Consider the following 115,343-nt stretch of genomic DNA (forward strand, 5'->3'; position numbering starts at 1 on the left):
TTCAGAGCTGAAGAGGGCCGCAGAGACCAGGTGGCTGCGACTGTTTATTAAAAACACAGCACTCTGCAAATTCGTAAGAAGACGTATAGGGTGTGACGCCTGCCCGGTGCCGGAAGGTTAATTGATGGGGTTATCTTCGGAGAAGCTCTTGATCGAAGCCCCGGTAAACGGCGGCCGTAACTATAACGGTCCTAAGGTAGCGAAATTCCTTGTCGGGTAAGTTCCGACCTGCACGAATGGCGTAACGATGGCCACACTGTCTCCACCCGAGACTCAGTGAAATTGAAATCGCTGTGAAGATGCAGTGTACCCGCGGCTAGACGGAAAGACCCCGTGAACCTTTACTATAGTTTTGCACTGGACTTTGATGATAACTGTGTAGGATAGGTGGGAGGCTTTGAAGTGAGGACGCTAGTCCTCATGGAGCCGACCTTGAAATACCACCCTGTTGTTATTGAGGTTCTAACTTGGTCCCGTAATCCGGGATGAGGACAGTGTATGATGGGTAGTTTGACTGGGGCGGTCTCCTCCCAAAGAGTAACGGAGGAGCACAAAGGTACCCTCGGTACGGTCGGACATCGTACCAAGAGTGTAAAGGCATAAGGGTGCTTGACTGCGAGAGCGACGGCTCGAGCAGGTACGAAAGTAGGTCTTAGTGATCCGGTGGTTCTGTATGGAAGGGCCATCGCTCAACGGATAAAAGGTACTCCGGGGATAACAGGCTGATACCGCCCAAGAGTTCATATCGACGGCGGTGTTTGGCACCTCGATGTCGGCTCATCACATCCTGGGGCTGAAGCAGGTCCCAAGGGTATGGCTGTTCGCCATTTAAAGTGGTACGCGAGCTGGGTTTAGAACGTCGTGAGACAGTTCGGTCCCTATCTGCCGTGGGCGTAGGAAAATTGAGAGGAGCTGCTCCTAGTACGAGAGGACCGGAGTGGACGAACCTCTGGTGTACCGGTTGTCACGCCAGTGGCATTGCCGGGTAGCTAAGTTCGGACGGGATAACCGCTGAAAGCATCTAAGCGGGAAGCCTCCCTCAAGATGAGTTTTCCCTTGAAGCCCGTTGAAGACTACAACGTTGATAGGCAAGGTGTGGAAGCGCAGTAATGTGTGAAGCTAACTTGTACTAATTGGCTGATTGTCTTGACCATATAATCTGAGCTACTTCATTTCTTAGCTCCAGATACATGGATACAGGTAGGAAGGTGAGAGCTTGGCTCTCACCTGAAAAAATGTGTTATCTCTTGTTTATCTTATTTTTTATTGAATGGTTATGTGAAGTGTTCTCCTTGAGATTATTAAATAATCTCTTCTCTGTATTCCATTTGCTCATCATGCCGAATTTTAAGTTTAAATTGGATGAATGTCCTATAATAAAAACATTCTTCTCATAAGAGGATCTAGTAATGGAAGATCCCATAAAATGGTTTGCAATGGAGAAAGAAGGACTGTATTTCCTTCCAGGAAAATTTTATATCGATCCTTTTTATCCTGTTTCTACAGCCGTTATATCTCACGCACATGCAGATCATGCGGTATCGGGACATCAATTCGTAATAGCTCATCCAGATACTATCTCTTTAATGCAAATTCGCAATGAGGAATACTCTTTTAAATTTAAATCCTTAAATTACTTTGAAACAATTAACCACAACGATGTGATTCTTTATTTATTACCTGCTGGACATATTTTGGGAAGTGCACAAGTAGTTATTGAATATAAGGGAACGCGTATTATTTTTTCGGGTGATTACAAACGCACCCCTGATCCCACATGCGAACCATTTTTTGTAGAACCCTGTGATGTCTTTATTACCGAGGCAACTTTTGGACTTCCTATTTTCAAGCATCCAGCAATTCATATGGAACTAAAAAGATTATTGGATTCTTTAACATTATTTCCGACGCGATGCCATCTAGTAGGAGTTTATGCCTTAGGCAAATGCCAAAGAATAATTAAAGAATTACGTAATCTGGGATATTTAGAACCCATTTATATTCATAGTGCTTTAAAAAAAATTTGTGACTTTTACGAGGCAAGAGAATGTTCGTTGGGGATTATCCAAATGGCAAATACATTGGATAAGTACAGTGCACAAGGCAAAATTATTTTATGTCCGCCCAGTAGCTTACATGATAGATGGAGTAGACGTTTTGGTGATGTGGTTGTTGCATTAGCTTCAGGATGGATGCAAATAAGAGCTCGGGCAAAACAAAAGAAAATTGAATTGCCTTTGGTGATTTCAGATCATGCTGATTGGAATGAGTTAATTAATACAATTCAAGAAATCAATCCAAGTGAAATTTGGATTACTCATGGACAAGAAGAGGCTTTATTGCATTATACAAAACAACAAGGATATCAAGCGCGACCTTTGCATTTCTTAGAAAATCAAGATTCAGAGGATTAAGGAATGAAGAAATTTGCTCAATTACTAAACCAGCTTTTTTTTACTTATGGGGGTTTGGATAAAAGAACTTTAATTGAACATTACTTTTCAGTTACTCCCGATCCTGAGCGAGGATATGCTTTGGCTATTATGACGAATAGTTTAAAGTTTTCCCGCTTTAAACGATCTTTAATAAAAAATTTAATCAGTGAAAACATCGATCCCACTTTGTTTTATTTATCCTACGATTACGTAGGGGATCTTTCAGAAACAGTTTCTTTATTATGGCCCGATACACAAAATCAAAGTGAATTACCCTTGCTTTCAGAAATCATTGCCAATTTTGAAAAACTCCCTGAAAATGATTTGTACCCTTATTTAGTACGCTTGTTGAACTCAAGTGATTCTATTGAGCGATGGGCAATCTTAAAGATCATTACGGGAGATTTGCGCATTGGAGTTTCTACTCGATTTCTGAAGAATACATTAGCTCACTATGGACAGCTACATGTGCAAGAAGTAGAAGATATATGGCATTCTCAAGAGCCTCCCTATTTAGAATTATTTTCTTGGTTAGAAAAAAAGAGTTCAAAACCTAGTACAAATACTCTTTATTTTCACCCCGTAATGCTTTCCCATCCATTAAATGAAAGTGAGCGAATCGCGATAAATTTGAACGAATTTTCAATTGAAAAAAAATATGATGGCATTAGAGTTCAACTTGCAGTATCTGGAAAAGAAAAAGCTTTATATACGCGAACAGGAGAAAATATTAGTCATTCTTTTCCTGAGATTATCTCTAAAATAGAAGGCAATGTGGTATTAGATGGAGAATTAGTAATAAGACATGCTTCTAAAATAGGAAGCTTTAATGATTTACAGCAACGCTTAAACAGGAAGATATTATCCAAAAAACTGCTGGAAGAACAATCGGCTGCCTTAATAGTATATGATATTCTTTTTATTGATAATCTAGATTTGCGTGCACTCCCTTTCTTAAATCGTCGTGAATGGCTGGAACAATGGTTTTCGACTTCAGTACCGGAAAATTTTTTAATATCGCCACTTCTTTCATTAAAAAATAATCAAACTTTGCATCAATTAAGAGAAGATGTTTTGCAGGAAAACTCCGTACATGTTGAGGGATTAATGCTCAAGAAAAAGAGTAGTTTGTATCTTGCAGGAAGACCCAAAGGGTGTTGGTATAAATGGAAAAAAGACCCCTATATTATTGACGCAATATTAATGTATGCACAGAGAGGACATGGTAAACGTTCTTCTTATTATTCAGATTATACGTTTGGTTTGTGGAAACTAAATCAATTGCTACCCATTGGAAAAGCTTATTTTGGTTTTACAGATGAGGAATTATATCAACTGGATAAATGGATACGTTCTCATACCCTAAATCGTTTTGGTCCTGTGCGAGAAGTGGAAAAAGAGTTAGTTTTAGAAATAGCTTTTGATGCAGTTCATTGGTCCAATAGACATAAATCGGGTGTTGCTTTACGTTTTCCTAGAATAAATCGTATTCGATGGGATAAGCCAGCTCATGAGGCCGATCAATTGGAAACTTTAAAAAAATTGATTAGAACATGAGAAATACTGCTTAAAAATAAAATCATTCCTAATTTTTTTTAGATTTTTCTAAATGCTCAGCACAGTGAGGACAGAGATAGATTAGTTGAATGATTTGTTCATTTTCAGGTCTTTTGATACGTAATACTTCTACTTCTTTCGAATTAATTTTGTCAAATAGAATACCACACGCGCCACATTTAACTTCTTCCGAACTATTTTGTTCCATATTAGGTTCCTAATAGATTGTTATTATTTCTTTTTATTTTTTAATTTAATCCCTCTTTTTTTATCAGGAAAAACATCTGCTAAGGAAATGGAGGTTCCATGTTCCGAGACGATTCTGGCATTCGCGCGAGATAATTTGCGTGGTTCTTCTACCCCACATGAATGACAAATCATTTTTACACCTTCTTCCAGATTTTTGTGATAAGCAAATACTCTTTCAGCCTTATTAGTTGGATCCAAACCTCTCATTAACCATTTATTGTGTGTCGCTATTCCCGTAGGACAAGTATCTGTATGACATCGTAAAGCTTGAATACACCCTAAGGAAAATAAAAACCCCCGGCCAATATTGACTATATCCGCACCAACACAAAACGCCCAGGCTACTTTATCTGGGGTGATTAATTTTTCAGAAGCAATTACTTTTATTCGGTCTCTTAAATCATACTCAATGAGAATATCGATTAATTGAGGCAAGCTTTCCTCAAGGGATAATCCCATGTAGCCCATTAAATTAGCAGGAGCTGCTCCTGTACCTCCTTCCGCACCATCTAAGGTAATAAAATCAGGTGCATAGTCGAGACCTGCATTAATAATTTCTTGGCATAATTCTTCTAACCAGGTGTAATCTCCTAATACAACTTTGAAGCCTGTTGGTTTTCCTGTTATTTTTCTTACTTTATAAATAAATTTAAGCAGTTGCTTTGAATTAGAAATTTCGGGAAAACGATTAGGGCTAGCTGAATCTACATAAGCGGGGATTCCACGAATCTTGGCTATTTCGGGCGTGACTTTTACTGCAGGTAATAATCCACCTTTGCCGGGTTTGGCCCCCTGACTTAATTTTATTTCAAACATTTTTACCTGAGGATAAGCACTGGCTCTTTTTAATTTTTCTGCGGATAAATGTCCTTTTTTATCACGAAACCCATATTTAGCCGTTCCAATTTGAGCCACTAAATCACATTCTCCTGCAAGATGGTATTCCGTTAATCCACCTTCACCAGTATTTAGCCAACATCCTGCCATTTTTGCTCCTTTAGACAAAGCTAATATGGCATTTTTGGAAAGAGATCCAAAACTCATACCAGAAATATTAACAAAAGATTTTGTAGTATAGGGATTAGGACATTGTGGTCCAATGGTTATAGAACTTATTTTTACTTCTTTTTCTAAAAGGGGAAATGGAGAATCTATAAAATATATAGTTCCTAAAGGTTTTCGATTTCGTGAAGATCCAAACCCCTCCATAGGATATATTCCTTTGGATGCCTCATGAACCCAAGCCCGATCAAATCGATTAAACGGCAATTCTTCGCGTTCACGACTATAAAAAAATTGTCGCAAATAAATACCAAGCCATTCAGCAAAATATCGTAAATGACCAATTATGGGATAAGTACGAAGGATGGTATGTTTTTTCTGAAAAATATCCCAAAAAAATAAGATTACGAGCGCGATGGACGGTACAATTAAGATAATTAACCCCCAATTCCCTCGCATAGCTCCTTCCTTTATATTTTTAATTAGAACTTCAGAAAAGCATAACAATAATTAATAGTGAGACAAAGAACAATCTCAAATTATTTATTCCAGTAAATCAGCTAAATCATTAGCATGATCCTCTTCTTCTTTAAGAATATCTTCTAAAAGGCGTCTGGTAGTCATTTTATTCCTAAAAAATTTCCTATTGATTTATTATAGGCATTAATTTAAAAATTTTGAGATAAAGTAATCCCTAAGAGATAGAGAAAAATCATTATGAATCCTTTATAGACTTCATTCGGATCGGAAACAGCAGACCGATGAGTCCTTAGAACCTCTCGGTCAATATTGTAAGCATGAAGAAGTGAATGAAAATTGTTTTTGGGTGGTATGATCAAAAAATCCATTTTTGCAGTCCTCCACTTATGTCCGCGGGAAGGCTCCATTTATTGGGACTTTGGATCGTTCATGCTTACTTGTTCCTAACTATGTTGGGTTCATCTCTTATAAAGAATCTCAATAAAATCTTCTTCATTTGAGAATAATTTTTTTGAACCTTCAGTTAAACTAATAGTTAAGTGGCTTCCACTGCCTAAGGTATCATTAGGTAATTTCTGCCTAATTGATAATTTATTACCATCTGGCAAATTATAAATATTCAATGCCTGGGGAGGGCGGTCTCCGAATAAGCTATATTTATTTTTAGTCAGCTTTTCGGCCTGTACGGGGGGTATCTCTTGAGTCAATGAATTTTCTATATCTATCAAATAACAGTCTTCCGAATCACATATAGCGATACATTGATTTGAAGAGAGTACGTGTAGTTCTTTCACGCTGGGGTATTCTTTGCATGGTTTGTTTGTTAATAGTATTCTATTTTTCTCTTTTCCTGTTGTTCCATCTAAAACCAGGATATAAGGAGGTGCATGTTGGTTTGCTTGGTCAAGCAAAGCAACCAAATCGCCATTGGGTAAAGCATGAAGATGGCCCAGTTTTCCATTTTTTTTGTATTCCTTAATCAAAAGAACTTCTTTGCTCTGATTGTCTTCGCAATTAAAAAATACAAGTCCTGAACTTGATAAAGAAGCTGTCGTCTCCAGTACAATTGAAAAAACCATACGGTGACCTGGTAATAAAATAAAGGAAGAGACATAGCCGTCTCTATGTGCATAATAAGTTAGAGGTATAGTTTTATGGGTAAAAAAGGTCTCAATGACATTCTTAAATGAGTGAGAAACACCCCTAGCCGCTTTTTTTTCATTTTTGTTGAAAAAACTAGATAAATGAACCAAGAGTTCAGCAGGGAGTAGATCCATCATACCATCTTGTTGCTCAGTCGAAGTAGACTCTTTTTTTTCTAACATTTTTAAATCTCCATTATTATCCGAATTTAAACCATTCAATCTGATAAGATAGACAGATTAAACGAGCTAATGCAGCCATTTTAGCTGGCTGCTGCGGCCAAAAATAACATATTAGAAGTTTTAAATCTTAATGTTTTCTATGTTTATTTTATAAGAATAAAAACAATTGCAAGATGGGTTAGTTAGGATAAACCGATAACTATATTTTTAAGAAAAACACATTTTACTAAACTAAAGATTGGAGGGTCTTAAATAACGAAATTGGATTATCTATTAATGAGTGAATAAAAATCCAAAAAATCAGCTTGTTGTTTTTTATTCATCTTTTGAATGGAAAGGCGCTTTTTCCAAATTTGTTTTATGACTAATTGAACTCTGCTGCGGGTTGCTTTCAAAGCAATCATCCACAAAAAGGCAACGTACGCACATCCTCGAGTTTTACAATCAATATCTAAAAGAGAAAGGGCATCTTTAAAAAGCCGAAGTTCATCTTTTTTTAGAAAATATGCAGTTCTGCTATTGGTTTTTTTTAAATTTCTTTTCAGTAAGTAATCCGAAATTAAAAAATGAAATTGAGCAGAATCTTGCCTATGTTTACCATAATGTATATTAACGGATTTAAAGTATATTTCTAAGCGACGACCCTGTGATTGTTCTTCTATCTTTTCTAATACTGCAAAGACATCGTTCTTTAAAGTGACTACTTCTATTTCTTGAGGCCGGATTAAATACTCTAATTGTTCATCAAGAAGCATATATTGAATTACCGGTTTATTCATTTTTCCTTTGGTTAGCCATCTTATGGCGGCACGAAGAGTCATAAGTAAACTGAAATAATCTCTTTCTATTTATATAGGATAAATTTTAATTTAATTCCATTTAGTTAAATTAAGTCCCCAATAATAATAACTGGGATCCAAAGAATTTCATTAATCACTGAATAGCGCCTAAAGCAATAGTAAAAAAAGGTGGGTATGTTATGAAATTGCTAATATCTTTTTATTAATTTTTTTAATTCATTCCAGCTATAGGTATTGATAACATCGTTCTTTTCAATCCACCCACGTCGAGCTTGATACACTCCCCATTGAATAAAATTAAGCCCCCGAATACTATGAGCATCGCTCGAAATTGCGATTTTAACTCCTTGTTCTTTTGCCATTTTGCAGTAAATATCATTGATGTCTAAGCGATAAGGTTGAGAATTAAGTTCGATAAAGCATCCATTTTCTTTTGCTTTCTTCAATATTTTTCCCATATCAATGGCATAGGGAGCTCTAGATCGAATAAGTCTCCCTGTCGCATGTCCTAGTATATTAAAATATGGGTTATCCATAGCCCTCAAAATTCGTTCAGTTTGCTGGTGTTCTGGAAGCTTAAATTTTGAGTGAATAGAACAAAGAACGATATCTAATTCTTTTAAAACATCATTTGGCAAATCTAAAGTTCCATCTTCAAGAATGTCTACCTCAATTGATTTAAGGATAAGGATTTTATTTAATTTTGAATTTAATGTGTCAATTTGCTTTATCTGTTTTAAAAGACGCGCCTTATCTAATCCGTGTGTAATCTTTAGATTTTGTGAGTGATCAGTAATCGCGAAATATTCATAACCTTGTTCTTCTGCTGCCCTCACCATTACTTCCAATGTTTCAGAACCATCTGTTTCGGTAGTGTGAGAATGTAAATCGCCTTTTATATCCTCGAGCTGAATAAGTGTAGGTAATTGATCTCGTTGTCCCTTTATCAATTCATCTGCTCCCTCTCTTAATTCGGGCTCAATAAAAGGCAAATCTAACTTTTGATATACGTCGCTTTCAGATTCCCCTGCCACATATTGCTTATTTTTAAAAAGTCCATTTGGAGTAAAACTATAATTTTTATCATTCGCCAGCTGAACTAACTGACTCACGTGCCCTTCATGTCCTGTATAATGGATCATGGAGGCTCCAAAAGCTTTTTTTGAGGTAAAATACACATTTACTTGGATTCCTGACCACAATGTTACACTTATAAAATTTTTTCTTTTACAGGAAACATCGATTATTTCCGAGAAATTCATCAATCGCTTCATTACTTCTATTGGTTTTGTGGCTTGAATTAAGATATCCACATGCTCAAAAGTTTCCTTTCTTCGGCGTAAATCACCCACCCATTCGATTTGTTTTATTTCAGGTTGTTCTTTTAAATGATTAATTAAGAGTTTAATAATGGGGATGGCGTGATACAGTCGAATAAATCTTCTAGACTTTTTAAAAGTTGTATTTTGTTTAATCTCAGTGAAGAGTCCTTTATTAAGCCATTTAAGTTCAGATAATTTATTGGATTGTATTGCTTTTAATAATTCTTTTTTAGTATATATGTTGTAACTATTCAGTATTTTAATTCTTTTTTCTCCCAAACCGGGGATATCTTTTAAATCACTTATTTCCTTTTTCTCTTTATGTATCGGTAAATCCAATGCTTCATTAGTTGTAACTAGTTTTTGAATTACCTGGGATATGCCTTTTCCAATCCAGGGTAGAGAGGTTATATCAAAGTGTTCTTCTAAAAGAGAGTGGAGGGATTTTTTTAAGTTTAAAATAACATGAGCTGCCCGCCTGTAGGATCGCACACGATAGGGATTATCTCCCGCAGCCTCGAGCAGATCTGAAAAATTATAGAGTTGCTCAGCAATTTCCTTATTAGTTTTCATAATAGAATTTTCTGAAGATCTTATTTGTAATTATAGTATTAGTGGGTTTCCTTAGGATGAATTTAAAATCTTATAGAATATACTGTTTTTTTTATTGAATTTATAACAAGGAAAGGGTAATGAAATCAAAAAAGATGGTACTTATGGGTTTATTTTTATTTATTGGCGCATCCATTCTTGGAGTAAATTCTTCGCTCGCCAGCCCTATGAACGCTTCGGAATCAACAGTACAAAATAAGTCTAAGAATGATGGAGAAATTATTGCTACATTGATCGCAGTGAACAAACAAGAAATTGCTGCAGCAGGGGAGGCTTTAAAGATATCAAACAACCCTGAAGTGAAACAATATGCGGAAATGCTTAAAAAGCAGCATACCCAAAATTTAAATAAAACGTTAGTGTTGAGTCAAAAAACTAATATAGCACCAGTAGAATCTGCAAAAGTTAAATTGCTTCAAAAAAAGGGAGCCAAAGAATTAAAAACGCTTTCTTCCTTAAAAGGAAAAAACTTTGATAAAGCTTATATTAAAGCAATGATAAAAGGTCATACAGAGGTATTACACATGTTTGACAATGAATTTTTAAACAATGTCTCTAATTCTTCTTTAAAACAATTGTTACTTAAAACTCGTCCTCATATAAAAGCTCATTTAGAGGAAGCTGAAAAAATTCAAAAAAGTTTAAATTAGAATTTGAGCTATTTATCTGCGAGAGGGATTTTTACAAACAATCCCTCGTCTTTTATAAATCCGCCTCTTGCATAAACCATAAGTTAAATATTCTCCGATTTATACTCTATATTTTATCGAATTTTTATCTAAAAGTTTTATAGTATGCTTCCCTTTTGAGCTAAACTAATTGAATTAAGGATAAAAAATAAATAAGGGAGATAAGTATGGAAGATACAAACAGCCAAATAACCTCTGTAGTACCTCAAACGTTCGATGTACCTAAAACACTTTTTTTTAATTTTGCATTTACCCCCCTCCAAGAATGGAATGACATTCACTCTCCCTATGAGTTCATGGAAAAACAAATGAAAGTTTTTATGGAAAACGCGAATAATTATTTAGAGTACATGAGGCTCGTATATTTATTCTGGTTTAATCTTCCTCAACAAATTTTTATGAAAACAGAAGAGTTATCCGAATCTGAAAAAACCAAAAAAAAATCAATAAAAAACTCTGCTACCTAGAGTAATGAGTTATTGACGACAAGGATTGTACAACGATCTCAGTCCTCAACACCTATATTAAATTTCTTTAAAAAATGCTTGGCGCAGTCTGGATTGTAATTAGAACAAACAAAACTGCTATTGCCAATAGAATTTGAAATGTGATTATAATGGTTAAACGGATAATTTTTATTACATGGAAGGTGCCAAATGAGGAATTTATTTCAATGGATAGTTGAATTTCTTGATGCGATTGTTGGTGTTGAGGAACATAAGCCAAACAAACGTTATCTGAATGTTTGCGAAACTCAAGAACAGTATGAAGCCGGCTTAATTCGAATAGGCGAATACAACAAAAGAGCGGCACCTAAGGAGAAGGTTTAAAAGGCAACCGAGTATCCTTGTTTGTTACCGAGGCGATTATTAATTTAGAAGAAAACCTGGTTGCTTGCAACCAGGGGTTAGTAGAAGTAGGCAGTCAGACTTTAAGAGGACTAAATTGAGTATATTTATCGGCTAATTCATTCAATGCCTTACCACTTACTCGGTATACGGTCCATTCATCCATTGGTTTTGCGCCGATTCGTTCATAAAATTTAATCGCAGGTTCATTCCAATCTAATACCCACCATTCAAAACGCCCGCAATTTCTATTCTTAGCTAACTTAGCTAAGTAAGCTAGCATAATTTGTCCTATTCCATGGCCTCGTGCTTCGGGTTTAACATATAAATCTTCTAAATAAAGACCAGGCTTTCCTAAAAACGTTGAATAATTATGAAAGAACAAAGCAAAACTAACTGGTTTTTCATCAAGATAGCCAATGATAACCTCGGCATAAGATTTAGAACCAAATAAAGTTTCTAACAATTGTTCCTCAGTAGCGACTACCTCGTGAAGCAGTTGTTCATACTCCGCTAATTCTTTAATAAATTGCAAAATTAAAGGTATGTCAGATGGTGTTGCAAATCTAATTTTTACATCTTGGTTCATGCTTTTTACTCAGTACTAAACAGGTACAGCATTCTAACGCAGTTTTTATTTATGTTGCAGACGTCTTGTTAAAAATAACCTTTACGTTTCTCTATGAAAACACGAAAAAATTTTGTTATTTTGCTTGCACAGTGGGAGATTTATCCAAGGATAAAAAACCGGTGGAAGCAACCGGCCTACAGTGTACTTAATTGTTTTAAGCTTGTTTCATTTTTTGTCTGATTATGAAGATAAAAAACTCTTTCTTTAAGAGCCTTGATTTGGCTTAAACGAGAACGCTTTCTTAAATAAGCAGAGAGCCTTTGAATAGGAATCAGGGTTTTCTCTCCAATTCCATCAATTAAGACAAAATGTTCTTCCCCACGGAATGTATCATAAGCGAAAACGAGATTTCGAGGTTGTAAATCATGAACAGATATATCACATGAAATCAATGATTCACAGAATGCATCCAACTTCTTTTGCATTTCCTCGGTAAATAATCCGTCGTGCAAAATAGTTCTTAAATTTTTAGCACAAGTACCGTCAATACTTTTTTCTGCTTTAACAATAAGCCCAAAACCATAGTTCGTGTCAGTAAAGCCCACAACTGTTTGCAGAAAAGGAGGAAAAAGAAAATTTTGCTTAAAACGTAAATAAATATTTTCCAAGAGTTCTCTAGCATAAGACTTCGAAAAACGAAATTGATAAAAAAGAGGAATACACTGGCTTAACTTGGTTTTATAACCATTTCTTTGATGAAGTTCTGGGTTTGTGACCTTTATTAGTAAATTGAGATCATGAGGATGTCGATAAACCAAGCAACGACGTCCTTTTGCTAAAAATTCTTGATCTGTAAGGTGAATTAAGGTCTTTGGTTTCATTGTATTTAAGTCCTGTAAATAAACTGCTGAACCAATTTTTATGCGTCCATGGCATAAGATTTTGAAATGTTAATTTCAAGATATTCTTTTAACAATCAAGGTTTTCCTTTAAAAATTAAAGGGATAATTTACTGATGTACATGATAATAGCTTAGTTTTTGTTTTTTATTCAATGAGTAGGCGGATCTAAAGTCGTTCTTTTATGCAAGCTCGCAACCAGGTACTTTAATGGGCCTATAAATTTGGAATAAAACATGGGGAGTTATCCCCTGAAATTTCAACGATCAATCAAAGTGTTGGCAGCGTACTTGATTTTTACCTGCTTTTTTAGCTTCATATAAAGTTTTATCCGCTACTGAGATCACATCATCCACATCATTAGCAAAAAACGGAGATATGCTGACTATTCCTATACTTATTGTTGTCTCGTTTCTTTTTGCTTGTTTTTTAAATTTCTTTTGTAAATTGTTACAAAGTAAAATGGCATCATCGAGCGATGTATCCGTTAAAATCGCTGCAAATTCATCCCCTCCAATACGAAAAGCACTGTGTTTATCTCTTTGTGCTGAATTTTTGATCGCTGTTGCTAACTGTTTTAAAAATAAGTCACCTGAAGGATGACCATAATTGTCATTAATTAATTTAAAGTCATCTACATCGATTAATACTAAATTAATGGAGTGACGGTTTTTCTTTGCCTTTTTAAATTCTTCACTAAGCCGTTCATCAAAGTAACGACGGTTATAAAGACCAGTTAATGCATCTGTAATTGAAACACGCTGGACTTCTCGCATTGCTTCATCTTTCTCTTTATTGAGTTGTATGGTTTCTTGCAATAATTTCGAAGGAAATTGAGCCGTAATAATTAGCATAATGACAAAGAGAGTAAACATAGTCGCTAAAATAATGCGATCCAGATCCCCTAACCAATAATTATAAGCAATTAAAGGTAAAAACATAGGTAATAAATACGCATAATAGGCAGGTAGATATACCGAAAGAGATGCTAGAGCACCTGATGCCATCCCACCCAAAACTAAGGTAATAACAATTTGATGCATATCGACGAAATAAGGATAAAATAAGATATAGCATGAACCCCACAAAGAACCTGTAAAAAAAGTTAACACCAAAAACCAATTTTTAGTCGCTCTTTTTTTGGCAATATAATCGCGATTGATAATATTTTTTCTGCTATTAACCCAACGCCAAGAATTTAAAAAGAACATAGCTAAAAACCACAGAGCTACAGGCATAATTGGAGCATTTCGATATAATAAATAACCTGCTATTAACGAGGATAAAAAAACATTGAATGGAATGGTTTTTAGAGAGCTTTCGAGTAGCAATAAAAAGCATTCATTTTGTAATCGAAAAGTCGGCTTTATCCCCATTTTATTCTCCGTAATTCAATTATAAAGCTCAAAAATTCAAATTAAGAAGCGAAAAAACTCGATGTCGAATTTAATCTCATGGCCTTTAACAAAGGATGTACTATTAATTTTAGCATATTCATTGATGACCAAAAAATGAACAGATAAATTTTAGTAGGGTAAATTTAAATCGTTAACAGATAAATTTTTAAAATGCATGAAACTAATCTTTGCAAAAATATAAGATGATTTTCATTGAGAACACATTTATCTAATCTTAGTTACTAAGATTGGTATTTAGATGTATTTATATGCTACAAACTTCGTTTCGATCCAAAAAGAACAGGAGGGATGTAATTGGAATGTTATTCAGGTACTATTAAAAATGTGGATCATTTATAGGAAGAATTAATGATTAATCATGTGGTTGTATTAAAATTTAAATTAAATTTAGCAGAGTCGGATATTAATTCTGCTCTAAATCAGTTAGGAAATTTGCAGGAGATAATTCCCTCTATTAAAAACTTTTCATGTGGATCCAATTGTAGTCCTGAGCAATTAAATAAAGGATTTACCCATGCATTCGTTATGACCTTTGACGATTTAAAAGGACGAGATCTTTATTTAGAGCATCCAGAGCATAAAAGGATCGCTACGGAGGTATTAGTCCCGATGTTGGAAAATGGTCTTGAGTCCGTGGTAGTGATTGATTATCAAAGTAAATAAAAAACCAGCACTATATTCTGGTTATTATATACACTTGAATCCCAGTTCTATAAAACTATTAATCTAAGCTCCATTCAGCAACTGGGGTTTCCGAATATTGATTTTTAACGTACTGCTCAAGAAGACTATTAAAATTATTATTGTGCTTCGCCAGATATTGTTCTTGCCATATGCTTCCATTTTGATTTCTCTCAAGCCTGGTTTTAATTATATCTAAATAGAAACGTGCCTCCAGGTGGTTAATTCCCAACTCTTCAAGTCCTTTGAGGGCGAGAGGCAACAAGTCTTTTAATAGAGTACTGGCCTTGATTTTACCATGACTCCAATTCAATCTCGCCTCTAACCCGAAACGAGCTGCTTCATAAAAATTTTTTAAACTGGACTCTTGGTGAATTAAAGAGCTGAGGGAGGGTAGGTGATTCGCATAATGAAAAGTTATGCCATAAAAAAATGCGGCATTGGCTACCATATCTATTATAGTTGGGCCAGAAGATAGGACACGGTGCTCTATTCTTAGATAAGGTTCATGTTGTTGATTAAAATCTAAAATAGGCCTGTTCCAGCGGAAAATACAACTATTTTGACATCTCACATGAAACATATTATTGATAGGGTCCTTATACGAAGCGAGAGGTAAGAGATAAGGAAAATTTTTAAAATTATTTTTAAAAATGGGAAAAAGGTTTTCTTTGAAATAGTTGGGTTCAAAAAAAACGGTTTTTTTCAATGGGAGTGGAAATGTATAAAGTTGTTCAAAAATGCCAATTCGTGTTTCGCTCCATAAACGCTTCCCAGCAAAATAAGGTGAATTACTACTAAGGGCCAATAAAGGAGCGGACAATATTTGAATAATGTTAAAATAATGAGTTGATTGACGATTAGGCACTTCTAAATGAAGCTGCAACGAACATATTAAACCTTCTATAGCTAAAGATTCTGGAAATAAACGGAGATTTTCTTTTTCTCCTTCGAGATGAATGGATAAAGATTCACCGTTTCGATATTTAGCTACAAACTCATCCATTAGAATAAAAATATTTTGGGGTGTAATATATAAAGGACTAAAAAAAGCAGGGTCTACTTGGGGTATTGAACCTATGAGTGCTAAATGATGTTGAGAATTAAATGCTGTTTCACAACATTTATTCCATATAGTTAAAATACTTTGGTGTAGTTTAGATAAGAAATCATCTTTCAAAGGAAGAACTGGCACATTAATTTCTAATTGAGATCTTCCTGCCTCTTGAACCAATTCTTGAATTCTAATTTTTTTAGTAAAAAAAAGATTATCAGGTGTTAATTGATAGTGTTTATCTAAAATAAGAAATTCAATTTCAGCCCCTGCTTTCATGGCTTCATATTTAAAATAGTCTTTCGCGAACCATTCTTCTAAAAGAAGTGTTTCAGCAATTAAATTTTTTTCAAATAACTCACAATCAACTTTATATTCTTCCATTTTTTTAATATGCATAGCTTAGTCCCTAAGTTCGACTAAAGTTTTTGTAATGAAATACTTAAGTTCGATTCAATCATAAAGCAATGGTTTGCTGGAATAATTTGCCATTTAAATTTATCAGTGGTTTTAGCTCCATGAATGGATAATTTTTCGGAAGCAATAATTACATGCTTATACATGGTTTGTTGGCTGGAGTTTGATAAAAAATCATCCCCTAGAGAGAAATACATGGTTTCAGGTGTAATTCGTGATGAAGTACAATAACGGAATGCCACGATACGTTTTCCATCGGTAAGGCAAATATTAAAATAGCACACCGCTTGTTTATGATGATTTTTAACTAATTCATTAATTATATTTAATGTTTTCTGTAAATTTATATATATGTCATAAGAGCTAGATAATTTTTTATTTTTTGCTAATTGTAAAAATAAGGCAAAAATTAATTCTGAATCTGTGCTCCCTTTAATCCAATTATAAATATCATCATCCAATAAATTATGGATTTGTCGTTTTATTTTTTTGAAGTAAGGAATCCATCCATTATGCATAAAGAGCCAGTTTTTATATATAAATGGATGACAATTAAAGTGAGAAATACCACCGGTACTTGCTGCACGTATATGGGCAAAAAAAAGCGGAGCTCTGGTTTTTTTTGCTAAATAAGAAAAATTTAGATCGTTCCATGCGGGGAAAAGAGAGGTAAATAAAGCGGGCGTCTTATCATAATGAGTATACCATCCCAAGCCAAACCCATCCCCATTGGTCAGGGTACGAGATTCACGCGCTAAAAGGCTTTGTTTTATAAGAGAATTGTTAGGTTTTACTAACAGATCAGCAAATAAAATATCCTCTTTTCCTATATAAGCTACGAATCGACACATAATTATTATCCTTATCAAGGCATTATAAAACGATCCATATCATTGTAATTCTAGGAAAGGAGGCATAAGATGTCCAAAATAATATTCAAAATAGTCATTTTTAATTCATTTTGAAGATTCTAGGATAGTAAAATGTCTTCAGGTTCGGAAATAATGTTCAAGCGTTTTATTGCGATTGGTGCCTCCTCCGCAATGGTTGCCACAATTTTAGGTTCTTTTGCTGCTCATCATCTAAAGACTCAATTTAGTGAATATCAAATGCATCTATTTCAAACAGGGGTTTTTTATCAATTTATTCATAGTTTGGCTTTATTATTCATTGGAGTTATTCTTTGGCACCTCAATAATCAATTTATTCGAGTTTCTGGATGGTTGTTTTTTATAGGAATTTTGCTTTTTCCAGGAAGCTTGTATTTAATGAGTTTGATGCAAGTAAAAGCGCTGGGATTGATTACGCCAATAGGCGGCACCTGCTTTATCTGTGGCTGGATTTTGTTAGCTATGGGGATGTATACAACAAATACTTAAATCATTGATATCGCCAAATTTGAAATTTTTCAAAATGATTATTCTCTTATGCACGTTTAAAAAGTTAGAATTTATATAAGAACACATCGAGCGATTTATTTTATGAAAGCAAACTATCCACTAAAAGTTATTCTAGCTAGCGCATCTCCTAGACGGTTCCATATACTCCAAGAGCATGGGTTGAATGCTGTAGTCATGCCCGCCGATATTGAAGAAATTGTGCAAAAAGGTGAAGACGCGAGAGCTTATGTCACTCGTTTGGCTGAAGAAAAAGCGCACACTATTTTGTTACAAACTGCAGTAGAGAGTGCACATCTCATTTTGGCAGCAGACACTACGGTGGCTTATCAGAATCATATTTTAGAAAAACCCCGGGATGCCGAAGACGCCTATCGAATGTTACGTATGCTTAGTGGTAATTCCCATGAGGTCTATACTGGTTATGCTCTTATTTTTTTACCCGAACAAAAATGGTGCATTAACTATGCGACAACCCACATTACATTCAACAACCTAACAGACGAACAAATCCAAAATTATATTGATTCAGGAGACCCTTTTGATAAAGCTGGAGGCTATGGTATTCAAACAGTACGTGATACCTTTGTTAAGGAAATAAAAGGATCCTATTACAATGTCATGGGTTTGCCTATTGAGGAAATTTTAGAAAAGATTTCTTAGAGTATTTTGGAGTGCTGTTTACTTAACTAGGTCAAAAGCATTTATATCATAAAAGCAGAAAATGTTATCTCATTACATGGCTTTCCGAAGGTTCATCTCTGAACAAGTATTAGCATGGCTAGTAATTTTCATAATGGATACTAGCTAGATATGTGCACAGTATTAGGTCAATTCGAGTACGGATCTAATTTTTACTTAATTATTTCTTGTTATAATGGCTCATTCATTTTTTTAATCTGGAAAATCAACATGATTGAGTCATTGAAAAAAGCTCTTTTGAACAACAATAAGGAAGTTTTTAAGCAGAAAATCAGCAAGGAACAGCTCAATGAAGTTGATGACCAAGGTAATACGCTACTTCATCTAGCCGTGAAGGAAGGTTCTTTATATTTTGTAAAACATTTACTGGCCCTCGGAGCGGATATCTCATTGCTAAATGATGAAGGGAATAGTGTGTTACACCTTGCAGTGCAAAAGGGCTATTTTAATATAGTCAATGAACTGCTGGGAATTTCACCAGCAGCAAAAGATAGAAAAAAGAAAGCAAAATGGACGGATAAGGATCGTAGCATTAAATTGGAGAGACTGAAAAATTCTCAGAATCAGGCATTTATTCTTCTGAATGTACCGAATAATAAGGGAGAAATACCGCTCATTATTGCAGCTAGTTTAAAAGATGATCTTATTTATAAAAAAATTCTACTGCTTGATCCTGCTCCTGGATATGCAAAAAAACATATCGATGAAGCTTTGAGATTACGGCAAAAACAGATTGGAAGTTTGCGAAATAAAAGTTTTTGGGCTGCATTGTTGGAAACATTTTGTCCTTCTGCATCTATAGCAGAATTAACCGAGTCGTTTGCATATACCGGATTATTAGCTGGGGCAAGTGCAGCAGTGGCTTTGGGCTTGAATATTGCCTTTGCTGTTATCTCCATTTTGGGGTTTAGCCTCATCCTTTATGCTAATTATAAAAAGAATCAATCTGAAAAAAATGCCATTCGCGAACTTGAAGAGTTACAAGCGGAACTGGCTTTTCTGCAGGGGATTAGAAAAAGAGTTGCGCAACTCCTCTCACAAAGGGTATTAACTGCTGATGATAAGAAAGAACTGGCCTTGATGAAGGTGGAATTAACCAAAACCATTCAAAAAACAACCCTAGTGAAAGGCTCAGAAATAAATGCGGCGGATTATGTAACGCGAAATGATAAAATCCTCGTTGGCTTAAGTTCGGTTGGGAGCTTCCTATGTACGTATTCCGGAACACTGGGTATTATGGGGCTTGGTTTGGCAATTGGTGCTGAAATTCTCGGTGTCAGCTTGTCGGCTCTTATCGTTTCTACCGGCCCAGTGGGCATCGGTATTGCTTTAGGTGTTGGATTAATACTTGCCGCAGCTCTTGCTTTTTATCACTATGAATCCAGAAAACAAGGCTATATGGTTTTTGGAGAGCAACGAGCATCCATTCATAAGTTGGAGTACAGTGTTTATAAAGAACAACAAGACCTCATTCATGGTGCGGATAACGTGCTCAAAAATATTGATGGTTTACTGACACCCCACAAAAATCTTAAAAAACCAAAGGGTGAAACATCAGAGCAAAAAAAGAAAGCGCCTGAAGCCCTTCCCAATAGATATGATCATGGGCATAAACCAGGGGAGATTTGTTCTAAGGAAACAGAACAACTTGGTACTAATGGATTCATGGGGCGAGCTCAAAGTGTACCTGATATGACGGTAATTAAAACTAAAACCCCCACATTGTAGGTAAAAAATTATCATTAAATAGCTCATTAGGTGTGCATAGTTAGTTTTTAATAATTTTTGTAAATTTCATATGGACAATTTTAGAACAACCGTCAAAATCATCTCCTATAATTAATGATGAACCTAGCCATTAATTATTGAGGTAATAAATGCTTGACCGCGATGATAATAATTTGCCGAAAACTGATTCAAATGGGGTTACTGTTACCAGACAAGTAAAGAAATTAACTCAAGATCCTAGGTATAGAAGCGTTGATTTTTTTGATCAATGTGCAATAGAACCAAATTTCAAGGTAGAACAAGAGCAGATCACAATCCAAGCATCAAAGACCCCACCTCCGATGCTCAAAGTAGAGGATTTAAATATCCCCGAATTCTTATTAGATGAATTGACTTCTGATGAAATAGTAAACATTGCGAATCAAATAATAAGTTTTGCTTACGATCCCCTGAAGGTTGCCCATCACCTTAAAGATTTGGACGGTGTTTTGGGAAAATCAATGCAAGATAACCAAATTATACCCCCAGAACACAATTCGCTTCCTTCTCATTTGATTGCTGGAAGGGGTAATTATATCCCAGGTAGTCCGCCACCTGACTACCAACCTTTGAAAAAGGGGAGGATTCTGGATACATTATTATTAAAACGTGAAGAGTTGCGTGATGTAAATAAAAATGGTTTTATTGTTAAGTTTATTGGTTTTGTCAGTAGCATGATAGCGGATCGTATCGTTTCAAGTGGTCAACTTTTTAATGAAAATAAACAAGTTAATCGTGTCCTTTTACATGGTTCTTATACACATCGACTTTTACTTGAAGCATTTGCTCAGGCGGTAGAAAAGGGTGATATCGATTTAAATATTAAGTCAGGAAAGAAGCTCAATTTTGTTCAACTATTACATATCTTAGTTTCGGTAAAATCAAAAAATGGGTTCAGTCTCTGGGAAATGGGACTAGACTCCGTTGAGGATTCTGAGCGTTCATCTAATGCTCCATTAGATTCAAAGCAATATAGTTTTAGCTGCCGATCCCCTTTTGTTTTAAACTCTCTATTATTATGTTTTGGTAAGGAGTTGGGATTACCTAATCTTCAAACCTATTTGTTGGACAGTCATTACAAATCGGCATATGAAATGGTCTTACGTTCTAAAGAAAAGATGGCAAAGGCAGAGAGATTGCCTCACTATTCAAAAATTGATATTTCCAATGAACGAATATATGAGCGTTGTATGGAATATTTTTCTACAATGGCAGAAAGTTATGGCGATGTAGGGGGAAATTCCCCTTTTACTCTTGATGAATTAACAATGCTCTCCGACGATCGCTATATATCATCAATGTGGGGACCTAGTGTACGAATAAAAGTATCCTCACCCCAAAAACCCGGGATTTATACAGGTTGGATGGAATTTTTTCAGAGCAAAAGCAAAGAAAAGGAACCTATTTCAAACCAAAATAAAAAACACCAACGACCTGATTCGGATGAGGATGAAGAACAACGATTTAATAAAAAGAAACAATGAATAGGGAATAGGATTAGGTTTGGTAAACTTGGGTGCCCATCTATGTCCGATAATTTAAGCCCTCAGTTTAGTGCTCTTTAGACGTAATTGTTTTTTGAGTTTAGGACAAGGAAATGCTTTAAATTATAGGAAGAATCTATCTGATTAAAATATAGGGAGAAATATAATGCATACACGGATTGATTATACTAAATTTGCTCCTGACGCAGTGAATGCGATTTTAGGTCTTGAACAGTATGTTGTTCATAGTGGAATAGAACGATCTCTTCTTGAATTGGTTAGGCTACGTGTGTCACAAATTAATGGCTGTGTCTATTGTGTTGATATGCACAGTGCGGATGCTAAAAGAGATGGGGAGTCTGAGCGTCGTCTCCATTCATTGGTTGTATGGAGAGAGTCTCCTTTTTTTACTCCTCGGGAACGAGCAGCTTTAGCTTGGAGTGAATCAGTTACTTTATTATCAGAAACCCACGTTCCTGACGAACTCTATAATGAAGTTTTAAGTTGTTTCAATGAAAAGGAGCTCATTGATCTGACTATGGCTATTATTACCATTAATAGCTTGAACCGCATGGCAGTGAGCTTTCGAAAATTACCAACCTGAAATTTTGCGAAAGGTTCCAACCTTCTTGAACCGTTGTTAATACATCCGGAGGGGGACCAGGGTTCTGGATACCGTGCTTTATGCGCGGTACGTGGGAGTTAAATTTTTAGGGCCGGCCAAGCCCAATTCGAAGCGAGCCCAAATATAAAGGAGTAAGCAATTTATAGGTTTCTATTTTTGAAATAATGAAATAAAAAAATCACAAAGAAATAAATGAACAGTGGTTTAATAAATACATTAAATACCAAAATCATTTGTAAAAACAAATTGCTTGAATGCCATAACTGCTGACATAGCTTTAAGAAACTTAGAGATTGGTAGGGCTTTATATACAAAAGCATTGCCACGTACTGAATAATAATAAAACCGAGTAGGGTACAAAGAATTGCAATGGGATGCCTAATCGAATAGAAGAAATGAAACCATGAATTATTTTTCATTGATCTCCCTAGGGTTAACTGCGCACATTGATTTATAAGATAGCACTTCTCAAGACTAGAAATCTCTCAAGAATCAAAAACTTGCACGCAATTTCGTCCCTCTTTTTTTGCTTTATATAGAGCCTGGTCAGCGTTTTTGATGGATTCTTCAATTGTAATACCTGTCTTAAGATGCGATATACCAAATGAAGCTGTTAAATGAATAGTTTTAAGGTTATCTATATTAATTTTTAGTGAAGAAATTCCTATCCGAATACGTTCTGTGATCTCAAGAGCGAGATCAGTATTAGTATTTTGATAACACAGTAAAAATTCATCGCCGCCAACCCTAAAAATTTTGTCGTAAGGGCGCATATTCTCCATAATAAATCGACATACGGAAGCTAATACGCTGTCACCCGCTGCAAGTCCGTATTTATCATTAATTTCTTTAAAATGATCTAAATCAACCATTACTAAGCTGCATAATTGTATTTGCCGATTAACTAATTCCTGTTGTTCTCGTAAGATGGGTAACATATTATTCCGGTTGATCGAGCCCGTTAATGGATCACGATTATAAAGTAATTCACTTAATTCTCGTTGCATTGCCGAAATTTCGAGATGTAATTTTTCCATGGTATTTGAAAAAATATCATAATCATGAGGGGATACGGGATTGCCTTTACTTATTGCGACTAACAGGGTAGCGGCTGCTCTATGCATTTGCAGATGCTCTTCTCCCAGTGCGATAAATCCTGGATGTTGATTTAATCTCTTCGACGCAGTTTGATAATACCATTGACCGAATTGGCATTCTTTATGAGCACTCGTACTCATGTCGTGTAAATCAGGCGGTAATCTACATATAAGGGAACGTATGATTAAATTATACCATTGATGATGATTGTAGAGTGCTTGTTCAAATTGGAATATAAAATCTTGTAATTCCTCACGACTAAAAGAATCAAAATACATGTATCTGTCCTTAATAGTTAGTTTATTTCAATCCTAAAAATATTTGATTCGATACTTAAACAAACTCATCACGGAACTGGTTCAAAAATATCTATTAAAATGAGAAATTATAAATTTCATAACTTCAAATAATTACATCAATAAGTATAGGAAAAAACATTTCATTCTGCTTCATAGCTCTTGGAATTAAAAATTTTGTGTATAGAAACCCAACTCGCTCTTGGTTCATAGAATATTATTTTGAAGATTTGACGATCTAATACACACCGTGATCAATACGGTATCCAAATTATTAAATTTATAACAAAATAGGTAGATGCTATAAAGTAATTAAGACGTACTAATGAATGGATTGATGAAATTATTTTCTAAAAACGAACAGGGTAAGGCCCGAGTGATGTTCGTTTTCTTAGCCGGGCTATTAGGCATAGTTACCTTATTTTTTGAACTTATATATTGGTATGATATTCGAGAGAATTGTGACCGTATCTTATTTGCTATTTCAATATATATTTTTCTATTAGCCTTTTTTGTAGGGAAGCCAGTTGAGCATTTAGGATCATTGTGTACTATTTTATTCGGATTAGTCTTCATGTGTTTTTCTATTTTTTTTCAAGTCTTTTATTTCAGGACCACTTCAATTACACAAATGCTATTTCTGTTTATCTGTCTTGGAGGTACGTGGGGTCTTGGACGTATGTTATCTGTTATTGTTAATTTTTCTGATTCCGTGGAGGCGGGCTCTTAGTAAGTCAAACCTTGCTAGAAAGGGAATTCGATATCAGTGGGATTCTGTACACAAGTTGCTCATTATTGTATAATAATCCTAATAAATTATTATCGATGTTTAGGTAATGCATAAAATTGACCACTATATACACACGGAAACAGCAAATGTAGACAATATTCTAGATACCACTCTGGCAAATATCTATTTAAAAGATAAAAAAGGGCGTTATCTAGACTGCAATCAGAACATGTTATTTGTAAATAAGATGCAAGATATGAAGGGAATGACGGATTCCGACTTATTGTGGAAAGAACAAGCTCCTATACTCGCAAAAAATGATGCAGAGATAATACAACAGAATAAAGCAAAAACATTTATTGAGACAGTCCAAGTGGATGGTTCTATTCAGCATTATCTGAGTCGTAAAGCACCATTGTATACGCGACAAGGAACGATCATGGGGGTTGTGGGAATATCTTTTCTGATAGATGATGATGCTTCATTGTTTAAAGCCATACACGAGACACTACCCTTGGCTATGCCCAGCCCTGTTGAGTTCAATGTTCTTCCTTCTCAGCGGTCAGATCAAAATTCGTACCCTCAACTCACAACGAAACAAATTAAATGCTTATATTATTTGGTTAAAGGAATGACAATAAAACAAATTGGTCAACAATTAAACCTATCACCAAGAACAGTTGAAGATCACCTTAATGCAGCTAAAAATAAACTCAACTGTCATAGCCGCAGGGAGTTAATTACAACCGCATTACAATTGCCAATTATTAGAAACCAATTGTAACAAGATCATTTTAAACTGATAAACAATCGGAACTATTATATGGTGAAATCAATTCCTCCTGTGAGCCCGTATGCACTTTTCACCTGCGTTCCGTAATAGTTTTGGACTAGGGGAACATTAACTCCAAAATAACACGAGAAATTGGTATTCATATTTACTCTTAAGCCTGGTAATAAAAAAATACTATTTCCACCGCTGTTTGGATCACTTAAACCTGCAATATTATCTTTTTCAGCATATTCGCCAGTAAGTTCGATAATACCATCAACGTGTAATTTTTTCTTTGTGTACATCTCTATGACAGCCGCAAAATTATAATCGAATATGGAGCCTTGAGTTGTCTCTTGAGAACCTTCAGTACTTTGTGTATATAATAAGTTTGCGCTTAAGGAAAACTTCTTAAATTGTTTTGAAATAATAATTCCTGCAAAGGGAGTCCAGGCACCACTTCCTGGTTGATCGGATGCAGAAAAGAGTACACCATAATTATCTCTTACTGTGGTTTTACCTGTCGGCGCATTGATGCCATAGAGTAATGCCAGTGAAGCAAAAGCTTTATTCCCATGCAAAAATTGCCACAAAGAAAAGATATTGGTGTCGCCTATACCCGAAGGGCTTCCCAATTGAATAATGTTTTTTATATTGGTTTCCGCATCAAAATTAACAGCAGAGATGGATGAATTAACCACATAAGGGATACTGATGCCTATGGTTATATTATCTTCTAGTCCATAAAATCCCTGAAGATAATTCGTAAAAGTAGACTTCTGGCTTTCTGCTAAGGGATGTTGTAAAAGTTCAGTACTAGACAAAGGAATGCTTGGATAATATTCTGCGCGTTGACTGATCCCTATTTGGCCTTTATCCAGGGTATCCGCAGTCGCCGTAGTAATCGGCGACCCAAGCCCCGGTGAATAACTAATTGAGGTTTGAGTAGCTGCATGAAGAGTAAAAGAGAAGCAGTATAAGCCTATAATTCGCTTTAAAATTTTGTTCATTTCATACGTATTAATTAAAAGTTTATTCTAACTTACAATTTGGTTAATGCCCATTACGTATAATGATAAGAGCTCATAGTTAACCTATTAAAAGGTAGCTCCCCCATCAATGCTTCGAAAGTTTAATCTGCTTCAGTAAAAATTTTTTAAAAATTGCTTTACCTATCAAGAACTTTTATTTAGGGTGTTTATTCTTTGTTGTATGGGTAAAAGTGATTTATTTAACTAAGCACGGAGCGTGGCATGTTTTTAAAATACTCAAGACTTATCTATATTCTTGCAGGGCTCATTTGTTCTATTTCTCAATCTTGGGCTTATACCATAAAAAATGGCGCAATATTTGATGGAAATGGAAATCAAATTAGCATCGATGGTATTGCATGGATTGGATTTCAAGATAGTAATTTTCTTGGTGGACTTTGGAATGTTCCCTTCAATCCCATTGATACACAAAATGGTGTAATTCAGTTACTTACATCGCCCTGGACCGTGCCAGGATCTAATATAGCAAGCGCAGATAAAGGCGTCTCTTTTAAAACAATTCGTTTACCGATACAGCCAGGTATTTGGCGCAATGCAACAACACTACAGCAATCTCCTTTTAATTTTTCAGTTACGGATGTAAATAATCCGGAATCGGGTAATGGCCCTTTTTGTGACTGGAGTAAAGGGGCCGATGGAAGTGGGCATTGTTTACAATCGAAAACTGCACCAGATTTATTAACGGCTACAATTAATGAATTTAAAAAACAAAACATTCTTGTAATGCTCGATTTCCATCACCGACCAGGACTTGGCGATAATTTTCGGGATGGTACTGTAGTAGCAACCAATTATTCATTGCAAGATTATCATGACGATGTAGTTAACTTTATCAAAAATGCGCCTTCGAATTTATTAGGTATCGACATCTATAATGAGCCGCATGAATTATTCTGGTACCAAGACAATACGCAAACAACTCCCATACAACCCGCATGGATTAAAGTAATTGCTGCAGCAGCAAGCGCAGTATATGATTCTAACGTGAATACCTTATTGTTCGTAGAAGGGCCGGGTGGGACCGCTGGGAATGATCCTTATGATCCTGTTTACAGCAATACTGCTACTATTTGTTTGCCTTCTTCTACAAAAATTAATGATCCGAATGTCATTAGTTTAACTAACGACAACAGTCGTTGTCCTACAGCGAATACCTCGCGTGTAACCAATATTGGTTCAAATTGGGGTGAAAATTTCCGCTCTTTACTAGATACAACGCAGTCAGCGAACGGCGTGGCTCGGTTTGATGCCATCACTTTTAGAACCCAATTAATTCAAGCGATTAAAACGAATAATTTTAGCAACACCGATCCAAATGTTATCGCAGATTGGTTGTTGGGGCCTAATAATGATGGGAATAACGGACATCTAGTTTTTGCCCCCCATCTATATGGATCTCAGGTGGCTGGGTGGCAGTCCGATGCAAATGACAGTCCTATACGATTTGATTGGAACTTTGGCTTTTTATTGAACTCAGGTTTTCCATTTGTAATCGGTGAATTAGGATATGACGTTCAAATACCTGCAACTGGGGGGGAAGATTTTTTTCTAAATTCAGTTGCACCTTATTTGATTAATAAAAAAATAAATCATAATTTATTTTTTTGGACCTTCAATAATGCTGATTTTCCTGTAGGGCTTCGAGCAAGTGACTCTGATCTAAGTCTATTTGCATGGAAAGAACAAGATTTGCATGATCTCTTTAATGCACTCTTACCCGTGCAACAATACGGCAAATTATGCGTAACAGTACCTATGCCAATTGGATATACGGGAACAAAATTTCCTGTGATCACAGCTACAACGGTTAATAACAGTTATCAATTTAACTTAACCGCTTTTGATACATTGACCTGTTTAAACAACGTCCTTGTAGGAAATTATACGTTAACCGGAAACTCAATTACCAATAGTGACGGCATCAATTATGTGCCCGAAAATACAAACACGGCTCTTGTTTCTTTAAATACTGAAACGGATATTACCGTTAAATATGTTGAAGAGCCTAAAGGCACTCTCAATATTCAGATTACAGGAGATAGCAATTGTCCTATCAATGCGGACCAGCTATTTACGGTAACTTATTCTTCGAACTCTAATACCAGTAGTGTTCAGCTACTTGGCTCAACACCAAAAGATGTTTCCCTTCCTGTTGGTAACTACACAATCAATGTTACACCGCTTCAGTTACCCCAAAATACACTATGTTCTGCTCAGTTTAATACAAATTTGAGTATCAGTGCGAATACGGCGCAGCAAGAGACTATTCACTATACCGTGGTGGCATCTAATAATTGTAGTGTTAAGGCCCAATGTAGTACTTGGGGGACCCCACAAGACTCTTGGGCTGGGAGTTCTTGTAACCTATACATCAGCACCAAGTCACCTATGGCTAATCCTGCGATATTAAGTCTAGTAGCTAAGGGGATTACTGCGGTGACCTCAGTATGGAATGCAACTGTATCCTTTACCAATGGAAATTTAGCAATGACTTTAAACGATGCGGTATATGTGCCAAATATTGGTTTCAACGCAAATGGTATTATTAGGTTACCCTCTCAAGCAACTCTTTCCACGAAGGGACAAACGTTCACTTGTCCGGTAAATGCTTCATATAATTAAGAATGCATGGGCTCTGCTCAGAGCCCATTATTTCAATCTTATCTAAGGAATGGTGAGTGCTTTGCGCTGCCTGTATAGGGCTTAAAACTGTGACCTGACCAAGAAAAATCTTACAATGGAAAACGAGTGACTAATAATTCACATTATTATATTATCATTTTTTTTTTACAGTGAGTTAAAAATGCCATCAAGTCAATTAGCGTTATTATGTCACCAGATTGAAAATCAAAATACTGACCATTTTGGTAAATTTTATATGTATGTCAGTTTGTTAAATACACTAACAGTAAGAAATAAAAGTTTTGCTGACGGTTTACCCAAATACTCGAGTGGATTGGCTTTTTGGAGAACAAATCATCTGGATATCGGCAAGGAATTGTCGGTTGAGTTTATTCAAAAGTTGGATCTTTATTCTCGAGAATTTATGAATACCGAACCTCATTGGTTGAAGACACTTTATAACATTGTAATGGTATATATTCGTAAAGGGAAAATAACAGATTTAACCTATATCATTGAGCAAATGTTAAATCATCTCAGCGCGATGCAAGGTTATCAAAGTCATAATCAAGACATTTATGATTACATTAATTTTGAACAAAATAAGAAGGGGTTAGCTGAATTTATTAAACAAGTTTCAGATTTAAATCAGCAATTATTATCTATTGCTGATAGCGGTTGTAATACTGTGCTATCCACCTTGGCGGTTGCCACAGGCTTGGTGCTGGTTTTAGCTTCGGTTACTTCTATAGCGCCTCTGGTTATTGGTTTGTCGCTGGTAGTTGGAGGTACATTTGGTATCTATCATTATGTGACCCAGGCAGAAGCACAAGCAAAACAATTAGAATCTCAAGGAAATAAAATAGTTGAAACTATGAGCAAGCTACCGCAAAACGTGAACTTTTTTGGTAATAAAAACTACAGCAGCTTTTATGCTGCAGCAGTTAAACCTTTGCCCTATACCGTGATTACAGTACTTGAGCAATTGATGTTTGATAAGTCCCAACAAGACGAATTAACAAAACAACGCAATCAAATTGATGAAGTAAGCACATTATTATCTATTTAGTCGATCTTGCTTTTATGCTTTTAAGACTTCATTTGTGCATGCAGATTACATTTGCATGCACGAAAAATTTAGGGGGCTTCAATTGAGTTACCTATCATTAGATAACCAAGACAATTATTTTTGAGTCCATATCATTGAAGCAAATTAAATATATTTTATTTCTCGAATTAGGTATGATTACTCGAACAAGAAAAATAAATTTATGAGTCAATTATGAAAAAATTAGTTTTGATTTTAGCACTCTGTTCGTTGAATGCATTTGCTGTTAATGCAGTAAATCCAAATAATAGCACTTGTGACGATATACAAGATCCTGCGGAGCGAAAGGATTGTTATAATATTGAAAAAAAGGATGAAGCGGAAGAAAATTTTAGAAACTTTCAAGCAAACCTTCCGGATTCTTATCAGGAAGAGTTCTAATAAAAAGAGTTTGATGAATAGCGGTAGTGCATTGAATTGATCGCTTGAATTTAATGTATTACCTATAAAAGATGTTGCTTTTGCTCCCCTTCTCTTACATTAAATAGACGCAAAATTTCAATTCAGATGGCTATAATTCAATTTTGATTTGTTTATAAAATTAAACAAATTTCGAAAGATTATGATTAAAATTCTTTATTTTATCCTGAGCCCAACAAATATTTTCTCTAAAAAATCCTAACAAATGTTCAATTTATAAACTATAAATACATATAGAAGTCATTTTTATGGGTTCAAGGAGAAAATAATGAAAGCAATAATTACATCTACAGCATTACTCATGTCTTTAAGTTTAGTGGGTTGTAATACGATGAACCAAGCTGCCCAATACAGTAATCAAACTGTAGGCGCTGGAGTAAAATATGGTGCTAATGTGGTAGGTACCGGGGTAGGTTTTATAGCTAATACGGGTGCAGCTGTAGGTCATGGTGTAGGCAGGGTAGTGGGTACTGGCGTTGGAGTTGTAACTGGACATACAGTTTACAAAGCACAACCCCAATATGTGGATCACAATGGCCATAAGTATATGTTACAAAATGGTCGCTATGTTCTTGTGCACTAATTTTTAAAAAGGCTCTTCATTTAAGAAGAGCCTATATCAATCCAAGCCTACGCAATAATTCATAATGTATTAGAGCTGCTTACGTGTGTAGTTTCCTCTAAGGCTTTTGTACTTCTAATCTCTGCCGCTATGCATTGAATTAAGGGTTCTTTTAGGCCCAAAGGAATATCTTTATGGACTTTTGCAACTCTAAGAGTAGTTGGGACGCTGTAGCGAGAATTTAATTCTTCTAATTCCTCAGAATCTACTACGCTTGCCGCATCATGAATGGTTAACAAACGTTCGTGCATTCCTATTAAACCTAATTCTCGAGCTCTTTTATTCATGCGTTCAAAGTTTTCAAGCATTATTCCATCTGAGAATACTACTTCAAGAGACCACACTCTTTTTTTGAAATCTGGATTTTCTATATCTTGGACGTGTACTATCTCATTAGAAGGCATAAATTTTCCTAGGAGGCGACCAGGACCTCGTACTTGAATTACTTTCATTACGTCTTCAGAAACGTTTAATGCCCAATTATCGTCTTTAGCAGCACCAATAACAATCGTTACTTCATTGTTGCTCGCAGTGGTTTCCTTTATAGGATAAAATTTTTCATGCTTGTCCAATTCTTTAATTTTTTTTCTTGTATAACTATCAAATAATTCTTCGTTTAAAAATAAATGTTTTTGCGGGAGCGTATATACTTTAGGCAGTCCAGTGACCCAAATGAAACCGCGACATGGAATGATTGATATGCCAGCTGCATAGGGCTGTGCTGTATATTTGCAGGGCGATGCAGAAAAAAAATATCGACTGTCATTATCAACGAGATAGCTCACAATATCATGATTGAAAGATTTTTTTCTCTGAACGGAAGACATCCCAAGATAATTACTCGTCATGGCTTCAAAAACTTCTTTAGTACCTTCTGTTCCTCTGAAAAGTAAGTCACTTCCGGATGGAAGGCTATTATGTAATTGCTCAGCTCCAACCTTTATTTCCTTTGATGACAGAGATGCATACGAGATATCCAGTTTGTCTGAAAACAAGGGATAATTTGATTTAGTTAAAGACTTTAATACGCGTTGAACAAAAATCGATCTATTTATGGGGGTTAATTTGGATAGCACACAGTACTCCTATTATTACGGATCAATTAATTGCCACCAGAGTCATTAAATGTGCTCTGCGAATGAAAAAGGATCATAGCAGATAAATTTTGTTTAGTGGAATAGAAAAGAGGTTTATTAATGTTCAATCGAGAAATTTATAAGATATAGGCCTATCTGAGTCTTTTAGGAAAGCAATATGTGAAATGAGAGAGGACATTATTTTTCAGAAATAGCGCAACTTTTTAAATGCTGCGCTATGGGAATAAGAAACATTGGATTTTGACTTACAAGATAGTACATTTCCATGGATCCGAAAGTTCTTCTTTGGAGGGTATCTGTACTTTCTTAGTTCCTTGAGCATACAAACCATAGGGATTAAGCTCTACGGGTGTTTTGGTATTTGATTTGGTTGCAAAGTTTCCCAGTTTTATACCATCTAAATGTTTTTTAAACACCTCGAAGTTAGGTCTATGTTCAGCATCTATAATTGGGAATATAATATGTTGAAAATGTTGTGCTCGTTTTTCAATTTCTTCGGAATAGATTTTGGCAACAACCTCTGGATTATTTTTAAAACTTCCGCATCCCCATGCTCCCATAATGGCGTCCGTTTTTCCTTTGAGAATTAAGGTATCTAATTGGGCACCGATACGACGACTTAGATCTTGGGTATATTCTCTTACAGAATCTTCATTCTTGAAGTCAATCGTTCTATCAACAAGCTCAGGAGCGGCTGACCGCAATTCATAAAAAGGAAAAATTTTGTTTTTTGGAAGGAAGGTAAAACTCAATGCACTGTCCGCTACAAATTGTTTTTTTGATGTGAGTTCATCAGAACTTGTTGGAACCAAAATTTCCGGTCCACGAAAGCAAATCTGTGGCTCATCATTCATAAAGACTTTATAAGCTTGGGGTATTTTTATGCCTCGTCTTATACCTAAGGATTCCAGTTCTTCTGGGCTCATTTGTTCTTCAGCAGTTAGGAGTCTGCGCGCGTGTTCATCATAAAGAAAACATTTTTGAGTTTCATCGTAATAAATTCCTCGGGAGCCTAATGAACGGACACAAGATGAACGATGCCACATATTTTCTTCTTGAGCACTCCCACCTTCTAGAGCAGCTCCTCCCGGAAACAAAGAATTGGCCATATTCAAAATAGGATATATTCTTCCATGCTTTTTAGTTGCTTCCAAAGCGGCATCTCCAAAGTCTCGGCAAACCACTTCAACTTTTTGGGGAGGCTCTACTTTTTCTTTTTCCCATGCTTTTAAATTTTCAGCAGCATGTGACTTTAACTCATTATATAGCTTAGGATCTGTCGAGTGGTCTATTGTTTTTTCCATGCTTTTATGACGCCATCCATTTCCTGAAAAAATTCCTAAAAGAAAACCGGGTCGGCTGTAAGAATGAACTTCCTTTATTTTTGATAAAGGAATGGAATTTGGTAGATGGCGTAATTCTCTATATGCTCTCATAAAAAAACTCCCTTGATATTTTGTCTCATTCTGGTTTTTCGGAGACAGATCCTGTTATTTATTGATATAAATTCATCAATAATGATCCTTAATTTGCATTATTGTGCTTTTTATATCGTGTGGGTTATCTCACATATTGTCCTATTTGGTCAATAAAAATCTTTTGTTGAATTGATTGGCAGGAAGTGAAAATATCAGCTCTTTTCGTGTAAAAATGCTTTTAAAGTGAGTAGTTTATTTGAATATTTTTTATTTGCTACTCTTGAATTTAATTGGAATAAAAATATTCCAAATAAAGTTTCAATAATGAGAGGGTTTCTTACAACAAGCATTCAAATTAGTAAGTCGAAGTTTTAGATCTTTTGTTCCAGCTTTCGATACATATGAAATTTTGAACTAATATAAAAACAACGATGATATTATACTTTGGCGCATCTCCAGCTGGTTGAAGTTTTGGCTCTGTTATTTTTGACTATAAGAGATGCATATCTAAAAGGAAATTATTTTGAAAAAAGTACATGTCTGTTTTCAGCTTGTCCTATTGCTGTTAGCTTTTATGTTGAGTGTAAGGGGGTGGTCCGCACAAAGATTGCCACTTTTAAGTGATTATATGCGGATAAAAACTGTCGCTGAGCCCGATATGTCGCCAGATGGAAAATGGATAGTTTATACAGTAGAAGAAAATGTCAATGCAACAAGTGCAATAAGAAATATCTGGTTAGTATCTTACGATGCCAAGGTCTCCAAACAACTGACTCATAATAAGACAGCCAGTAATTATCTACCTAAATGGAGCCCTAATGGCCAATGGATTGCTTTTTTATCCGATAGTGATGATAGTCTTAGATTATTGAGTAGAAAAAGTGGGCAAATTATCCGATTAACTAATAACCAGTACGAGGTAAGTGAGTTTACTTGGGCACCGGACTCTCAAAGCATCGCTTTTATTGCCAGCGATCCTCAAAAAAAATCTTCTAAAAACAAACCTATAATCATTACACGATTTTTATTTAAAAAAGACTCTGAAGGTTATCTTGGCGACAAAAGAACGCATCTTTATCGTATCGCACTTCAAAGTAAACAAATTGAGTTATTAACTCCGGGACCATATGATGAATGGGCTCCAGCTTGGTCACCCAATGGAGACTATATTGCATTTGTCTCTAAAAGAGGGATGGAACCGGATAGGAATTATAACTCAGATGTATATGTGATAAGTAGTAAATCTGGAAGTAAGGCGATACAGTTAACTCGTTTTCCTGGAGCTGGCATGGATCCCGATTGGGAATCTATTCCCTCCTGGAGCCCGGATAATTCTCAAATTACCTACCTAAGCTTTAATAATAAATCACCTATCTATGCGCCAACACAACTAGCGGTTGTTAAATTAACCAGTCATCAAGAACGAATTATTGCCCCTCTTGACCGATGGTTTACAAAGCCGAAATGGTCTGAGGATGGTAAAAAAATTTATGCGCTAATTGAAACAAGCAGAAATACCCATCTTAGTGAGGTTGATGTGCATACAGGTAAGGTCAAAACATTAACTCAAGGAGAACAAGTTGATAGTGAATTTTCAGTAGCGAAGGAACATATTGTAGTTGTCTCTTCGGATGATCAACATCCACCAGAACTCTATGCAGTAGAAAATTCATTAAGACCCTTGACTCACCATAATCAAAAACTTTTGGATGAGGTTATATTTCGCCCTGTAGAAAATATCCAGTTTAAAAGTGCTGATGGCACGTTGATCGATGGTTTATTGCTGAAACCTGCAAATTATAAACCTGGGACACAATTTCCCGCGCTTTTAAATTTACATGGTGGCCCCGTTTATCAATTCAGTCATGAGTTTAATTTTGACTGGCAGTGGCTTGCTGCTCAAGGCTATACGATCATAGCACCTAATCCACGGGGTAGTTCCGGAAAGGGATTTGATTTTTCTAATGCGATTAACGCAGATTGGGGTAATCTGGATGTTAAAGATGTTCTTGCTTCAGTGGATTATGCAATTGAGAAGGGTATTGTCGACCCCCATAAACTAGCTGTGGGAGGCTGGAGCTATGGCGGCATGCTTACGGATTATGTGATTGCCAGCACTGACCGTTTTAAAGCGGCGGTAAGTGGAGCAGGGACCGGCAATATTTTGGGCAACTATGGCGTAGACCAATATACTTTAGATTATGAATCAGAGTTAGGTAAACCCTGGTTAAACACTCAAATTTATATGAAACTGAGTTATCCGTTAATGAAGGCCAATAAAATTAAAACACCTACTTTGTTTATGTGTGCTAGTTTGGATTTTAATATGCCATGCATCGGATCGGAACAGTTATATCAGGCATTAAGATCACAAAACATACCCACCGAATTAATAATATATCCTGAACAATATCATTCTCTTGATAGACCCGATTTTCAAATCGATCGTTTACAACGATTTAAAGACTGGATGGATTTTTATCTTAAAAAAACCAATTAATTCAATAATAAGTGCGAGTTTACGGTTCAAAAAAATTAAAAAATATCTTTTTTATTCTAAGCATTGAAACTGGCCAAAGTGATAGCCAATGGACTATAAATATCTATAGGGTTTCAATTTGTTGCGAAAGAGTTTTTTATGGATAATGAAAAATGTAATATCCTGTATGTTGATGACGAAGCGCATAATCTTACCGCATTTGTCGCGACATTTCGCCGTCATTTTAATGTGTATACTGCTACTTCAGGACGGGAAGGTATGGATATTATGCGTCATAATAATATTCAGATTGTTATTACGGACCAAAGAATGCCCGAAATGACCGGCGTTCAATTTTTAGAGTCCATTATTCCTGAGTATCCTCATACAATTCGCATGATTTTAACGGGTTTTACTGATGTTGAAGCAATTATTAAAGCCATCAATACGGGACGAGTTTTTCGTTATATAACTAAGCCATGGGATCCTGTTGATTTAAAGATCAATATCGATACAGGTTTAAAGATGTTAAATCTTGAAAAAGAGCGTTTGTCTTTGGTTGAAAAACTGAACCAAGAAGTATTATATCAAAAACGAATTATGGAGTTATTTCAAAAATACGTGCCTAAAAATATAGTCGATGAAATTTTAAATTCTCAGGGAGAAGAATCTCTGATCCGCGGTGAATATCGTATAGTTTCAGCCATGTTTGCAGACATACGCCAATTTACTTCTATATCAGATAAATTAGGGCCAGTTAAATCTGTGGAACTACTCAATGCTTTTTTTGAATTAATGACGCATAAAATTCGCGATCATCATGGCAGCGTAAATAAATTAATTGGTGACGGAATATTGGCTTTATTCGGTGCACCTGTTTCGCATATTGATAATCAATTAAATGCTGTACTTTCCGGGTTAGCAATGATTGACGCACTGGGTGAATTTAATGAAAAATACCGTGATGCAATTGGCCAAGAAATTGCTATAGGAATTGGCATTAATACAGGAGAGGTAATCGCAGGGAATGTAGGCACTAGTGAACATATGGAATATACAGTTATTGGCGACACGGTCAATACAGCATCGCGAATAGAAGAGCTTACCAAAAATAAACCTAATACTTTATTGATTAGTGAAAGTACCTATAGACCTATTGCTAATGAAATTTTGGTTGAAGAATTAGGGCCCCAAGTAATCCGAGGCAAACTAGAAAAAGTCAAACTTTACAGAGTACTTGGAAAGAAAAAATGAACTGGGACTCTCTAAAAACATGGCAATTCTGGTACCAAAACCTAATTATAGTTTTGCTTTATACCATAGGAGGGGTAATAAGTAATATTTGGATGGTCCCTAATACCTTAGTTACCCCTCTTTGGCTTCCATCAGGTGCCGCATTGGCTATGGTGCTGTGGTGCGGAAAGAATGTTTTCTTCGGAATCGTTATTTCTGAAATAATAGTCACTGGGACATTAGGTAATCTGATTTCTTGGCAAAATTGGATTGCATCCACCTTGATTGGAATTGGAGCGGGACTACAAGCAATTTGGGGGGCTCAATTTATTCAACACTATACTCGCACCAAAACACCATTCTATACAGTCAGAGATGTTTTAATTTTTACATTCGGAGGTGATTTTCTTATATCTCTTACGAGTTGCACTATAGGTATTACATCGCTCGTGTTATTTGATTTAATTAAACCTGATTTTATGATTAACAATTGGTTTATTTGGTGGATAGGGGATGTGGTAGGCATTATCGTTATAACCCCTCTTATTATGACTTGGTATCATAGTAAACCTACGTTCAATTTGAAGCAATTTCTTGAATATACTTGCTTAATCACCCTATTATGTGGCGCAATTAGCATGATCTATATGCTGCATTATCCTCTAGCTTATATTTTACTACCCTTTTGTGTATGGTCAGCCGTGCGTTTTAGTCTTCGATTGGCAGTCATTACTGCATTTTTAATCTCAATTTCGGTACTCTGGCTGGAGATCCACGGTTATCAAGAATTTAATTTCATGAACATTTCAACCAGTTTAATATTTTTACAGGCTTTTGTTGCAGTCATTTTTTTTACTACACTAATCTTGTCTGCAGTAATTAACGAACGAAAAAAAGCGCAAGAAGAATTACTGCAAGCAAATATCAAGCTCGAATCCCGGGTGGAACAACGTACACGGGATCTTAATAAAAAGAATATGCAACTCAATAAGACATTAGAAACGTTAAAACAGGCTGAGACTCAATTAATTCAAGCAGAAAAAATGTCTTCTTTAGGAGTATTAACCGCAGGAATCGCGCATGAAATTAACAATCCAGTTAATTTTATCTCTGCCAATATTGGCCCATTAAAAAATGATATTGACGATATTATGAAGCTGTTAAATAAGTACGAGGAAATTAACCCTGAAATACCAATAAAAGAAAAACTGCTCGAAATTACAAAATACAGCAAAGAAATAGACTTGGCTCTTACGCTCCAAGAAACGCATAATTTACTTGATGGTATTGAAGAGGGTGCAAGACGCACCGCGAGTATTGTAAAAGATTTACGTACTTTTTCGCGGCTTGATGAGGGGGATCTGAAAAAAACCAATATCCATGAGAATATCGATTCCACCTTAACTTTATTACACAATCAATTTCGTGATCGAATTATCATTAATAAAAACTATGGGGATATTCCTGAGATCGAATGTTTTCCGGGAAAAATCAATCAAGTATTTATGAATATTCTCACCAATGCAGCACATGCAATTCCTGAACAGGGAGAAATTACTATTACAACCTCTAAGAAAAAGAATCATATTTTAATTAGTATCCGTGATACAGGTGTAGGTATGACTAAAGAGACAATGGCTAAGATTTTTGAGCCCTTTTTTACCACCAAACCCGTTGGAAAAGGGACTGGTTTAGGTTTGTCTATTTCTTATAGTATTATTCACGAACATCACGGAACCATTTCAATAAAGAGTGTTTTAGGAAAAGGAAGTGAATTTAAAATCACTCTGCCTATTAAATACATCAAATAACTGATCACGTAGTAGAGGACCCAGAAAGCCCTTAAACTCACTTAACCTGGGTCCACTTCATTTTGCCTGCAAATTTTGCGCCTACTTCTATCATCTACATTTTAGCCATGGTTGAAACAAAATTCGGAATATTAGGTGAACCTATACCCACTGCATCATTCCAAAATTGATCTTCCGGTTCTAGGGTAAGTGAGGAATCCCATCCAAAAGTTTTGTTTTTAATAGTAAAAGCTGAAGCTGGAGGAGGGGTATCATGAATCGATGTAGATGGTGGTGGTGTGGCACCACTAATAATAAGAGCTGGAGGAATAATAAGATTGATTGCTCTATTGGCGAGTAAAACATGATTCATTTGATACAAATAAGGTGCTGCCTGACCTATTGGTGTTTTTTTATTGAGTAAACTACGAGCTTGATTTACTAAAATTAAAGTGGCGGAAAATAACGGACATGCCAAGCTGGTGCCTCCGTCCTGAATTTGTGCTCCATCGGCAATAATCAGTAGTCCGGTTTGTGGATCTCCAAGCATTGCAATATCAGGTAATGCGCGGCGATTTCCAAAGCTACTAATAACTCCATAACCACCTGCTGTGAAATTTCTAATGGAGTTCTGCCATTTAACTGGACCATAAAATTTGCTAATGCCTCCACCAGTTCCCCCATCATACACATAGCTCCCTTTGGATGCTTTCACTGAGCCCCATACGGTTTCAAATGCATAATTGTATTTTTTATCTACAAATAAGGCTGTCGCTCCAACTGCAGTGGCATAAGCAGAACTGGCGGGATAATTAACTTTCGGAGGAGAAGGCCAAGTTCCAGTACATTTTTTTTGGGTGCTGTAGGTAAAATCTCCACAATCTCCGGAAGAAAAATTCACACTGAGCCCTGCGGCAGCAGCTAATTTCAATGTTTGTTCGAGCGAAGTATCTAACGTTTCTTCAGCACCCCAACTATTAGAAATCACATACGCATTAGGAAAACCTGCAATGTTATTTTTATTCTTAATCAGATTGTGGATTACCTCGATTAGTAGGGTCTTTTGATCTTTACCTAATACCAAAACTGTATTATTCCCAGGTGCTATTGTATGGGATGATTCAATATCCAGGAAGATTTCATGGCTCGAAGAGGTTGCATTAGGGCAATGTGTAAAGGGGGTGCCATCAGGATTAATTATCGCAAAATTCTTTAATGACCCTGTAGTCACAAAAGGTTTTATTTTGTTTGCTTTAAAATATTGATTTGCATCTCTTAAAATCTGATCTGGCCTGTTCGTGCCGCAAGAATCAACAATGACCAGAGTCTGGCCTGTCCCATCGAGTTGTTTTCCATTAATACGAGGAATGTTCTTCAGGTTATAACTCTTTTGCAATTGTTCACCTGTAAAACCTTGTAATGAAATATCTGTGGGAATTGCAAATGGAGTAAAAGTATTCCAAATAAAATTTAAATCATGGACTTCATCCGTATTGTTCTTGATACTTTCTATATTCGAATGAAATTCAGGAATGGTACTAAGTCCCGTAATTTCGGCGATATATTGCGCAATCTCTGCATTTACTTTGGGCTTGTTTGCATTAGCATAAACGATTTTATTTTGATACTGATAAGAGTTCATTTGCACGTGAAGCGCTTGCGTAATTTGCGCTACTGAACCGGTGATATGAATACTATGATTAACAATGCTTGCTTGCATTCCTTGAGATGAAAAAAATTGTTGTATTACTTCTTCTGCTTCTTTATTTGGCGCAAATTCTTGTTCATAAAGAGTATAAGTTAAAAACTGATGGTATCGGGTACTATTGGGGTCATAAATATCTTGCACAAGCTTGTCTAATTCTGTTTCATTTCGTATTTTTAATCTCACTATAAATGAAATATGTATATTAGAATCCAGAGTGCGAATCAGAGTAGCCTGATTTAGTAAATTTAGTCCTGGGCTGGGTATGCTCGTTAAGCCAGTTGCTGGATTTGCATAGGGAGTGGTTGCCACAAAACCACATGACAATAAAAGAAATACTACTTTTTTAAGTTTCAACATGAATTATCTCCCTATGTTATCCGAAAAAAAATAGACTAGTAATCGGGCTATATGTGATAAATCCCAAATCATCGCCAGTGGTTAAAGAAAATACATGACCATTTTGAGTTCCTGCATGGATTACAGTTGCATCTGCATTCACGAACAGGGTGTATGTTATCTGGGATAAAAAAGTCCATATCGGATTTGAATTAGTTAAGCTATTAGTAAAATAGGCATATTCAAAATTGATAGTACCAGGGGGTAAGGTACTATTCGATGAGGTTTGACGGGTATTAACATAAAGTTGGCTCTTGGTAGCAAAAACATTTTGGATAGGAACAGGGATACTTGGTTGTGGACCGTTGATTTTATTCCAAGTAGTTCCATTATTTAGTGTATAATAAACATTTCCATCATCGCTTCCTGCATAAATAGTAGAGGGAGTTAAAAAGATACTATTGAGCGCTCCTGTACCTGGATTGGTTGGGGTAGATACCCAAGTAATTCCTTTGTCATTTGAGTAGTAAACTTTCCCCTCTTGTGTTCCAACATAAATGTTTGCTGTTTTTGTAACCGAAACACTATTTACAGCTGAAGTGCCAGGGGCGGTGGTAGCGCTCCAAAAAGTACCGTTGTTAGTCGAGTAGTACACTTTACCATCTCCACTTCCTACGTATAAGGTAGTGGGGGTTACGAATATCCCATTCACTGAATTATTCGAGGAGGGTATTTTGGGCGTAGGAGTCCAAGTCAAACCATTATTAATAGAAAAATAAACCGTACCGCTAGCAGTCCCTGCATAAACTATACCAGCTCTTGTGAATGTAACCTCCACTGTATGATTGCTATCAATATTAAATAGCGTGAATGTGGATCCACCTTTTTGCGCCGTACCTCCGTCCAGTAACCATTGATCAACTTGGTAACCTGCATTTGGCGTTGCCGTAAAAGTCAAATTACTACCCGCGATGATAGTTTGGGGCTTATTAGGTTTAATTGTTCCCTGTGCACCCGCTGTTGGCGTAATTACATATTTTGTTACAGGAATTTGCGTAATATTTAAAATGTTAGCTGAAGCAGGTCGATAACACTCCAGTCCATTTCCTTGTTCACAAACAATAGGACCACCCTTAATATTGCCTGATAGTTTACTTCCATTCACCAACAAATTAAGTGTACAGGATTGATGATAATTTAATTTAAATGGATTTGGGCAATTTCCCGTTGAAGTAACCTGGGTAATCCCCTCAATACGTTTCATAGATAAAGTGTGGGTTTTACGGGATTGATTGGTTATTGTATATTTAATTGTCGCGGATCCTATCGGGGTTATATAAATTTTGGGGGGATAATTGGGATCTGGTGTAAAAGTCCATACAGGTTTACTAGCATGGCTAAGTGTAAGGAATAGTATAGCAATCACACCGATACAAAGCTGAGGCAAAGTAGTTTTTAATATTTGCATCTTCAAATCCATTTTCGGATATTCATTTTAGTGTTTATCTTAAGTTGATTAATAATCCCAGATCAATAAAATTAGATATTTTTTCAAAGAGTTAAAAGATCATTCCACAAGACACGCTTATTCCACGTATATTTTGGTATTTAGAATAGAAATATCAGTCATCGAAAGAGAGATATAAGGCTAATCACCAAAGTACTTATTATAAATGGTTAAATAAGTGCCATCGGTTTCTATTTCTAATAAGGCTTTATTAATTTTATCAATTATAGGAGCATTTTTTCTCAATGCGATGATTCCATACCCGTTTCCTATCACAATGGGTTTTCCCACGAGTTGGAAACCTTGCAGGGTATTATTCAACAGATATTTAGCAACATTTTCATTGACTAATGCGGCATCAATTTCATGATTGTTGAGGGCTTCTATTAATGAGGTGATTTTAGAATATGCTTTAATATTTTGTTTCGAAGTATAATTAGGTAATACATTATATTGGATGAATGTTGCTTGCAGTGCGCCAATTTTTTTGTTCTTAATATCGTTGATTGAATTGATATTCGAATTTTTTAATGACATAAATTGTCCATTACTTGTTATATAAGGCAGACTGAAAACATAATTTGTTGGTTCAGTTGAAGGAAGAGGGCTGGGTAAAAAAGTTATGTCAATAAACCCTGTATTCAGATCTCTAAATTGGGAATCCAAATCTGTGGGTTTGTAGATACAGGTCGTAGCAATGCGTTTGCATATTTCATCCATAAGGTCGACGCTAAAACCAAAATAATGATTGTCAATGTCGGTCGATGAAAAAGGTGGTGCAAATTTCAAAACTCCAACAGTAAGCGGGCTACTATAAGCAAAGAAAGAACTTGCTAATAGGATTATATAAACAAGTTGCTTAATAAGCTTCATGTTGTATATCCGTATTTTATATAGTTAAACTCTAGGATGATAGAAAAGGGTTGTCAATGCAGTCACTGAATGCCAGCATTTTTTTGAAGGGTTAACATTGTTTTTGGGTCTTCATATAAGCGAAAAATTTAATTAAATCATTCAAGTCTTTATCGGATAGAGATTGTCTATCAGAACCAGTCATTCGGCCCTGTGGAAGAGAACGCACTGATTTGGGATCCCGAATAAATTTTTTCAATTGAGTCATGTTAGGATAATAATTCAAAGGATTTTTAGGACAATTCAAGTCCGGACCGATATCGCTTTTTCCGATATGATTTATGGTATGACACCCCTCACAATGACTAATAAAAATTTTGTACCCATTAGCAATCGATGTATTTTTTGTTTTGGGAGGGGAGAGCACATGGTGGTAATTAAGTTCTCGAGTAATTTTTATCGCAACAACACTCCATGCCCAAAATTCTGGAGATATATACGAACGCTCTGGATAAAGCCAAATTATCTCATAAGGTCCTGCTGTAAGCCCGGTGTGATTTTCAATTATTGACCAGTTTGATGAGGGTTCTATGGCCAACATTGCTATGGATGCATTTTTACTACAGTCCATAACTTTACCTGCAGGCACATAGACATGGAAATTATCTTTCGCTATGAATTCAATGATATCTTGTTTTTTTATGTGAAAGGGAGCAAGCAACTTGCATAAAGGGATGGCTTTATGGTGCATGACTTTATCAGGATAAGCGCGGTCATTATTAATTGTTACTTGGGTTAGATTTGGATGGGATAGCAATTCAGTTCGAGTCAGGGTAAGTGATTTATTCGGAGTAGTGATATGAAGCGTGCTGGATGATGAAGCGTTCGCGCTGGAAGCAGTTACATCTATAAGCCAGAGACCTATCAATAAAAAAAAATATTTCAATCCGTTCACTTTAACTCCTGGCATTTATCGATGTGTGATCTGAACAGCCAAATTATATTACATTGATGTGGGAATTTTTCCAGGGAAAAAATAAACCTACTTGTTTCTACGGATTTTTAACATGACAGCTGAAGGATAAATGGAGCTCGAAAATAAAATCTTGACTTTTTGCCTGCATACTCATCATAGTGCAGAGCTAAAACCGGTGATACGTAAAAAACCTCCATTTGACATAAATATATTCTTAACAAGGAGTATGAAATGGGCTACAAATTTTGTTTAAGCGTTGCCTTACTACTGAGTCTACCATCGTTATTATTTGCAGATGATACCCTAATTTTTGCAGTGGACATCATTCGGCATGGGGATAGGACTCCGATTGTCCCACTTTCAGTTGTAAATTATCAATGGCAAGAGGGTCCGGGGCAGCTTACAGCAGAAGGCATGCAACAAGAATATAAAATGGGTATCCAGTTCCGTAAAAAATATATTGAGCAAAACCATCTACTGCCTGAGTGCTACGAGCATGGAACAATGTATGTGCGCTCTACTGATTATGAACGAACATTGATGAGCGCACAGTCATTATTAATGGGATTGTACCCGCCAGGGACAGGACCAAATACAACGGAATCTTCTCTTCCAGCTTTGCCTTATGCATTTCAACCCATTCCTGTTTTTAGTGCTCCCTCTAAATATGATGAAGTGATCATCCAGCAAGTAAGTGCCGTGGAACGAGCAAAATTAATGGAACAATATGTGTACTCTACGAGAGAATGGCAACAAAAAAATAATGAGCTCAAAGATAAATATCCCCTTTGGAGTGCTCTGACAGGGGTTCAAATTAAAAATCTGGCTAATCTTGAATTATTAGGCGATGCTTTATACATTCATCAACTCCATAATGCACCGATGCCCGTTGGTTTGAGTAGTCAAGATATAGAAACAATCATTAATGCCAGTAACTGGGCTTTTATGGCACAAGAAAAACCTCAAGCAGTAGCAGCTGCTTACAGTTTAAAACTCATGACAAATATTGCCAATTTTCTTAATAGTGGTAGCCAGAAAAAATCCAAGCTTAAATACGTTTTGTTATCTGCACACGATACGACTATTGCAAGTGCATTAAGTTTTTTGGGATCTCCTTTGCAAACCGCACCGCCGTATGCTTCAAATCTTAATTTCTCACTTTATGAACATGATGCAAATTATTACCTTGTAAAAATCACTTATAACGGTAATCCAGTTGCAATTCCTGCTTGTGGTGGAACTACTTGTGCGTTGCAGCAATTTATAAAATTGGTGAATGACTCCAAGAATTATTCAATTTGAGATTCTTTTCTCCCACGCAAAGCGAAAACTTAGGTGGATAAGTGTCTTAACCAAACTATTTATTCCACAAAACTTAAAAGGGGAAGCTAGAAATAAAAAGTTTAATTAATTATTCTCTCAATTAAATAAACATTCTAATTTAAAAAATAATGTTAATTAGTGGTGATAAAATAGGTATCGGTTTAAGACCTCCACATTATACGCAAATCATCAGGAAAAAGCCTGAAATTGATTGGGTAGAAGTGCATACAGAACACTTTATGAGTGACGGAGGCCCATTATTAGATATTTTATTTTCAATAGGGGAGATCTATCCTATAAGTTTTCATGGGGTAGGCTTATCTTTAGGTTCTGCCTGGGGACTAAGCAAGAATCATTTAAAACGAATTAAAACATTGATTAAGCGTTTTGAGCCAGTTCTAGTTTCAGATCATTTATCTTGGAGTAATAACGGGCGAGCTTATCTTCCTGATTTATTACCTATTCCTTATACTGAAGAAAGTTTAGTAATGATTGCGAATCATATTGATGAAGCGCAAAACTATTTACAAAGAACCTTGCTTATTGAAAATCCAACTTCTTATTTGGAGTATCGAAGTTCAACTTATTCAGAGGCTGAATTTTTAGCGGAGTTAGTAAAACGCACTGGGGCTCAAATTTTATTGGATGTGAATAATATTTTTGTGTCGTGTGTTAATCATGATTGGGATCCATATCAATACATCCAATCTATTCCTTCGGGAAAAGTACAAGAAATTCATTTGGCTGGACATTCAGTTCAGGTGTTTGATGAAAAAAATAGTTTGCTTTTAGATACCCATGATCGACCTGTATGTGAGGAGGTGTGGGGATTATATCAATATGCTGTAAACCGCATGGGTCATGTCCCCACGTTGATTGAATGGGATGCGGATCTACCTGATTTGGAGGTTTTACTGAATGAAGCAAGAAAGTCAGTTAAATATAGCAACAATAAAGCAGATCCAGGAGGATTTTACCCAAGCAGTGTATTACCAAAATGATAATGAACTGATAGAACATATCTCCAAAAATCAATTAGATCCTGAGTTTAGACTCAGCATCTATCGAAACAATATTATGCTGAATTTATGTCGTGCGCTAGAAATTACCTATCCCTTTATTTGGAAGCTGATAGGAGAGGAGTGTGCCCATCAAATTGCCCGTATGTTTTGCCAAAAAGAAATGAATTTACCTGTAACAAATTGTCTTGATGATTGGGGGGCGAATTTTCCAGGATTTTTACAAGAAATTAATTCAATTCAACATCTTGTTTATTTGAAAGATATAGCAGAATTAGAATGGTTGATACATAAAAGTTACCGTGCCTTAGATTTTAAAAGCCTTAAACCCGGGAAATTACAAAAAAAGTTGGAAGGTTCAGGGGATTTACGTTTGGTTTTTAATCCTTCGGTGCATTTATTTTCATCACTGTATTCATTAAAAGAAATTATCGAGTTCATTGAGTGGCCAGATGGAAAAAAAATTGATCTACGTCACATTCCTTCTTATGCAGTGATTGCTCGTCAAAAAAGCCAAGTAATGACTCATTGGATTTCTAAAGATCTATTCGATTGGCTCGCATGCCTCAAAAATCGTACACCTTTGATGCATGCTTATGACCATATAACCACATTCAATCCTGATTTTGATTTGGTTGCAGGCTTAGAATTTATATTAAAAAATCGTTTATTGTGGAAATGCTTGAGTTGAAGTATCCAATTTGTTTGGTTACTCAGCTAAAACCACCAAATCCATAGGATCGTCAACTCCTGCAACACTCCGGGATTTTCGTTCTATTTTTGGAGCTTCACTTTCATAGTTTTGTTTTAGCGCTTCTGTTAGTGTAGATGCAGTAGTTAATGCTTTTGAATGTTCCACTTTATTGTGCTTCTCTAATTTTGCGGCTAAATTCGCAGTTTCTCCGATCACTGTATATTCAAGTCGGTCTGCATTACCAATAACTCCAAAAACGATTTCCCCCACTGCCAGTCCCATACCCACATCAAGCACAAAATCTCCATTTTTCTTACGTACTTCATTCCATACTAACAGCTTTGCAAGAATCTCATCTACCGCTCTTAAGGCATCTGCTGCATAAGTATTTGAAGGGGTGACCGCACCAAAACTCGCCATGATGCCATCTCCCATAAACTTATCAATCGTGCCATTATGTTTTTGAATGATTGGCACGAGCAAACGTTGATACTCTCCTAGTAATTGGATCAAGTCACTTGGTGACAGAGTTTTAGATGCTTTGGTAAAGCCGCGCATGTCGGTAAATAAAATTGCTGCATGACGTGTTTCTCCATAACCTGCTTGCAAGATCGAATCAGAGTGGATGATTTTTTCGGCAACGCTTAAGTCAAAAAAACGGGCGAGATCTTTTGCGGCACTGGTTTGCGCTACTGCTTGGAACAGTGTCTTTTGGGCGCGTTGGAGTACTAATGCCAAGATCACTGTAACTAAGAAAATAGATAAAAGTATATCGAATACTGCGCCTAAATAAACACTCTGGGTGGAAGCATAAGTTATATAGTCCCAGGTAATAACACTCATTCCGGTGCTGGATAAGGTTTGCCAAACAATAACAGTCCACCCTATAACTGCGGTAAATCCTGAAAGTAATACCCATTCTGGTTCAAAACGCAACGCGCGAAGAGCTATCAGGATATAAACATAATTGATGTGGGTATTTTTTAAATTAATGGTTGCTGAGGTTTCATATTGTAGGTAATAAGTCCAGATAATAAACAGCAATAAGAACATTTCGGTGATGACGAATAATCCAAGTACTTTAGGGGTTAACTGATTTGTATAAGCAAACCATAACCGCGTTAATATTAGAATAGTAAATAATGATAAGCCCAAAGAGGTAGAATGCACTGGAGCATGAGGGGTATAACCTATAGGAGTTAAATAGTCTATGATCATCAACAAAAATATAACCCCTAATTGCACCCCGCCAACCAGTAATTCGCTTCGGTACTGTTGGGCCTTCATATCATCTCTAATGCGCTGCGGTAATTGATTATAACTAAGCACTCTTTTCTCCTACGATGCGCTCACATAATCCTTTAGGTAACATGATGTATTCCTCTGGATCTCCATCCTTCGTTGCTTGCGCGGCACAGGAGTGTTTCGATGTCGCACAATCATTTTTACTCGCACGTACTACGCCATAACATCGCTCAAGCTCCTCTGTCTGGGTTTTTTCAGACAACCAATCAGTATTGGTATATAAAGCCACGAGCGAAGCACTTAAAGCTGCAGCAATAACGGCACTATTTTGAATCTTGCGTTTATTCATGATTTTAATCCCATTTAGGATTTATAAATATCGTTCTTTAATATGTGCAAAATAATAATCAGGATTTAATGTTTCACCTGTTGCTTGACGCAATAGTTCTGGAAAGGTTAATAACCTTCCTTTCTGATGTATATGTTCCCTCAGCCAAGCTAACAATGATTTGAAATTACCTTGCTGTAATTGATCTTTCAGATCCGGAATGGATTTCTTTACGGCTGAAAACAATTGAGCAGCAATTAATGCTCCAAATGTATAAGCAGGAAAGTATCCAAAAATTCCGGATGGCCAATGAACATCCTGCATCACGCCATTTTTATCATCGCCTTTGGTGGATAAGCCTAAATACCTTTGCATAGAGGTATCCCATACTTCCGGCAAATCAGCAACAGTAATCTCGGAAGAAAATAATAGTTGTTCTATTTCATAACGTAGTATTACATGTAAAGGATACGTTACTTCATCCGCATCAACCCGGATTGGGCTCGGTTGTACTTTCGTGTATTGAAAAAAAAGGTTTTCTGCAGTGATATGCTCTACATCTTTGAAATATTTTTGTGCTATGGGTTCAAGAAAACGGAGGTATTCCAGGCTTCTGCAAATTTGCATTTCAATAAACAAGGATTGACTTTCGTGCATAGCCATTCCTAAAGAATGACCCACAGGTTGTGTACTCCATTCTTTTGATAATCCTTGTTCATAAAGAGCATGACCCGTCTCATGGGTAATTGCCATTAAGGACGATAAAAACTCGTGATCGTTATAACGTGTTGTGATACGAACATCACTAGATATTCCTCCACAGAATGGATGATGGCTTACATCCAGTCGCCCATGATTAAAATCAAATCCTAGACGAGCCATTATTTCCATTCCCAGTTGCTTTTGTTTTTCTACCGAAAAAGTTCCTGTAAGTGTTTTAATTTGCCTATTCTTTTGATTTTCAATAATACTGGGAATAAGTTGAGCCAGTTCTTGTTTTAATGAATTAAAAATCGGAGTAATTGTATTACAATCCAAATCTGGAGAATATTCATCAATTAATACATCCAACACTGGCTTATTAAATGTTTGGGATTTAATTTCAGCAATTGTTTTTACTTTTTGAAATAATTTTTCCAGGTAGGGTTTAAACGATTTCCAATCATTTTTTGCGCGTAATTCTCGCCATGCTTGACCACAAATTAAAGATTCATTAGTAAATTCTTCGACTAGATGCACGGGAATACAGGTCGCCTGTAGGTATTCTTTCTCCATCCAATAAAGATTCTTTTGTTGCCATAATGATAAACTCTCAATCTCTTTTGCGTGTTTTATCAAGTCACCAACTTTTTTATCAGTTAACCAATCATGCTGTACAGCACTTAATGTAGCTAAAGCCTCTGCTCGGGCTTTTCCCCCACCAGGTGGCATCATGGATGCTTCATCCCAGGAGACAATTGCGGCTAGATTTTCAAAATCATAATACTTTTTAAAATGATGTTCTAACTGTTGGTATGCATTCATGTAAGGTTCTCATTAGTCTGTTTGGATTTAGGCATGCTTAAAAATATATTCATATTGAGATGATGCAATAAATTTATGGGTAGGGTCAAACTAAAGCCCTAGAGCATCGTTATGTATTTAGCTTAGAGTTATTCTAACAATGTAAGCCCAAATTGATCGTGGAGTCAAAATTAACTGCACGAATTCACATAAATTTATTTTAAATCATTGGGTTATGTACGGTTTTTAAGAATTTTTCTAGAGAATGAATATCTGATGATAATTAAATTTGTACATTTGCTCTACCAAAATTTGTAAATTAACTGTAAACTTTTTCCTGAAAAGACATGACCGTTATAATGCGTGGTCTTTTCAGAGGTATTTTTAATCGGATATAATTATTAATTCTAAAGGAGCCATGACATGCCTCATACACCACCTGCCTCACCTAATGCTGAAAGAAAAACTGAAGAAGCAAAAAATTTATACAGTTCCCAGGATAGTAGCTTTGATGAAAGCAGTTTTGAGGAAAGTAGTTTTGAGGAAAGTAGTTTTGAAGAAAGCGATGAAGAGAACTCCGAACTAAGCGAAGATGAAGGTAATGAACAAACTTCTGAAGAGAGTTCGCAACCTACCACCGAGCCGACTGAAGAATCACCAGCCCCACAAAATCATGCAGAAAGAAGAAATGCCAATACGCTCTTTGGTTTTGCTCCACGAGCCCCTCAAGTCTTTGTCTGTCAACATGGGCATTTACACCTTATAGATGCCATTGATGAAAACACTCTAATTTTCATGACCTTAAATGGCTCTCCTGAATTAATGCGTATGATAGCTCTCGCTACATTATTGACGGCTCTAGATTTAGATGAAGAAAAGAACTTGGAAGAACAAGTTGGTTCACAAACTGAGCAAAAGCCGGAAGAAGGACCAATAAAAGCAAGCGAAGAACAAAGTCAAAAAGAAGAAGAAAGTAGCGAGGAAGAAAATAACGAAAGTTGGGGTTATAACTACTTTTCAATGTAGCACTCGGACTCCGCAGCCAAAGTTGCGGAGTCCCTTATCTAAATAGGTGTTTTTTAACCCCCCTCTAGAATGTCCAGCATTGATAATCCACACCAACATCTTATATCATCGCACCTAAAATGCGCTTCTGAAATTTAAAAAGGAACTAAATAATAATGCGTATGCAATGGATGTTAATAGCACTCTTTACTTCAATGGCTCACGCCAACTTACCTTATTTTCCTTTAGACTTTCCTCGAGACGAGGCAGCACACCATCAAAAAATACCCTACTCATTTACACACATGATTGAATGGTGGTACTTCAATGGCAAGTTGGTTACTGATGAGGGAAGGCATTTAAGTTTTGATGTTGCTTTATTTAATGCCGCTATAAATGTAAAAGGACGTGTCTATACACAACCCATGCTCCACATGCAACTTGCTGATTTGGACAATAAAATAGCCTATGGAGTAGGTAAAGATTATTTTGTTAATGAAGGTAAATTTGATACTGAAAAATTAAATATTATTGTAAAAAATGACTACAGTTTACAAAAAAAGGGTGAAAAAGAGAAAGAAGTTTATTTGTTGAACGCAGAAGCTCATCAAAATAACACTGCCTTAAAATTCAATTTAATTATGGAGCCAAAAGGATCTTTTTTCTTGATCAATGAAAATGGACTGATGCCAATGGCTGATAATACCAATTCATATTATTATTCCATACCTCATTTCAAAACAACGGGGACGGTTAAACTCAATGATAAGACGTATCAAATCAATCTAAATCCAGGTGATGCCTGGATGGACCATCAATGGGGCGACTTTAACCTTGACTCAAATGGGTGGGAGTGGTTTGGAGTGCGCCTGAATAATGGTATTGACGCCAATATCTTCCTTATCTTCAATTTTAATGATAACAAGGTAATTGGCGGGCTAGCAAACGTAATTTTGCCTTCTGGCGAAAAGCGATTTATTTCTTACCAAGATATGGAAGTGTTTCGCGAAGATTATTGGTTTGACCCCTTATTATCAATTCTTTATCCCACTACATACAGAATTAATATACCCAGCATTGGACTATCCTTTACGAATGTTGCCGCTTTTCCCGAGCAGGAAAAACATGGTTACTGGGAAGGATATTGCGACGTATCAGGAAGCTATAATCAGCAAGAGGTTACTGGTTTTTCTTATACAGAAATTGTTTACAGCACTCCAAGCCTATCTGTTTTCTCCAATCTTGAGGGTAGTTCAGTGGTAGATGAAATTAGACCTGGTGTAGTGTCTAAGGAAGAACTAACAAAGACTGAGTACAAATGAGATTTTTAATAAAGGCTATAATGAAATTTTTCCTGTTCTTTCCTTTCCTAGGAATGCTTCTTTTTGTTAAAGCCCTTGCGGTCAATGGAACTCCTGAATCGAAAGAGATTCAACTGCAGATAAATCAACTTTCAGAAATCAATAAAATAGGGACAAAAGTTGCAGCTTCTCAATTGCCAAGTCCCTATAATGAATTATTGACTCAGCCCCTAATGACTAAAAGCATAGAAAAATATTATGCACGTAGTGCCATTATAAAAACAATTTTTGCAGCCCAGAGGCCAGAAAAAAATACTTTTCAACGTACTATAGTTATGTTTATTGATAGCAAGAAAGAGAGAAATCAACCTGAGTTAGCCCAAACAAAAAAAGAAGTGATTGTAGTTGAGTTAGCATTTATTACGATGAACTTTAATGAGCTGCCCAAAAATATGATAGAAGAAATACTCCATACGAATACTCCTTTTGGTAAATTGCTCCTCAAGTATCATCTGGAAATAGTCACACAAGATCGAACGTATTATAAGGTTAGATGTGACCGTGCATTAGCCTCACTAATTAATTGCAAATTTAATGATTTCATCTATGGACGCACCAACAGTATTCTTAGGGCTGATAATAAAAAATGGCTTGCGCATGTTGTAGAGATTTTACCTAACCCTGCTGAGATAGGTGAAGGAGGATAGCTACCCTCAGCTCCAGATTAATGCATATTAAATATTTCTTATGATATTATAAAGCTCAATTTTCATGATGCCCTAATAGGGCTCCAATTATTTAAAGTAAAGGAACGTGGTGATTTATGTGGAATGAAAAAGTAACAAAGCCTTTTCTGATTATTTATATTGGTCTGTTGTTCCTTGCAACCTTTTTCATCATTCCAACCATAACCAGTTTTTATTACTACGCTTGGGGTAAACAATTAGCTTGGTCTTATTTTGACGGACCACCCATGATCGCCTATTTTTTCCATATTTCTCGAGCAATTTTTGGGGATACTTTTTTTTCCATTAATATTATCGGTTTTTTATGCTTGATTGTAGGTGCTTATTATATATACAAAACCGGTACACTCTTGCACAACCAACAAACAGGATTAATTAGTGCGCTGATATGGGTTGTTTTGCCTACTACCACCGAAAGTGTTTTTGTTCGTGTTTTATATGATGCACCATTGAATTTATTTACGATTCTGTCGTTTTATTCTTTTGCGCGTTACATTTTATACAAACGCATTCTTGATGTGTATCTTTGTGCTTTGTTTATTGGAGCAATGATCTTATCTAAATATACTGCTGTTGTAAGTGTGATGGGGCTTTTGGTCTATGTTATTTTTTCCAAACAGCGGCAACTTTTTAAAAATGGACATTTTTACTTAGCCTGTCTAATCATTATTTTAATGATTTCTCCTGTAATCTATTGGAATATCCAGCATGATTGGATCTCAATTACTTATTTATTAAATTTCCACAGTCAAACTCAAAATCATACTACCATATCCCATAGTCTCTTAAGGCTTTTAAGTACATTAGTAGTTAATTTTTCAGTTTTCCTCTTGTTGACTGCATTTGGATGGTATAAGTATCGAAAAAACCAACCTACATCCGATAACCAAGTTTTGGAACTCACTTATGCAGTATTATTTGTGGGCTTATTATTTTGGTTCATATCAACCCTTCTGGGTGGAAGTGCCCGTGCTATTTACCTAACACCTCTAGGCATGAATATTGCCTTAGCAACAGGATATTTCATTACAAAATATAATTACCACCGTTTTTTTAAGTGCTGTTATCCCGTTTTTTTAATCTTTAGTCTCATGGTGATTGTTGTTAATTCATGGCCAATCGCAACATATATGAAAAAAGGTAAGTTTTACACGGTATTACAAAAAGCGATTAAAGAGCCAGAAATCATAAAAAAAGGACTGCCTATAGCTGCTGGATATTATACTAATGCTTCAGCGTTGAATTTTTTTATGCCCAATGAGTCAGTTCATGCAATTCCTTGCAACGATATCAATCAATATCAATACTGGGATAAAGCCTTTTTAGAAGCATTATCCAAAGGGGAAATTGCTAAAATCTACTATTTTGATTTTAAAGATACGAAACAATGTCCTGAACAATTTTTTAATCAATGCCGATCAGTCGCAACAATTTCTCACAATAAGATCATCCCAGTAATTCACAAATTAACTAAGCCAAGATATTTGTTTGTGTACGAATGTTCATCGCCACGTACCCAAATTTCAAATGCAAAGACCTAATATAACCAGGGAAACAGGAGCATAAATACTTGAGTTGGATGCCCTCGAGCTGCTCCTGAACTTATTTCTTGGTTCAGATTTTTCCGATTGCACTCCTAATCTTATAAAGTAATAATACATTCTGAATTCCACTCGTCGCAAACATGTTGTGTTTGTATGGCTTATTTTATAAGGATGATAAATGAAACAAAAACTGCTCATTGGATTTACAGCTGTCGCTCTGACTTTTGCAAGCATATCTTATGCTGATTTTACCTTTTACTCGGGTTCAAATAATTGTGAAGATATTCCTGGAAATTGGGCTGGATCAGGTAAGGCTTCTAATTGGTTGATAGGGGAGTGTCATTACAATGGAGCAGGAATAGTTGGAGCTGTAGATACTACAGGCCATTTTGCGATTGAAGTCAATGCAGACAAACGTTCAGGAAGTCTTATATGTCCAGAACATCATTCAACGAAACTGCGTGGAATTTGTGTGAATGGAACGGTAACCATTAAGACAGAATACGGTAACTTGAACGGTATTTTTTCACAAAATTCAGGAAGCGCAAAAGGCAAGCTTACGGTTTCACCTGGCATGGACGTCGATGTTGCTATTCAATTTAAACGAGTTAGTTAGATAACTGGGAAGCGGGGAGGTGAAATTTAGAAAGTTTCGAGTCTAAATTTCACTTTGAGCGTCTAGACTTAATTTGAAGAAATAAGCCCTTTAGTTTAATGATTCTTTTAAAGTCACAATGTGCTGATAGGCTTCATTTATCCGTTCTTGGCTGATTTCTCCAGAGTGAACTTTGGCTTCAATAATATTAATGACTTGAATTGGGTCTTGTGATGGAACCGATAAATTATTACCAAATATCAGCATATCTGCACCTGCATTGATCGCCAATACTAAAGCTTGCTCAAGCCCATAATTATCGCTAATCGCCTTCATTTGCATATCGTCCGTGATGATAACCCCGCGGAAATGGAGTTGATTCCGTAGAAGCTCGGTTAAGATTTTATGAGATAGAGTGGCTGGCAATCCTGAGGGATCTAACTGACGATTCACGATATGTGCGGTCATAACCACTCCACATGCTTCAGGTGAATTCAGTGCGCGTTCAAAGGGTTCTAATTCGTAAGTTCGCCAAGTATCTGTAACATCGACAAAACCCTGATGTGAATCCTGGGTTGAGCTGCCATGCCCTGGAAAGTGTTTGTAAGCACATTGAATTTTCTGATTTAAGAAATGATGGCTATAAATATTTGCATAGCGTGTCACTTGTTTTGGATCACTAGAAAAACTTCGATTTTTTTTTCCAATGATTGGATTATCAGGGTTAACATTTACATCCAATTCTGGAGCAAAGTCTAAGTTAAATTCCGCCATTTTTAGAGTATGAGCCATAGGTGCAGCAGCAGTTTCTGCTTCTTTAACACTTCTATTACCCACTTCGGCTGCAGATAAAGTTGGAGGAAACCCGTATTGTTCTCCTAAACGATTGACTTGGCCCCCTTCATAATCTACCGAAATTAATAGAGGTAATTGCACTCGATGATGTTTTAAATTACCTTGTTCTGCAAAATATTGGAGCTCATGATTCAGCTTTTTTACTTGTTCTGGATTTTCAATATTCTTGTCAAATGTTTTTGTCCGAAAATTGTAGTCAAATAAGATAACACCACCGATATTATGATCTTCAATTGTTTTTACTATTGGGGATCGATTATTTATTTGTTTCCCATCAAAACCAATAAGCAGCATTTGACCAATTTTATCTCGTAAACTTACTTCGGTGGTAATACCAGCGAAACAACTTACAGAGAAAAATAAAGTGAGAAAAAGCGAAAAAAAATAATTCATATGTGGTCCATATACTTACCAAATAGGTCAAAGTGTACCATTTAGTTCCAAATTGTTCAATCTGTATCTTATTTCACCTATAGTAGTCCAGTATACCTTAGTGTTGAGAGTTGCTATTATTCCCTTATTCATTATCAAATATTGTAGGAAATAGGGCTATGACTACCGTCAGTGAATACTTTAATGAGAATTGGCAACGCTATCAAAGCACTATTAAAAATAATACCTTATATCATCGTGAAATGGTGCAGGCATTACAAAGATTTCTCTCGACTCATATAGGAAATCGTTCTTTTTCTTTTGTGGATGTTGGATGTGGTGACAGTAGTACGGTTGCTTCTGTACTTTCAGCTACCTCAATAGAAAGATATATAGGTATTGACGCAGCGCCAGACGTTTTAAAAATGGCTGAAAATACCTTGGCCTTACTTCCGTGTAAAAAAGAGTTCATTGCGGATAATATGACGGTGGCTCTTCCTCGTTTATCGGTTCCCGTGGATGTAATCTTTACCAGTTATGCTGTTCATCATTTATCGCTACAGGATAAAATCAACTTTATTGCTACTTGCAAACAAAAACTAAATCCCAATGGTTATTTGTTAATGATTGATGGTGTTCTTCAACTGGATCAGACACGGGAGGAATGGTTGAATGCTTTGAAATCACGTATTGTTGAAAGTAACCCTGATATTACTAATGACGAAATCATAGCACGGATGGAACATCCGCGTGCGGATGATTACCCCGAATCCATTGACACCTTTGCTCAAATTGCCCAGCAGCAATCCTGGAGTAATTTTCAAGTTCTTGTAGATAAAGGAATATTTGCTTTTATGGCCTTTTCTAAATAATATTTTGAGTTCCTTAGAACTTAGCGATTCTGAGGAATTATCCATAACCCGGTTCGACATTAAGTATACAATTGCGCTTTTATTGCATTCATATAGATTTTATCAATTATTCCAATAATTAATGAAGCAGGGCCTGAAGCACTACTGGAAGTAGTCCCAACACATTCAGCATAAAAATGCACAGCATTCTTAGCTGCTAAAAATGGATCAGGAATTACAGAATTAAAAACACTGATAATTGCTGAAAGTAAATTGCTTATCCCCGCCACTTTTTGAACCAACTCAGAATCAAAATTAAATTGATCGATTTGATTCTCCTTAACAACGAGATGTCTTTTTCCACTGACTACAACAGATAATTTATATTTTTTTGATAATGATTTCGCATTATCTAATATCATTTTCTCTTCGAGTAGATGATTGTTACCTTGAATTATAAGTTCATCAGTCACTAAACTTGCAATTTCATTAGGATAGCCACGGATAATTGAAATTTGATGCATCTTTATCATTTTGGATACAACATCCGTTCGGTATCGACTTGCACCTGCTCCGACTGGATCTAAAATGATGGGGATATTCTTCTGGTTTGCTAGGGTACAGATGTAATTACTTAATTTAACAAATGGGTTATCTAATTTGCCTATATTGATTACCACGGCTTTGGAAATTCCCAATAGTTCTTCAACTTCTTCTTCCGCACTACACATTAATGGGAAACCACCAATACTACGTATTCCACTTGCTACATATTCCATTGGAAAATAATTGGTAATGTTTAAAATAAAAGGTTTTTGGTGTCTGATATTCCTCAAAGCTTCATTTACTTCGGGTGTCATGAAACAAATCCATTTTTCAACAAGTTCAATTAAAATTACTTTAGCGCACTTTTTTAATTAAGTGAATTCATAACGAGTATAAAGAATGATGCGATTTAAAAGGATGATTTGCTTTTTCAAGCATGTCGAACTAAGTTTAAATTTGAAGGAATTTTAATCTCAAGGAGAGTATAAATGTCAAAACATGATAAATTTAAAAAAGAATCACAAGATGCACGTCGCCATGATCAACAGCACTCTACTCATCCTGATAAGATGAAACCTACTCACGAAAAAACTAAATTAGAGACCCATCCTAATAAGAAGAAGTAGAATAAAGTAAAGAAAATTTGTTACAAGCCTTACCTTCTAAGGTAAGGCTTTGTTTGACGGTATTAATAACAGCGTAATTGTCCCCAAACATTTCTCCAGCAGCCTGGATGGTATGGAGCGGGCCTTGCATTGGGTCCTGGGCTGTTGTATACGCACATGCCATATATATTCCTATGAAATCCATGTCCGCAACCTTGAGCTGCGCTGGCAATAGACGTATAACCTAGGGCGAAGAATAATGAACCGACTATAATTGCTGTACGTACTATTTTTGAAAGATAGAAACTTGTATTCATTACATCCTCCTTGGGTTTATCTTTTTTTTCACTCAGCTTAAGTATAGAGTTTATTTTTTAATTTGCATAAATTTTAAGCAAATATCTTTGATTGTTTCTATATGATTGTAAATCGCTAAAAATATCTTTTTTAAACATACTTTTGAAGTGAGTTTAAATCCAAAGATATGCTTAAAAATTGCTTACCACGACTCATCCCACAAACTTAATTGTTTGTAGGTTGAATCTTCTTTTTTGCAAAATTTGCTGATTTCTAAATCTGGAGAGGGTTCGATATTTAAGTGGAATTTTTTACAAGCAAGGTGGAATCGAGTTTTTAATAGATTGGCATATTCCCCCTCTCCCCGCATTCGAATTCCAAATCGGGAATCGTATTCTTTTCCACCGCGCATTTGACGAATTAGGCTCATTACATGCTCGGCTCTTTCTGGGAAGTGTTTGGTAAGCCATTCTTTAAATAATTCTTTTACTTCGTAAGGTAGTCTAATTAACACATAACTGGCATGTTTGGCCCCACTCTCTGCTGCAGCCTTCATGATTTTTTCCAATTCCATGTCATTGATCATCGGAATGATAGGGGCAATCATAACACGCGATGGTATTCCATGGTCAGTTAAGTGTTTAATTATTCTGATTCGTCCTGCCGGTGCAGTAGTTCTTGGCTCCATAATTCTTTTCAAATCTTTTGATAGAGAGGTGATACTTACTGCAACTCGAACTAGATTTTGTGCAGCCATGGAGGACAGGATATCCAAATCACGTTCTATGAGCGCATTTTTTGTAATGATAATCACAGGATGACGATGAACAGCTAATACGTTTAAAAGACTACGCGTAATAGCAAGCTTTGCTTCTGCAGGTTGATAAGGATCTGTATTTGCACCTAAGACAATGGGTTTGCAATGATAACTTGCTTTATTAATTTCTGTTTCCAAAAGTTTTGCAGCGTCCACTTTATAAAAGATTTTGGTTTCAAAATCGATTCCAGGAGATAAATTAACATATGAATGACTGGGTCTGGCATAACAATAAATACATCCATGTTCACACCCTCGATAGGGGTTAATTGACTGCTCAAAACCAATATCAGGAGAGTCATTATGACTAATGACTGATTTGGCGCGTTCGGGTAATAAAAAAGTTTCTAAAGGAGGAAGGATCTCTTCTTCTATATCCCAGCCATCAGCGAAATGTTCACGGGTTTGCGGTTCAAATCGACCGTCTGGATTGCTTAGAGCACCTCGATTTTTAAGAGTCTGATTAGGTTTCATAACAGCAGAGACTAAAATAAATGCTGTTTATTGTACCATTAATGCCCAAAGAAACAGAGGAAAAACTGGAAGATGTCTTATTGATTAGGCCGATTTATTACGGAGGCGGTCATTCTTGATATGCATGTTAGTTTTCCTTCTTCATTAAAAATTTTCACGTCCCAAACTTGAGTAGAACGTCCCAGGTGAAAAGGGGAGGTAATTGCTGTGACTATTCCTTCTTTAACCGAACGAATATGATTGGCATTAATTTCCAAACCGACACAAAAAAATTGATTCACATCAATAACTGCATTTGCTGCAGTACTGGCAACTGTTTCGGATAACGCGACATTAGCCCCTCCATGAAGAATACCTATAGGTTGTCTGGTGCGAGCATTTACTGGCATCGTTGCTTTTAAGAAATCATCACCGATTTCAATAAATTCAATGCCAAGAAATTCAGACATGGTATTTTTTCCGAACCGATTGAGAGCATCTAGAGTAATTTCTTTAAACCATATAGCCATTGATATCTCCTTTAAGGACGCTCAAACTTGTAAAATGTAAAAAGACACTAAAATAAGATAAACTTTATTTCTCCAAAAACCAATAAGAAATTTTTATGACAAATCAAGCATGCATGAGATGTTATATCTCGGGAAAAGTCCAAGGAGTATGGTATCGCGCTTCAGCACAGAGAGAAGCGATTAAGTTAGATATCACAGGATGGGCGCGAAATTTGGACGATGGGCGCGTAGAGGTATTTGCTTGCGGGACAACTGACAAGTTAAAATTATTTTATGCATGGTTAAAAAAAGGTCCCCAACTTGCTTTTGTAGAGGAATGTACTTACGAAGAAGTCAATTGGCAAGAGCATCAAGGATTTGATACTTTTTAATGAAACATAGGTATACCTGGGAGGCAGAGCGGTGCTTTTCCTATTACTTAGAGTATACCTTAATAAAATACTCTATGGATTCAATTAATCGTGAGACTTGATCGGGTACAAATATTTCAAGTTGTGCAAAAACATGGATCATCCCCTTAAATTCCTCTAATTCAACGGTAACTCCTAGGTTTTTTATTTTTTTTGCAAAATCAATTGCTTCATCAAATAGTGGATCATATTCAGCAGCCGCAATATAGCAAGGCGGTAATAATTCCAAATGTTTAAAATACATCGGTGATGCTTGAATTCGATCTCCACCATTTTTGAAATAATTGTCAAAATACCATTTAATTTTGTCGCGTGTAAGTAAATATCCTTCTCCATTTCGTTGATACGATTGATAGTTCATGGAAAAATCTACAGACGGATAAATCAATACTAATCCTTTAATCGCTTGATCCCCTAGCTCTTTCATTTGATGACAGACAGAGAGTGCTAAATTCCCACCAGCACTGTCACCTGCTACAAAAACATGGTGGGTATCCACTTGAAACTCTTTGAGTAATGCAACTCTTTGCTCAAAAACAGCAATACAATCCATCAGTCCCGCTGGATAAGGAAATTCCGGAGCTAATCGATATCCCACAGAAAGGACTACAACTTGACAGGTAACCGCAATTCGTCGACAAAGTGCATCATGGGTATCTAGACTTCCTGATAAATGTCCACCACCATGGAAATAAATAATTAAGGATAATTTTTTTTGGGGGGCGGGATGATAAATTCGTGTGGGTATCTCAAGATCAGCAACCCGTAATACAGGATTGCTCACTAGAGGTACGTATACTTTGGGTAGAGCAAAAGCCTCAGCTGTTTTTTCAGCAAGGTCACGTACTTCCTCCGGAATAAGGACAGCTTGCTTTGTATTGGTCAAATCCAAGAAGTTTTGTAATGATTGTGGTATATGACCCTGTCCCATTGCTGCCTCCCTCTGTAGAACTATAGTGTCGATGGTTAATCTGAATCTCCTGATAACAGCAACGTATTATTTATCCTTAAAGCCTTTATCAGCAAGAGTCCAACAACCAGGAGCCAAATAATACCTAAAATAATAATAAAACTTAATAAAGGATTTACCATTAGATAGCCCATAACTATGACACCCAGTGTTGCAAAACACATGTTAACAAAACTCATCATTGCTGCAGCGCTGGCTTTGTCACTCAGTGCATTTGAAGCAACAAATGACCCACCTGAAAATAAGAAACTGCTAAATAAATAAAGACTTCCTGTGATTAGGAAGAACCACAATGAAGATTGGCTTTCTATGTGCCACATCATCAATAAATTAAATATACCTAGAGCAACTCCTAAAAAGCCAATGGCAATGAGTCGATTTGCTGAGAAACGAGCCAGTAATTGTTTGGCTAATAATCCTCCACAGAGCATGCCAATGATGTTGAGAATATTCCAATAGCCATACTCTGCTGCTGAGAGTTTCAATATTTCTTCAGCTATTTGAGGACCTGCAGCAGAAAAACAATACGAAATTGCAGAGCAACAACCTACTACTAATGAAAAAATTACTAATTTAGCAGAAGTCAATGCAGCATAGTAATCACGGATAATGGCCAAGACGTGTATTGATTTGGGATGAGTTAAGGTTTCACTAAACACGCACGTTCCCCAGAGCATAATTACGCCATGTACCAGTAATATCCAAAAACATCCTTGCCAATTGAGGTATTCTGTAATTAATCCACCAAGTACCACAGCGATTCCGATGCCAAGAGCAAAAGACAATACAGAATAGGCCATAGCAGTTTTTCTTTGAGTTTCGGGTAACCATTCATTGATTAACATGAAGGTACAGGCAAGTCCGCTTGCCGCACCTAAAGCCGTTATTAGCCTTCCCCCGATTAGTAACCAATAACTTCCTTGTAATAAAGCGAACAAACAAATGAGAATGCCAACTAAATTAATCACCAGTCCTGTACGTAGGGCTTTTAAGCGTCCATAGCGATTCGCAAGAGGTGCATAGACCAATTGTCCTACTACATACCCAATTAAAAAAGCAGAAACTATCCATTCGATAATACCCGGACCTAGAGCATATTCAGATTGAATTTTTGGAAGAGCAGGGGTAATAATCGCTGCTGAAACTGAAGCGATGGAAATGTAGTTGAGCAACCAAAACAGATTAAATGAAGATGGTTTTCCAGGTGCGCTCATGATTGTCCTTAATGAAACTTAAAAATAAAGGGGTTCCATTGTAAGTTCTTCTTTACCTTAGTCAACATATTCTTTTACTGTGTGAACGCATTATGACCCATAGTTGAGATATTCCAGAATCTGATCGGAGCTTATTCTATAGGGGCTTTGCGAAATGTTCTCACGGTTTTGTTTGTAGCATTATCGATAATTTCACCGCGGATATCATCAAAGTGTCCATTAACTTGAATCAACATCCATGTGTACAGCTGATCAAGATCATCTCCTGTTTGGGTCGCAATCCTAGCTTCTTTACAGTAAACATTTGCAGTAAATTGCTTGCTCATTTTAAAGAATCCTTTGATCCAAACATATATATAAGTTTAGCTATTTTTGTCTGATTCACCACGTTATAAAGGTGGATATTCTACTATAATTTAAATAGGAGAGTTTTATATCAGGAGATTGTTATGGGTACCAATTTTTTAGCAGCAGTGCTAGGTTGGTATCTGGTAATTGTGAGCTTGCTTTTACTTGTACGACGTGAAATTGTAGTTACCGCGATGAGGGAATTAATGGGGCAACGAGCGGTCATGTTGGTTGTTGGCATAATAACATTAATAATTGGATTATTAATGGTTCTGAGTCATAACGTATGGGTATTAGGTTGGCCTGTTATTGTAACCGTCTTTGCGTGGTTAATACTGATTGGCGGCTTATTTAGGCTCTATTTTCCAGATACCGTATATAAAGTTTGGAATAAAATGATAACTAAGACGGAACTATTCATTATAAGTGGGGTAATTACATTACTCATCGGTCTATTCTTACTATACAAAGTGTATTTCGGTTGATGAAATGTATAAACTGGGGAGCATCCCCAGTTTTATTTTGTATGCCACTCATTAGAGGTATTAGCAATTCACTTAGTGCACGGCTATCAAAGAATTCACTAATAAATCAATGATGTGCTTGATTCTGATTCGGAAGTATACTCGCTATAAAAATCGCTCACGTCTTCAAAAAGCTCTTTTAATTCTTCTACATCATATATTCCTCTTTGAGCTTGTTTGTTTAACTCACTGTATGTTTCAATGAAATCTTCCATTTTGTTCTGTATTTGGGAGTCGCTCAAGTCGTCATTTTTTTTGATTTCGATAATAAAGTCATCGAATTTAGTTTTAATTTCTTCATACTCCTCTTTGCTTCCTAACAGTTTCACTTTGGGTTCTGATTTATTAAGGGATAGATACAATAAATAAAGTGCTAGAAAGCCAATGGGAACTAAAATAATCATCCCTAGATACATCCCTGTAAGATCGGTACGGGGTGAGTCATTTTGCACCTTACATACAGTCATATCTTGATCAGTACAGGCTGATGCAATCGCAGGTGGTTGTTCAATGGGAAGACGGCATGTTGGTGGTTCATAGCTCAAATGAGGAGAGCAATGGTCTATAGCTTGCTTGTTATTTGACTCAAAAAAGGAGGAGTGCAGTTTAGGCTGGTAATGAGGTTTTTGCTGCGCTCTGGGCTCGGGTATTAACTGTAGTTTTTCAGGTTCTTTAGGGGGCTGCAATCCTTTAATGGAGTATTGGAATGAAATCCAACGATGCATAGAATCCATTAATGCATTTAATTCCTGAGCTTGTCCAGCTAATGTTACGAAATCAGTATCTTTCAATTTAGGACCATTTAAATGAGCAATAACATAATTGACCTGTTGTTTTAATACTTGATTCGTTTTCGAAAGATCACTTGTTGTGGAGGGAAATTGTGCCAGAGTATCTTGATTTGTGATAAAGGTATTCAATTTTGATTGTTCAGAAGTTATCCATTTTTTAATTAAAGATAAATTTTGTTCCTCCTGAATCGCTTTATGATACGCATTGGTATTGGCGTGGATAATTGCTTCAATATGAACGGAAGATTCATCAATAAAGGAGTCAATTTGTTTCAGTAGTGAAGATAATTGTTCCTTAAATTGAAGAACGGTAAACACCTCACCTGCTTGCCCCAAAAGATCCATTGTCTGAGTAATGACTTTTTGAAACTGGTCGAGTTCATTTAAATCAGTTATGGCTTGAGCATAATTTTCTAATACATTATCTTGCATATTTACTAATTGAAAATCCGGGCAGTTTTTAAGTTGTTTCGCTGTCAACTGCAATGTAGAAATAGGACTGTCTACGACCGCAGTTGAACTTTTCCCGCATTCTTTTACTGCTTGAGTAGGATAGGCTTTTAAATCAGCAGGTTTATCGATTGCAAAGGTATAGGGATGAGGATTAACCTGATTTGCATTCAGAGCAAAGTGCAAAACGCGGTTACGTTCAGTGGATAGTTGTTCAATTGTTTTGGATACGTCACCTAGGCGATCTCTTAATAGTTGCGATTCAATCTTGTGGGCTAAAAGGGGATGAATTTCATCGTCAATTGTACTGCGAAAATTAGCTAAAAATAATCGATCTGAACCTACAAAAGGAGATATATTTTTTTCAATAGTACGTACATAACGAGTGACTAATTCTAATTGTTCGCTTGTTTGCTTGATATTGGGATTTTGACTTATTCCTTTCAGTATATGATTAAGATCCAATAAGAAAAAATTCATAGGCTGATTTAAATGATCTTGACGTAAGTTCTGATTTCTTAACAATAAATAATCACCAATTTTTTGCATTAGTTGATATAAGGCAGTCCATTGCAAACGTTGACTATCGATGGGTTGGACATGAAAATCATCCCGAGTTAAAGCATGACGTGTTTTGAATGCATTAGAGTAAAACCAAGAACGCTCATAAACGTTAATTAAAGCTTGGGAATCATCTGCAAACCAAGAACTGGGGTTGGCTAAATAATCCGGATGAATTCCTGAGTTGGCACGTGTTTTAAGAATCCATTCTCTTTGCGCTAATTCTTCCTCTGTATAACATGACTCCGAATGAAGCCAAAAACGAGAATGCTGGGGTTGGGGTTGATATGAGGTGTAATACTCCTTTTTTTCCTTTGCCATACTTCTCACTCCTTGAGATTCGAATAACCCGAGGGTTATTGTACGGTTGGTAACTAAATAGAATATTTTTGAGCCAATTAATTTGATAACACTCTTTAAGTGAATATGCAACAATAAGAATTGAGAATTGGAATGTGGTGCAACATTCTGTTTTTTGTTAAATTATATTTTTTAATTTGAATGAGTAGCTTATGCCTTCTTTTGATATTGTCTCTGAAACAAACATGGTTGAATTACGTAACGCTGTTGATAATGCTTTGCGTGAAATGGGGACTCGCTTCGATTTTCGCGGAGTGGACTCAAGCATAGAGCTTAAAGAACTCACGGTAACCTTACGCGCTGAATCAGACTTTCAAGTCAGACAATTAGAGGATTTATTCCGTAATCATTGCAGTAAACGCAATCTTGATGCTTCGGGAGTAGATATGGAAGATGAGCCCGTACACAGCGGAAAATTTTATTCTTTAAATATGACTTTCAAGCAAGGAATCGACCAGCCTACAGCTAAAGATATAGTGAAATGTATCAAAGATTCCAAAATTAAGGTGCAAGCATCAATTCAGGGAGACAAAATTCGGGTTTCAGGAAAAAAGCGAGATGAGCTGCAAGAAACCATTGCGCTCCTGAAGAAATCAAATATTAAATTGCCCTTGCAGTATGAGAATTTTCGAGATTAGTTTTAAATATTGTTTGGCAAGCTGCAATAGGAACTCCATGACATAAATTGTTGTTGGAGTTTCTTTTACTTACTGCGATTCTATTTTTTTGGTAAAAAATATACCCCGGACACAGAGTTTAAAAAATTGTTTCCTTTGCATAATGAAGATAGATACTAGAGGTCCAGTAAAGATCTTTTATTATTTGCAAGCAACTTCAACATCATCATTCCATCATGTACCATTTCATTATTAGATCGTAAATAACAGGTCATAATCCAGGACATCCATTTCGCCGCTGAAAAGTGGATATCGCTTTCTTTAATTGTCAAAGGCAAAGCATAAGCATCTCGAAACAGCTTTAATTCATGGTTATTTAATACATATTCCTCATTATCTTTTTTAAGGGTCCAACTGGTAATAGTATCAATAAAATCAATTTCAGCTCGCATGGTAGATAAATCTTCCCAATCAATAATGAAAAACTCATCCTTACGATTCCAAATAACATTCTTAGGTTTTATATCTGCATGGGCAATCACTAAGTTACTCTTATTATTAACATCCCAGAGGGCTTGAGCGGTCACTTCGTTGGATATTTGATCAAGAAAATTATTTAAAGCGTTATCTTGAAGAGGAGCAGCTAATTGCTTTACTAAACTTATTCCCTGATTGTTTAGAAAAAATTGCCAGGATTGGACAAGAAGATCAATTCTTATAGAAAAAAAACTAGTATCATAATGACTTAAGTCTGTTTGATGGACTAACCTTAATATTCGGGCAATATCCTGTTTCTGAGCTGGAGTAATAGCCGAGATATCCCGAGATTCTCCAGGGATATAATCCATAATATAAAACAGTATATTATCCATTTCCTGTACAAAGAAATTATTAAAACGGATTAAGTGGGGTGCAGGTATAATTTGAGTCAAATCATTAATACACCCCATTTGAAACTCCATAAAACGAAGAAATTTTTGGGTATTTAACTGATAAAGAGTTTCCAACTCCTTTTTATTAAATACTTTAATGGTTATTTCGCGCGTTCCCACTTTCGCAAAATATAAGGAGCTTTGTAGATTTTGCGAGATTTGGGTTAGTGAGGGGTTATCAAAGTCATTTTGTATTAAAAAATTGGTAATCGATGATACTGTTGAATCGTTCATAGAGATCCCTCCGCATTTTATTGCTGCTTCTGTTTCTTTTATTGGAAACATTTATAAAAAGCATAGTCTGCATAATTAAGCAAAGCTAAGTCGCTCGGGCTATCCCCATATGCATATAAAATATAACTATCCCTGGTGCTGTATCTTTTCTTAATTTTCCAGCTTATAATTTCCAAGACAGTACTCTTTTTTCATGCGACCAGTACATTAACTCTGTGCGCATCAACTGATCGAACTGATAATGATCAGCAAAATGTTTGAGATAAATGTCCCAAGCGCCACTCACAAGAATACAAGTATGTCCTAGTGGTTAATGAAAATCTAAGCGATGTTCTTTACGTAATTTCTTAATCAAGACTTGATTGAAGAAAATTAAAGCCTCTTCATTTAAGAAATCCATATCCTTTTCATTGAGAACAAACTGATCTAACTCCGTGTGCCAAGTCACACTATCCGCCTTAATTTGTGACTGAAATGCGGAATAAATTATACCTCGTAACATTCTAGACATAATCATGAAGAAACCTTACCGATTATCGTATGAAACGTGAGACATATTTTTCTAGTATAGTACTGTATAATTCATCAATTTGATTCGTGAGTAAGAATTGGAGCTAGCGTTATTTATTTCGTCTTAAAGTTTTATGAACGAACAGCGTGTTGGCGTCTCGCTCTATCATAAGATAGGGTGTATCTATCGATAGAGCATGAGCGTAGCGTGTACGAAAAAAGCTCTCTTGATTAGTTCATAATTTCATCAATTTTGGCAGAGATTCTTGCTGATAAATAAGGATCTTTTTTTGCCAGGCTTTGGGCAACCTTTAGTTGAGCTACCGCAGCTCTTTTTTGTCCTTCAAGTAGTAGGCATTGGGCTTGAGTAAAATAAGCATAATCTTTTTGATGTGATTGCGCTTGGGCTCGAGCTAACTCGCGACACAAAGGTAGATCATGTTTATATTTTCTACTTCCTTTAAGTAAAATACTGGTAGCTTTCTCATTTTGATTCGCAGCCAACAAACCTTGGGCATACGCCATAAGAGCGGCGTAATTATCAGGGTAATTTTTTTGTATTTCTTCTAATCGGGAGAGGGCTGCTTTATGTTGGGACATTCCTGTTTCAGCTTGTGCCATAGCAATTTGAAAATAGAGATTATTATTTTCTGTCAATAAAGGAGTTAAGACAGTGGCTGCTTTTGCATAATTGTTATTATTGATTAAAGTAAGGGCATGACCATATTGGCAGGCATAAGCAGGGGTTTTTTTGTTGCATTGATGCTCATAATAATCAAATAGCGTTTTAGGATCTTGAGCGACTGATGTGCGGATTAATTCTTTAACCAAAGGATATTCCGGAGAATCTACATGGTGTTTGTGTGAAGATTGCGCGATACGGTTTTCTGCTTCTGCTACCCTGTCTCCATCCAGAGGGTGAGTACGTAGAATAGCAGGTACGTTTGCCGTATAGTAATACCGCGAATTTTCCTGCATTTTTTTAAAAAAAGCCGCCATCCCTTGGGGGTTGTATCCTGCTTTAGTCAACATATCAATCCCAATCCTATCCGCCTCTTTTTCTTTGGATCGTGTAAAATTGATATTGTCTTGTGAGAATCCTGTTAAAGCACCCATCATTCCAGCCATTCCCACTGTGGGATTAATTACTCCTAGAGCAGCAGATGCCAATATGGATGCAAGCATCGGAACGCGCATTTGTTTTTGATGTTCGATCATCCTGTAGAGATGGTGCAACCGTACGTGTGCAATTTCATGGGCCATGACTCCCGCCAGCTCACTTTCAGTACTCGTTGTTAAAATAAGTTGCGAGTTAATACCTATATGTCCCCCTGGACCGGCAAACGCATTGATTTCATTCGATTTTACTATAAAAAAATCAGGTGTTTTAATATGCCCTGCATGCGCTAGGCTTTTTCCGATGCGATTAATATATTGGCTTGCTAATGGATTTCGCTCCACGCTTTCTGATTGATTAATTTGCTGTACGAATTCTTTTTCTAACTGTTCCAGTTCGCTGGTGGAGTAAGGAGACAGACCCTCGGCAAAAGAGGGTCGGACAAGAAAACTCGCTAACAGTATCCAAAAAATGTTTTTCTTAATGTTCAATTTAATCATTAGGCTACTCAAAAATTGAATAATTTGTTATCATTCACGCATCGTAACTACTCATCCTTTCTCGTAATCCCGCGGTTTGTCCTTGGGATCACGTCTATTTAGCGTTGAGCAGCTACCATGCATCATAGAAAGGTACTTAAATAATGCACAAAAAGTTTTTGCTCGCAGCACTTGAACAGGCCCGTATTGGACAAGGTCATTGCGCCCCCAATCCCTGTGTTGGCGCGGTTGCTGTGCAAAATGGAATTATTATAGCACAAGCAAGTCATGGAGGGGCAGGAACTCCGCATGCAGAACAATTATTGTTAACACAAATTCCTCCTCAAATGCCAGGGGTTTGTCTATATATTTCTCTTGAGCCATGTAATCATTGGGGAAGAACGCCACCTTGTGTCGATGCGATTATCAATCATGGAGTGGAAGAAGTTGTTTTTGCTTATTTGGATCCTAATCCAGTAGTTGCTAAAAATAATTCCTCAGAAAAATTAAGAGCCCATGGAATTAAGGTGACGCATTATCCTGTAGATGAAATTACTGAATTTTATAAAAGTTATTCCTACTGGACTGAAACTAAAAAGCCAAGAGTAACCGTGAAAATAGCACAAACACTAAACGGTAAAATTGGTCGTTCCGTAGGAGAGCGTGTAATTTTATCTAATGCTTTATGTGGGGAATTTACGCATAAAATGCGCGCTGCCGCAGATGTGATTCTCACTACTGCCCAAACAATCCGTAGGGATAATCCCAAAATGAACGTGCGTTTAGGCCAGGAAGAACAGGCAAAGCCTGTTGCAATTATCGATAGAGAGTTGAACCTGGACCAACAGTCTATAATTTTTTCAACCGCCGCTCATTGTCATGTGTATCATTGCAATGAACGAGAGGTTTCTTATCCTAACAGTACTTTGCATTTAATGCCCATGAAAAATGGAGTAATGGATTTAAATGTTATGATGAGCCATCTGGGGGAGCTTGGGTATCATGATGTTTGGGTAGAAGCCGGTGGTGCACTTTTTAGTGCGTTGCACCAACAAGGGTTAGTTCATCGAACTTATTTATATATTGTTCCAAGTATTTTGGAACACGATGCAATTTCAGCATACCAGCAGAGTGGGATATTTGACCGAGCGCATACTATTTCTTGGCATGCTATGGGCGACAATATGATAGCATGTCTGGATTGGCTGGAGGATTAAATGAACACTGGATCAAATGAGGTCGCGTTATGAAGTATTCATTAGCTACAATAGAACACGCAGTGGAAACACTCAAAGCCGGTAAAATGGTTATTTTAATGGATGATGAAGATAGGGAAAATGAAGGGGATTTGGTCGTGGCTGCGGAATATGCTACACCAGAGGCAATTAATTTTATGTCTCGCTATGGTTGTGGTTTGATCTGCTTGTCTATGGCTGATGAACTCATTGATAAATTGCAATTACCGATGATGGCGCAAAATAATAGGTCTCCTTATGGTACTGCATTTACGGTATCCATAGAGGCAGCAGAAGGTGTATCTACAGGTATTTCCGCTAAAGATAGGGCTCGGACAATTAAAGTTGCGATTTCTTCTGAGAGTGGTCCTGCGGATGTTATTTCTCCAGGCCATGTTTTTCCTTTGCGTGCCAAGAAAAAAGGCGTTTTAGAACGTCCTGGACAAACGGAAGGTAGTGTGGACTTGGCAAAACTTGCTGGTTTAACTCCTGCTGCTGTAATTTGTGAAATTATTAACGAAGATGGCACCATGAGTCGACGTGATGAATTGGTTACATTTTCCGAACAACATAATATTCCTCTGGTAACGATTAAAGATTTGATAGAATATCGAATTCGCCATGAAAGATTAGTCAATGCGGCAGCTTCAACACGTATTCCTTTGCAAGACAAAGGTGATTTTAATATGACTGTTTTTACAAATGAACTGGATGGTGCAGAACATTTCGCTTTGGTGAAGCCACCTATATTTGCTAATCGAGTACCTCTAGTACGTATTCACTCAGAATGTATTACAGGTGATATTTTGGGCTCGTGTAAATGCGATTGTGGCAAACAATTGGAGCAATCTTTGTCTCTAATTGCGGCTGAAGGGGGTGTTTTAATCTATTTACGCCAGGAAGGCCGTGGAATTGGTTTAGCAAACAAACTTAAAGCTTATGCCTTGCAGGAAGAAGGTTGGGATACCGTTGATGCGAATCATCAACTAGGTCTTCCTGCGGACAGCAGAAATTATGCCATTGCTTATCAAATACTTAAATATTTTGGTATTGATGCAATAAGATTATTAACTAATAATCCATCAAAAATTGCTGCGGTTGATCATTATGGGGTAAAGGTTATGGAGAGAGTGCCTTTAGAAATAGAACCTACTAAGGAAAGTCACCGATATTTAAAAACTAAGAAAGAGAAAATGGGGCATTTATTGGCTATTAGTTAGTTAGTTTCGATTCTTTTATGTTTGTATAGCCTTGTCGGGTAAAGCGAAGCGAAACCCGGAGAATTTGGAAGCGAAAATCCAAGGTTTCGCTTCAATCTCCCAGGCTATATGGAATCCGAACTCTATATTCTCTACTAAACAGTACTTAATTAGCAGGATACAAGGTCAATTATGACAAATTTTATTTTTATTACAGGTGGAGTAGTATCTTCCTTAGGAAAGGGTATTGCAGCTGCGTCGCTCGCGGCGGTTCTCGAAGCGCGTGGTCTTAAAGTAACACTGATTAAGCTTGATCCCTATATAAATGTTGATCCTGGAACGATGAGTCCATTCCAGCATGGCGAAGTTTTTGTGACCAATGATGGTGCTGAAACAGATCTCGATTTGGGCCATTATGAGCGTTTCGTAAATACCGTTATGACAAAACGTAATAATTTTACCTCAGGGAAAATTTATGAAAATGTCATTAAAAAAGAAAGAAGAGGGGATTATTTAGGGGGAACGGTTCAGGTAATCCCCCATATTACTAATGAGATCAAACGCTGCATTAAATTAGGTGCCGACGGTTTTGATGTGGCAATGGTTGAAATTGGTGGAACTGTAGGTGACATCGAGTCATTACCTTTCCTTGAGGCCATTCGTCAAATGCGAATTGAATTGGGTGTGCAAAGAACGTTATTCCTTCATCTGACTTTGGTGCCCTATATCGCTACTTCAGGTGAAACGAAAACAAAACCAACGCAGCATTCGGTAAAGGAATTGCGATCTATAGGTATTCAACCTGATATTTTGATTTGTCGTTCAGAAAAAGCATTACCCATGTCTGATAGGGCAAAAATTGCCTTATTTACTAATGTGGAAAAAGAAGGAGTTATTTCTCTAGAAGATGCGCCAAGTATTTATCAAATTCCACGAATCTTGCATGAGCATGGGCTCGATGACATTGTAGTAAAAAAATTGGGTCTTGACGTAAAACCAGCTGACTTAAGTGAATGGGATCGGGTTGTGGCTATGAGAGCCGTTCAAACCGCAACAGTGAAAATTGCCATGGTCGGGAAATATATTGAGTTAAATGATGCGTATAAATCCATTAATGAGGCTTTACTGCATGCTGGGCTTCATACCCAAACGAAAGTCGAAATTGTTTATTTGGATGCGGAGTTAATTGAAACTCATGGTGCTTCGCTTATAGAAAGTATTGATGGAATTCTTGTCCCAGGAGGTTTTGGAGAGCGTGGTGTTGAAGGTAAAATCAAAGCAATCCAATATGCTCGAGAGCATAAAATTCCTTTCTTAGGAATTTGTTTGGGAATGCAAACAGCCGTTATTGAATTTGCCCGAAATGTTGGTGGTTTAAAAGATGCAAATTCGACTGAATTTAACAAAAATACCCCGTATCCTGTGCTGGGCTTAATCAATGAGTGGATGGATGCCGATGGGTCCAAACAACTTCGCGATGAAGATGGTGATTTGGGTGGTACCATGCGATTAGGGGCACAAATGTGTCAATTAGCAGAAGGTACATTGGCATATAGTGTCTATGGAAAACCACAAATAATAGAACGTCATCGACACCGTTATGAAGTGAATAACAAATATGTAGAAAGCCTGGTTGAACATGGGTTGATTATCTCCGGCCGCTCAGCAGATAATTCTTTAGTGGAAATGATAGAATTATCCGATCATCCCTGGTTTTTGGCATGCCAATTTCATCCGGAATTTACATCGACTCCAAGAGCAAGTCATCCATTGTTTAAACAATTCGTACTTGCTGCTCGCAAAAAACATCAAGGAAAAAATTAAGAATGAAATTATGTGGATTTGAAGTAGGTTTAGATAAGCCCTTATTTTTAATTGCTGGACCCTGTGTCATTGAAAGTGAAGAACTGGCTTTGGAAACCGCGGGTTATTTAAAGGAACTATGTAATCAATTGCAGATTCCTTTTATATATAAATCTTCATTTGACAAAGCAAATCGTTCTTCTATATCCAGCTACAGAGGACCAGGCTTTGAAAAGGGCTTATCCATTTTAGAAAAAGTAAAAAATCAAGTGGGTGTACCTATTTTAACGGATGTCCACGAAGATACTCCATTGTTGGAGGTATCGAGCGTGGTAGACGTGTTACAAACTCCCGCATTTTTATGCAGACAGACTAATTTTATTCAGAAAGTGGCTTCGATGAATAAGCCTGTTAATATCAAAAAAGGTCAATTTTTAGCTCCATGGGAAATGAAGCACGTGATTGATAAAGCAAAGGCATGTGGTAATGAGCAGATTATGGCCTGTGAGCGCGGCGTAAGTTTTGGATACAATAATTTGGTTTCTGATATGCGCTCTTTAGCCATTATGCGTGAAACGGGTTGTCCTGTCGTTTATGATGCAACGCATTCAGTGCAATTGCCTGGAGGAAATAATGGGGTTTCTGGGGGGCAACGCGAATTCGTTCCTGTTCTTGCTCGTGCTGCAGTAGCTGCAGGTATTTCAGGATTGTTCATGGAAACTCACCCTGATCCCGATAAGGCGTTGAGTGATGGTCCTAACAGTTGGCCTTTAGAGAAAATGAAACCTTTGTTGGAATCATTAAAGGCGTTGGATGCAGTATATAAAAATACAGGGGAAATTGAGTAATCAATTCTTCCCCTTAATCTCATGCTATCGGCATCATGCTATAATATACTTAAATACTTTTATTGAGCATATTATGAAAAATTCTAAATGGCATGAGATTAAATTAAAGCATGATGATAAAGAAGAACTGACTAAGGATAAAATTAATTATGATCCCATCGATACTAAAATAGAATTAGAACAGAGCAGGAAAATTAATTATGATCCAAATGACACCCAAGGTGAAATGGATGTTCTTACGAATACTCGCGTGGGTGAGACACGTCTCCCTGCACAGCTCATGAATCAGCAAAACCCTTTAGATTCGAATGATACGCCTGCGGAGACTGAAGATCTGGAACCTGATGCTCCAAAACTTAGCTAATCATTGCATAGTGTTCTGAGGACCTGCCTCCTTTAATTTCACACTATTTTTTAAATTGTTTATCCATCTTTGTCTATTTTCATTACCCATGTCACTTTTCTTAATGACATACTGTAAAAGATAGATTCCATTGTTGTCTTTAATTAACATTTCCAGCTCATCTCGAATTTGGTTTTCTGGTTTTTCTATTCTTATTTCTAATAACACCCGGTTTTCTGTATTTTCATGGAAAGTAATGATGGGTTGATAACCCAAATCGGTTAGATTTTTTATTAAGGTGTTAGCAAATTGTTTTAATGATGTTTTTTTCTGTAAGCCGGGAAAATACTGACTTGTAACTAATTCAAGCCAATGATTTATATCATCGCCTGCGGGAACGTATTCGATTGTTGTGCCAATTGAATTTTTGTTGCCCCAAGCCATTTTCCAAGGACGCTCATCAAATGAAATTTTTAATTGCTCATAGTTTCTTATTTGAGAATCTATAGGGTTAGAGTCTGTTGTTGAATTACAATAAAGGACACCTTTATACAGGTAGTATTGCACGCACTGAGTATCATTTTCTGGAGTGACCTTGATCATATTGTCTAAAGAAAATGGAGCTCCCTGTGCTAAAAAACTCATCATAACGAAGGTCCAAATAAATGGAATCGAACTGAGGGTTTGATGCATGATGGCTCTTTTTAAGGATTGGTGTATAAAGAATAGCTCATAAATATCAATTAGTTAAAGTTTTGTCTCTTAGTCCACGAACTAATCTTTTGGAGAAACCTTGATTATGAACTTTGGGGAGGGGGAGATAAGGTGTAATTATATTTCGTTAAAATTTGGCTCCTGGTTCGAGCCAAATTTTGGGTTTTGGAATAAAATTTACTTGCGTTAGAAACCTCTCCGGATTATAGGAAAGGTAAAAAATTAGCTGATATCGCGCATAGTGGATACCGCATGATAACCGGCATCAACGTGAACTACTTCGCCAGTAATCCCTGAAGCTAAGTTAGAGCACAAAAATGCAGCTGTATTTCCGACTTCTTCAATAGTAACGTTTCTATGGAGCGGGGTAATATTAGCATAGGCAGTTTGAATTTTACGGAAATCTTTAATTCCAGCCGCAGCAAGTGTTTTGATTGGTCCTGCTGATATAGCATTAATGCGGATGCCTTTGGAACCTAAGCTTGAAGCTAAATAACGTACTGAAGCTTCAAGACTAGCCTTGGCGACTCCCATAACATTATAGTTAGGTACTGCTTTTTCAGCACCATAGTAACTTAAGGTTAACAGAGAACCTTCAGTACCTTCCATCATAGGTAAAGCGGCTTGTGCTAGCCCTATTAGACTGTAGGCACTGATATCATGAGCAATTCGAAAGCCTTCACGTGTGCAAGATGTTACAAAATCTCCACTAATTTGATCCGCTGGAGCATAAGCTACTGAATGAATTAAGATATCCAAATGATCCCAATGCTTGCGAAGATTTGAAAACAGAGCTTGGATTTCTTCATCATGAGCTACATCACAAGGAAAGGTTAGGGATGAATTGAATTCAGCTGCCATTGTTTCAACACGATCTTGTAAACGCTCATTTTGATAGGTAAAAGCTAACTCAGCTCCTTGCTCATGAAATGCTTTGGCAATGCCATAAGCAATCGAGCGATTGCTAGCTAGACCAATAATAAGTGCTTTTTTTCCTGTTAAAAATCCCACCATTCTCTCCTCAATTAATTAACATGAGTTCGATATAAAAGGCATTTGATGACTTTTATCGCTAAACGAATGTTATCCCTTAAAATGCTCGCATTTATAAGGGGCTCTAGTTTTAAATAATTAAGTTCGATATGAAAAAATAAAATTCTTTTTTTCCATTTCGAACCCACATTAATTAGTATGCAATGCTAATAATTCCCGCATCTTAGCTTGAATCATTTCAATAGCAATCCTGTTTTCTCCTCCGCGAGGAATAATAATATCTGCATAGCGACTAGATGGTTCTATAAACTGCAGGTACATGGGACGTACCGTGGTTTCATATTGGTGTACCACAGATTCAAAAGTTCTATGCCGTTCAACCACATCTCTTTTTAAACGCCGGGTTAAACACACATCGAGCGGAGTGGACATGAAAATTCGAATATCCATTATTTCACGTAATTCTTTATCGCTAAAGAGTAAGATACCTTCAAGGATAATAATTGCGTGCTGCCCGACTGTTCTGGTTTCAGGCAAGCGCATGTGTTTTGAGTGAGAATAAATTGGAATTTCAACCGGTCTACCATCTCTTAATTGTCGTAAATGGTCGCAAAGTAATGCATGATCAAAAGAATCAGGGTGATCGTAGTTTATTTTTTCTCTTTCAGGGAACGGTAAATGACCATTATCTTTATAGTAGGCGTCTTCAGAAATAACTACTACTTGTTCCGAGCCAAGCTCATTGACAATTGTATTCGCTAAAAGACTTTTACCTGATGCAGAAGGGCCTGAAATCCCAATAATTATCGCTTGTTTGTTCATGATGATATCGTTAGAAATTTCGTGCAAATACTAAAGGTTTTTTGCGTTAAATTCAATCTTTAATTAGGGTTTGCTTGTTATAGTACTGTTTTTTAAAGCTTCAAAACATACCAATTCTTTAATATAAGTTTAGCTGATTTCTATAGTTAAAATAGTGCCCTGGGCTGTTAGAAAACCCAGGTCTATTTTTAATTAAAAGCCGATACCACTTCCAGCAAAGGATGTCCCACAGCTCCAGATGGATTTTTTATCATAAGTATCGCGGATAAAGTAGGAGCAATATCCGTCGTGTAAGTGGAACGAAAGATACGTTGTGGTTTAAAATCAGGATGGACGAACAGGAGCGGAACATAACTGTCATATTGCCATGGACTTCCATGAGCTACACGGTCTATACCTTTAGTACCATTCGATTGATTTGGAGGTTGAACCAGGTACAGATCTCCAGACCGGTCTGGGAAATACATTTTATCCACTTTAGCACTAAGCCAATCTTTTTCACTATCCGTAAGTGGCAATACATAAGCTTTGAAAATTCCAGGCTGTAGCGTTAAAGCCCGTGCAAGATAACGCTTCACCTCGCTCAGTTTTATTTTATGCTGACTTATCACTTTATGATTGAGATAGATATAAGGCGGAGTGATGGACATTAATGTTTCTTCAGGGAGCGTATATTGTTTCTTTAATAATGTACGAATGTATTGCTCCATTTTAGGGACGTCAATGGGATTAATTTCATGCATACGATGTGCTTTGAGATAAGTTGGTCCATCATTTACACCATGATCGGCAGTAAGCACAATGAGCGTATTGTTGAGGCCTACCTGTTTGTCAATAACTGATAGAAGATGTGCGAGAGTCTTATCTAGTTCTAATAAATTATCCTCTGACTCCAGGCTATGGGGACCAAATTGGTGGCCAATTGCATCAACGCCAGAAAAGCTAATACCTAAATAATCAGTTTTTCCAGAAGATTGTCCCAATCGTTCTTCCGTTAAAAGATGTTCGGCAAAATCTGCAGTGAGTTGGTCCGCTTTGGGGGAACGCGATAGAGACTTAAAGTATTCGGGGCTTGGTGCTTGAGTTATATGGTGCGGAAAAGTTTGACCAAAAAGCTCATCTTCATGGTAAAAAATAGGCGAGTTAGAATTTTGATATTCAGTTTTAGAGCGACTCAGATGCCAGGCGTAGTCTTGAGGAGAATAGTTTTTATTCCAATTTTTAACCCACTGAGGATATTGGGGATAGTAGTAGGTACTGGTAACAAAACCACCATTAGTCGTATCAAACCAAAACGCTTTACCCGCATGTCCAGCTAGGGTTATAGCTGAACGATCTTTTAAAGACACACCAAAGACACGTCCTTTTTGGGAGAGTATCACTTCATCGCTTAATGTCGAGGTATACAAATTTTTGGGAGAGCGCCCTGGAATCACAATACGGGTATGAGGTGTTCGCAGTACATTAGTTTTTAAATCTTCCATGCAATAGACCATTTGCTGTGATTTTCGGTCATACCATTCATTATTTACAACGCCATGTAGTGCGGGGAAGCTTCCTGTTGCAACTGTAGCATGACCTGCACAAGTAGTAGTATTGGCATGTGGATGATGCGTATTATGGTAATCTATGGCATGACTTAATAGATAATTAAATCCGCCATTACCAAATTGTTGCTGATGTTGAAAGATTAAATCACCACGTAATTGATCAATTACCAGTTGAACAACCAATTTGGGTTGAGTTATTTGTGCAAATGCATTGAGGCTAATTAGAACAAGAAAAAGGGAGCATAGGTATTTTTTCATAACCATTCCTGATGCGAACTTAAAGAGGTAAATTAATCAACACAGCGGAAAAAAGCAAATAAATAGGTTAATTTCCTGTTTAAACTTTTTTTGACCTGTAGGAGAAGGCTACCAAAAGAATTGTTTTATAAGGGACATCCTCAAAATCATAGAACCTATGTTATTGACTTTTAAAGATTAAAAATTAATTAAGCAGTAAAAGGAAAATGCATGACTGACTTTCTGAATTAGTTTAAACTTCGCGTTGGAGTAAATTTTACTAATCCCGATTCATGGAGTTTAAGGAGAGCAGAAATGGGTTTTCAGTATGTCGAATATGATAAATTAGCAAAATACATTAGGGAGAGTATTGCAACTGAATTAAAAAGCCATAAATTAGATGAAAAAAACATTCCAAATTCATTAAAGATTCTCACCATTAGTCATCCAGAACGCGCGATTCAGTGTAAGTATTTATGTGCGGTTCTTAACTGTCTTGAACAATCTGAAAGTCCAAATAAAAAAATTGTACTTAATGCGGCGGCATTTTATATTCGTGATCAAATTTTTAAAAGTTATCAAGGTACTGTAACTCCTTATTTTTTATCTCCAGAAAACAGCACTCTATATAATGCATTAACCACTTCACTCAATCTTACTTGGGACAATTTCCCAGATTCTAAAGATTTGATAGATATGTATGATGCGTTGAGCAATTTTATGCACGCACATGTGTATGTCGACTCGGATCCCAGAAAAGGTTATTTAGCACCCAGCGAACAGCCTTTTTCAAAAAGGAAAATCAAGGATTATAAAGTAGAAGATGTACTCCAAGATTTACTAAAAAAAGTAGCGAATTTCAGAACAAAAGAGATTGATTTGACTAGGGTACAACAGATAGTTAAAGAATCTGATGTAAAAAATCGTGCAAGACTTTTTACAGACAAGGGAATTCCTCCAACTCTGGAGTCTCCTGGCAGCGAAGATTCTATGGAGCCCATCGTCTATACTCTGTTTACAAATAATGCCCTTTAATTGAATGTTTTACAACTCCAGTCAAATGCAGCGAAGTAGCCCCTATTTTTCGGTAAAAATTATAGGAACTCCTTTGCTGCATTGAGTTGTGCTTAGGATTTAGAATTATAATTGTGGCTCTAGTCGTTCTTTCTGTTGTTCTATTGGGTAACCCGATTTAGCCCAATCAATAATACCACCATCTACTGAATAAACTTCTTGATATCCTAAATCCATTAAGCATTGAGCAGCAAATAAAGATCGAACTCCACCTTTACAATGTAAATAAATGGGTTGATTTTTATTTGGGAATTGGACAGCAATAGAGGATGGAATAAGATCTTTAGGGATATGAAGCGCTCTAGCAATATGGAATTCTTGCCATTCTTCCAATTCCCTAACATCAATTAAACAAAGATCGGGATCATGATCCATCATTTTTTTTAGTTGATGCACATCAATGGTTTTAATATTAGGGTTGGTCATAACGAATCTCTCTTATGGTCGGTCTAGTAATTGTAGAGTGGTGAAGCAACCAATAAATCGTTGCAGTGAAGACACCGCCTATTAATGTAGCGAATGCCCAGGTAGCAGCAGAAACCAAGACTGGTTTTTGTCCGGTTCGATTCATATTCCCTGCATCGTGAGCTACAGCACCAGCAAAAATCAAATGTAAAATACCATTGATGATCATCATGATATATAAAAAAGTTTGTATTTGCGTGGAAAATTGTTGTATCAGCGCATTGATCATGAATAAGGTTCCTTTAGTTGTTAATCAATGTAGTGGACTTTAAACCCAAACAAAAATCTTTTTTAGTACGATCATGAAATTAACGGATTATGTTAGGTATAAAAATCGAACTTGCAATATAATAACAGAAAATCAATAAAATCTTTTATTTCTGTGATAACCCCGGTAACATCATCAAAAAAAATAGTAAGAGAGAAAGCATGAATGCACATGAAATCCCTGTTCCTCATTTAACCACCGCACATTCTGGACCATTGTTTCATGTTGAAAAAATTGTTTTAAATCAAATCGCAGCTATTGAGGCTTGGTTTAGGCATCAATGGAAGGAAACTCCCCCTCCTTTAACCTCATCTGTTGACTTACGTCATGCGGGATTCAAACTGGCGCCAGTAGATACTAATCTATTTCCAGCTGGGTTTAATAATTTGAATCCGGAATTCCTTCCCCTATGTATTCAGGCAACACAGTCTGTTTTAGTTGACTATATTCCAGATTGCACACGCATCTTATTGATTCCAGAAAGTCATACACGCAATATGTTTTATTTAAAAAGTCTTAATGTTTTAAGAACTATTTTTATAAAAGCGGGATTTGTGGTTCGCATTGGTAGTTTGGATCCTGAGATTAAAGAACCTACAGAGGTGCTTCTTGAAGAGGGGGAGTCGCTACTGTTAGAGCCTATTCAGCGCGAGGGTGATAGAGTGGGCCTCGCTAATTATAACCCCTGTTTTCTTATGTTAAATAATGATCTCTCTCAGGGGATTCCTGAAATTTTACAAGGTATAAAGCAAAAAATAAGACCTACAGCACAGTTAGGTTGGTCTTCACGCTTGAAATCGAGTCATTTTAATTTTTATGACAAGGTTGCGATGGAGTTTTCCGAATTGGTAGGGATGGATCCTTGGTTAATTAATCCTTATTTTAGTGCTTTAGAAGGTCTTGATTTCATGGCCCAGGAAGGTATAGATAAATTAGCTATTGAAGTGGAGAAAATTCTCACTTTAATGAATGATAAATATGCAACTTATGGGATAAAAGAAAAACCATTTGTAGTAATTAAAGCGGATAATGGCACTTATGGCATGAGCGTGATGATGGTGCATGAGGCAGAAGAAGTACGTAAATTAAATCGAAAACAGCGCACTCGAATGTCGACCAGTAAAGGAGGTCGCAAAGTGGATCGGGTTATTATTCAAGAGGGTGTCTATACCTTTGAAACCATGCCAAATGGCTCGGTTGCCGAACCTGTTGTGTATATGATTGGTCAGTTTGTAGTGGGTGGATTTTACCGAGTTCACAAAGAACGTGGCATTGATGAAAATCTGAATGCACCCGGAATGCATTTTGAACCTCTAGCTTTTGCCCAAGCCTGTAACATGCCTTGCGATGATTTAACTGAGGTAGATGAATCGAACCGGTTTTATGTATATGGAGTTATTGCTCGCTTAGCTGCACTTGCTGCAGCAAGAGAAATAGCAGCAATTGGAGATGAATAATGAAACTTGCTGTTTTACTAGATCCTCTAAATCAATTAAAACCTTATAAAGATACCACTCTAGCTATGATCAAGAAAGCTCAAGAAATGGGTTGGTCTTGTGTTGTTTTTACCCAAGAGGATTTATTTTGTAAGGATGGACGGGCTTTCGCACACGTTTATGATTTAAGTATCGGAGATGTGAATAGCAGAGATTGGGCCACCATTAATGCTTCATATGAAACGTCTTTGGGTGAGTTCGATATCATCCTCATGCGAAAAGATCCTCCTTTTAATACAGAATACATTTACACAACTTATTGTTTGGAGCTGGCCGAACACGAAGGGGTTCTTGTTGCCAACAAACCTCAAAGCTTGCGTGATGCAAATGAGAAGTTTTTTACTTTAAATTTTCCTCAGTGTTGTCCGACTACCCTGGTTTCGCGAAATATAAAGCAATTGAAATCATTTTGGGAGGAGCACAAACAAGTTATTTTTAAACCCTTGGAAGGCATGGGAGGTAATTCCGTTTTCCATGTTGAGGAGCAAGGAAATAATTTAGCAGTTATTTTAGAAGTCCTGACTAAAAATCAAACACAAACAATTATTGCACAACGTTATATTCATGAAATAAAACATACCGGTGATAAACGCATTTTATTAATCAATGGCGAGCCTGTCCCTTTTGCTTTGGCGCGTATTCCCGCGCAAGGAGATTTACGCGGAAATTTAGCTGCGGGTGCACGCGGGGAGGTCGTACCTATTACAGAGCGAGACAGATGGATTTGTGGACAAGTGGCTCCCACTCTCAAGGCCAAGGGGTTGTATTTTGTTGGTCTCGATGTGATTGGTGATTATTTAACAGAAATTAATGTTACAAGCCCAACCTGTTTAATAGAAATAGAAGCAGAAACAAAACTTGATATCGCTGGTGATTTTTTACGTTGCCTTGAGAAGATATGTAGGGCTTAATTAAAACTTGTAAGAGAAGCTTGGATGAAGCGTAGCGAAACCTGGAGTTGAGAAATTTATCCATATCCTGAAACCTGGGTTTCGCTACGCTTCACCCAGGCCACAAAGTATTGGAGTACTAAAATTATTCATCTATATAATCACTACCAGTTTCTGCAGCTGCTTCCTGATCGGCTTTTTTATCATCAACATAAAGAGAACCTGTGTCTGAATGAGCGCCGGTGATTAGATGATTTCGATATTGTAAATACGCATCTCTCATAAAGGCATATTTATCCAAAGCTTCATCCATTATTTGTTCAGTATCTAATAGTTGTGAGCGCAAATCCACTGTACGAAGAGCTAATAGACTATAGACTACAGCATCTTCATTTATATAAACATAGGGGCTGTATAAAGCAAATTGGAATAACCATCCTGCTCCATCTCTAAGGGTACTTGGACCTAATAGAGGAAGCATTAGGAAGGGAGAATTTTTATCGCCCCATTTAGCTAAAGTAAGACCTAAATCATTTGAATGGGGAGGTAAGCCAAAGGTTTTAGCTACGTCAAATAAGCCACCCACACCAAGAGAGGAGTTTATAATGAATCGCCACGAGTCACGAATTGCCCATTTTCCCTCAGCTTGCAGAAGATCGTTTCCTACAGATGGGATAAGATCAAGATTGTTGTAAAAATTATTTATACTTTTACGGACAGGAGCAGGTAAAACAGCCCGATATGCTTTTGCTGTCGGCTTTAAAATGGCATTATCTAAGGCAGAATTGAATTTATATACCTTGCGGTTAAAGGGTTCAAAAGGATCGGCTGGGTTCGTTCCCTTGCAAGCACATCCTGTTAAAGCTAGAGCACCAGTAAAGCTAATGATTCTTAAAGTTAATCGCATGATTTTTTTAATTATTTGATTTAGAGAACGATGTTACACGAGTTTGATGTTCTTGCAAACAACCATCCACGACCATAATGTTTTGTTGAGATTTTACATTTGATATGCCTTAGAATTTTAATAAAAAGGTCACAGGACCATCGTTGCACAAATGAACTTGCATGTCCGCACCAAAACATCCACTTTGTGTATGAGGATATAACTGAGCGGCTCGTGTTAAGAGATTATCAAATAATTGACGACCCAGCTCAGGTGGTGCTGCATTTGAAAAACTGGGACGCAATCCTTTTTGGGTTTCGGCCATTAACGTAAATTGAGGAACTAATAATAACCCACCTTGAACCTCTTTAAGGCTTAAATTCATTTTTCCTTGACTGTCATTAAAAATACGATAATTAAGACATTTATCTAACATTTTATTGATATTCTGTTCTGTGTCTTCAGGTTCAAAACCACAGAGGATCAGAAGTCCTTGACCTATTGTTCCAACGGTTTCACTATCAATCTCTACTCGGGCTTGGTTTACTCTTTGAATTACAATCAGCATGCATCAGGCCCTTGTTTGGAAATTTCTTTACTTGCATAAATCAGGGCGTCAATGATTCCTGATTCTCTATCTGAATGTCCTGCATCACGAACTATTCTTAAATTAGATGCCGGGATTGCTTGATGAAGTTCAAAGGCGCCAGCCAGAGGCGAAATTAAATCAAAACGGCCGTGTACAATGTATGTTGGGATATGTCTGATTTTATGAACATTGTCCATTACCTGATTTTCTTCAATGAAAAAATGGTTATTAATGTAGTGAGATTCTAACGTTGCAAGAGCCAGCGCAAAATGAGGGTCGCTGAATTGATCAATGACATATAAATGAGGATGTAAGCTACTGCAACGAGCCTCCCACAATGCCCATGACTTTGCTGCACTCATCCGTGCCAGTTCATTGGGTCCTTGCAAACAATTGGCATAATATTGGGGAATTTTATCTAGCATGTCTTCAGGCACACTGCTAATAAATTCTTGCCAGTAATCAGGATAAACCAGGTTAGCACCTTGTTTATAAAACCAATCAAAATCTTGCTGTCTCCCCAAAAAAACTTGATGCAGTTGTAATGCCTTAATCTGTTGGGGAAATTTTTGCGCGTAGAGTAAAGCAAGTAAAGAGCCCCAGCCGCCCCCAGACAATACAAATTCGGACAATCCTAAAAAGTCTCTGATGGCATCGATATCATCTAATAATAAATTGGTCGTATTTTCACGAACTTCCAGGTGAGGAGTAGAGCGTCCACACCCGCGCTGATCAAAAAGTACGATACGATAGTGTTGTGGATCAAAAAAACGTCTAAGGTAACCATCTCCCGAAGAAGCACCAGGGCCTGGATGTAATACAATAACCGGTAATCCATCAGGATTGCCGGTTTCTTCAATATAAAGCGTATGCAGTTCACTGACTTTTAATTCGTGTTGCGCATAAGGTTTAATTGACGGATAGAGTGAGTGCATTTTAGTCCTTTGGGAATTTTGTTTTGCCATATTGCGTTATTTTGCGCTGGGAAGCATTTTAAAGCAATACGTAATCACGATAGCTTAAAAAAACACGCTTATAATTATAATTAGTATAGCTTCTATTTTCTTTCCCTTGCGGGATAGTGGGATCTATTAATAGAATACACCATCATTTTTTCCTGGAATTTATTTATGACTCTTGCTGCAATTCTTAAAGGACTGAACGAGCGACAACGCGAAGCAGTTACTTCTCCGCTGGGTAATACGCTAGTTCTTGCTGGGGCAGGAAGTGGAAAAACAAAAGTTTTGGTTAGTCGCATTGCATGGCTTATAGAGGAGAAACATATTTCCCCACATGGAATTCTAGCCGTAACGTTTACTAATAAAGCGGCTGGTGAAATGAGGACGCGCTTAAATCATATGTTGAGTACGCCTGTATTGGGGTTATGGGTAGGAACTTTTCATGGGTTGTGTCATCGTTTGCTCCGTCGACATTATCAAGAAGCTCGTTTGCCTGAACTGTTTCATATTTTAGATTCTGAAGATCAAGCACGATTAATCAAGCGAGTGATTAGTTCATTAAATCTTGATTCAGAACAATGGCCCGTAAAACAAGCTCAATCATTCATAAATGGACGTAAAGATGAGGGACTTCGACCTCAGCACGTCCATACCTTGTCTTATGGGCCTGGTAAAACGTTACTCAATATTTATAGTGCCTATGAACAAGCTTGTCAGACAGCAGGAGTAATCGATTTTGCGGAATTGTTATTGCGAACTCATGAGTTGTTACGTGATAACCCAGAGATTCTTAATCATTACCGTCAACGATTTCAAGCCATATTAGTGGATGAGTTCCAGGATACTAATACAATTCAATATGCCTGGATACGTCTGCTTGCTGGTGAACATGCCGCTGTCTTGGCGGTTGGCGATGATGATCAATCTATTTATGGATGGCGTGGCGCTAAAGTTGAGAATATCCAGCAGTTTTCCCAAGATTTTAAAAACACACAGATTATTCGTTTAGAGCAAAATTATCGTTCAACCGCGACGATACTCGATGCAGCCAATGCTCTAATCACACATAATAATTCTCGAATGGGAAAAGACTTATGGACAGAGGGCGCCACTGGAGAAAAAATTATAGTCTATAGTGCTTTTAATGAGTTGGAAGAAGCACGCTTTGTTTGTGAACGAATTATGATGGAAATAAATCAGGGCGTAAGTGCTGATGAAATTGCTATTCTATATCGCTCGAATGCTCAATCGAGGGTTTTAGAGGAAGCCTTATTACGTGCTGGAATTGCTTATCGTATTTATGGGGGATTGCGCTTCTTCGATCGAGCAGAGGTAAAAGATGCTTTAGCTTATTTGCGTTTATTGGTGAATCCTGATGATGATAATGCTTTTGAGCGAATCGTTAATTTTCCCACTCGTGGTATCGGTGAAAAAACGCTTGAAGATTTGCGTCATTATGCCAAATCCGAACAGTGTTCTTTATGGCGCGCGGCCAAAACCTTATTACAATCAGGTGAAATGGCTCAACGGGCGGGTTCTTCTCTTGCAAAATTCATTGAGTTAATTGAACAATTGCAACAAAATACCGCAGCAATGGAGCTGGATGAGCAGTTATCCGTAGTAATTCAGCAGAGTGGATTGTATGCGCATTTTAGCAAAATCAAAGGCGACAAATCTGAGTCTCGTCTTGATAACTTACAAGAATTAATCAATGCGGCAAAACAATTCCGTTATGAACAAGAAGAGGAAGAAGAAATTCCTCTAGTGAATGCATTCCTAGCACATGCCTCTTTGGAGGCCGGAGAAATGCAGGCAGAAGAGCACGAACGTTATGTCCATTTGATGACCTTACATGCTGCTAAAGGGCTTGAATTTCCAATGGTATTTTTAGTGGGGTTGGAAGAAGGAGTGTTCCCTGGGAAACAATCTTTGGAAGAGCCTGGACGATTAGAGGAAGAGCGTCGGTTATGTTACGTGGGAATGACGCGTGCGATGCGCAAACTGGTTTTATCCTATGCTGAAATCCGACGACAATATGGGCGAGAAGAATATCACCGGCCTTCACGATTTTTAAGGGAGTTACCTCAAGAATTGCTTGATGAGGTTCGTGTCAAGGCGAAGTTTCAAGCACCCGTTATTTCACGAAATAAACCTTCAGTGGTACAAGAAACTTCAGGCTTATCTTTAGGCCAAAATGTAACTCATGCAAAATTTGGCTCGGGCATCGTATTAGCAGTTGAGGGTAGTGGGGCACATACCCGCGTTCAGGTGAAGTTTAGTGAACATGGTGTGAAGTGGCTGGTCTTGGCTTATGCTAATTTAGCCGTAGAAATATAAGTAATTTTGCTTGAGATAGTAGAATTGTAAACAGGCCCTATTGAATTTTCTTCAAGTGGATGCTAGGGTGCCGGTTGGAAAGTTGTTGGTATTATGTAAACTATTAAATAAGGGGAACTGTGTGAAATTTACAAATTTATTAACAGTAGGAGCGCTGACCGCATCTTTAGTATCACCTGCAATTATGGCAGCAGATACCAATAATACAACTCCTATGTCTGATACCCAAAAAAAAGAAATTGAAAAAGTTATACACGACTATTTAGTTACTAATCCAGAAGTACTTTTGGAAGCTTCTCAAGCGTTGCAACAAAAACAACAGCAAAGTATGCAACAACAAGCTCAATCTGCAATTAAAGAAAACACAGACCAATTGTTCCAGGGTAAAACAACGGTTGTAGGTAATCCAAAAGGTAATGTGACCATTGTTGAGTTTTTTGATTATCAATGCATTCATTGCAAAAAAATGTCACCAATTATTAATAGTTTAGTCAAGAAAGACAGTGACTTGAGAATTATTTATAAAGAATTCCCAATTTTTGGTAAGAGTTCTGAATTGGCTTCTAGAGCCGCTTTAGCTGCTGGTATGCAAGGCAAATATCAAGAAATGCATAATGCATTAATTTCCATTGATAAGCGTTTAAACGACCAAATTGTTATGGCTACTGCTAAGTCGTTAGGTTTGGATATGAAGAAGTTAAAAACTGATATGCAAAGCAAAGACGTAACTGCTGCTTTGGATGCAAACCGTGAATTAGCAGAAAAGTTACACTTGATGGGAACTCCTGCGTTTATAATCGCTTCAACTCCAAATGGTCAGTTTAAAGCAGGTTCTGAACCTTCATTCATACCTGGTGCTGCCAGTGAAGAATCGTTGCAAGAGTTAATCAAAAAAGCAGCAGGTAATTCCTAAGTCATCGCATAAGTACAAGTAACCTGGGTGAAGCGGAGCGGAGCCCGGGTTTCCCAGGATTCAGTTTTGCTTTACCAAGGCTATATCGAGATTTTCATGACAAAACCATCTACATTTCAGGATATTATACTTACCCTGCAGCAATATTGGGCTGCTCAAGGATGTGTTATATTGCAACCTTTTGATATGGAAGTTGGCGCGGGTACTTTCCATCCAGCAACGTTCTTAAGAGCAATAGGTCCCGAACCTTGGTCGGCAGCCTACGTACAGCCTTCCCGAAGGCCTACGGATGGTCGCTATGGAGATAATCCAAATCGTGTACAACATTATTACCAATTCCAAGTGGTTCTCAAGCCTTCTCCTTTAGATATACAAGATAAATATTTAGATTCATTGCGCGCCTTAGGAGTTGATCCTTTGGCGGATGATATTCGTTTTGTTGAAGACAATTGGGAATCGCCTACTTTAGGTGCTTGGGGACTAGGTTGGGAAGTCTGGCAAAATGGCATGGAAGTATCCCAATTTACTTATTTCCAACAAGCAGGTGGATTGGCGTGTAAACCTGTAACAGGCGAGTTGACTTACGGCTTGGAACGTTTAGCTATGTATATATTGGGGGTGGATAACTTATTTGATCTACCTTGGAGTAATACTGCAAATGGTATCATAACTTATGGTAACGTGTTTCATCAAAATGAAGTGGAGATGTCTGCTTATAATTTTGAACATGCTAATGTAGAAGAGTTATTTAAACAATTTGATTATTATGAACGTGAAGCGCAAAAGTTAATAGAATTACAATTACCACTTCCTGCTTATGAAATGGTAATTAAAGCATCGCACTCATTTAACTTACTCGATGCACGCAAAGCAATATCTGTTACTGAAAGGCAGCGTTTTATCTTACGCGTAAGACATTTATCAAGAGCAGTAGCGCAAGCTTATTATCAAGCACGCGAAGCTTTGGGTTTTCCTATGCTTAACCAAAAGGTGTGTGATGGTCAATGATTTTATATTTGAATTAGGTTGCGAAGAGTTACCTTCTGGTTCAGTATGGCCTCTTGCTGATGAATTTGCTAACCATTTATTGGCTGCATTGGACAAGGCACAATTAGGTTATGGGCAAGTGAAGCGTTTTGCTACGCCACGACGTATCGCAATTGTTATCTCTGATTTACAAGAAGAACAAAAAAGCCAAAGCGTCACCAGGCGTGGCCCTGCTCTAGCTGCTGCGTACGACAAGGAAGGAAAACCTACCCAAGCCTTACTAGGTTTTGCTAAATCGTGTGGTGTTGAAGTAGAGCAACTCTCTCGGATTGAAACAGAAAAAGGGGATTGGATTGCTTTCGAAGCAGAGAGCCAAGGAAATAAAACCAAAAATTTGTTGCCAGTTTTAATTAATCAATCTCTGGCTGCTTTGTCCATTGCAAAACCCATGCGTTGGGGGGCTGGGGATGAAGAATTCGCTCGGCCTGTGCATTGGGCAGTAATGCTCTATGGGGACAAGGTAATAGAACATACGGTATTGGGAATTAAAAGTGGCCGTGAGAGTAGGGGGCATCGTTTTCATCATCCCCAACCCATTGCTATTAACTCCGCACAAAGCTATGAATTGCAAATGAAAGAGGCTTTTGTTCTTGCTGATTTTTCCGCTCGAAAACACATGGTTAAAAAACAAGTAGAGGAATTGGCTGAATCCATCCAAGCGACAGCAATTATGCCTGAAGATTTGCTGGATGAAGTAACTTCAATTGTTGAGTGGCCTCAAGCTCTGATGGCGAATTTTGAAAAAGAATTTCTTGAAGTTCCTGCTGAATCCTTAATTGCATCGATGCAATCGCATCAAAAATGTTTTGCTTTAAAGGATAAGCAGGGAAAGTTATTGCCCCATTTCATTACTGTATCAAATATCGCGAGTACCAATCCCAAACAAGTTATTTTAGGGAATGAAAAAGTGATGCGAGCACGTTTGAGCGATGCTGCATTCTTTTTTAGACAAGATAAAAAATCACCTTTAAGTCAACATATAGCGGGTACCGAACACGTCATTTTCCAAGCAAAATTAGGTAGTTTAAAGGATAAAGCATTACGAATTGAAGCACTAATGACCTATTTAAGCTCTGCTTTACATTTAAGTTTACATCAGGCACAACGTGCAGCACAGTTAAGCAAATGCGATTTGCTGACCGGAATGGTGGGCGAATTCCCTGAATTACAGGGATTAATGGGATATTATTACGCACTAAACGATGGAGAAGATCAAGGTGTTGCCCAAGCTTTAAATGAACAATATATGCCACGTTTCGCTGCGGACAGTTTACCGGAATCTGATTTAGGGTTGGCTCTATCGCTTGCAGATAGAATTGATACTTTAGTTGGCATTTTTGCCATAGGACAAAAACCTTCGGGGGTAAAGGATCCATTTAAATTACGCCGTCATGCTTTAGCTGTTGTTCGATTACTCATTGCCACATCAGCACAACTCAACTTAAGTACACTAATTGAGCAAGCCATAATTCATTATGGAACCCAATTATCTATGGAACCTAATTTATTGGATGAATTGAAATCATTTATTCTTGAACGCTTACAATCTCATTATCAAGCTCAAGGATTAAGTGTTGATTTAGTTCATGCTGTTAGAGCTCGTCAGGATGATTGGTTGTATGATTTGGACAAGCGCTTGAGTGCTCTACAGTTATTTGTAAAACTACCTGAAGCAGCTTCTCTTTCTGCCGCGTGTAAACGTGTGAATAATTTACTTACACAGGCAGGACGACAAACTTTATCCGCTGTGAATGAAGAACTGTTTACCGAGGAACCGGAGCGATTTTTATTTATCCACATTAATCAAGTTGCACGAGCAGTTGAGCCTTTATACCGCAGTGCCGATTATAGCCCATTATTGAAATTATTGGCCAGCCTTAAAGAACCGGTAGATTTGTTTTTTGATAAAGTCATGGTCATGGTGGAGGATCAGGCAATAAAGGTAAACCGTTTAGCCCTTTTGGCACGTTTGCAAGATTTATTACAGGGTGTCGCAGATATTTCATTGTTGCAAATGGGGTAAACGTTATCTGGGATGAGCTCTGGTTCGCTACTATTATAAGCAAAATTTGTCATTCCCGCGAAAGCGGGAATCAATTTCTATCAAGTTACATTGCCATTTTAAGAATAGAATTACTCCTTCGCAGGAATATAAAAATTCTTAAATAAGGGCAGAAAGGCAAACACCCAGCTCCACTGGAAATCAATCTTACGGTTAGCAAATATGATCAATATTTCAGTAGTAGGTTATGAGCAGGAAAACCTATATAACAAAGCAAAGGCACTCGCAGAAGAACTAAATTTTAACTTAGACAAAAACGCTGATCCTTGCCTTTTTGTTACCGAAGATAAGCTTTCATTAAAAATGCCGGGATTTTCCCCAATTTTTGCTGAATTTAGTGCTGAATTTTGGAATAAAAGAAAATCTGAGGGAAAAAAGCAAGGATTAGTTCGTGCTTGTAAGCCATCTCCTGGACTTACGGTTTTGGATGCAACAGCGGGTTGGGGACGTGATGCGGCTATTCTAGCCAGTTTCGGTGCGGAAGTGATAATGCTCGAACGCCATCCTGTTATGGCAGCGTTATTATCGGATGCCTTAGCGCGCCAAACGAAGTTGGATCAACAACAATTACATCTAATGCTTCATTCTGAAAATGCTCATACTTATTTAAGTTCCTTAGCACCAAACCATTACCCTGACATTATTTATATTGATCCCATGCATCCTGAACGGAGTAAATCCGCATTGGTAAAAAAAGAAATGCAAGCGTTACAACAAATAATCGGTGTAGATAAGGATGCGTTGGAGTTAATTCAATTGGCAATAACGCGTAGCAAACAAAAGGTCGTTGTAAAATGGCCCCAAAAAGCAAAACCTTTATTACCCGCAGATGCCTCGATAGAAGGGAAAACAGTTCGGTTTGATATTTATTTTTCTAATCTAAGGTAAATAAGTAGGGTGCCTGGATGAATGGAAGCGAACCCCGGGAAAAAAGTATGCCACAATCCCGGGTTCGCTGCGCTTCACCCATGTTACAGAAGCTGCTTTTTATATTTAATTAACCAAATTCTGCGAGTTCATCTCGGAGGCGCTTTTCTTCAAACAAATCCTCTATCCGTCTTCGTCGTTCCAATTTTGTTGAAGGGCTTGTTTCAGGGGTCAGAATCGTATCGACACTAAACTCCTCTGTATCGTTTGCATCTTCATCAAATTCACGAGTATTCATAGCTATCTCCTTAGCATAACCCGTAGTGAACTTAATAAAATAACAGAAATTGTATTGAAGGGACAGTGGAATTTTTTGAGCATCTTTGTAATCACTACAAAGATAGATACCTGATCTTTCCGTTGTGGAACATCAGAAAGATCAGGTTGTTTTAAGGAGCATTAAGAACACTTTGTACTTTCTCTGCGTGTACTGTTTCTTCGTCTTGTTTAAAGGCCTCTTTACCTTTAGCAGCTCTTATTTGATTTCTACCCTTGTCTAATTCAGCGCGAAATTTTTTAACAGTTTCCTCGGGCACGGGTGTTGTAGGGGGCTTATCGAGTAATTTTGCCATTTTTTCACGTCGTGTCTTTGCATGCTCATGAAGTATTTGTAATTCATTGGGTGTGTAGAGTGTTTTTGGATCAATTTCTTTTCCAGCTCCATCTTTGAGTATAATTCCTTTTAGTGCTTTATCACCTTTTGATTCTTCTCCAGGTAGGGGTCCAGGATCAAAACCACTTTCAAGTAACGCTTCATAGAATTGTCTGGCTCTTTGTTTTTGAGTTTTTGGATCATCAAAGTTAATAGTGGCGGTAACTGAATCAATTCCTGAAGCTCGTGCCGCTTGGGCCATAGTTAACATATCAACCTTAGGATTCTCTTGGCGGCTTAAATAATAAAAAGGAGAAAGTATTCGGGCTGACAATTGGACACTCCAAGTACCTGGCTTATTATCTTCCCCCTTAATATGTTGTATCTTAGTCCCGGTTAAGGAGATGATGAAATCTAAGTCTTCAGGATTTATGGTCGAAATGGTTTTTTTATCAAAATTCATTTCAACAGATGTAAACTCTGGAGGGCTAGTTAAATTTCGTTTTTTACGATTCTCTTCCCTTGCTCTCTCCATTTCAAGCTGCATCTCATTTTTTTGTTTTTCGCTAAGTTGATCAGCCCAACCTTCAAGTTGTCCAGAGAAAAGGATTTGTTTGCGTTCAAGAGCAGATGCTTTGTCGAGTATCGTTAGATTTTCACGAGTAACCGTATCAAATGCGCTGAGTTGTTCGTTATGTTTTGTTTCTAATTCAGCAATTAAATCTTTTTTTATTTTCTCTGCTTCATCAGCGTCTTTACCTAAAGCAGTTTGGAGTTGACCCATAAATCCAGCATTTTTTGTATCATCAAAAGTATCTTTGAGTCTTTGGAGTTCCATTTTCTGTTGGGCTTTTATTGCATCTTTTGCATCCTTCGCAATTCGTTCAAGCTCTCCTCGAAGCACTTCAACGGAGTATCCAGGAACTTGATTAACTCGTTTTTTAAAGGATTCTACGGATTCTTGATACTTCTCCTGGGCGGGGACAAAAAAAGATTCCGGTGTAAATACCTTATTAAGGTCTTCTCTAACTTTATTCTTCTCAGGAGCGTTTCCTTTGAGGGCTTTCTCAAGGGTATCGTCTTCTTCTGGACCAATTTTTGTTTTGAAACCTTTATGATCTTTGACTCGTTTACTGGCATGTTGTTCAAAGGCTTGTGAACCAAAAGTAAGATCCTGAGTCAAATTGATGTCATCTCGATACTTTTGAAAAATTTCCTCTAGTTTTTCAGGTGAGAACTGACCTTTCCTATGTTGAGAGTTGAGCAAGTTAAAAAATGCTTGTCTATGTGAAGGCATAGTGTACCTCAAGAGCTTGTAGTTCTTATAAAGTATAACACTTTTTCATTAAGATAGAATTAAGATTTGGTCTAGGTTTTGATTTAGAATCATGATAAAAAATTCTAAATGATAGCCTGATGCAGCGAAACAAAACCCTCGTCATCTCGAGTTTTTCTTCACCGCACAGCACTATAAAATACTACCAAGCTGAAATAGCCGAGTCTCCAAATAATGTTTTAGCTTTTTCTTTAACTTCTTCTGAGTTTAAAGCTTTAACAAAAAGCTCCAATTGTGCTTTTTTGGGTGAGTCCTTACGAATAACAATGATGTTGGCGTAGGGTGAATTCTTGTCTTCACTAAATAAAGCATCATGCGAGGGATTCAAGCCTGCAGGTAAGGCAAAAGTAGTATTAATAACTGCTGCATCTACATCAGGTAAGACTCTGGGTAATTGTGCTGCATCCATCTCTTTGAACTGTAAATTATGTGGATTTGTTGCAATATCTTTTAAACCAGCATTTTGAGTTGTTTTCAATGTAATGAGTTGAGCTTTTTCCAATAATTGTAAGGCTCGCATTTCATTGCTGGGATCATTAGGCAGGGCAATGAGCGCTTTTTCTGGCAATTGGATTAATGTCTTGTATTTTTTTGAATAAATTCCCATAGGATAAACAAAGGTTCTACCTATTGCCTCAAGCGTATATCCATGAGCTTTAACTGCGGCATTAAGATAAGGTAAATGTTGATAGACATTAGCATCCAGGCTACCGTCTTGTAATGCTTCGTTGGGTAAATTGTAATCATTGAAAGTTACAATTTTTATGTTTAAGCCATATTTATTTTTTGCGACTTTTTGTGCCGTCTCAACCAGTTCAGTTTCTGGTCCGGCAATGGTTCCTATCACCAGGGTATTTGGTGAAGGTTTGTTGCATCCAACAAGACTTAATAATAAAACGCAATAAGCTAAAATCCGCATTTAAAACTCCAAAAAGTGATTCAAATCAATTATGTAAAAAACGTTTTGCCAGATAATCCCCAACCATTTGCGTTAGTTGGACCATGACAATTAAAATAATTACTGTGGAAATCATGACTCCAGCATCAAAACGTTGATACCCGTAATTAATGGCTAAAGTACCCAAACCACCAGCACCAACGGTTCCTGCCATAGCGGAATAATTAACTAAAGTAATCGCGGTCACAGTAATGGCATGAATTAAAGCAGGTTTGGCCTCTGGCAATAAAATATGCAAAATAATCTGCCTGGTGCTTGCCCCCATTGCATAACCCGTTTCGATAAGACCTGATGGTAAACTCCGATAAACATTATCTACCAGTCGAGCAAAAAAAGGTGTTGCACCTAGGGTAAGAGGTACTATTGCCGCATTCATTCCGATTGAGGTTCCTACGATGAGCCGAGTGAATGGAATGATCGCTACCAATAAAATAATAAAAGGTATAGACCGTGCCATATTAATTAGGCCCGATAATGCTTTATGTAACTTCGGTCTGGGCTTGATGTGGCGTGATGAGTAGAGCCAAGTCCCTAAAGGCAAGCCAAGAACTACAGCAAATAAGGTACTGATTGATACCATGTATAATGTTTCAGTTGTTGCAATGAATAAATCATATGCCATTGGGAAGGACATAACCTAAAACCTCCACAGTTAATTTGGCTTGTTCGCAGCGTTCAATGAATGCTTGCAGTAAAAATTGATGTGCAGTTAATTCAACAACTAAAACGCCGCAGGTTACTGTATCATAACGATCAATATTGGCGAGTAAGATGTTAATATCAAGATTTAACTCACGACTTGTCCTACTAATAAAAGGTACCGTTGCTTCTTCCCCCTGGAAAAATAGACGTAGTAACGGTTTTTCGGTCACATAGTCAGCAAGTCTTTTGGTGAGGCACTCAGGTATTTGCGGACTTAGCTGAGCGTAGAGCATACTTCGTGCTAAGCTATCTTTGTTATTAAATACATTGGCAAGGGCAGTAGTTTCAGCCAATTCGCCATCGACCATCACTGCTAATCGGTTACAGATACGTTTCACTACATCCATTTCATGTGTAATGAGCACTATAGTGATGCCATAAAGTGCATTAATTTTTTTCAGTAATGCTAAAATAGAGTCGGTTGTCTCAGGATCCAATGCAGAGGTCGCTTCATCGCAAAGTAGAATTTTAGGGGAGCAACTTAAGGCACGGGCAATAGCAACTCTTTGCTTTTGACCGCCACTTAGCTGTGCTGGATAGGAGAATTTTTTATCGGTTAACTCGACAATAGGTAGTAATTCTTCAATTTTATTACGAATGGTCTCTTCATCTATACCCTGGATGCGCATAGGAAGCGCAATATTGTCGTACACATTTTTGGAGTTGAGTAAATTGAATTGTTGAAAAATCATTGCCATTTTGTGGCGAGCTAAAGCTAAATTCTTTCTTGAAAGACTTGTCAAATCTTGACCATCTAGGATGACATGTCCTTCATCGGGGCGTTCAAGAAGATTAATACATCTTAATAGAGTTGATTTTCCTGCTCCACTTTTACCAATAATTCCGAAAATTTCACCTTCTTGGATAAACAGGTTAATGCCACGTAGGACAGGTTTACCCGAAAAGGATTTGAATAATCCGCTTAATTCAATCATTTATTATAACCTGAGATTATGCTGCGGGCGGGAGCTCAGAGGAATGCAAACATATCCGCTTTAGCCGTATTTTCAAAAAAGAATTCTTTTTTGAGCGTCCGCAAGCTGAAATTCAAATCGACGCCATGCAATATTATACATAAATTGTGAGCATAAACAACGTAAAGTTCCTTATTTTATGCGCTTTGAAGGAAATCGGAATCTTGATAGAACGGTGTTTAAAAATTTACTGGGGTGCGTAGCGAAATCCGGTGAGGGTTGCGATGGGATCCTGGGTTTCGCTACGTAACAAAGCTCCATTTTATCTTTATTCTTGCAGCTCTTCGCGATTCTTAAAATAATCTAAGGCTCCTGGATTTGCCAGAGATTGTAAATTATTCACTGGTAAACCATGAACCACTTGTCTAACTGCTATTTCAACAATCTTGCCGCTGATCGTGCGTGGGATATCCGCTACTTGCACTATTTTTGCTGGCACGTGCCTTGGTGAAGCATTTTGACGAATCGTTAAACGAATTTTATTCATCAATTCTTCTGTGAGTTCCATTTTGTCTCGTAATTTAACAAATAAAACAACTCGTACATCATCTTGCCAATCTTGGCCAATCACAATGCTATCAATTACTTCATCTATTTTTTCTACTTGGCGATAAATCTCTGCAGTACCAATACGTACTCCGCCAGGATTTAAAACAGCATCGGATCGTCCATAAATAATCAATCCATTGTGGGCGGTAATTTCTGCAAAATCACCATGGGCCCATACTCCAGGAAAGCGTTCAAAGTAAGCATGTTGGTAAGCGGTTCTGTCAGGATCATTCCAAAAACCTACAGGCATGGATGGAAAGGGTGCGGTACAAACTAATTCCCCTCGCTCTTCGTGAACCGGCTGGCCTTGTTCATTATAAACTTCAACAGCCATCCCAAGTCCAAAACATTGTAATTCACCTCGGTAAATAGGGAGTATGGGATTACCTAAGGCAAAGCAAGAAATGATATCCGTGCCACCTGAAATGGAACAAAGCTGGACATCATTTTTAATTTGTTCATAAACGTAATCATAATTTTTGGGGAGCAGTGGTGATCCTGTGGAAAGAATGCATCGCAAATGAGTTAAATCAAATTCATCTTTCGGTTTTACTCCTGCTTTTTCTATGGAAGAGATGAATTTGGCGCTGGTACCAAACACAGTTACTTGTTCTTCAGCAAGGAGCTTAAATAAACGATTACTTTCGGGATAGGTCGGCGAGCCTTCATATAAGGTTAGCGTTGTTCCTAAGGCAAGTGCAGAAACGGTCCAGTTCCACATCATCCATCCGCAAGTAGTATAAAAGCATAAGTTGTCGTTAGGGTGCAAATCTGTATGTAACCCTAATTCTTTAATGTGTTGCAATAGGGTGCCGCCTGCTCCATGGATAATGCACTTAGGTTTGCCAGTCGTTCCTGATGAGAACATAATATAAACTGGATGTTCGAAAGGTAAAGAAACAAATTCGCAGTGACTTGCTGGACGAAGAAAATCATTCCAATATTGTGCTTTGGGCAATCCAGAACTATCTATAGATTCATTTATATTGGGACAGATAACGATTTGCTTGAGCGAAGGAATAGCATCGTTTAGTTGTTTGATTTTTTCCAACCCACTGTGTTTTTTACCTTGATATTGATGTCCATCACAGATAAACAATATTTTAGGCTCAATTTGACCCAACCGATCAATTGCCGCTTGTGCGCCAAAATCAGGTGAGCAAGACGACCAAATTGCTCCTAATGAAGTAGTGGCAAGCATAGCAATAATGGTTTGCGATGTATTGGGCATTAAAGCAGCTACTCTATCACCAACCTTAACCCCTGCTGCTTTTAAACCTGCTGCACATTGCGCAACCAGTGCATAAAGTAGCTCATAGCTAATTACTTGTTTGTCGTTATCTTCATTAAGACTAATCAAGGCTGGATGTTTGTCTTTACGTGATAATAGTTTTTCAGCAAAATTAAATTGAGCCCCCGCGAACCAATGCGAGTTGAGCATTTGATTATTTTTACCGTGATTCAAAATCTGGTATGGGACTGTATCGAACTTAACATGAAAAAAATCGCAAAGTGTGGGCCAAAATGAGTCTGGATGTTTAGTAGACCAGGTATGCATATCTTGGTAATTTTCAAAAATTTGGGCGTTTTTTTTGGCCGCGAATTCCATAAAATGCCACATCCTACTGTCTTTAGGGTGTTTTGGCTTCCATACGGTTTCATTCATGTTTCATTCTCTCTTAATTATTGAAACGATTCTATGCTAATTTTTACACTTCATATCGGTCAACTCGATGCAATTAGATAGTCTCAACGGAGTGAGTTGTAACTAGGATAATGTCTTAAGTACAAGGATTTGCTAACATTGCATTTGCAACTTTAGATTGATTTTTACGTCCTAAAATTTTACAGATCATGTCGCCAGCTGTCACAATTTTAAATATATCAACCCCAGTGTTAATTCCTAAACCATGCATTAAGTATAGAACGTCTTCAGTGGCTACATTGCCGCTTGCTCCGCGTGCATAGGGACAACCGCCCAGTCCAGCAACGGAACTATCAAAACGGTGAACTCCATGTTGTAATGAGGAATAAATATTAGCTATGGCTTGCCCATACGTGTCATGAAAATGCATTGCTAGCTGGTGCAAGGGTACTATTTTTAAGACGTGTTCGAGCAAAAGATGGGTTTGATGGGGCGTTCCCACGCCAATCGTATCTCCTAATGAGATCTCATCGACATCTAAGTCTAACAAACGTTTAGTTACCTCAACGACTTTTTGTGGGGCTACACTTCCTTCATATGGACAGCCCAGAACACAGGAAATATAGCCTCGTACTCGGATGTTATTTTCTTTAGCTAAGGCGAGAACAGGTTTAAAACGAATAATGCTCTCTTCGATAGAACAATTAATGTTTCGTTGATTAAACTGTTCGCTTGCTGCGGTAAATACTGCAATTTCTTTAACACCTGCTTCTAGTGCTTTGAGCATTCCCTGTTCATTAGGAACCAGTGCCGAATAGTGAAGGGATGGTACTTTTTCTACAGCCCGGAATACTTCATTATGGTCCGCCAATTGTGGAATTGCCTTCGCAGATACAAAGCTGGTCACCTCGATATATTGCAGGCCGGATTTACTTAATAAATTGATTAATTCAATTTTGTGTTTGCTCGACACAAAAGAAGATTCATTTTGCAACCCATCTCGAGGGCCTACTTCTATAATGGTTACATTTTGCGGATAGTCCATAATTATCTCTTTTAATATTCCCGAGGCGGTTTTACGTGCTGGTGGACGAACTATAATGCACGCGAACCTGGAGTATTTTGGCTTCAGCCAGCTTGATCAAAGGATCAAACTTAGTTTAAGAATCTGCCTCACTTAATGCCAGTAATTCCTCTCCTTCATTCACTTGAGCTCCTACAGTATAAAATATATCCAGTAAAATTCCGTCGGTGGGGGCATGAATGGTATGTTCCATTTTCATAGCTTCTAATACAATCAAGCGATCACCAGCTTTCACCTTTTCACCAATATTTTTTAAGATGGCGACCACCGTAGCTGGCATGGGCGCAGTGAGTTGCCCTTTATGAGCAGTGGTTTGGGTACCTAGGGTTTCCCAATTAAATCGTTCGATAGTAATTTGCCCTTGATTCGTATACAAGGTTAGGGATTCTTTTTCATTTTCAATTGTAGCGTGAAAATATTGTTTTTTTGTTTCAATATAAAGTTTATTCCCGACTAAATGTGCATGGATCACATGTTCGTACGTTTTGAATTGCACTTTAAACTGACTCTTATTAATTGGAGTAATAAAAGCTTCAATCAGCTCATCCTTATCTTTATAGCGCCATATCCAATGACTTGCTAATTGAGATTGCCAAGAAAACGTTTCTGCCAATAAGGGATCTTGTAAAGAACTTATATTGTGCAAATAATCAAAGCCTACAGCCATGAGTAGGGCGGTTTCTTTGTTTGGTATTGGGAGTTTTATTTCTTCTTTACTTAAAAAATCAGTACTGAGTTCTGCCTGTTTAAATTTAGGGTGTTGGCAAATAGCATGTAAAAATGGAATATTCGTTTTTACCCCACCAATAAAATATTGGGATAAAGCCTGTTCTAACCGAGATAATGCTTCATCCCGATCAGTTCCCCACACAATAAGCTTAGCGATCATGGGATCATAGTACATAGTAATTTGCGAGGAGATTTGTACTCCAGTATCTATGCGTATGCCATCCCCTGAAGATTCTTGCAAAAAATGTATTTGCCCTATTGAAGGGATGAAATCGTGATGCGGATCTTCAGCGTAGATGCGGCATTCTATTGCATGACCCTGTGCTTGAATTTTATCCTGTGACAAAGGTAAAGGTTCATTAGCAGCAATTTTTAATTGCCAGGCCACTAAATCAAGTCCCGTAATCATTTCCGTTACTGGATGTTCTACCTGCAATCGAGTATTCATTTCCATAAAATAGAATTGTTCTGAGCCATCTACTAAAAACTCAACGGTACCTGCACCACTGTATTTGATAGAGCGTGCTACTTCGCAAGCGGCCTCTGCAAGTTTTTGGCGTAATGTTGAAGATAAATTGGGTGCAGGGGCTTCTTCAATAATTTTTTGATGTCGACGTTGAATGGAACAATCGCGTTCGAATAAATGAACTACATTGCCATGATTATCAGCCATGATTTGCAATTCAACATGTCGAGGATGAAGAACTAGTTTTTCTATAATCATGGTGTCATCAGCAAAACTTGCCATGGACTCACGTTTGGCTCCCGCTAAGGCAGCACTAAACTCCGATTCCTGGTGAACCGCCCGCATCCCTTTCCCGCCACCACCATTTGCTGCTTTAATTAAGACAGGAAATCCTATTTTTTTTGCCTCAGTCAGCAATTTGTCTTCGGCCTGTTCACTGCCATGATAGCCAGGGGTTAAGGGCACTTTGGTTCGTTCCAGTAATTGTTTGGCTAATTGTTTGGATGCCATTGCTTCCATAGCTTCAATAGAAGGGCCAATAAATATAATACCCGCCTCCCTACATGCTTTGGCAAACTCAGGATTTTCAGATAAAAATCCATAACCAGGGTGAATGGCTTGTGCACCAGATTCCTTGGCAACCTGAATTATATTAGTGATATTGAGATAGCTGTCTTTAGCAGGTGCATCACCCACAAAATAAGCACTGTCAGCACTGCGTACATGCAAACTGTCTTTATCAACCGAGGAATAAATAGCCACTGTTTGAATGCCCATAGAACGAGCAGTTTTGATAATTCTGCACGCAATTTCACCGCGGTTGGCAATAAGAATTTTATTAAACATAGTGCCTCATTAATTTAACTTTTATATGCTCTCATCATTATCCAACGTAGTCCGAATGCTTTGTAGCTTGGTGCAGCGAAGCGAAACCCGGGAATAATAGGTCACCAATCCAGGGTTTCACTGAACCTTCACTAAGCCCTACATTAACATACTACGATTTTAGCGCCAATTAGGCGTTTCTTTCTTTAAGAATGCATTAAGCCCTTGTTGTCCTTCACTGGATACTCTTTTTTTAGCAATCAAAGATGCAGTGTAAGAGACAAGCTCTTCATTTATTTTTTTATGTGCTACATAACTTGTTAGTAGTTTGGATGCTTTGACTGCTTCAGGAGCATTACTGCTGATTTGTTTTGCGTAATTAAGCGTGAACTCCAACAATTTGTCTTCGGGAACACAATGTTGTACTAAATGCAACGACAATGCTTTAACTGCATCGAAAATTTCCGCGCTCATGAATAACGCTTTAGCGCTGCGCTCACCGATAGCTTGAACTACGTAAGGACTAATTACTGCGGGTATCAAACCTAATTTCACTTCCGAAAAACAAAAACGTGCTGATTCAGAGGCAATAGTAATGTCACATGCTGCAGCAAGTCCTGCGCCACCACCAAAAGCTGATCCGTGGACCATGGCTAAGGTCGGTTTGGGACTTTGATTTAATGTGAACATTAGCTTACCAAGTACCATTGCGTCTCGTAAATTTTCTTCTTCATTATACTGAGCCATGTTTTGCATCCAACCTAAATCAGCGCCTGCAGAAAAATGTTTTCCATTTGCCTTAAGGACAATAACTCGGACATTGGAATTGACAATTGCTGCATCAAGTTGGTGTTGCATTTCACTTAAAAGTTTATTATCAAAAGCGTTATGTTTGCTCACTCGATTTAGGGTGAGTAAACACAAGCGATCATGAATTTCGTACAACAAGTCGCTCATCAGTATGCTCCTTACATGCGAAATACGCCAAATCGGGTTGGCTCGATAGGATTATTTAATGCTGCTGATAAACCTAAACCTAATACTTTGCGTGTATCCTGTGGCGCAATGACTCCATCATCCCACAACCGAGCACTGGCATAATATGGATTTCCTTGCATTTCATATTGAGAACGCAATTGTTCTTTAAAGCGCTCTTCCTCAGCCCGAGGCCAATCGCTCCCTTGCTTGGCTAGTTTATCTCGATTTACTTGTGCTAAAACATTAGCTGCTTGTTCTCCACCCATTACTGAAATACGTGAGTTAGGCCAAGACCACATAAAATTAGGATTATAGGCACGCCCACACATGGCATAATTACCCGCTCCAAAACTACCGCCAACAATTACCGTAAATTTTGGAACATTTGCATTGGCCACTGCGGTCACCATTTTGGCACCATGTTTTGCAATACCCGAGGCTTCATATTTAGAACCAACCATAAAGCCGGTAATATTTTGCAGAAAGAGTAAAGGAATTTTACGTTGGCAACAGAGTTCGATAAAGTGGGTTCCTTTCAGGGCACTTTCACTAAACAAAATACCGTTGTTGGCAATTATTCCTATAGGATAACCATATAAATGTGCGAAGCCACAAACTAAAGTGGTACCAAAGAGGGCTTTAAACTCATCAAACTCTGAACCATCTACAATCCGTGCAATAATTTCACGAATATCAAAAGGTTTTCTCGGGTCAGCAGGGATGATGCCGTTAAGATCCTTACTGTCATAAAGTGGTTCAACGGTCTCAATACGCTTTAATTGTTGCGGTTTTTTGCGGTTCAAATGACTTATAGCGACACGTGCCAGATGAAGCGCATGGGCATCATCTTCTGCATAATGATCTGCTACACCTGAGTGCCGGCAATGGACTTCTGCACCACCTAATTCTTCTGCACTGATGACTTCGCCTGTCGCTGCTTTGACAAGAGGAGGGCCGCCAAGAAAAATCGTGGCTTGATTCTTCACCATAATAGATTCATCTGCCATGGCTGGAACATACGCACCCCCAGCAGTACAAGAACCCATTACTACTGCAATTTGAGGAATATTTTGCGCCGACATTTGTGCCTGATTGAAAAATATCCTCCCAAAATGATCACGGTCAGGGAATACTTCATCCTGATGAGGCAGATAAGCGCCTCCTGAATCTACTAAGTAAATGCAAGGTAAATGATTTATTAAAGCGATTTCTTGCGCTCTTAGATGTTTTTTTACCGTTAATGGATAATAAGTGCCGCCTTTTACAGTGGCATCATTGACCACAATGACACATTCAATGCCTGAAACCCAGCCAATTCCTGTAATTATCCCAGCAGCGGGAACCGCATCATCATAAACTTGATATGCTGCAAGCTGGGAAAGTTCAAGAAAAGGACTGCCAGGATCAAGAAGTTGTTGTAACCGTTCTCTTGGTAATAATTTACCATGTTTTAAATGACGAGCTCGTGCTTTTTCGTCGCCGCCTAAAGCAATGTGCTGAATTCGATTTTGTAATTCATCTACTAAGGCCTGCATAGCCGCCTGATTGGTCTTGAACTCTTGACTGCTTGTATTGATTTGACTGATTAATTTTGCCATGCCTATCCTCATCGTACCAAAATATCGCTTAAAACGATGATTGTCCAAATAATCCAGGTAATCGCAATAAAGTGAGGCATATCCCCACCTTTTATAAGCCTATAAGCAAGCGCCGGAATGGCAGTAATGATCAGAGGCAATAGGATAAGAACGAGAATTTTGCGAATCACCAGTCCCCAACCCGTTTGGCTGAATATAGGGGTTAATTTCAAATTAATATAGGTAAAAAATACATCAATGTAGACAATAATGAGGTGAGCGTATTTAGCAAAAAGGACTACTAAAATACTCATTAATAGGTAGATAAGACTGTGTCGTATCATGAACATCCTTTTTATTAAAGATCCCCCATCTCACAGATAGGGGATGTTTTCATTTTAAATTAATTCAATTGCCATTGCGGTTGCTTCACCACCACCAATACATAATGAAGCGACGCCACGTTTTTTCCCTTGATGTTTTAATGCGTGAATTAATGTTACTAAAATACGCGCGCCGGATGCCCCGATAGGGTGACCCAATGCACAAGCTCCGCCATGAATATTAACCTGTTCTGGATTTAATTCAAGTTGTGTCATAGCCGCCATTGTTACTACTGCAAATGCTTCATTTATTTCATAAAGATCTACATCATTTTGTTTCCAAGAGGCTTTATTCATGACCTTACGAATCGCATCTACAGGTGCTGTAGTAAACCACTCAGGGGCTTGCGAGTGGCTGGCATGGGCAACAATGCGAGCAATGGGCTTGATCCCGCGTTTTTCTGCTTGTCCAGCACTCATTAAAATTAGACTTGCTGCACCATCAGAGATGGAGCTTGAATTGGCTGCGGTAACGGTTCCGTCGGATTTAAAAGCGGGTTTTAATTGAGGTATCTTTGACATTTTTGTGGCATCAGGACCTTCATCTACAGACACAGTGATGTCACCCTTACGAGTATTGATAGTTACTGGGACAATCTCTTCTTTAAAGGCACCGTTTTCGATTGCTTGTAACGCTCTGCTCATGGAACGAGTAGCAAATTCGTCTTGTTGCTCTCTGCTAAAATTAAAGTGACTTGCTGTTGCTTCGGCAAAAACACCCATTAATTTCCCTCTATCATACGCATCTTCTAATCCATCCAAGAACATATGATCTTTTAATTCACCATGTCCTAATCTGTATCCTGAACGTGCTTTACTCAAGAGATAAGGTGCATTACTCATACTTTCCATCCCACTTGCAAGAACAATATTTGTAGTTCCTGCACGGATTAAATCATGAGCGAGCATCACGGCTTTCATTCCTGAGCCACACATTTTGTTGATTGTAGTTGCTCCTGAAGAATTGGGTAAACCTGCTTTAATTGCAGCTTGTCGCGCAGGAGCTTGACCAATTCCAGCTTGTAAAACACAACCACTAATTACTTCATCTATTTCAGCTGGGCTAATTCCTGCTTGAGATAGGGCAGCCACATGTGCAATTGCTCCTAATTCTGGAGCTGAAAGACCTGATAAATTGCCTAACATGCCCCCCATAGGTGTTCTTTTTGCTGCAACGATTACTATGTCATTCTGTTCCATTTTGATTCTTCCTTATGCTGTTTCTTTAAAAAGTTCTCGTCCAATAAGCATTCTTCTGATTTCAGAAGTACCAGCCCCTATTTCATACAATTTTGCATCACGCAGTAGGCGTCCTGTAGGATACTCATTGATATATCCATTACCACCAAGGATTTGTATTGCTTGTAATGCCATTTGGGTTGCTTTTTCAGCAGTGTATAAAATCACGCTTGCAGCATCTTTGCGACTAACCTTACCTTGATCACAAGCACGTGCAATGGCATATAAATATGCTCTTGAGGCACCCAGGTCGGTGTACATATCGGCTAATTTCCCTTGAATGAACTGAAATTCGCCTATAGGTTGTTCAAATTGTTTACGTTCATGTATATAAGGTAAAACAACATCCATACAAGCTTGCATAATCCCTACTGGGCCTGCGGCCAAAATAGTACGCTCATAATCAAGTCCACTCATTAATACTTTTACACCTTGATTCACTTCACCTAAAACCTGTTCCGCAGGGATTTCACATTGTTCAAATACCAATTCACAGGTATTTGAACCACGCATTCCTAGCTTGTCGAGTTTTTGAGCTGTTTTAAATCCGGGCATTCCTTTTTCAATCAGAAACGCAGTGATACCTTTACTCGCAGCCTGTTTATCGGTTTTGGCATAAACAACCAGAACATCGGCATCAGGCCCATTGGTGATCCACATTTTTGTGCCGTTGAGAATATATTTATCGCCTGCTGGACGAGCATGTAATTGCATACTGACCACATCGGAACCTGAGTTGGATTCACTCATAGCCAGTGCCCCAACATATTCTCCACTAATAAGTTTAGGCAGATATTTTTGCTTTTGCGAATGATTACCATTTAAATTAATTTGATTGACGCATAAATTGGAATGAGCCCCGTAGCTTAGGCCTATGGAAGCAGATGCTCGAGAAATTTCTTCCATAGCGATGACATGTGCAAGATATCCCATATTGGCACCACCATATTCTTCACTGGCAGTAATTCCTAGTAACCCCATATCTCCTAATTTTCGCCATAAATGATTTGGAAAAGTGTTACTTTCGTCAATTTGAGCAGCAAGTGGAGCAATTTCAGCACGAGCAAATTGGTAGACACTGTCGCGCAACATGTCGTAAGTTTCGCCGAGTTGGTAGTTCGGGCCTGTGTACATAGTGACTTCCTGTTGTTGTAATACCTCTCTGCACTAGATTTTAACGAGCAAAAAAAATTCATCTGTTAATGCAGAGTGGGTAGTCTGTTGATTTTTATAAATGTGTTAGACTATACCCAATCAAGTTGAAGATGCAAATAGAATTTCTCATATCTTTTTTGCAATGGAACAAGTTAAAGAAATGATTTGATGAACCCATTGAAATAAGCCTTGATGAAATCAGCTTTTTGGGGATTGACGGGCTTTGTTTAAGTTAAATAGGCAGGTTTAAATAATTATTTATTTTTACTATTCAATTTATAGAGTAATAAGTGTTTTATAAATGCTCCTTTACCTGATTTGAAAAATCGCCTAATCTTAAGCCAATGGAAAAACTACTGAGATTTTTGAGGTAGTTACAACCAAGTTTATGCGTTTAGTTTTATCTATTTAGGAGAGTCATACATGCGTAAATTAGTACTCTGGGGACATAGTGTTGATGAGTATCGTGAGATGTTTGATTTGTCTCAAGAGGATATGAATTCAAAGATACTGGAATATGGATGTGGTCCCAGTGCAGTAAACGCTCAACAATTCCAAGAAGCGCATCAAGCTGTAAGTTGTGATCCCTTGTTTGTTTTGGATAAAGATACCTTATCCTCCAAAGCAGTTATGATTTTTGCACAAATGGCCGATGAAGTAGGTAATCACCAAGAACAGTTCGACTTCAGTCGCTTTGGAAGTTTAGAACAATTGCTTGAGCATCGACGAAATGGAATGAAAAAATTTTTTGCTGATTATGAGCAAGGTAAGGCAGAGGGACGATATTATGGTGCAGCAGATTATCATTTGCCTTATCCCGATTTTTCTTTTGATTTTGCATTAAGTACGAATTACTTATTTGCAGACTTAGAAGATCAAACTGTTGAATTTCATTTAAATGTAATTCGTGAACTAGCCAGAGTAGCTAAGGATGTAAGAATCTTTCCCTTAAATGATATGGAGGGAAAAACTTCTGAGTTCTTAGGCCCTGTATTATTGGAACTCCAAAAACAGGGCTATGGTGTAGAAATTAGAGAAGTTGATTATCATTTGCATAAATCCGAAAGCGCTATGTTGCGTGTTTGGGCACAGAAATGTGATATTTAATTAAATACACCCTGGGTGAAGCGAAGCGAAACCCAGGGAAGAATCAACTCAAACCTGGGTTTCGCTTCGCTTCACCTAGGGCCAAAAGGTTTTTTATGTATTCGATGTTACGTCCTGTACTTTTTAGTATGGACCCCGAAAGGGCGCATACTCTTAGTTTGTCTGCTTTGCATTATATACCTAAGTTTTGTTTCAAAAAGATAAAGCCTAAACCTATTGAAGCCATGGGATTACAATTTCCCCATGTTGTTGGTTTGGCGGCCGGGTTGGATAAAAACGGCGAACATTTAGATGCATTAGCTAAACTAGGTTTTTCCTTTATTGAAATAGGTACGATCACCCCAAGACCCCAAATTGGTAATCCTCAACCACGATTGTTTCGTTTGACCGAGGCTCAGGCGATTATTAACCGTATGGGGTTTAATAATCAAGGTGTGGATGCGCTGGTGGACCATGTAAAAAGAGCACGTTATAAAGGAATCTTGGGTATTAATATTGGCAAAAATAAAGATACACCTTTGGAAGATGCTGCAAATGATTACATTCATTGTTTGGGTAAAGTATATGAGTATGCGTCCTATGTGACCATCAATATCTCTTCACCCAATACCCCCGATTTACGTCAATTGCAGCAAAAAGAATATTTTGCCAATTTATTGTCGCAAATTCAGGCTGAACAAACTAAATTGTCCGATAAATTTCAACGTCATGTACCTTTAGTGGTTAAGGTTTCCCCAGACGAAGATTCAGAAACATTAAAACAGATGACTGAAGTAATTCTACAGTATGGCATTGAAGGAATTATTGCGACGAATACAACCTGTTCTCGTGTAGGGGTAGCTCATTTATCAGATGCTAAGGAAACTGGGGGGTTAAGTGGTAAACCTTTATGGGGGTTATCTACCCAGTGTTTGCGTTTGCTCAAACAATATGTGGGAAATGATGTTAGCTTGATCGGAGTCGGAGGTATCGATAATTGTGATAGTGCTCAGGCTAAATTGGATGCTGGTGCTTCATTAATCCAGGTGTATACGAGTTTGATTTACAAAGGACCTGGTTTGATATATGAGCTATCAAAAGAATTAAAATGGTAATAATTTGACCTACGTAATCCTGATCTTTATCACGATGCACTGAGGATAAATATTTAGATGAAATGCATTACTAAAAATTTGGCAAGACAAATGGAGTCTTGCATCAAGCAAACCCATATAGAAGTAACCAAGCAGTATCCCGAAGGAAAGATATTGGAACTTAACGGAGGCGCTGCTTGTTTTTCAGGGACTGACTCTTATTTATCACAAGTAGTGGGGTGGGGATTTAATACCAAACCCACGAATTTTCGTTCGGAAATAGAGCGTATAGAGCTCTTTTATAAAGCATTGAACCATACTCGTGTAGATATTGAATTATGTCCTTTTGTGGGAAACGACCTTACAGTTTTTTTAAGCCAGCGTGGTTATTGCATCAGCGAATTAAACAATGTCTCAATATTAGATTTAAAAATATATCAGCCTTTTGACTGGGTTACCGAGCCTTTAATTATTAAAGAAATAAAACCTCATGAATTGAATGAATGGGCTAAAAAGGTTGCCTTGGGTTTTGATGCTCCTGAGGCAGAAGATCAATTTTCTCGTTATGTTCAATCAAAAGGGGTCAGTGCTTATGCAGTTTACGATCAGGAGGTCATTGTTGCAGGCGCTACGATAGCTATTCACGGGGATTTTTGTGATTTAGGGGTGACCAGCACTTTGCCCGCTTATCGAGAGAAAGGTTTACAAAAAAAATTACTTAAGGCTCGATTGAATCATGCCAAACAACAAGGCGTGTCTTGGGCAACAGTTACTACAGAGCCGGGAAGTGTTTCTGATTGTAACGTGCAAAAGATAGGTTTTCATTGTGCTTATACACGGATCAAAATGACCTTAGAATAACAGTTGATCTCCATCAATTTTTGAAACCCTTAGTTTAACCTAATAAATTTGGATGGACATAACTCACTTATAATCGAATTCCATATGCGGAACCACGAGGGTACATTTTTGTATTTTAAGGAATATTAGCACTTCCATGTAATAACAGTTACAATAACCCATGTTTCGATTGAGTTACTTGAGTCATGAAAAAGAAACTTACTGTTAAAACCAGCATTTTATACAAACGTTTATTAGCTTATGTGAAACCCTTTTGGCCCATTCTGGCGTTAGGTATTTTCGCTAACATTTTGTACTCCCTGATTGACGCTGGTTTTACATACATGATGCGTCCTTTTTTCGATAAAAGCTTTATTAATGTCGACATGGATTTCATTAAGAAAATTCCTTACATCGTTTTAATAGGAATTACTTTGAGAGGGCTTGTCAGTTCATTGGGTAGCTATTGTATGACCTGGGTTGCCCGCTCGGTAGTTAAAGTATTAAGAGAAAAGGTTTTTAATCATATTCTTCACTTACCTGCTGATTTTTATGACGAGGCCACTTCCGGACAAATGCTTTCCAAAATTCTGTATGACGTGGAACAAGTTGCGCAGGTTAGCGCCGATGCTTTGACGGATATTGTACAAAATATTTGTTTAATTATAGGTTTTCTCACCGTTATGATGGTAATTTGCTGGCAATTATCCCTCATGTTTTTGTTAACTATTCCCTTTGTAGGCATTATAGTGAACTACACCAATAAACGTGTACGCCGAATAAGTCATAAAGTACAAAAAACCATGGGGGAGGTTACTGAAATTGCCAGTGAAGCAATTGAGGGCTATAAAGTAGTGCGTATCTTCGGAGGGGCTACTTATGAGTCTGGAAAATTTTGTAAAGCTATAGAACATTCACGCCAAAATGATATGAAAGTTGCTGCAAGTAAGGCGCTGAATGTGTCTGGGGTACAAATTGTTATCGCGGTAGGCATCGCAGCAATCATTGCAGCAGCAATTCAATTATCTACAGTAGTGATTATTTCTGCAGGTTCATTTTTAGCAATTATTGCTGCAATGATACAACTCATTAAACCTATGAAAACCCTAACTACATTAAACGCTGTAATACAAAAAGGTTTGGCCGGTGCTGAAAGCGTATTCACCATGTTGGATCTGCCTATTGAAGAAGAACAAGGTATCGTTTTATCCCGGAGATCCAAGGGCACTCTTGAATTTAAGCATGTATCTTATGCATATAGAAAAGGCGAACAAATATTACATGATGTAAGTTTCACTGTGGAAGCAGGTCAAACGGTTGCATTGGTTGGTCATTCTGGAAGCGGTAAAACAACGATCGCCAGTTTATTACCTCGTTTTTACGAAGTAACCCAAGGCGTTATCACGTTGGATAAGACTCCTATTAATCAGATAAGTTTGCCCAGTTTGCGTGAACAAATGGCTTTAGTGAGTCAGAATGTTACTTTATTTAATGACACTTTAGCCAATAACATCGCATATGGTCGTTCGGACGTAAGTCGTCAACAAATTATTCATGCTGCCAAAATGGCTTTTGCTGATGAATTTATTATCCGTTTTCCCGAGGGTTATGATACGCGGATAGGTGAAAATGGTGTATTACTCTCTGGTGGCCAACGACAGAGAATAGCAATTGCACGTGCCATTCTAAAAGATGCCCCGATTTTAATTCTGGACGAAGCAACATCTGCTTTGGATAGTGAGTCAGAGCGATATATCCAAATCGCATTGGATGAAGTGATGAAAAATCGCACTACTCTGGTTATTGCGCATCGTTTATCGACAATTAAGCATGCGGATAAAATCATAGTAATGCAACACGGCCGTATTATAGAACAAGGTACTCATCAGGAGCTGCTTGATTTACAAGGCTATTATGCACAACTTCAAGGAATGCAGCACATAGATATGTTTCGTGAGAACGTGGTAGCCTGATGTCTATTTTCCTAAATAGGTTATGGTATGGTGACGAACATCCACTTCATTGGATCTTGCGTCCCTTGTCTTGGGGATACTCCGCCGTAGTTTCAGCGCGACGTTTTTTTTTGCAACGTTTTAGTCAAATAGACTGTCCGGTTCCTCTGATAGTTGTAGGTAATATAACGGTAGGAGGAGTAGGTAAAACCCCTTTAGTTATTGAATTGACCAAGAGAATACAGCAAAAAGGGTTACGAGTTGGTATCGTTAGCCGTGGATATGGGGCAGCGACCAAAAATTTCCCCTACGAAGTACATATTAATGATTCGGCTCTAAAAGTTGGAGACGAACCGTTACTCTTAGCCCAAAAGACCCAATGCCCAGTAGTAATTGCGCCCAAACGCACCGAGGCTGTACGGTATCTTTTAGAAAAACATCAAAGTCAAATTATTATTAGCGATGACGGGTTACAACACTATCGGATGGGAAGAGCTATTGAAATTGCCGTCATTGATGGGACGCGAGGCTTAGGCAATGGTCTTTGTTTGCCTGCGGGTCCACTGAGAGAGTCTGCGGCACGTCTGGAACAGGTAGATTTTATTGTAGTTAATGAAGGCAAATGGCATAAAGACTCAAAGACCTTATCTGCGAAAAAATCCTCTTCAAGATCGTTTCAAAAGAGTTCTAATACCTATTCAATGGTATTAAAACCTGGAAAAATTAGAAAATTAAGCACAGATGAGGAAATTGAGCCACCTCAAAATGAAAAATGGGAAGCGATTGCTGCGATTGGTAATCCCCAACGTTTTTATTCCACTTTGTTGCAATTAGGGATAGAATTCGATACCTGCTCTTATCCTGATCATTATCAGTTTAAGTCAGATGATTTGAATTATTCGAAATCACTTATTATTATGACGGAA

The 115,343-nt window shown here is 37.4% G+C and carries 106 protein-coding genes and 1 rRNA gene (2 of these 107 running past the window's edge); 52 read left to right on the forward strand and 55 right to left on the reverse strand.

What is annotated here, in order from left to right:
* The 3 genes from HBNCFIEN_RS05890 to HBNCFIEN_RS05900 form a co-directional block, all read left to right on the forward strand.
* Window positions 1–1,154 (forward strand): 23S ribosomal RNA (locus HBNCFIEN_RS05890) (it extends 1,743 nt beyond the left edge of the window).
* A gap of 255 nt (window positions 1,155–1,409) precedes the next feature.
* Entirely contained in the window at window positions 1,410–2,414 is a 1,005-nt protein-coding gene (locus HBNCFIEN_RS05895) for a ligase-associated DNA damage response exonuclease (RefSeq protein ID WP_182393137.1), read from the forward strand.
* Between the two features lie 3 nt (window positions 2,415–2,417).
* The gene (locus HBNCFIEN_RS05900) at window positions 2,418–3,992 is read left to right on the forward strand and encodes a cisplatin damage response ATP-dependent DNA ligase (protein ID WP_182393138.1); all 1,575 of its coding nucleotides are present in this window, start codon (window positions 2,418–2,420) and stop codon (window positions 3,990–3,992) included.
* A 28-nt stretch (window positions 3,993–4,020) separates the two neighbouring features.
* Here the strand turns inward: HBNCFIEN_RS05900 and HBNCFIEN_RS05905 are convergent, their stop codons facing one another.
* The 5 genes from HBNCFIEN_RS05905 to polX all read right to left on the reverse strand — a co-directional run bounded on the left by HBNCFIEN_RS05905 (window position 4,021) and on the right by polX (window position 9,743).
* A complete protein-coding gene (locus HBNCFIEN_RS05905) occupies window positions 4,021–4,200 on the reverse strand; it encodes a hypothetical protein (protein WP_182393139.1) in 180 nt (59 codons plus the stop codon).
* A 23-nt stretch (window positions 4,201–4,223) separates the two neighbouring features.
* A complete protein-coding gene (locus HBNCFIEN_RS05910; RefSeq protein ID WP_182393140.1) occupies window positions 4,224–5,702 on the reverse strand; it encodes an FMN-binding glutamate synthase family protein in 1,479 nt (492 codons plus the stop codon).
* A 479-nt stretch (window positions 5,703–6,181) separates the two neighbouring features.
* Window positions 6,182–7,048, reverse strand: a complete 867-nt coding sequence (locus tag HBNCFIEN_RS05915) for a hypothetical protein (protein ID WP_182393141.1) — start codon at window positions 7,046–7,048, stop codon at window positions 6,182–6,184.
* Between the two features lie 266 nt (window positions 7,049–7,314).
* On the reverse strand, window positions 7,315–7,827 hold the full coding sequence (locus tag HBNCFIEN_RS05920; RefSeq protein WP_255464370.1) for a hypothetical protein: 513 nt from the start codon (window positions 7,825–7,827) through the stop codon (window positions 7,315–7,317).
* Between the two features lie 209 nt (window positions 7,828–8,036).
* The gene (gene polX / locus HBNCFIEN_RS05925) at window positions 8,037–9,743 is read right to left on the reverse strand and encodes a DNA polymerase/3'-5' exonuclease PolX (RefSeq protein WP_182393142.1); all 1,707 of its coding nucleotides are present in this window, start codon (window positions 9,741–9,743) and stop codon (window positions 8,037–8,039) included.
* Window positions 9,744–9,886: 143 nt separating this feature from the next.
* Here polX and HBNCFIEN_RS05930 point away from each other — a divergent pair, with 143 nt between their 5' ends.
* From HBNCFIEN_RS05930 to HBNCFIEN_RS05940, 3 genes are all read left to right on the forward strand, one after another.
* Window positions 9,887–10,432 (forward strand): DUF4142 domain-containing protein, encoded by a 546-nt coding sequence (locus HBNCFIEN_RS05930; protein ID WP_182393143.1) that lies wholly within the window; start codon window positions 9,887–9,889, stop codon window positions 10,430–10,432.
* Between the two features lie 206 nt (window positions 10,433–10,638).
* Window positions 10,639–10,938, forward strand: a complete 300-nt coding sequence (locus HBNCFIEN_RS05935; RefSeq protein WP_182393144.1) for a hypothetical protein — start codon at window positions 10,639–10,641, stop codon at window positions 10,936–10,938.
* A gap of 189 nt (window positions 10,939–11,127) precedes the next feature.
* Window positions 11,128–11,301, forward strand: coding sequence for a hypothetical protein (locus tag HBNCFIEN_RS05940; protein ID WP_182393145.1), 174 nt, complete (start codon window positions 11,128–11,130; stop codon window positions 11,299–11,301).
* A 94-nt stretch (window positions 11,302–11,395) separates the two neighbouring features.
* Here the strand turns inward: HBNCFIEN_RS05940 and HBNCFIEN_RS05945 are convergent, their stop codons facing one another.
* The 3 genes from HBNCFIEN_RS05945 to HBNCFIEN_RS05955 all read right to left on the reverse strand — a co-directional run bounded on the left by HBNCFIEN_RS05945 (window position 11,396) and on the right by HBNCFIEN_RS05955 (window position 14,165).
* The gene (locus HBNCFIEN_RS05945; protein WP_182393146.1) at window positions 11,396–11,908 is read right to left on the reverse strand and encodes a GNAT family N-acetyltransferase; all 513 of its coding nucleotides are present in this window, start codon (window positions 11,906–11,908) and stop codon (window positions 11,396–11,398) included.
* Window positions 11,909–12,084: 176 nt separating this feature from the next.
* On the reverse strand, window positions 12,085–12,771 hold the full coding sequence (locus HBNCFIEN_RS05950) for a YrbL family protein (RefSeq protein WP_182393147.1): 687 nt from the start codon (window positions 12,769–12,771) through the stop codon (window positions 12,085–12,087).
* Window positions 12,772–13,055: 284 nt separating this feature from the next.
* Complete coding sequence (locus HBNCFIEN_RS05955) at window positions 13,056–14,165, reverse strand: GGDEF domain-containing protein (protein WP_182393148.1); 1,110 nt, start codon at window positions 14,163–14,165, stop codon at window positions 13,056–13,058.
* A gap of 390 nt (window positions 14,166–14,555) precedes the next feature.
* Here HBNCFIEN_RS05955 and HBNCFIEN_RS05960 point away from each other — a divergent pair, with 390 nt between their 5' ends.
* A complete protein-coding gene (locus HBNCFIEN_RS05960; protein ID WP_182393149.1) occupies window positions 14,556–14,870 on the forward strand; it encodes a Dabb family protein in 315 nt (104 codons plus the stop codon).
* A gap of 58 nt (window positions 14,871–14,928) precedes the next feature.
* On the opposite strand, the gene HBNCFIEN_RS05965 is transcribed toward HBNCFIEN_RS05960, so the two are convergent.
* Window positions 14,929–16,341, reverse strand: coding sequence for a glutamate-cysteine ligase family protein (locus HBNCFIEN_RS05965; RefSeq protein ID WP_182393150.1), 1,413 nt, complete (start codon window positions 16,339–16,341; stop codon window positions 14,929–14,931).
* A gap of 20 nt (window positions 16,342–16,361) precedes the next feature.
* Window positions 16,362–17,210 (reverse strand): class II glutamine amidotransferase, encoded by an 849-nt coding sequence (locus HBNCFIEN_RS05970; protein ID WP_182393151.1) that lies wholly within the window; start codon window positions 17,208–17,210, stop codon window positions 16,362–16,364.
* A 132-nt stretch (window positions 17,211–17,342) separates the two neighbouring features.
* On the opposite strand from HBNCFIEN_RS05970, the gene HBNCFIEN_RS05975 reads away from it, so the two are divergent.
* From HBNCFIEN_RS05975 to HBNCFIEN_RS05995, 5 genes are all read left to right on the forward strand, one after another.
* A complete protein-coding gene (locus tag HBNCFIEN_RS05975) occupies window positions 17,343–17,738 on the forward strand; it encodes a DUF423 domain-containing protein (RefSeq protein WP_255464371.1) in 396 nt (131 codons plus the stop codon).
* A 102-nt stretch (window positions 17,739–17,840) separates the two neighbouring features.
* On the forward strand, window positions 17,841–18,419 hold the full coding sequence (locus HBNCFIEN_RS05980) for a nucleoside triphosphate pyrophosphatase (RefSeq protein ID WP_182393152.1): 579 nt from the start codon (window positions 17,841–17,843) through the stop codon (window positions 18,417–18,419).
* 249 nt (window positions 18,420–18,668) lie between these two features.
* Complete coding sequence (locus HBNCFIEN_RS05985) at window positions 18,669–20,186, forward strand: ankyrin repeat domain-containing protein (protein WP_182393153.1); 1,518 nt, start codon at window positions 18,669–18,671, stop codon at window positions 20,184–20,186.
* A 149-nt stretch (window positions 20,187–20,335) separates the two neighbouring features.
* Window positions 20,336–21,709 carry a hypothetical protein gene (locus HBNCFIEN_RS05990; RefSeq protein WP_182393154.1) on the forward strand — a complete coding sequence of 458 codons (1,374 nt, stop codon included), beginning with the start codon at window positions 20,336–20,338 and terminating at the stop codon, window positions 21,707–21,709.
* A gap of 166 nt (window positions 21,710–21,875) precedes the next feature.
* A complete protein-coding gene (locus HBNCFIEN_RS05995) occupies window positions 21,876–22,313 on the forward strand; it encodes a carboxymuconolactone decarboxylase family protein (RefSeq protein WP_182393155.1) in 438 nt (145 codons plus the stop codon).
* 506 nt (window positions 22,314–22,819) lie between these two features.
* On the opposite strand, the gene HBNCFIEN_RS06000 is transcribed toward HBNCFIEN_RS05995, so the two are convergent.
* On the reverse strand, window positions 22,820–23,710 hold the full coding sequence (locus tag HBNCFIEN_RS06000; protein WP_182393156.1) for a diguanylate cyclase: 891 nt from the start codon (window positions 23,708–23,710) through the stop codon (window positions 22,820–22,822).
* Window positions 23,711–24,065: 355 nt separating this feature from the next.
* Here HBNCFIEN_RS06000 and HBNCFIEN_RS06005 point away from each other — a divergent pair, with 355 nt between their 5' ends.
* Both HBNCFIEN_RS06005 and HBNCFIEN_RS06010 read left to right on the forward strand, forming a co-directional pair.
* On the forward strand, window positions 24,066–24,458 hold the full coding sequence (locus HBNCFIEN_RS06005) for a hypothetical protein (RefSeq protein ID WP_182393157.1): 393 nt from the start codon (window positions 24,066–24,068) through the stop codon (window positions 24,456–24,458).
* A 106-nt stretch (window positions 24,459–24,564) separates the two neighbouring features.
* The gene (locus tag HBNCFIEN_RS06010) at window positions 24,565–25,242 is read left to right on the forward strand and encodes a LuxR C-terminal-related transcriptional regulator (protein WP_182393158.1); all 678 of its coding nucleotides are present in this window, start codon (window positions 24,565–24,567) and stop codon (window positions 25,240–25,242) included.
* Window positions 25,243–25,277: 35 nt separating this feature from the next.
* On the opposite strand, the gene HBNCFIEN_RS06015 is transcribed toward HBNCFIEN_RS06010, so the two are convergent.
* Complete coding sequence (locus HBNCFIEN_RS06015) at window positions 25,278–26,240, reverse strand: transporter (RefSeq protein ID WP_182393159.1); 963 nt, start codon at window positions 26,238–26,240, stop codon at window positions 25,278–25,280.
* Between the two features lie 243 nt (window positions 26,241–26,483).
* On the opposite strand from HBNCFIEN_RS06015, the gene HBNCFIEN_RS06020 reads away from it, so the two are divergent.
* From HBNCFIEN_RS06020 to HBNCFIEN_RS06035, 4 genes are all read left to right on the forward strand, one after another.
* Window positions 26,484–28,904: a cellulase family glycosylhydrolase gene (locus HBNCFIEN_RS06020; protein ID WP_182393160.1), complete on the forward strand. Its 2,421-nt coding sequence runs from the start codon at window positions 26,484–26,486 to the stop codon at window positions 28,902–28,904.
* 181 nt (window positions 28,905–29,085) lie between these two features.
* Window positions 29,086–29,973, forward strand: coding sequence for a hypothetical protein (locus HBNCFIEN_RS06025; RefSeq protein WP_182393161.1), 888 nt, complete (start codon window positions 29,086–29,088; stop codon window positions 29,971–29,973).
* 213 nt (window positions 29,974–30,186) lie between these two features.
* Window positions 30,187–30,393, forward strand: coding sequence for a hypothetical protein (locus HBNCFIEN_RS06030; RefSeq protein WP_182393162.1), 207 nt, complete (start codon window positions 30,187–30,189; stop codon window positions 30,391–30,393).
* A gap of 307 nt (window positions 30,394–30,700) precedes the next feature.
* Window positions 30,701–31,015, forward strand: coding sequence for a hypothetical protein (locus HBNCFIEN_RS06035; protein WP_182393163.1), 315 nt, complete (start codon window positions 30,701–30,703; stop codon window positions 31,013–31,015).
* 59 nt (window positions 31,016–31,074) lie between these two features.
* Here HBNCFIEN_RS06035 and HBNCFIEN_RS06040 read toward each other — a convergent pair whose 3' ends face one another.
* Window positions 31,075–32,130, reverse strand: coding sequence for a hypothetical protein (locus HBNCFIEN_RS06040; RefSeq protein WP_255464372.1), 1,056 nt, complete (start codon window positions 32,128–32,130; stop codon window positions 31,075–31,077).
* Between the two features lie 266 nt (window positions 32,131–32,396).
* Entirely contained in the window at window positions 32,397–33,587 is a 1,191-nt protein-coding gene (locus HBNCFIEN_RS06045; RefSeq protein ID WP_182393164.1) for a poly(ADP-ribose) glycohydrolase domain-containing protein, read from the reverse strand.
* 556 nt (window positions 33,588–34,143) lie between these two features.
* Here HBNCFIEN_RS06045 and HBNCFIEN_RS06050 point away from each other — a divergent pair.
* The 3 genes from HBNCFIEN_RS06050 to HBNCFIEN_RS06060 all read left to right on the forward strand — a co-directional run bounded on the left by HBNCFIEN_RS06050 (window position 34,144) and on the right by HBNCFIEN_RS06060 (window position 39,092).
* Entirely contained in the window at window positions 34,144–36,069 is a 1,926-nt protein-coding gene (locus tag HBNCFIEN_RS06050; RefSeq protein WP_255464407.1) for a S9 family peptidase, read from the forward strand.
* Window positions 36,070–36,207: 138 nt separating this feature from the next.
* Window positions 36,208–37,302, forward strand: coding sequence for an adenylate/guanylate cyclase domain-containing protein (locus HBNCFIEN_RS06055; protein WP_182393166.1), 1,095 nt, complete (start codon window positions 36,208–36,210; stop codon window positions 37,300–37,302).
* On the forward strand, window positions 37,299–39,092 hold the full coding sequence (locus tag HBNCFIEN_RS06060) for an MASE1 domain-containing protein (RefSeq protein ID WP_182393167.1): 1,794 nt from the start codon (window positions 37,299–37,301) through the stop codon (window positions 39,090–39,092). The genes HBNCFIEN_RS06055 and HBNCFIEN_RS06060 overlap by 4 nt, the downstream gene beginning before the upstream one ends.
* A gap of 94 nt (window positions 39,093–39,186) precedes the next feature.
* Here the strand turns inward: HBNCFIEN_RS06060 and HBNCFIEN_RS06065 are convergent, their stop codons facing one another.
* The 4 genes from HBNCFIEN_RS06065 to HBNCFIEN_RS06080 all read right to left on the reverse strand — a co-directional run bounded on the left by HBNCFIEN_RS06065 (window position 39,187) and on the right by HBNCFIEN_RS06080 (window position 44,429).
* Window positions 39,187–41,136, reverse strand: a complete 1,950-nt coding sequence (locus tag HBNCFIEN_RS06065) for a protease pro-enzyme activation domain-containing protein (RefSeq protein ID WP_182393168.1) — start codon at window positions 41,134–41,136, stop codon at window positions 39,187–39,189.
* Between the two features lie 16 nt (window positions 41,137–41,152).
* A complete protein-coding gene (locus HBNCFIEN_RS06070) occupies window positions 41,153–42,583 on the reverse strand; it encodes a hypothetical protein (RefSeq protein WP_182393169.1) in 1,431 nt (476 codons plus the stop codon).
* A 180-nt stretch (window positions 42,584–42,763) separates the two neighbouring features.
* Window positions 42,764–43,495 carry a transporter substrate-binding domain-containing protein gene (locus HBNCFIEN_RS06075; RefSeq protein WP_182393170.1) on the reverse strand — a complete coding sequence of 244 codons (732 nt, stop codon included), beginning with the start codon at window positions 43,493–43,495 and terminating at the stop codon, window positions 42,764–42,766.
* Window positions 43,496–43,586: 91 nt separating this feature from the next.
* A complete protein-coding gene (locus HBNCFIEN_RS06080) occupies window positions 43,587–44,429 on the reverse strand; it encodes a cytochrome c family protein (RefSeq protein WP_255464374.1) in 843 nt (280 codons plus the stop codon).
* 252 nt (window positions 44,430–44,681) lie between these two features.
* Between HBNCFIEN_RS06080 and HBNCFIEN_RS06085 the strand changes: the two genes are divergently transcribed.
* The 3 genes from HBNCFIEN_RS06085 to HBNCFIEN_RS06095 all read left to right on the forward strand — a co-directional run bounded on the left by HBNCFIEN_RS06085 (window position 44,682) and on the right by HBNCFIEN_RS06095 (window position 47,483).
* The gene (locus HBNCFIEN_RS06085; protein ID WP_182393172.1) at window positions 44,682–45,752 is read left to right on the forward strand and encodes a histidine phosphatase family protein; all 1,071 of its coding nucleotides are present in this window, start codon (window positions 44,682–44,684) and stop codon (window positions 45,750–45,752) included.
* 149 nt (window positions 45,753–45,901) lie between these two features.
* The gene (locus tag HBNCFIEN_RS06090; RefSeq protein WP_182393173.1) at window positions 45,902–46,774 is read left to right on the forward strand and encodes a DUF692 domain-containing protein; all 873 of its coding nucleotides are present in this window, start codon (window positions 45,902–45,904) and stop codon (window positions 46,772–46,774) included.
* Window positions 46,692–47,483: a DNA-binding domain-containing protein gene (locus tag HBNCFIEN_RS06095; protein ID WP_182393174.1), complete on the forward strand. Its 792-nt coding sequence runs from the start codon at window positions 46,692–46,694 to the stop codon at window positions 47,481–47,483. Before HBNCFIEN_RS06090 ends, HBNCFIEN_RS06095 begins: the two co-directional genes overlap by 83 nt.
* A gap of 18 nt (window positions 47,484–47,501) precedes the next feature.
* On the opposite strand, the gene HBNCFIEN_RS06100 is transcribed toward HBNCFIEN_RS06095, so the two are convergent.
* Genes HBNCFIEN_RS06100 through HBNCFIEN_RS06110 form a run of 3 tightly spaced genes read right to left on the reverse strand, consistent with a single transcriptional unit; the run spans window position 47,502 to window position 50,583 of the window.
* Entirely contained in the window at window positions 47,502–48,815 is a 1,314-nt protein-coding gene (locus tag HBNCFIEN_RS06100) for an adenylate/guanylate cyclase domain-containing protein (RefSeq protein WP_182393175.1), read from the reverse strand.
* A complete protein-coding gene (locus HBNCFIEN_RS06105; protein ID WP_182393176.1) occupies window positions 48,808–49,080 on the reverse strand; it encodes a DUF2282 domain-containing protein in 273 nt (90 codons plus the stop codon). The genes HBNCFIEN_RS06100 and HBNCFIEN_RS06105 overlap by 8 nt, the downstream gene beginning before the upstream one ends.
* A gap of 21 nt (window positions 49,081–49,101) precedes the next feature.
* Window positions 49,102–50,583: a carboxypeptidase M32 gene (locus HBNCFIEN_RS06110; RefSeq protein ID WP_182393177.1), complete on the reverse strand. Its 1,482-nt coding sequence runs from the start codon at window positions 50,581–50,583 to the stop codon at window positions 49,102–49,104.
* A 402-nt stretch (window positions 50,584–50,985) separates the two neighbouring features.
* Between HBNCFIEN_RS06110 and HBNCFIEN_RS06115 the strand changes: the two genes are divergently transcribed.
* The 5 genes from HBNCFIEN_RS06115 (at window position 50,986) to HBNCFIEN_RS06135 (ending at window position 55,774) form a co-directional block, all read left to right on the forward strand.
* Window positions 50,986–51,588, forward strand: coding sequence for a hypothetical protein (locus HBNCFIEN_RS06115; protein WP_182393178.1), 603 nt, complete (start codon window positions 50,986–50,988; stop codon window positions 51,586–51,588).
* 155 nt (window positions 51,589–51,743) lie between these two features.
* Window positions 51,744–52,889 (forward strand): lipocalin-like domain-containing protein, encoded by a 1,146-nt coding sequence (locus tag HBNCFIEN_RS06120; protein WP_255464375.1) that lies wholly within the window; start codon window positions 51,744–51,746, stop codon window positions 52,887–52,889.
* Window positions 52,886–53,575: a hypothetical protein gene (locus tag HBNCFIEN_RS06125; RefSeq protein ID WP_182393179.1), complete on the forward strand. Its 690-nt coding sequence runs from the start codon at window positions 52,886–52,888 to the stop codon at window positions 53,573–53,575. Before HBNCFIEN_RS06120 ends, HBNCFIEN_RS06125 begins: the two co-directional genes overlap by 4 nt.
* 116 nt (window positions 53,576–53,691) lie before the next feature.
* A complete protein-coding gene (locus HBNCFIEN_RS06130; RefSeq protein WP_182393180.1) occupies window positions 53,692–55,155 on the forward strand; it encodes a glycosyltransferase family 39 protein in 1,464 nt (487 codons plus the stop codon).
* A 181-nt stretch (window positions 55,156–55,336) separates the two neighbouring features.
* On the forward strand, window positions 55,337–55,774 hold the full coding sequence (locus HBNCFIEN_RS06135) for a hypothetical protein (protein ID WP_182393181.1): 438 nt from the start codon (window positions 55,337–55,339) through the stop codon (window positions 55,772–55,774).
* Window positions 55,775–55,864: 90 nt separating this feature from the next.
* On the opposite strand, the gene HBNCFIEN_RS06140 is transcribed toward HBNCFIEN_RS06135, so the two are convergent.
* On the reverse strand, window positions 55,865–57,001 hold the full coding sequence (locus HBNCFIEN_RS06140; RefSeq protein ID WP_182393182.1) for a glycoside hydrolase family 3 protein: 1,137 nt from the start codon (window positions 56,999–57,001) through the stop codon (window positions 55,865–55,867).
* A gap of 158 nt (window positions 57,002–57,159) precedes the next feature.
* Between HBNCFIEN_RS06140 and HBNCFIEN_RS06145 the strand changes: the two genes are divergently transcribed.
* Entirely contained in the window at window positions 57,160–57,852 is a 693-nt protein-coding gene (locus HBNCFIEN_RS06145; RefSeq protein ID WP_182393183.1) for a class I SAM-dependent methyltransferase, read from the forward strand.
* Between the two features lie 59 nt (window positions 57,853–57,911).
* Here the strand turns inward: HBNCFIEN_RS06145 and HBNCFIEN_RS06150 are convergent, their stop codons facing one another.
* On the reverse strand, window positions 57,912–58,691 hold the full coding sequence (locus tag HBNCFIEN_RS06150) for a hydroxyethylthiazole kinase (RefSeq protein ID WP_182393184.1): 780 nt from the start codon (window positions 58,689–58,691) through the stop codon (window positions 57,912–57,914).
* 174 nt (window positions 58,692–58,865) lie between these two features.
* On the opposite strand from HBNCFIEN_RS06150, the gene HBNCFIEN_RS06155 reads away from it, so the two are divergent.
* The gene (locus tag HBNCFIEN_RS06155) at window positions 58,866–59,003 is read left to right on the forward strand and encodes a hypothetical protein (protein ID WP_182393185.1); all 138 of its coding nucleotides are present in this window, start codon (window positions 58,866–58,868) and stop codon (window positions 59,001–59,003) included.
* A 62-nt stretch (window positions 59,004–59,065) separates the two neighbouring features.
* Here the strand turns inward: HBNCFIEN_RS06155 and HBNCFIEN_RS06160 are convergent, their stop codons facing one another.
* From HBNCFIEN_RS06160 to HBNCFIEN_RS06170, 3 genes are all read right to left on the reverse strand, one after another.
* On the reverse strand, window positions 59,066–59,299 hold the full coding sequence (locus HBNCFIEN_RS06160; RefSeq protein ID WP_182393186.1) for a GCG_CRPN prefix-to-repeats domain-containing protein: 234 nt from the start codon (window positions 59,297–59,299) through the stop codon (window positions 59,066–59,068).
* 182 nt (window positions 59,300–59,481) lie between these two features.
* Window positions 59,482–60,570 carry a PA0069 family radical SAM protein gene (locus tag HBNCFIEN_RS06165; protein ID WP_182393187.1) on the reverse strand — a complete coding sequence of 363 codons (1,089 nt, stop codon included), beginning with the start codon at window positions 60,568–60,570 and terminating at the stop codon, window positions 59,482–59,484.
* Window positions 60,571–60,647: 77 nt separating this feature from the next.
* Window positions 60,648–61,079 carry a hotdog fold thioesterase gene (locus tag HBNCFIEN_RS06170; protein ID WP_182393188.1) on the reverse strand — a complete coding sequence of 144 codons (432 nt, stop codon included), beginning with the start codon at window positions 61,077–61,079 and terminating at the stop codon, window positions 60,648–60,650.
* 95 nt (window positions 61,080–61,174) lie between these two features.
* Between HBNCFIEN_RS06170 and HBNCFIEN_RS06175 the strand changes: the two genes are divergently transcribed.
* Window positions 61,175–61,450, forward strand: coding sequence for an acylphosphatase (locus tag HBNCFIEN_RS06175; RefSeq protein WP_182393189.1), 276 nt, complete (start codon window positions 61,175–61,177; stop codon window positions 61,448–61,450).
* 43 nt (window positions 61,451–61,493) lie between these two features.
* Here the strand turns inward: HBNCFIEN_RS06175 and HBNCFIEN_RS06180 are convergent, their stop codons facing one another.
* The 3 genes from HBNCFIEN_RS06180 to HBNCFIEN_RS06190 all read right to left on the reverse strand — a co-directional run bounded on the left by HBNCFIEN_RS06180 (window position 61,494) and on the right by HBNCFIEN_RS06190 (window position 63,999).
* Entirely contained in the window at window positions 61,494–62,420 is a 927-nt protein-coding gene (locus HBNCFIEN_RS06180) for an alpha/beta hydrolase (protein WP_182393190.1), read from the reverse strand.
* Window positions 62,421–62,455: 35 nt separating this feature from the next.
* Entirely contained in the window at window positions 62,456–63,673 is a 1,218-nt protein-coding gene (locus HBNCFIEN_RS06185) for an MFS transporter (RefSeq protein WP_182393191.1), read from the reverse strand.
* Between the two features lie 131 nt (window positions 63,674–63,804).
* Entirely contained in the window at window positions 63,805–63,999 is a 195-nt protein-coding gene (locus tag HBNCFIEN_RS06190; protein WP_182393192.1) for a hypothetical protein, read from the reverse strand.
* Window positions 64,000–64,122: 123 nt separating this feature from the next.
* On the opposite strand from HBNCFIEN_RS06190, the gene HBNCFIEN_RS06195 reads away from it, so the two are divergent.
* Window positions 64,123–64,506 (forward strand): hypothetical protein, encoded by a 384-nt coding sequence (locus HBNCFIEN_RS06195; protein WP_182393193.1) that lies wholly within the window; start codon window positions 64,123–64,125, stop codon window positions 64,504–64,506.
* Window positions 64,507–64,604: 98 nt separating this feature from the next.
* On the opposite strand, the gene HBNCFIEN_RS06200 is transcribed toward HBNCFIEN_RS06195, so the two are convergent.
* Window positions 64,605–66,668, reverse strand: coding sequence for a hypothetical protein (locus tag HBNCFIEN_RS06200; protein ID WP_182393194.1), 2,064 nt, complete (start codon window positions 66,666–66,668; stop codon window positions 64,605–64,607).
* Between the two features lie 191 nt (window positions 66,669–66,859).
* Here HBNCFIEN_RS06200 and HBNCFIEN_RS06205 point away from each other — a divergent pair, with 191 nt between their 5' ends.
* Entirely contained in the window at window positions 66,860–67,345 is a 486-nt protein-coding gene (locus tag HBNCFIEN_RS06205) for a YajQ family cyclic di-GMP-binding protein (protein WP_182393195.1), read from the forward strand.
* 155 nt (window positions 67,346–67,500) lie between these two features.
* Here the strand turns inward: HBNCFIEN_RS06205 and HBNCFIEN_RS06210 are convergent, their stop codons facing one another.
* From HBNCFIEN_RS06210 to HBNCFIEN_RS06220, 3 genes are all read right to left on the reverse strand, one after another.
* Window positions 67,501–68,490, reverse strand: coding sequence for an aminoglycoside phosphotransferase family protein (locus tag HBNCFIEN_RS06210; protein WP_182393196.1), 990 nt, complete (start codon window positions 68,488–68,490; stop codon window positions 67,501–67,503).
* Window positions 68,491–68,800: 310 nt separating this feature from the next.
* The gene (locus tag HBNCFIEN_RS06215) at window positions 68,801–69,001 is read right to left on the reverse strand and encodes a hypothetical protein (RefSeq protein WP_182393197.1); all 201 of its coding nucleotides are present in this window, start codon (window positions 68,999–69,001) and stop codon (window positions 68,801–68,803) included.
* Window positions 69,002–69,231: 230 nt separating this feature from the next.
* Window positions 69,232–70,617, reverse strand: a complete 1,386-nt coding sequence (locus HBNCFIEN_RS06220) for a M48 family metalloprotease (RefSeq protein ID WP_182393198.1) — start codon at window positions 70,615–70,617, stop codon at window positions 69,232–69,234.
* A gap of 143 nt (window positions 70,618–70,760) precedes the next feature.
* Here HBNCFIEN_RS06220 and ribD point away from each other — a divergent pair, with 143 nt between their 5' ends.
* From ribD to HBNCFIEN_RS06245, 5 genes are all read left to right on the forward strand, one after another.
* Complete coding sequence (gene ribD, locus HBNCFIEN_RS06225; RefSeq protein ID WP_182393199.1) at window positions 70,761–71,813, forward strand: bifunctional diaminohydroxyphosphoribosylaminopyrimidine deaminase/5-amino-6-(5-phosphoribosylamino)uracil reductase RibD; 1,053 nt, start codon at window positions 70,761–70,763, stop codon at window positions 71,811–71,813.
* A gap of 29 nt (window positions 71,814–71,842) precedes the next feature.
* Window positions 71,843–73,051, forward strand: coding sequence for a 3,4-dihydroxy-2-butanone-4-phosphate synthase (gene ribB / locus HBNCFIEN_RS06230; protein WP_182393200.1), 1,209 nt, complete (start codon window positions 71,843–71,845; stop codon window positions 73,049–73,051).
* Between the two features lie 171 nt (window positions 73,052–73,222).
* A complete protein-coding gene (locus HBNCFIEN_RS06235) occupies window positions 73,223–74,854 on the forward strand; it encodes a CTP synthase (RefSeq protein WP_182393201.1) in 1,632 nt (543 codons plus the stop codon).
* A 2-nt stretch (window positions 74,855–74,856) separates the two neighbouring features.
* Window positions 74,857–75,681 (forward strand): 3-deoxy-8-phosphooctulonate synthase, encoded by an 825-nt coding sequence (kdsA, locus tag HBNCFIEN_RS06240; RefSeq protein WP_182393202.1) that lies wholly within the window; start codon window positions 74,857–74,859, stop codon window positions 75,679–75,681.
* Window positions 75,682–75,754: 73 nt separating this feature from the next.
* Window positions 75,755–76,045, forward strand: a complete 291-nt coding sequence (locus tag HBNCFIEN_RS06245) for a hypothetical protein (RefSeq protein ID WP_255464377.1) — start codon at window positions 75,755–75,757, stop codon at window positions 76,043–76,045.
* Here HBNCFIEN_RS06245 and HBNCFIEN_RS06250 read toward each other — a convergent pair whose 3' ends face one another.
* The 4 genes from HBNCFIEN_RS06250 to HBNCFIEN_RS06265 form a co-directional block, all read right to left on the reverse strand.
* The gene (locus HBNCFIEN_RS06250) at window positions 76,046–76,717 is read right to left on the reverse strand and encodes a hypothetical protein (RefSeq protein ID WP_182393203.1); all 672 of its coding nucleotides are present in this window, start codon (window positions 76,715–76,717) and stop codon (window positions 76,046–76,048) included.
* Between the two features lie 243 nt (window positions 76,718–76,960).
* Entirely contained in the window at window positions 76,961–77,752 is a 792-nt protein-coding gene (locus HBNCFIEN_RS06255; protein WP_304599269.1) for an enoyl-ACP reductase, read from the reverse strand.
* A 168-nt stretch (window positions 77,753–77,920) separates the two neighbouring features.
* On the reverse strand, window positions 77,921–78,553 hold the full coding sequence (udk, locus tag HBNCFIEN_RS06260) for a uridine kinase (protein WP_182393204.1): 633 nt from the start codon (window positions 78,551–78,553) through the stop codon (window positions 77,921–77,923).
* Window positions 78,554–78,741: 188 nt separating this feature from the next.
* On the reverse strand, window positions 78,742–80,361 hold the full coding sequence (locus HBNCFIEN_RS06265; RefSeq protein ID WP_182393205.1) for an alkaline phosphatase family protein: 1,620 nt from the start codon (window positions 80,359–80,361) through the stop codon (window positions 78,742–78,744).
* 294 nt (window positions 80,362–80,655) lie between these two features.
* On the opposite strand from HBNCFIEN_RS06265, the gene HBNCFIEN_RS06270 reads away from it, so the two are divergent.
* The gene (locus tag HBNCFIEN_RS06270; RefSeq protein WP_182393206.1) at window positions 80,656–81,375 is read left to right on the forward strand and encodes a hypothetical protein; all 720 of its coding nucleotides are present in this window, start codon (window positions 80,656–80,658) and stop codon (window positions 81,373–81,375) included.
* A 105-nt stretch (window positions 81,376–81,480) separates the two neighbouring features.
* Here HBNCFIEN_RS06270 and HBNCFIEN_RS06275 read toward each other — a convergent pair whose 3' ends face one another.
* Window positions 81,481–81,840 carry a rhodanese-like domain-containing protein gene (locus HBNCFIEN_RS06275; RefSeq protein ID WP_182393207.1) on the reverse strand — a complete coding sequence of 120 codons (360 nt, stop codon included), beginning with the start codon at window positions 81,838–81,840 and terminating at the stop codon, window positions 81,481–81,483.
* On the reverse strand, window positions 81,827–82,108 hold the full coding sequence (locus tag HBNCFIEN_RS06280) for a hypothetical protein (RefSeq protein ID WP_182393208.1): 282 nt from the start codon (window positions 82,106–82,108) through the stop codon (window positions 81,827–81,829). Before HBNCFIEN_RS06280 ends, HBNCFIEN_RS06275 begins: the two co-directional genes overlap by 14 nt.
* Before the next feature lie 200 nt (window positions 82,109–82,308).
* On the opposite strand from HBNCFIEN_RS06280, the gene gshA reads away from it, so the two are divergent.
* The gene (gene gshA, locus HBNCFIEN_RS06285; RefSeq protein WP_182393209.1) at window positions 82,309–83,604 is read left to right on the forward strand and encodes a glutamate--cysteine ligase; all 1,296 of its coding nucleotides are present in this window, start codon (window positions 82,309–82,311) and stop codon (window positions 83,602–83,604) included.
* Window positions 83,604–84,554, forward strand: coding sequence for a glutathione synthase (gshB, locus tag HBNCFIEN_RS06290; protein WP_182393210.1), 951 nt, complete (start codon window positions 83,604–83,606; stop codon window positions 84,552–84,554). Before gshA ends, gshB begins: the two co-directional genes overlap by 1 nt.
* A gap of 124 nt (window positions 84,555–84,678) precedes the next feature.
* On the opposite strand, the gene HBNCFIEN_RS06295 is transcribed toward gshB, so the two are convergent.
* From HBNCFIEN_RS06295 to pip, 3 genes are all read right to left on the reverse strand, one after another.
* Window positions 84,679–85,440 carry a VacJ family lipoprotein gene (locus HBNCFIEN_RS06295; protein ID WP_182393211.1) on the reverse strand — a complete coding sequence of 254 codons (762 nt, stop codon included), beginning with the start codon at window positions 85,438–85,440 and terminating at the stop codon, window positions 84,679–84,681.
* A 109-nt stretch (window positions 85,441–85,549) separates the two neighbouring features.
* Complete coding sequence (gene dtd, locus HBNCFIEN_RS06300) at window positions 85,550–85,987, reverse strand: D-aminoacyl-tRNA deacylase (protein ID WP_182393212.1); 438 nt, start codon at window positions 85,985–85,987, stop codon at window positions 85,550–85,552.
* Complete coding sequence (gene pip, locus HBNCFIEN_RS06305; protein WP_182393213.1) at window positions 85,981–86,943, reverse strand: prolyl aminopeptidase; 963 nt, start codon at window positions 86,941–86,943, stop codon at window positions 85,981–85,983. The genes dtd and pip overlap by 7 nt, the downstream gene beginning before the upstream one ends.
* A 195-nt stretch (window positions 86,944–87,138) precedes the next feature.
* Here pip and uvrD point away from each other — a divergent pair, with 195 nt between their 5' ends.
* The 5 genes from uvrD to HBNCFIEN_RS06330 all read left to right on the forward strand — a co-directional run bounded on the left by uvrD (window position 87,139) and on the right by HBNCFIEN_RS06330 (window position 94,214).
* Window positions 87,139–89,304 (forward strand): DNA helicase II, encoded by a 2,166-nt coding sequence (gene uvrD, locus HBNCFIEN_RS06310; RefSeq protein WP_182393214.1) that lies wholly within the window; start codon window positions 87,139–87,141, stop codon window positions 89,302–89,304.
* A gap of 121 nt (window positions 89,305–89,425) precedes the next feature.
* Complete coding sequence (locus HBNCFIEN_RS06315) at window positions 89,426–90,217, forward strand: DsbA family protein (protein WP_182393215.1); 792 nt, start codon at window positions 89,426–89,428, stop codon at window positions 90,215–90,217.
* Window positions 90,218–90,313: 96 nt separating this feature from the next.
* Window positions 90,314–91,225, forward strand: coding sequence for a glycine--tRNA ligase subunit alpha (gene glyQ, locus HBNCFIEN_RS06320; protein ID WP_182393216.1), 912 nt, complete (start codon window positions 90,314–90,316; stop codon window positions 91,223–91,225).
* On the forward strand, window positions 91,215–93,287 hold the full coding sequence (gene glyS, locus HBNCFIEN_RS06325; protein ID WP_182393217.1) for a glycine--tRNA ligase subunit beta: 2,073 nt from the start codon (window positions 91,215–91,217) through the stop codon (window positions 93,285–93,287). The genes glyQ and glyS overlap by 11 nt, the downstream gene beginning before the upstream one ends.
* Window positions 93,288–93,488: 201 nt before the next feature.
* Entirely contained in the window at window positions 93,489–94,214 is a 726-nt protein-coding gene (locus tag HBNCFIEN_RS06330; protein WP_182393218.1) for a class I SAM-dependent methyltransferase, read from the forward strand.
* Window positions 94,215–94,323: 109 nt separating this feature from the next.
* Here HBNCFIEN_RS06330 and HBNCFIEN_RS06335 read toward each other — a convergent pair whose 3' ends face one another.
* The 13 genes from HBNCFIEN_RS06335 to HBNCFIEN_RS06395 all read right to left on the reverse strand — a co-directional run bounded on the left by HBNCFIEN_RS06335 (window position 94,324) and on the right by HBNCFIEN_RS06395 (window position 109,424).
* Window positions 94,324–94,491, reverse strand: coding sequence for a PA3496 family putative envelope integrity protein (locus HBNCFIEN_RS06335; RefSeq protein ID WP_182393219.1), 168 nt, complete (start codon window positions 94,489–94,491; stop codon window positions 94,324–94,326).
* A gap of 151 nt (window positions 94,492–94,642) precedes the next feature.
* Window positions 94,643–96,142, reverse strand: a complete 1,500-nt coding sequence (locus tag HBNCFIEN_RS06340) for a hypothetical protein (protein ID WP_182393220.1) — start codon at window positions 96,140–96,142, stop codon at window positions 94,643–94,645.
* A gap of 181 nt (window positions 96,143–96,323) precedes the next feature.
* The gene (locus tag HBNCFIEN_RS06345; protein ID WP_182393221.1) at window positions 96,324–97,100 is read right to left on the reverse strand and encodes a MetQ/NlpA family ABC transporter substrate-binding protein; all 777 of its coding nucleotides are present in this window, start codon (window positions 97,098–97,100) and stop codon (window positions 96,324–96,326) included.
* Window positions 97,101–97,125: 25 nt separating this feature from the next.
* Entirely contained in the window at window positions 97,126–97,773 is a 648-nt protein-coding gene (locus tag HBNCFIEN_RS06350) for a methionine ABC transporter permease (RefSeq protein WP_182393222.1), read from the reverse strand.
* Window positions 97,751–98,776, reverse strand: coding sequence for a methionine ABC transporter ATP-binding protein (locus HBNCFIEN_RS06355; RefSeq protein WP_182393223.1), 1,026 nt, complete (start codon window positions 98,774–98,776; stop codon window positions 97,751–97,753). Before HBNCFIEN_RS06355 ends, HBNCFIEN_RS06350 begins: the two co-directional genes overlap by 23 nt.
* A 307-nt stretch (window positions 98,777–99,083) precedes the next feature.
* Window positions 99,084–101,030: an acetoacetate--CoA ligase gene (locus HBNCFIEN_RS06360; RefSeq protein ID WP_182393224.1), complete on the reverse strand. Its 1,947-nt coding sequence runs from the start codon at window positions 101,028–101,030 to the stop codon at window positions 99,084–99,086.
* A gap of 115 nt (window positions 101,031–101,145) precedes the next feature.
* Window positions 101,146–102,054 carry a hydroxymethylglutaryl-CoA lyase gene (locus HBNCFIEN_RS06365; protein ID WP_182393225.1) on the reverse strand — a complete coding sequence of 303 codons (909 nt, stop codon included), beginning with the start codon at window positions 102,052–102,054 and terminating at the stop codon, window positions 101,146–101,148.
* A gap of 115 nt (window positions 102,055–102,169) precedes the next feature.
* Window positions 102,170–104,134 (reverse strand): acetyl-CoA carboxylase biotin carboxylase subunit, encoded by a 1,965-nt coding sequence (locus tag HBNCFIEN_RS06370; RefSeq protein WP_182393226.1) that lies wholly within the window; start codon window positions 104,132–104,134, stop codon window positions 102,170–102,172.
* Window positions 104,135–104,293: 159 nt separating this feature from the next.
* Entirely contained in the window at window positions 104,294–105,070 is a 777-nt protein-coding gene (locus tag HBNCFIEN_RS06375; RefSeq protein ID WP_182393227.1) for an enoyl-CoA hydratase-related protein, read from the reverse strand.
* 11 nt (window positions 105,071–105,081) lie between these two features.
* The gene (locus tag HBNCFIEN_RS06380) at window positions 105,082–106,689 is read right to left on the reverse strand and encodes a carboxyl transferase domain-containing protein (protein WP_182393228.1); all 1,608 of its coding nucleotides are present in this window, start codon (window positions 106,687–106,689) and stop codon (window positions 105,082–105,084) included.
* An 8-nt stretch (window positions 106,690–106,697) separates the two neighbouring features.
* Window positions 106,698–107,012: a hypothetical protein gene (locus HBNCFIEN_RS06385; RefSeq protein WP_182393229.1), complete on the reverse strand. Its 315-nt coding sequence runs from the start codon at window positions 107,010–107,012 to the stop codon at window positions 106,698–106,700.
* 54 nt (window positions 107,013–107,066) lie between these two features.
* A complete protein-coding gene (locus tag HBNCFIEN_RS06390) occupies window positions 107,067–108,251 on the reverse strand; it encodes an acetyl-CoA C-acyltransferase (RefSeq protein WP_182393230.1) in 1,185 nt (394 codons plus the stop codon).
* 12 nt (window positions 108,252–108,263) lie between these two features.
* Complete coding sequence (locus HBNCFIEN_RS06395; protein ID WP_182393231.1) at window positions 108,264–109,424, reverse strand: isovaleryl-CoA dehydrogenase; 1,161 nt, start codon at window positions 109,422–109,424, stop codon at window positions 108,264–108,266.
* 444 nt (window positions 109,425–109,868) lie between these two features.
* On the opposite strand from HBNCFIEN_RS06395, the gene HBNCFIEN_RS06400 reads away from it, so the two are divergent.
* From HBNCFIEN_RS06400 to lpxK, 5 genes are all read left to right on the forward strand, one after another.
* Window positions 109,869–110,552, forward strand: coding sequence for a hypothetical protein (locus HBNCFIEN_RS06400; protein WP_182393232.1), 684 nt, complete (start codon window positions 109,869–109,871; stop codon window positions 110,550–110,552).
* Between the two features lie 95 nt (window positions 110,553–110,647).
* The gene (locus HBNCFIEN_RS06405; RefSeq protein WP_182393233.1) at window positions 110,648–111,646 is read left to right on the forward strand and encodes a quinone-dependent dihydroorotate dehydrogenase; all 999 of its coding nucleotides are present in this window, start codon (window positions 110,648–110,650) and stop codon (window positions 111,644–111,646) included.
* Window positions 111,647–111,703: 57 nt separating this feature from the next.
* Window positions 111,704–112,486: a GNAT family N-acetyltransferase gene (locus HBNCFIEN_RS06410; protein WP_182393234.1), complete on the forward strand. Its 783-nt coding sequence runs from the start codon at window positions 111,704–111,706 to the stop codon at window positions 112,484–112,486.
* A 185-nt stretch (window positions 112,487–112,671) separates the two neighbouring features.
* A complete protein-coding gene (gene msbA, locus HBNCFIEN_RS06415) occupies window positions 112,672–114,438 on the forward strand; it encodes a lipid A export permease/ATP-binding protein MsbA (protein ID WP_182393235.1) in 1,767 nt (588 codons plus the stop codon).
* Window positions 114,438–115,343, forward strand: partial view of a tetraacyldisaccharide 4'-kinase gene (lpxK, locus tag HBNCFIEN_RS06420; RefSeq protein WP_182393236.1) — the 5' portion only. Its footprint extends 126 nt past the window's final position; the window shows 906 of its 1,032 coding nt (coding positions 1–906); the start codon lies at window positions 114,438–114,440; the stop codon falls past the right edge of the window. The genes msbA and lpxK overlap by 1 nt, the downstream gene beginning before the upstream one ends.

The organism is Legionella sp. PC997 (assembly GCF_014109825.1).
Lineage (GTDB): Bacteria > Pseudomonadota > Gammaproteobacteria > Legionellales > Legionellaceae > Legionella.

Coding starts and splice junctions, on each gene's coding strand:
- HBNCFIEN_RS05895 (WP_182393137.1), top strand. CDS start 1,410: ATGGAAGATCCCATAAAATGGTTTGCAATGGAGAAAGAAGGACTGTAT.
- HBNCFIEN_RS05900 (WP_182393138.1), top strand. CDS start 2,418: ATGAAGAAATTTGCTCAATTACTAAACCAGCTTTTTTTTACTTATGGG.
- HBNCFIEN_RS05905 (WP_182393139.1), bottom strand. CDS start 4,200: ATGGAACAAAATAGTTCGGAAGAAGTTAAATGTGGCGCGTGTGGTATT.
- HBNCFIEN_RS05910 (WP_182393140.1), bottom strand. CDS start 5,702: ATGCGAGGGAATTGGGGGTTAATTATCTTAATTGTACCGTCCATCGCG.
- HBNCFIEN_RS05915 (WP_182393141.1), bottom strand. CDS start 7,048: ATGTTAGAAAAAAAAGAGTCTACTTCGACTGAGCAACAAGATGGTATG.
- HBNCFIEN_RS05920 (WP_255464370.1), bottom strand. CDS start 7,827: ATGAATAAACCGGTAATTCAATATATGCTTCTTGATGAACAATTAGAG.
- polX (WP_182393142.1), bottom strand. CDS start 9,743: ATGAAAACTAATAAGGAAATTGCTGAGCAACTCTATAATTTTTCAGAT.
- HBNCFIEN_RS05930 (WP_182393143.1), top strand. CDS start 9,887: ATGGGTTTATTTTTATTTATTGGCGCATCCATTCTTGGAGTAAATTCT.
- HBNCFIEN_RS05935 (WP_182393144.1), top strand. CDS start 10,639: ATGGAAGATACAAACAGCCAAATAACCTCTGTAGTACCTCAAACGTTC.
- HBNCFIEN_RS05940 (WP_182393145.1), top strand. CDS start 11,128: ATGAGGAATTTATTTCAATGGATAGTTGAATTTCTTGATGCGATTGTT.
- HBNCFIEN_RS05945 (WP_182393146.1), bottom strand. CDS start 11,908: ATGAACCAAGATGTAAAAATTAGATTTGCAACACCATCTGACATACCT.
- HBNCFIEN_RS05950 (WP_182393147.1), bottom strand. CDS start 12,771: ATGAAACCAAAGACCTTAATTCACCTTACAGATCAAGAATTTTTAGCA.
- HBNCFIEN_RS05955 (WP_182393148.1), bottom strand. CDS start 14,165: ATGGGGATAAAGCCGACTTTTCGATTACAAAATGAATGCTTTTTATTG.
- HBNCFIEN_RS05960 (WP_182393149.1), top strand. CDS start 14,556: ATGATTAATCATGTGGTTGTATTAAAATTTAAATTAAATTTAGCAGAG.
- HBNCFIEN_RS05965 (WP_182393150.1), bottom strand. CDS start 16,341: ATGCATATTAAAAAAATGGAAGAATATAAAGTTGATTGTGAGTTATTT.
- HBNCFIEN_RS05970 (WP_182393151.1), bottom strand. CDS start 17,210: ATGTGTCGATTCGTAGCTTATATAGGAAAAGAGGATATTTTATTTGCT.
- HBNCFIEN_RS05975 (WP_255464371.1), top strand. CDS start 17,343: ATGTCTTCAGGTTCGGAAATAATGTTCAAGCGTTTTATTGCGATTGGT.
- HBNCFIEN_RS05980 (WP_182393152.1), top strand. CDS start 17,841: ATGAAAGCAAACTATCCACTAAAAGTTATTCTAGCTAGCGCATCTCCT.
- HBNCFIEN_RS05985 (WP_182393153.1), top strand. CDS start 18,669: ATGATTGAGTCATTGAAAAAAGCTCTTTTGAACAACAATAAGGAAGTT.
- HBNCFIEN_RS05990 (WP_182393154.1), top strand. CDS start 20,336: ATGCTTGACCGCGATGATAATAATTTGCCGAAAACTGATTCAAATGGG.
- HBNCFIEN_RS05995 (WP_182393155.1), top strand. CDS start 21,876: ATGCATACACGGATTGATTATACTAAATTTGCTCCTGACGCAGTGAAT.
- HBNCFIEN_RS06000 (WP_182393156.1), bottom strand. CDS start 23,710: ATGTATTTTGATTCTTTTAGTCGTGAGGAATTACAAGATTTTATATTC.
- HBNCFIEN_RS06005 (WP_182393157.1), top strand. CDS start 24,066: ATGAAATTATTTTCTAAAAACGAACAGGGTAAGGCCCGAGTGATGTTC.
- HBNCFIEN_RS06010 (WP_182393158.1), top strand. CDS start 24,565: ATGCATAAAATTGACCACTATATACACACGGAAACAGCAAATGTAGAC.
- HBNCFIEN_RS06015 (WP_182393159.1), bottom strand. CDS start 26,240: ATGAACAAAATTTTAAAGCGAATTATAGGCTTATACTGCTTCTCTTTT.
- HBNCFIEN_RS06020 (WP_182393160.1), top strand. CDS start 26,484: ATGTTTTTAAAATACTCAAGACTTATCTATATTCTTGCAGGGCTCATT.
- HBNCFIEN_RS06025 (WP_182393161.1), top strand. CDS start 29,086: ATGCCATCAAGTCAATTAGCGTTATTATGTCACCAGATTGAAAATCAA.
- HBNCFIEN_RS06030 (WP_182393162.1), top strand. CDS start 30,187: ATGAAAAAATTAGTTTTGATTTTAGCACTCTGTTCGTTGAATGCATTT.
- HBNCFIEN_RS06035 (WP_182393163.1), top strand. CDS start 30,701: ATGAAAGCAATAATTACATCTACAGCATTACTCATGTCTTTAAGTTTA.
- HBNCFIEN_RS06045 (WP_182393164.1), bottom strand. CDS start 33,587: ATGAGAGCATATAGAGAATTACGCCATCTACCAAATTCCATTCCTTTA.
- HBNCFIEN_RS06050 (WP_255464407.1), top strand. CDS start 34,144: ATGTTGAGTGTAAGGGGGTGGTCCGCACAAAGATTGCCACTTTTAAGT.
- HBNCFIEN_RS06055 (WP_182393166.1), top strand. CDS start 36,208: ATGGATAATGAAAAATGTAATATCCTGTATGTTGATGACGAAGCGCAT.
- HBNCFIEN_RS06060 (WP_182393167.1), top strand. CDS start 37,299: ATGAACTGGGACTCTCTAAAAACATGGCAATTCTGGTACCAAAACCTA.
- HBNCFIEN_RS06065 (WP_182393168.1), bottom strand. CDS start 41,136: ATGTTGAAACTTAAAAAAGTAGTATTTCTTTTATTGTCATGTGGTTTT.
- HBNCFIEN_RS06070 (WP_182393169.1), bottom strand. CDS start 42,583: ATGCAAATATTAAAAACTACTTTGCCTCAGCTTTGTATCGGTGTGATT.
- HBNCFIEN_RS06075 (WP_182393170.1), bottom strand. CDS start 43,495: ATGAAGCTTATTAAGCAACTTGTTTATATAATCCTATTAGCAAGTTCT.
- HBNCFIEN_RS06085 (WP_182393172.1), top strand. CDS start 44,682: ATGGGCTACAAATTTTGTTTAAGCGTTGCCTTACTACTGAGTCTACCA.
- HBNCFIEN_RS06090 (WP_182393173.1), top strand. CDS start 45,902: ATGTTAATTAGTGGTGATAAAATAGGTATCGGTTTAAGACCTCCACAT.
- HBNCFIEN_RS06095 (WP_182393174.1), top strand. CDS start 46,692: ATGAAGCAAGAAAGTCAGTTAAATATAGCAACAATAAAGCAGATCCAG.
- HBNCFIEN_RS06105 (WP_182393176.1), bottom strand. CDS start 49,080: ATGAATAAACGCAAGATTCAAAATAGTGCCGTTATTGCTGCAGCTTTA.
- HBNCFIEN_RS06110 (WP_182393177.1), bottom strand. CDS start 50,583: ATGAATGCATACCAACAGTTAGAACATCATTTTAAAAAGTATTATGAT.
- HBNCFIEN_RS06115 (WP_182393178.1), top strand. CDS start 50,986: ATGCCTCATACACCACCTGCCTCACCTAATGCTGAAAGAAAAACTGAA.
- HBNCFIEN_RS06120 (WP_255464375.1), top strand. CDS start 51,744: ATGCGTATGCAATGGATGTTAATAGCACTCTTTACTTCAATGGCTCAC.
- HBNCFIEN_RS06125 (WP_182393179.1), top strand. CDS start 52,886: ATGAGATTTTTAATAAAGGCTATAATGAAATTTTTCCTGTTCTTTCCT.
- HBNCFIEN_RS06130 (WP_182393180.1), top strand. CDS start 53,692: ATGTGGAATGAAAAAGTAACAAAGCCTTTTCTGATTATTTATATTGGT.
- HBNCFIEN_RS06135 (WP_182393181.1), top strand. CDS start 55,337: ATGAAACAAAAACTGCTCATTGGATTTACAGCTGTCGCTCTGACTTTT.
- HBNCFIEN_RS06140 (WP_182393182.1), bottom strand. CDS start 57,001: ATGAATTATTTTTTTTCGCTTTTTCTCACTTTATTTTTCTCTGTAAGT.
- HBNCFIEN_RS06145 (WP_182393183.1), top strand. CDS start 57,160: ATGACTACCGTCAGTGAATACTTTAATGAGAATTGGCAACGCTATCAA.
- HBNCFIEN_RS06150 (WP_182393184.1), bottom strand. CDS start 58,691: ATGACACCCGAAGTAAATGAAGCTTTGAGGAATATCAGACACCAAAAA.
- HBNCFIEN_RS06155 (WP_182393185.1), top strand. CDS start 58,866: ATGTCAAAACATGATAAATTTAAAAAAGAATCACAAGATGCACGTCGC.
- HBNCFIEN_RS06160 (WP_182393186.1), bottom strand. CDS start 59,299: ATGAATACAAGTTTCTATCTTTCAAAAATAGTACGTACAGCAATTATA.
- HBNCFIEN_RS06165 (WP_182393187.1), bottom strand. CDS start 60,570: ATGAAACCTAATCAGACTCTTAAAAATCGAGGTGCTCTAAGCAATCCA.
- HBNCFIEN_RS06170 (WP_182393188.1), bottom strand. CDS start 61,079: ATGGCTATATGGTTTAAAGAAATTACTCTAGATGCTCTCAATCGGTTC.
- HBNCFIEN_RS06175 (WP_182393189.1), top strand. CDS start 61,175: ATGACAAATCAAGCATGCATGAGATGTTATATCTCGGGAAAAGTCCAA.
- HBNCFIEN_RS06180 (WP_182393190.1), bottom strand. CDS start 62,420: ATGGGACAGGGTCATATACCACAATCATTACAAAACTTCTTGGATTTG.
- HBNCFIEN_RS06185 (WP_182393191.1), bottom strand. CDS start 63,673: ATGAGCGCACCTGGAAAACCATCTTCATTTAATCTGTTTTGGTTGCTC.
- HBNCFIEN_RS06190 (WP_182393192.1), bottom strand. CDS start 63,999: ATGAGCAAGCAATTTACTGCAAATGTTTACTGTAAAGAAGCTAGGATT.
- HBNCFIEN_RS06195 (WP_182393193.1), top strand. CDS start 64,123: ATGGGTACCAATTTTTTAGCAGCAGTGCTAGGTTGGTATCTGGTAATT.
- HBNCFIEN_RS06200 (WP_182393194.1), bottom strand. CDS start 66,668: ATGGCAAAGGAAAAAAAGGAGTATTACACCTCATATCAACCCCAACCC.
- HBNCFIEN_RS06205 (WP_182393195.1), top strand. CDS start 66,860: ATGCCTTCTTTTGATATTGTCTCTGAAACAAACATGGTTGAATTACGT.
- HBNCFIEN_RS06210 (WP_182393196.1), bottom strand. CDS start 68,490: ATGAACGATTCAACAGTATCATCGATTACCAATTTTTTAATACAAAAT.
- HBNCFIEN_RS06215 (WP_182393197.1), bottom strand. CDS start 69,001: ATGTCTAGAATGTTACGAGGTATAATTTATTCCGCATTTCAGTCACAA.
- HBNCFIEN_RS06220 (WP_182393198.1), bottom strand. CDS start 70,617: ATGATTAAATTGAACATTAAGAAAAACATTTTTTGGATACTGTTAGCG.
- ribD (WP_182393199.1), top strand. CDS start 70,761: ATGCACAAAAAGTTTTTGCTCGCAGCACTTGAACAGGCCCGTATTGGA.
- ribB (WP_182393200.1), top strand. CDS start 71,843: ATGAAGTATTCATTAGCTACAATAGAACACGCAGTGGAAACACTCAAA.
- HBNCFIEN_RS06235 (WP_182393201.1), top strand. CDS start 73,223: ATGACAAATTTTATTTTTATTACAGGTGGAGTAGTATCTTCCTTAGGA.
- kdsA (WP_182393202.1), top strand. CDS start 74,857: ATGAAATTATGTGGATTTGAAGTAGGTTTAGATAAGCCCTTATTTTTA.
- HBNCFIEN_RS06245 (WP_255464377.1), top strand. CDS start 75,755: ATGAAAAATTCTAAATGGCATGAGATTAAATTAAAGCATGATGATAAA.
- HBNCFIEN_RS06250 (WP_182393203.1), bottom strand. CDS start 76,717: ATGCATCAAACCCTCAGTTCGATTCCATTTATTTGGACCTTCGTTATG.
- HBNCFIEN_RS06255 (WP_304599269.1), bottom strand. CDS start 77,752: ATGGTGGGATTTTTAACAGGAAAAAAAGCACTTATTATTGGTCTAGCT.
- udk (WP_182393204.1), bottom strand. CDS start 78,553: ATGAACAAACAAGCGATAATTATTGGGATTTCAGGCCCTTCTGCATCA.
- HBNCFIEN_RS06265 (WP_182393205.1), bottom strand. CDS start 80,361: ATGAAAAAATACCTATGCTCCCTTTTTCTTGTTCTAATTAGCCTCAAT.
- HBNCFIEN_RS06270 (WP_182393206.1), top strand. CDS start 80,656: ATGGGTTTTCAGTATGTCGAATATGATAAATTAGCAAAATACATTAGG.
- HBNCFIEN_RS06275 (WP_182393207.1), bottom strand. CDS start 81,840: ATGACCAACCCTAATATTAAAACCATTGATGTGCATCAACTAAAAAAA.
- HBNCFIEN_RS06280 (WP_182393208.1), bottom strand. CDS start 82,108: ATGATCAATGCGCTGATACAACAATTTTCCACGCAAATACAAACTTTT.
- gshA (WP_182393209.1), top strand. CDS start 82,309: ATGAATGCACATGAAATCCCTGTTCCTCATTTAACCACCGCACATTCT.
- gshB (WP_182393210.1), top strand. CDS start 83,604: ATGAAACTTGCTGTTTTACTAGATCCTCTAAATCAATTAAAACCTTAT.
- HBNCFIEN_RS06295 (WP_182393211.1), bottom strand. CDS start 85,440: ATGCGATTAACTTTAAGAATCATTAGCTTTACTGGTGCTCTAGCTTTA.
- dtd (WP_182393212.1), bottom strand. CDS start 85,987: ATGCTGATTGTAATTCAAAGAGTAAACCAAGCCCGAGTAGAGATTGAT.
- pip (WP_182393213.1), bottom strand. CDS start 86,943: ATGCACTCACTCTATCCGTCAATTAAACCTTATGCGCAACACGAATTA.
- uvrD (WP_182393214.1), top strand. CDS start 87,139: ATGACTCTTGCTGCAATTCTTAAAGGACTGAACGAGCGACAACGCGAA.
- glyQ (WP_182393216.1), top strand. CDS start 90,314: ATGACAAAACCATCTACATTTCAGGATATTATACTTACCCTGCAGCAA.
- glyS (WP_182393217.1), top strand. CDS start 91,215: ATGGTCAATGATTTTATATTTGAATTAGGTTGCGAAGAGTTACCTTCT.
- HBNCFIEN_RS06330 (WP_182393218.1), top strand. CDS start 93,489: ATGATCAATATTTCAGTAGTAGGTTATGAGCAGGAAAACCTATATAAC.
- HBNCFIEN_RS06335 (WP_182393219.1), bottom strand. CDS start 94,491: ATGAATACTCGTGAATTTGATGAAGATGCAAACGATACAGAGGAGTTT.
- HBNCFIEN_RS06340 (WP_182393220.1), bottom strand. CDS start 96,142: ATGCCTTCACATAGACAAGCATTTTTTAACTTGCTCAACTCTCAACAT.
- HBNCFIEN_RS06345 (WP_182393221.1), bottom strand. CDS start 97,100: ATGCGGATTTTAGCTTATTGCGTTTTATTATTAAGTCTTGTTGGATGC.
- HBNCFIEN_RS06350 (WP_182393222.1), bottom strand. CDS start 97,773: ATGTCCTTCCCAATGGCATATGATTTATTCATTGCAACAACTGAAACA.
- HBNCFIEN_RS06355 (WP_182393223.1), bottom strand. CDS start 98,776: ATGATTGAATTAAGCGGATTATTCAAATCCTTTTCGGGTAAACCTGTC.
- HBNCFIEN_RS06360 (WP_182393224.1), bottom strand. CDS start 101,030: ATGAATGAAACCGTATGGAAGCCAAAACACCCTAAAGACAGTAGGATG.
- HBNCFIEN_RS06365 (WP_182393225.1), bottom strand. CDS start 102,054: ATGGACTATCCGCAAAATGTAACCATTATAGAAGTAGGCCCTCGAGAT.
- HBNCFIEN_RS06370 (WP_182393226.1), bottom strand. CDS start 104,134: ATGTTTAATAAAATTCTTATTGCCAACCGCGGTGAAATTGCGTGCAGA.
- HBNCFIEN_RS06375 (WP_182393227.1), bottom strand. CDS start 105,070: ATGAGCGACTTGTTGTACGAAATTCATGATCGCTTGTGTTTACTCACC.
- HBNCFIEN_RS06380 (WP_182393228.1), bottom strand. CDS start 106,689: ATGGCAAAATTAATCAGTCAAATCAATACAAGCAGTCAAGAGTTCAAG.
- HBNCFIEN_RS06385 (WP_182393229.1), bottom strand. CDS start 107,012: ATGATACGACACAGTCTTATCTACCTATTAATGAGTATTTTAGTAGTC.
- HBNCFIEN_RS06390 (WP_182393230.1), bottom strand. CDS start 108,251: ATGGAACAGAATGACATAGTAATCGTTGCAGCAAAAAGAACACCTATG.
- HBNCFIEN_RS06395 (WP_182393231.1), bottom strand. CDS start 109,424: ATGTACACAGGCCCGAACTACCAACTCGGCGAAACTTACGACATGTTG.
- HBNCFIEN_RS06400 (WP_182393232.1), top strand. CDS start 109,869: ATGCGTAAATTAGTACTCTGGGGACATAGTGTTGATGAGTATCGTGAG.
- HBNCFIEN_RS06405 (WP_182393233.1), top strand. CDS start 110,648: ATGTATTCGATGTTACGTCCTGTACTTTTTAGTATGGACCCCGAAAGG.
- HBNCFIEN_RS06410 (WP_182393234.1), top strand. CDS start 111,704: ATGAAATGCATTACTAAAAATTTGGCAAGACAAATGGAGTCTTGCATC.
- msbA (WP_182393235.1), top strand. CDS start 112,672: ATGAAAAAGAAACTTACTGTTAAAACCAGCATTTTATACAAACGTTTA.